This window comes from Pseudomonas sp. MM227, assembly GCF_947090715.1.
Taxonomy (GTDB): domain Bacteria; phylum Pseudomonadota; class Gammaproteobacteria; order Pseudomonadales; family Pseudomonadaceae; genus Aquipseudomonas; species Aquipseudomonas baltica.
Window position 1 is genome coordinate 107,501 of sequence record NZ_OX352319.1, and the last position, 115,343, is coordinate 222,843.

The 115,343-nt window shown below is 62.1% G+C and carries 89 protein-coding genes, 1 tRNA gene, 3 rRNA genes and 2 pseudogenes (2 of these 95 running past the window's edge); 52 read left to right on the forward strand and 43 right to left on the reverse strand.

Annotated features, from left to right (window positions below; all coding sequences use genetic code 11):
* From ONG87_RS00505 to rrf (ONG87_RS00515), 3 genes are all read left to right on the forward strand, one after another.
* Positions 1 to 2,305, forward strand: a 23S ribosomal RNA gene (locus ONG87_RS00505); it begins 589 nt to the left of the window's first position.
* Between the two features lie 147 nt (positions 2,306 to 2,452).
* Positions 2,453 to 2,568 (forward strand): 5S ribosomal RNA (rrf, locus tag ONG87_RS00510).
* Positions 2,569 to 2,675: 107 nt separating this feature from the next.
* Positions 2,676 to 2,791: ribosomal RNA gene (rrf, locus tag ONG87_RS00515) — 5S ribosomal RNA — on the forward strand.
* An 80-nt stretch (positions 2,792 to 2,871) separates the two neighbouring features.
* Here the strand turns inward: rrf (ONG87_RS00515) and ONG87_RS00520 are convergent.
* Positions 2,872 to 3,564 (reverse strand): GntR family transcriptional regulator, encoded by a 693-nt coding sequence (locus ONG87_RS00520; protein WP_192176485.1) that lies wholly within the window; start codon positions 3,562 to 3,564, stop codon positions 2,872 to 2,874.
* Positions 3,565 to 3,824: 260 nt separating this feature from the next.
* Here ONG87_RS00520 and lapG point away from each other — a divergent pair, with 260 nt between their 5' ends.
* Both lapG and lapD read left to right on the forward strand, forming a co-directional pair.
* On the forward strand, positions 3,825 to 4,487 hold the full coding sequence (gene lapG / locus ONG87_RS00525; RefSeq protein WP_264382018.1) for a cysteine protease LapG: 663 nt from the start codon (positions 3,825 to 3,827) through the stop codon (positions 4,485 to 4,487).
* Positions 4,488 to 4,498: 11 nt separating this feature from the next.
* Complete coding sequence (gene lapD / locus ONG87_RS00530) at positions 4,499 to 6,451, forward strand: cyclic di-GMP receptor LapD (protein ID WP_264382019.1); 1,953 nt, start codon at positions 4,499 to 4,501, stop codon at positions 6,449 to 6,451.
* 72 nt (positions 6,452 to 6,523) lie between these two features.
* Here the strand turns inward: lapD and ONG87_RS00535 are convergent, their stop codons facing one another.
* Together ONG87_RS00535 and ONG87_RS00540 are read right to left on the reverse strand one after the other, a co-directional pair.
* Positions 6,524 to 6,862 carry a tryptophan synthase subunit beta gene (locus tag ONG87_RS00535; RefSeq protein WP_122480651.1) on the reverse strand — a complete coding sequence of 113 codons (339 nt, stop codon included), beginning with the start codon at positions 6,860 to 6,862 and terminating at the stop codon, positions 6,524 to 6,526.
* Between the two features lie 121 nt (positions 6,863 to 6,983).
* A complete protein-coding gene (locus ONG87_RS00540) occupies positions 6,984 to 20,291 on the reverse strand; it encodes a retention module-containing protein (protein WP_264382020.1) in 13,308 nt (4,435 codons plus the stop codon).
* 847 nt (positions 20,292 to 21,138) lie between these two features.
* Between ONG87_RS00540 and ONG87_RS00545 the strand changes: the two genes are divergently transcribed.
* From ONG87_RS00545 to ONG87_RS00575, 7 genes are all read left to right on the forward strand, one after another.
* Positions 21,139 to 23,292, forward strand: a complete 2,154-nt coding sequence (locus ONG87_RS00545) for a type I secretion system permease/ATPase (protein ID WP_122480649.1) — start codon at positions 21,139 to 21,141, stop codon at positions 23,290 to 23,292.
* Positions 23,282 to 24,658, forward strand: a complete 1,377-nt coding sequence (locus tag ONG87_RS00550; protein WP_122480648.1) for an HlyD family type I secretion periplasmic adaptor subunit — start codon at positions 23,282 to 23,284, stop codon at positions 24,656 to 24,658. The genes ONG87_RS00545 and ONG87_RS00550 overlap by 11 nt, the downstream gene beginning before the upstream one ends.
* Positions 24,659 to 24,891: 233 nt before the next feature.
* Positions 24,892 to 25,344, forward strand: coding sequence for a MarR family winged helix-turn-helix transcriptional regulator (locus ONG87_RS00555; protein ID WP_122480647.1), 453 nt, complete (start codon positions 24,892 to 24,894; stop codon positions 25,342 to 25,344).
* A complete protein-coding gene (locus ONG87_RS00560; protein WP_264382021.1) occupies positions 25,341 to 27,431 on the forward strand; it encodes an FUSC family protein in 2,091 nt (696 codons plus the stop codon). Before ONG87_RS00555 ends, ONG87_RS00560 begins: the two co-directional genes overlap by 4 nt.
* Positions 27,428 to 27,637: a DUF1656 domain-containing protein gene (locus ONG87_RS00565; protein WP_043191852.1), complete on the forward strand. Its 210-nt coding sequence runs from the start codon at positions 27,428 to 27,430 to the stop codon at positions 27,635 to 27,637. Before ONG87_RS00560 ends, ONG87_RS00565 begins: the two co-directional genes overlap by 4 nt.
* Positions 27,634 to 28,524, forward strand: a complete 891-nt coding sequence (locus ONG87_RS00570; protein ID WP_122480645.1) for an HlyD family secretion protein — start codon at positions 27,634 to 27,636, stop codon at positions 28,522 to 28,524. Before ONG87_RS00565 ends, ONG87_RS00570 begins: the two co-directional genes overlap by 4 nt.
* Positions 28,521 to 29,960 (forward strand): efflux transporter outer membrane subunit, encoded by a 1,440-nt coding sequence (locus tag ONG87_RS00575; protein WP_122480644.1) that lies wholly within the window; start codon positions 28,521 to 28,523, stop codon positions 29,958 to 29,960. The genes ONG87_RS00570 and ONG87_RS00575 overlap by 4 nt, the downstream gene beginning before the upstream one ends.
* A 46-nt stretch (positions 29,961 to 30,006) precedes the next feature.
* Here the strand turns inward: ONG87_RS00575 and ONG87_RS00580 are convergent, their stop codons facing one another.
* The 5 genes from ONG87_RS00580 to ONG87_RS00600 all read right to left on the reverse strand — a co-directional run bounded on the left by ONG87_RS00580 (position 30,007) and on the right by ONG87_RS00600 (position 35,304).
* On the reverse strand, positions 30,007 to 31,002 hold the full coding sequence (locus tag ONG87_RS00580) for a zinc-binding alcohol dehydrogenase family protein (protein ID WP_264382022.1): 996 nt from the start codon (positions 31,000 to 31,002) through the stop codon (positions 30,007 to 30,009).
* Positions 31,003 to 31,080: 78 nt separating this feature from the next.
* Positions 31,081 to 31,968, reverse strand: coding sequence for a bestrophin family protein (locus tag ONG87_RS00585; RefSeq protein WP_264382023.1), 888 nt, complete (start codon positions 31,966 to 31,968; stop codon positions 31,081 to 31,083).
* 111 nt (positions 31,969 to 32,079) lie between these two features.
* Complete coding sequence (locus ONG87_RS00590; protein ID WP_122714237.1) at positions 32,080 to 32,709, reverse strand: LysE family translocator; 630 nt, start codon at positions 32,707 to 32,709, stop codon at positions 32,080 to 32,082.
* 221 nt (positions 32,710 to 32,930) lie between these two features.
* Entirely contained in the window at positions 32,931 to 34,835 is a 1,905-nt protein-coding gene (locus ONG87_RS00595) for a methyl-accepting chemotaxis protein (RefSeq protein ID WP_264382024.1), read from the reverse strand.
* Between the two features lie 392 nt (positions 34,836 to 35,227).
* Positions 35,228 to 35,304 (reverse strand) — tRNA-Arg (locus ONG87_RS00600).
* 308 nt (positions 35,305 to 35,612) lie between these two features.
* Here ONG87_RS00600 and gabD point away from each other — a divergent pair.
* The 3 genes from gabD (at position 35,613) to ONG87_RS00615 (ending at position 39,865) form a co-directional block, all read left to right on the forward strand.
* Entirely contained in the window at positions 35,613 to 37,055 is a 1,443-nt protein-coding gene (gabD, locus tag ONG87_RS00605) for an NADP-dependent succinate-semialdehyde dehydrogenase (protein WP_122480676.1), read from the forward strand.
* Between the two features lie 124 nt (positions 37,056 to 37,179).
* A complete protein-coding gene (gabT, locus tag ONG87_RS00610) occupies positions 37,180 to 38,460 on the forward strand; it encodes a 4-aminobutyrate--2-oxoglutarate transaminase (protein ID WP_122714248.1) in 1,281 nt (426 codons plus the stop codon).
* 187 nt (positions 38,461 to 38,647) lie between these two features.
* On the forward strand, positions 38,648 to 39,865 hold the full coding sequence (locus ONG87_RS00615; RefSeq protein WP_264382025.1) for a response regulator: 1,218 nt from the start codon (positions 38,648 to 38,650) through the stop codon (positions 39,863 to 39,865).
* Positions 39,866 to 39,943: 78 nt separating this feature from the next.
* Here ONG87_RS00615 and ONG87_RS00620 read toward each other — a convergent pair whose 3' ends face one another.
* Entirely contained in the window at positions 39,944 to 40,339 is a 396-nt protein-coding gene (locus ONG87_RS00620; protein ID WP_264382026.1) for a hypothetical protein, read from the reverse strand.
* 448 nt (positions 40,340 to 40,787) lie between these two features.
* Here ONG87_RS00620 and ONG87_RS00625 point away from each other — a divergent pair, with 448 nt between their 5' ends.
* Entirely contained in the window at positions 40,788 to 40,925 is a 138-nt protein-coding gene (locus tag ONG87_RS00625) for a hypothetical protein (RefSeq protein ID WP_264382027.1), read from the forward strand.
* 78 nt (positions 40,926 to 41,003) lie between these two features.
* Here ONG87_RS00625 and ONG87_RS00630 read toward each other — a convergent pair whose 3' ends face one another.
* The 3 genes from ONG87_RS00630 to desA all read right to left on the reverse strand — a co-directional run bounded on the left by ONG87_RS00630 (position 41,004) and on the right by desA (position 44,014).
* Positions 41,004 to 41,399: a hypothetical protein gene (locus tag ONG87_RS00630; protein WP_264382028.1), complete on the reverse strand. Its 396-nt coding sequence runs from the start codon at positions 41,397 to 41,399 to the stop codon at positions 41,004 to 41,006.
* Between the two features lie 279 nt (positions 41,400 to 41,678).
* Complete coding sequence (locus ONG87_RS00635; RefSeq protein WP_240998864.1) at positions 41,679 to 42,668, reverse strand: sensor domain-containing diguanylate cyclase; 990 nt, start codon at positions 42,666 to 42,668, stop codon at positions 41,679 to 41,681.
* A gap of 161 nt (positions 42,669 to 42,829) precedes the next feature.
* The gene (gene desA, locus ONG87_RS00640) at positions 42,830 to 44,014 is read right to left on the reverse strand and encodes a delta-9 fatty acid desaturase DesA (RefSeq protein WP_122480636.1); all 1,185 of its coding nucleotides are present in this window, start codon (positions 44,012 to 44,014) and stop codon (positions 42,830 to 42,832) included.
* A gap of 146 nt (positions 44,015 to 44,160) precedes the next feature.
* Between desA and dibA the strand changes: the two genes are divergently transcribed.
* The 12 genes from dibA (at position 44,161) to ONG87_RS00700 (ending at position 58,470) form a co-directional block, all read left to right on the forward strand.
* A complete protein-coding gene (dibA, locus tag ONG87_RS00645; protein WP_264382029.1) occupies positions 44,161 to 46,026 on the forward strand; it encodes a phosphodiesterase DibA in 1,866 nt (621 codons plus the stop codon).
* Positions 46,027 to 46,143: 117 nt separating this feature from the next.
* Entirely contained in the window at positions 46,144 to 46,326 is a 183-nt protein-coding gene (gene oscA, locus ONG87_RS00650; protein WP_043191814.1) for a sulfur starvation response protein OscA, read from the forward strand.
* A 58-nt stretch (positions 46,327 to 46,384) separates the two neighbouring features.
* Positions 46,385 to 47,395 carry a sulfate ABC transporter substrate-binding protein gene (locus ONG87_RS00655; RefSeq protein ID WP_192056525.1) on the forward strand — a complete coding sequence of 337 codons (1,011 nt, stop codon included), beginning with the start codon at positions 46,385 to 46,387 and terminating at the stop codon, positions 47,393 to 47,395.
* A gap of 149 nt (positions 47,396 to 47,544) precedes the next feature.
* Positions 47,545 to 48,363 carry a sulfate ABC transporter permease subunit CysT gene (gene cysT, locus ONG87_RS00660; protein WP_056844570.1) on the forward strand — a complete coding sequence of 273 codons (819 nt, stop codon included), beginning with the start codon at positions 47,545 to 47,547 and terminating at the stop codon, positions 48,361 to 48,363.
* Positions 48,364 to 48,377: 14 nt separating this feature from the next.
* Positions 48,378 to 49,244 (forward strand): sulfate ABC transporter permease subunit CysW, encoded by an 867-nt coding sequence (cysW, locus tag ONG87_RS00665; protein WP_122480633.1) that lies wholly within the window; start codon positions 48,378 to 48,380, stop codon positions 49,242 to 49,244.
* A gap of 3 nt (positions 49,245 to 49,247) precedes the next feature.
* Positions 49,248 to 50,237 (forward strand): sulfate/molybdate ABC transporter ATP-binding protein, encoded by a 990-nt coding sequence (locus ONG87_RS00670; RefSeq protein ID WP_122480632.1) that lies wholly within the window; start codon positions 49,248 to 49,250, stop codon positions 50,235 to 50,237.
* 408 nt (positions 50,238 to 50,645) lie between these two features.
* On the forward strand, positions 50,646 to 51,227 hold the full coding sequence (locus ONG87_RS00675; protein WP_192058811.1) for an alpha/beta hydrolase: 582 nt from the start codon (positions 50,646 to 50,648) through the stop codon (positions 51,225 to 51,227).
* 53 nt (positions 51,228 to 51,280) lie between these two features.
* Positions 51,281 to 52,228: a sigma 54-interacting transcriptional regulator gene (locus ONG87_RS00680; protein ID WP_122480630.1), complete on the forward strand. Its 948-nt coding sequence runs from the start codon at positions 51,281 to 51,283 to the stop codon at positions 52,226 to 52,228.
* Positions 52,229 to 52,328: 100 nt separating this feature from the next.
* Positions 52,329 to 53,111 (forward strand): MetQ/NlpA family ABC transporter substrate-binding protein, encoded by a 783-nt coding sequence (locus tag ONG87_RS00685; RefSeq protein WP_122480629.1) that lies wholly within the window; start codon positions 52,329 to 52,331, stop codon positions 53,109 to 53,111.
* A 156-nt stretch (positions 53,112 to 53,267) separates the two neighbouring features.
* The gene (locus tag ONG87_RS00690) at positions 53,268 to 54,347 is read left to right on the forward strand and encodes an efflux RND transporter periplasmic adaptor subunit (protein WP_264382030.1); all 1,080 of its coding nucleotides are present in this window, start codon (positions 53,268 to 53,270) and stop codon (positions 54,345 to 54,347) included.
* A complete protein-coding gene (locus ONG87_RS00695) occupies positions 54,344 to 55,414 on the forward strand; it encodes an efflux RND transporter periplasmic adaptor subunit (protein WP_264382031.1) in 1,071 nt (356 codons plus the stop codon). Before ONG87_RS00690 ends, ONG87_RS00695 begins: the two co-directional genes overlap by 4 nt.
* Positions 55,411 to 58,470, forward strand: a complete 3,060-nt coding sequence (locus ONG87_RS00700; RefSeq protein ID WP_264382032.1) for an efflux RND transporter permease subunit — start codon at positions 55,411 to 55,413, stop codon at positions 58,468 to 58,470. Before ONG87_RS00695 ends, ONG87_RS00700 begins: the two co-directional genes overlap by 4 nt.
* 104 nt (positions 58,471 to 58,574) lie before the next feature.
* On the opposite strand, the gene ONG87_RS00705 is transcribed toward ONG87_RS00700, so the two are convergent.
* The 7 genes from ONG87_RS00705 to rpiA form a co-directional block, all read right to left on the reverse strand.
* Positions 58,575 to 59,219 (reverse strand): methionine ABC transporter permease, encoded by a 645-nt coding sequence (locus tag ONG87_RS00705; protein WP_122480625.1) that lies wholly within the window; start codon positions 59,217 to 59,219, stop codon positions 58,575 to 58,577.
* Entirely contained in the window at positions 59,209 to 60,339 is a 1,131-nt protein-coding gene (locus ONG87_RS00710; protein WP_122480624.1) for a methionine ABC transporter ATP-binding protein, read from the reverse strand. The genes ONG87_RS00705 and ONG87_RS00710 overlap by 11 nt, the downstream gene beginning before the upstream one ends.
* 2 nt (positions 60,340 to 60,341) lie before the next feature.
* Positions 60,342 to 61,133, reverse strand: a complete 792-nt coding sequence (locus ONG87_RS00715; RefSeq protein ID WP_264382033.1) for a MetQ/NlpA family ABC transporter substrate-binding protein — start codon at positions 61,131 to 61,133, stop codon at positions 60,342 to 60,344.
* 118 nt (positions 61,134 to 61,251) lie between these two features.
* The gene (locus ONG87_RS00720) at positions 61,252 to 62,610 is read right to left on the reverse strand and encodes an LLM class flavin-dependent oxidoreductase (protein WP_264382034.1); all 1,359 of its coding nucleotides are present in this window, start codon (positions 62,608 to 62,610) and stop codon (positions 61,252 to 61,254) included.
* On the reverse strand, positions 62,610 to 63,815 hold the full coding sequence (locus tag ONG87_RS00725) for an SfnB family sulfur acquisition oxidoreductase (protein ID WP_264382035.1): 1,206 nt from the start codon (positions 63,813 to 63,815) through the stop codon (positions 62,610 to 62,612). Before ONG87_RS00725 ends, ONG87_RS00720 begins: the two co-directional genes overlap by 1 nt.
* A 20-nt stretch (positions 63,816 to 63,835) precedes the next feature.
* Positions 63,836 to 65,086: an SfnB family sulfur acquisition oxidoreductase gene (locus ONG87_RS00730; RefSeq protein WP_264382036.1), complete on the reverse strand. Its 1,251-nt coding sequence runs from the start codon at positions 65,084 to 65,086 to the stop codon at positions 63,836 to 63,838.
* Positions 65,087 to 65,391: 305 nt separating this feature from the next.
* Positions 65,392 to 66,069, reverse strand: coding sequence for a ribose-5-phosphate isomerase RpiA (gene rpiA / locus ONG87_RS00735; RefSeq protein ID WP_122714267.1), 678 nt, complete (start codon positions 66,067 to 66,069; stop codon positions 65,392 to 65,394).
* 137 nt (positions 66,070 to 66,206) lie between these two features.
* Between rpiA and ilvA the strand changes: the two genes are divergently transcribed.
* Both ilvA and ONG87_RS00745 read left to right on the forward strand, forming a co-directional pair.
* Complete coding sequence (gene ilvA, locus ONG87_RS00740; RefSeq protein WP_192047942.1) at positions 66,207 to 67,721, forward strand: threonine ammonia-lyase, biosynthetic; 1,515 nt, start codon at positions 66,207 to 66,209, stop codon at positions 67,719 to 67,721.
* A gap of 171 nt (positions 67,722 to 67,892) precedes the next feature.
* Positions 67,893 to 68,339: a DUF2269 family protein gene (locus ONG87_RS00745; RefSeq protein ID WP_122714411.1), complete on the forward strand. Its 447-nt coding sequence runs from the start codon at positions 67,893 to 67,895 to the stop codon at positions 68,337 to 68,339.
* Positions 68,340 to 68,498: 159 nt separating this feature from the next.
* On the opposite strand, the gene ONG87_RS00750 is transcribed toward ONG87_RS00745, so the two are convergent.
* Positions 68,499 to 69,152 (reverse strand): HAD family phosphatase, encoded by a 654-nt coding sequence (locus ONG87_RS00750; protein WP_122480616.1) that lies wholly within the window; start codon positions 69,150 to 69,152, stop codon positions 68,499 to 68,501.
* 140 nt (positions 69,153 to 69,292) lie between these two features.
* Between ONG87_RS00750 and ONG87_RS00755 the strand changes: the two genes are divergently transcribed.
* Both ONG87_RS00755 and ptsP read left to right on the forward strand, forming a co-directional pair.
* The gene (locus ONG87_RS00755; RefSeq protein WP_043191776.1) at positions 69,293 to 69,772 is read left to right on the forward strand and encodes an RNA pyrophosphohydrolase; all 480 of its coding nucleotides are present in this window, start codon (positions 69,293 to 69,295) and stop codon (positions 69,770 to 69,772) included.
* 22 nt (positions 69,773 to 69,794) lie between these two features.
* Complete coding sequence (ptsP, locus tag ONG87_RS00760) at positions 69,795 to 72,074, forward strand: phosphoenolpyruvate--protein phosphotransferase (RefSeq protein ID WP_043191774.1); 2,280 nt, start codon at positions 69,795 to 69,797, stop codon at positions 72,072 to 72,074.
* Between the two features lie 120 nt (positions 72,075 to 72,194).
* Here the strand turns inward: ptsP and ONG87_RS00765 are convergent, their stop codons facing one another.
* Both ONG87_RS00765 and ONG87_RS00770 read right to left on the reverse strand, forming a co-directional pair.
* Positions 72,195 to 73,121 carry a glyoxylate/hydroxypyruvate reductase A gene (locus ONG87_RS00765; RefSeq protein WP_264382809.1) on the reverse strand — a complete coding sequence of 309 codons (927 nt, stop codon included), beginning with the start codon at positions 73,119 to 73,121 and terminating at the stop codon, positions 72,195 to 72,197.
* 275 nt (positions 73,122 to 73,396) lie between these two features.
* Complete coding sequence (locus ONG87_RS00770; RefSeq protein ID WP_122480614.1) at positions 73,397 to 74,476, reverse strand: tartrate dehydrogenase; 1,080 nt, start codon at positions 74,474 to 74,476, stop codon at positions 73,397 to 73,399.
* 107 nt (positions 74,477 to 74,583) lie between these two features.
* Here ONG87_RS00770 and ONG87_RS00775 point away from each other — a divergent pair, with 107 nt between their 5' ends.
* The 3 genes from ONG87_RS00775 (at position 74,584) to ONG87_RS00785 (ending at position 78,506) form a co-directional block, all read left to right on the forward strand.
* On the forward strand, positions 74,584 to 75,498 hold the full coding sequence (locus ONG87_RS00775; protein WP_192137501.1) for a LysR substrate-binding domain-containing protein: 915 nt from the start codon (positions 74,584 to 74,586) through the stop codon (positions 75,496 to 75,498).
* 283 nt (positions 75,499 to 75,781) lie between these two features.
* On the forward strand, positions 75,782 to 76,819 hold the full coding sequence (locus ONG87_RS00780; protein ID WP_264382037.1) for an ABC transporter substrate-binding protein: 1,038 nt from the start codon (positions 75,782 to 75,784) through the stop codon (positions 76,817 to 76,819).
* A gap of 13 nt (positions 76,820 to 76,832) precedes the next feature.
* Positions 76,833 to 78,506: a GMC family oxidoreductase gene (locus tag ONG87_RS00785; protein ID WP_192137502.1), complete on the forward strand. Its 1,674-nt coding sequence runs from the start codon at positions 76,833 to 76,835 to the stop codon at positions 78,504 to 78,506.
* 218 nt (positions 78,507 to 78,724) lie between these two features.
* Here the strand turns inward: ONG87_RS00785 and ONG87_RS00790 are convergent, their stop codons facing one another.
* Positions 78,725 to 80,152 carry an aldehyde dehydrogenase family protein gene (locus tag ONG87_RS00790; protein ID WP_264382038.1) on the reverse strand — a complete coding sequence of 476 codons (1,428 nt, stop codon included), beginning with the start codon at positions 80,150 to 80,152 and terminating at the stop codon, positions 78,725 to 78,727.
* Between the two features lie 738 nt (positions 80,153 to 80,890).
* Between ONG87_RS00790 and ONG87_RS00795 the strand changes: the two genes are divergently transcribed.
* The 4 genes from ONG87_RS00795 (at position 80,891) to ONG87_RS00810 (ending at position 84,757) form a co-directional block, all read left to right on the forward strand.
* On the forward strand, positions 80,891 to 81,838 hold the full coding sequence (locus ONG87_RS00795) for a LysR family transcriptional regulator (RefSeq protein ID WP_185794845.1): 948 nt from the start codon (positions 80,891 to 80,893) through the stop codon (positions 81,836 to 81,838).
* Between the two features lie 139 nt (positions 81,839 to 81,977).
* On the forward strand, positions 81,978 to 82,682 hold the full coding sequence (locus ONG87_RS00800; protein WP_122480608.1) for an HAD-IA family hydrolase: 705 nt from the start codon (positions 81,978 to 81,980) through the stop codon (positions 82,680 to 82,682).
* Positions 82,683 to 82,729: 47 nt separating this feature from the next.
* Complete coding sequence (locus ONG87_RS00805) at positions 82,730 to 84,013, forward strand: FAD-binding oxidoreductase (protein ID WP_264382039.1); 1,284 nt, start codon at positions 82,730 to 82,732, stop codon at positions 84,011 to 84,013.
* A gap of 33 nt (positions 84,014 to 84,046) precedes the next feature.
* Entirely contained in the window at positions 84,047 to 84,757 is a 711-nt protein-coding gene (locus ONG87_RS00810) for a cupin domain-containing protein (protein WP_264382040.1), read from the forward strand.
* Between the two features lie 105 nt (positions 84,758 to 84,862).
* Here the strand turns inward: ONG87_RS00810 and ONG87_RS00815 are convergent, their stop codons facing one another.
* The 8 genes from ONG87_RS00815 to ONG87_RS00850 form a co-directional block, all read right to left on the reverse strand.
* Positions 84,863 to 85,354: an Lrp/AsnC family transcriptional regulator gene (locus ONG87_RS00815; protein ID WP_043191751.1), complete on the reverse strand. Its 492-nt coding sequence runs from the start codon at positions 85,352 to 85,354 to the stop codon at positions 84,863 to 84,865.
* Between the two features lie 38 nt (positions 85,355 to 85,392).
* Positions 85,393 to 86,079 carry a hypothetical protein gene (locus ONG87_RS00820; protein ID WP_264382041.1) on the reverse strand — a complete coding sequence of 229 codons (687 nt, stop codon included), beginning with the start codon at positions 86,077 to 86,079 and terminating at the stop codon, positions 85,393 to 85,395.
* 216 nt (positions 86,080 to 86,295) lie between these two features.
* Positions 86,296 to 87,588, reverse strand: a complete 1,293-nt coding sequence (gene gabT / locus ONG87_RS00825; protein ID WP_264382042.1) for a 4-aminobutyrate--2-oxoglutarate transaminase — start codon at positions 87,586 to 87,588, stop codon at positions 86,296 to 86,298.
* Between the two features lie 215 nt (positions 87,589 to 87,803).
* Complete coding sequence (locus tag ONG87_RS00830; protein WP_192056596.1) at positions 87,804 to 88,892, reverse strand: ABC transporter ATP-binding protein; 1,089 nt, start codon at positions 88,890 to 88,892, stop codon at positions 87,804 to 87,806.
* Positions 88,893 to 89,072: 180 nt separating this feature from the next.
* Positions 89,073 to 90,533 (reverse strand): NAD-dependent succinate-semialdehyde dehydrogenase, encoded by a 1,461-nt coding sequence (locus ONG87_RS00835; protein WP_264382043.1) that lies wholly within the window; start codon positions 90,531 to 90,533, stop codon positions 89,073 to 89,075.
* Between the two features lie 137 nt (positions 90,534 to 90,670).
* Positions 90,671 to 91,468 (reverse strand): ABC transporter permease, encoded by a 798-nt coding sequence (locus ONG87_RS00840; protein ID WP_122480602.1) that lies wholly within the window; start codon positions 91,466 to 91,468, stop codon positions 90,671 to 90,673.
* Entirely contained in the window at positions 91,468 to 92,388 is a 921-nt protein-coding gene (locus ONG87_RS00845) for an ABC transporter permease (RefSeq protein ID WP_122801315.1), read from the reverse strand. Before ONG87_RS00845 ends, ONG87_RS00840 begins: the two co-directional genes overlap by 1 nt.
* 304 nt (positions 92,389 to 92,692) lie before the next feature.
* Entirely contained in the window at positions 92,693 to 93,745 is a 1,053-nt protein-coding gene (locus ONG87_RS00850) for an ABC transporter substrate-binding protein (RefSeq protein WP_264382044.1), read from the reverse strand.
* 291 nt (positions 93,746 to 94,036) lie between these two features.
* Here ONG87_RS00850 and ONG87_RS00855 point away from each other — a divergent pair, with 291 nt between their 5' ends.
* Positions 94,037 to 94,663, forward strand: coding sequence for a glutathione S-transferase family protein (locus tag ONG87_RS00855; protein WP_192137507.1), 627 nt, complete (start codon positions 94,037 to 94,039; stop codon positions 94,661 to 94,663).
* A 14-nt stretch (positions 94,664 to 94,677) separates the two neighbouring features.
* Here the strand turns inward: ONG87_RS00855 and ONG87_RS00860 are convergent, their stop codons facing one another.
* The 3 genes from ONG87_RS00860 to ONG87_RS00870 are packed head-to-tail and all read right to left on the reverse strand — an operon-like array spanning position 94,678 to position 97,996.
* A complete protein-coding gene (locus ONG87_RS00860; RefSeq protein ID WP_264382045.1) occupies positions 94,678 to 96,270 on the reverse strand; it encodes a M48 family metallopeptidase in 1,593 nt (530 codons plus the stop codon).
* Positions 96,267 to 96,626, reverse strand: coding sequence for a hypothetical protein (locus tag ONG87_RS00865; protein ID WP_264382046.1), 360 nt, complete (start codon positions 96,624 to 96,626; stop codon positions 96,267 to 96,269). Before ONG87_RS00865 ends, ONG87_RS00860 begins: the two co-directional genes overlap by 4 nt.
* Positions 96,623 to 97,996, reverse strand: coding sequence for a CHASE2 domain-containing protein (locus ONG87_RS00870; RefSeq protein ID WP_264382047.1), 1,374 nt, complete (start codon positions 97,994 to 97,996; stop codon positions 96,623 to 96,625). Before ONG87_RS00870 ends, ONG87_RS00865 begins: the two co-directional genes overlap by 4 nt.
* A 96-nt stretch (positions 97,997 to 98,092) precedes the next feature.
* Between ONG87_RS00870 and ONG87_RS00875 the strand changes: the two are divergent.
* Positions 98,093 to 98,167: pseudogene (locus tag ONG87_RS00875) on the forward strand (hypothetical protein); the annotation flags it as partial.
* On the opposite strand, the pseudogene ONG87_RS00880 reads toward ONG87_RS00875, so the two are convergent.
* The 7 genes and pseudogenes from ONG87_RS00880 to ONG87_RS00910 all read right to left on the reverse strand — a co-directional run.
* Positions 98,161 to 98,439, reverse strand: a pseudogene (locus ONG87_RS00880) (HigA family addiction module antitoxin); the annotation flags it as partial. The pseudogenes ONG87_RS00875 and ONG87_RS00880 overlap by 7 nt on opposite strands.
* Before the next feature lie 13 nt (positions 98,440 to 98,452).
* Positions 98,453 to 98,731: a type II toxin-antitoxin system RelE/ParE family toxin gene (locus tag ONG87_RS00885; protein WP_122480594.1), complete on the reverse strand. Its 279-nt coding sequence runs from the start codon at positions 98,729 to 98,731 to the stop codon at positions 98,453 to 98,455.
* Positions 98,732 to 98,904: 173 nt separating this feature from the next.
* Entirely contained in the window at positions 98,905 to 99,180 is a 276-nt protein-coding gene (locus ONG87_RS00890) for a hypothetical protein (protein ID WP_122480593.1), read from the reverse strand.
* Positions 99,181 to 99,276: 96 nt separating this feature from the next.
* On the reverse strand, positions 99,277 to 100,545 hold the full coding sequence (locus ONG87_RS00895) for an FAD-binding oxidoreductase (protein WP_264382810.1): 1,269 nt from the start codon (positions 100,543 to 100,545) through the stop codon (positions 99,277 to 99,279).
* Between the two features lie 5 nt (positions 100,546 to 100,550).
* Positions 100,551 to 101,303, reverse strand: coding sequence for an amino acid ABC transporter ATP-binding protein (locus tag ONG87_RS00900; RefSeq protein ID WP_122480591.1), 753 nt, complete (start codon positions 101,301 to 101,303; stop codon positions 100,551 to 100,553).
* Positions 101,300 to 101,968, reverse strand: coding sequence for an ectoine/hydroxyectoine ABC transporter permease subunit EhuD (gene ehuD, locus ONG87_RS00905; protein WP_122480590.1), 669 nt, complete (start codon positions 101,966 to 101,968; stop codon positions 101,300 to 101,302). The genes ONG87_RS00900 and ehuD overlap by 4 nt, the downstream gene beginning before the upstream one ends.
* Positions 101,969 to 101,982: 14 nt before the next feature.
* The gene (locus ONG87_RS00910; protein ID WP_122480589.1) at positions 101,983 to 102,747 is read right to left on the reverse strand and encodes an ABC transporter substrate-binding protein; all 765 of its coding nucleotides are present in this window, start codon (positions 102,745 to 102,747) and stop codon (positions 101,983 to 101,985) included.
* 215 nt (positions 102,748 to 102,962) lie between these two features.
* Between ONG87_RS00910 and ONG87_RS00915 the strand changes: the two genes are divergently transcribed.
* Together ONG87_RS00915 and ONG87_RS00920 are read left to right on the forward strand one after the other, a co-directional pair.
* Positions 102,963 to 103,742 carry an IclR family transcriptional regulator gene (locus ONG87_RS00915; RefSeq protein WP_264382048.1) on the forward strand — a complete coding sequence of 260 codons (780 nt, stop codon included), beginning with the start codon at positions 102,963 to 102,965 and terminating at the stop codon, positions 103,740 to 103,742.
* Positions 103,743 to 103,859: 117 nt separating this feature from the next.
* Positions 103,860 to 104,315 carry a helix-turn-helix domain-containing protein gene (locus ONG87_RS00920; RefSeq protein WP_185794859.1) on the forward strand — a complete coding sequence of 152 codons (456 nt, stop codon included), beginning with the start codon at positions 103,860 to 103,862 and terminating at the stop codon, positions 104,313 to 104,315.
* 31 nt (positions 104,316 to 104,346) lie between these two features.
* Here ONG87_RS00920 and ONG87_RS00925 read toward each other — a convergent pair whose 3' ends face one another.
* On the reverse strand, positions 104,347 to 105,483 hold the full coding sequence (locus tag ONG87_RS00925; protein ID WP_264382049.1) for a Fic family protein: 1,137 nt from the start codon (positions 105,481 to 105,483) through the stop codon (positions 104,347 to 104,349).
* 622 nt (positions 105,484 to 106,105) lie between these two features.
* On the opposite strand from ONG87_RS00925, the gene ONG87_RS00930 reads away from it, so the two are divergent.
* Together ONG87_RS00930 and ONG87_RS21095 are read left to right on the forward strand one after the other, a co-directional pair.
* Entirely contained in the window at positions 106,106 to 108,061 is a 1,956-nt protein-coding gene (locus ONG87_RS00930) for an ATP-binding domain-containing protein (RefSeq protein WP_264382050.1), read from the forward strand.
* 195 nt (positions 108,062 to 108,256) lie between these two features.
* The gene (locus tag ONG87_RS21095) at positions 108,257 to 110,278 is read left to right on the forward strand and encodes an FIST N-terminal domain-containing protein (RefSeq protein ID WP_301335540.1); all 2,022 of its coding nucleotides are present in this window, start codon (positions 108,257 to 108,259) and stop codon (positions 110,276 to 110,278) included.
* A gap of 53 nt (positions 110,279 to 110,331) precedes the next feature.
* Here ONG87_RS21095 and ONG87_RS00945 read toward each other — a convergent pair whose 3' ends face one another.
* Positions 110,332 to 111,186: a LysR family transcriptional regulator gene (locus ONG87_RS00945; protein WP_264382051.1), complete on the reverse strand. Its 855-nt coding sequence runs from the start codon at positions 111,184 to 111,186 to the stop codon at positions 110,332 to 110,334.
* Positions 111,187 to 111,296: 110 nt separating this feature from the next.
* Between ONG87_RS00945 and ONG87_RS00950 the strand changes: the two genes are divergently transcribed.
* The 7 genes from ONG87_RS00950 to ONG87_RS00980 form a co-directional block, all read left to right on the forward strand.
* A complete protein-coding gene (locus ONG87_RS00950) occupies positions 111,297 to 111,515 on the forward strand; it encodes a DUF1127 domain-containing protein (protein ID WP_342214393.1) in 219 nt (72 codons plus the stop codon).
* 82 nt (positions 111,516 to 111,597) lie between these two features.
* Positions 111,598 to 111,837 (forward strand): type II toxin-antitoxin system RelB/DinJ family antitoxin, encoded by a 240-nt coding sequence (locus tag ONG87_RS00955; protein ID WP_122795873.1) that lies wholly within the window; start codon positions 111,598 to 111,600, stop codon positions 111,835 to 111,837.
* The gene (locus tag ONG87_RS00960) at positions 111,827 to 112,114 is read left to right on the forward strand and encodes a type II toxin-antitoxin system RelE/ParE family toxin (RefSeq protein WP_192102789.1); all 288 of its coding nucleotides are present in this window, start codon (positions 111,827 to 111,829) and stop codon (positions 112,112 to 112,114) included. The genes ONG87_RS00955 and ONG87_RS00960 overlap by 11 nt, the downstream gene beginning before the upstream one ends.
* Positions 112,115 to 112,287: 173 nt before the next feature.
* On the forward strand, positions 112,288 to 113,127 hold the full coding sequence (locus ONG87_RS00965) for an alpha/beta hydrolase (protein WP_264382052.1): 840 nt from the start codon (positions 112,288 to 112,290) through the stop codon (positions 113,125 to 113,127).
* Between the two features lie 99 nt (positions 113,128 to 113,226).
* A complete protein-coding gene (locus ONG87_RS00970; protein ID WP_122480580.1) occupies positions 113,227 to 113,724 on the forward strand; it encodes an RNA polymerase sigma factor in 498 nt (165 codons plus the stop codon).
* Positions 113,721 to 114,683, forward strand: coding sequence for a FecR domain-containing protein (locus ONG87_RS00975; RefSeq protein WP_264382053.1), 963 nt, complete (start codon positions 113,721 to 113,723; stop codon positions 114,681 to 114,683). Before ONG87_RS00970 ends, ONG87_RS00975 begins: the two co-directional genes overlap by 4 nt.
* Positions 114,684 to 114,792: 109 nt before the next feature.
* Positions 114,793 to 115,343: the 5' end (the start) of a TonB-dependent receptor gene (locus tag ONG87_RS00980; protein ID WP_264382054.1), read on the forward strand. It continues 1,870 nt past the right edge of the window; the window shows 551 of its 2,421 coding nt (coding positions 1-551); its start codon is at positions 114,793 to 114,795; its stop codon lies beyond the right edge, outside the window.

Below are 115,343 nucleotides of genomic sequence, written 5' to 3' on the forward strand. Positions count from 1 at the left end.
GGCGAGCTTAACCGAATAGGGGAGGCGTAGCGAAAGCGAGTGTTAATAGCGCGTTTAGTCGCTGGGTATAGACCCGAAACCGGGCGATCTATCCATGGGCAGGTTGAAGGTTGGGTAACACTAACTGGAGGACCGAACCGACTACCGTTGAAAAGTTAGCGGATGACCTGTGGATCGGAGTGAAAGGCTAATCAAGCTCGGAGATAGCTGGTTCTCCTCGAAAGCTATTTAGGTAGCGCCTCATGTATCACTGTAGGGGGTAGAGCACTGTTTCGGCTAGGGGGTCATCCCGACTTACCAAACCGATGCAAACTCCGAATACCTACAAGTGCCGAGCATGGGAGACACACGGCGGGTGCTAACGTCCGTCGTGAAAAGGGAAACAACCCAGACCGTCAGCTAAGGTCCCAAAATCCTGGTTAAGTGGGAAACGATGTGGGAAGGCTTAGACAGCTAGGAGGTTGGCTTAGAAGCAGCCACCCTTTAAAGAAAGCGTAATAGCTCACTAGTCGAGTCGGCCTGCGCGGAAGATGTAACGGGGCTCAAACCAGGTACCGAAGCTACGGGTATCATCTTAGGATGATGCGGTAGAGGAGCGTTCTGTAAGCCTGTGAAGGTGAGTTGAGAAGCTTGCTGGAGGTATCAGAAGTGCGAATGCTGACATGAGTAACGACAATGGGTGTGAAAAACACCCACGCCGAAAGACCAAGGTTTCCTGCGCAACGTTAATCGACGCAGGGTTAGTCGGTCCCTAAGGCGAGGCTGAAAAGCGTAGTCGATGGAAAACAGGTTAATATTCCTGTACTTCTGGTTATTGCGATGGAGGGACGGAGAAGGCTAGGCCAGCTTGGCGTTGGTTGTCCAAGTTTAAGGTGGTAGGCTGAGATCTTAGGTAAATCCGGGATCTCAAGGCCGAGAGCTGATGACGAGTTGTCTTTTAGACGACGAAGTGGTTGATGCCATGCTTCCAAGAAAAGCTTCTAAGCTTCAGGTAACCAGGAACCGTACCCCAAACCGACACAGGTGGTTGGGTAGAGAATACCAAGGCGCTTGAGAGAACTCGGGTGAAGGAACTAGGCAAAATGGCACCGTAACTTCGGGAGAAGGTGCGCCGGTGAGGGTGAAGGACTTGCTCCGTAAGCTCATGCCGGTCGAAGATACCAGGCCGCTGCGACTGTTTATTAAAAACACAGCACTCTGCAAACACGAAAGTGGACGTATAGGGTGTGACGCCTGCCCGGTGCCGGAAGGTTAATTGATGGGGTTAGCGCAAGCGAAGCTCTTGATCGAAGCCCCGGTAAACGGCGGCCGTAACTATAACGGTCCTAAGGTAGCGAAATTCCTTGTCGGGTAAGTTCCGACCTGCACGAATGGCGTAACGATGGCGGCGCTGTCTCCACCCGAGACTCAGTGAAATTGAAATCGCTGTGAAGATGCAGTGTATCCGCGGCTAGACGGAAAGACCCCGTGAACCTTTACTATAGCTTTGCACTGGACTTTGAATTTGCTTGTGTAGGATAGGTGGGAGGCTTTGAAGCGTGGACGCCAGTCTGCGTGGAGCCAACCTTGAAATACCACCCTGGCAACTTTGAGGTTCTAACTCAGGTCCGTTATCCGGATCGAGGACAGTGTATGGTGGGTAGTTTGACTGGGGCGGTCTCCTCCTAAAGAGTAACGGAGGAGTACGAAGGTGCGCTCAGACCGGTCGGAAATCGGTCGTAGAGTATAAAGGCAAAAGCGCGCTTGACTGCGAGACAGACACGTCGAGCAGGTACGAAAGTAGGTCTTAGTGATCCGGTGGTTCTGTATGGAAGGGCCATCGCTCAACGGATAAAAGGTACTCCGGGGATAACAGGCTGATACCGCCCAAGAGTTCATATCGACGGCGGTGTTTGGCACCTCGATGTCGGCTCATCACATCCTGGGGCTGAAGCCGGTCCCAAGGGTATGGCTGTTCGCCATTTAAAGTGGTACGCGAGCTGGGTTTAGAACGTCGTGAGACAGTTCGGTCCCTATCTGCCGTGGACGTTTGAGATTTGAGAGGGGCTGCTCCTAGTACGAGAGGACCGGAGTGGACGAACCTCTGGTGTTCCGGTTGTCACGCCAGTGGCATTGCCGGGTAGCTATGTTCGGGAAAGATAACCGCTGAAAGCATCTAAGCGGGAAACTTGCCTCAAGATGAGATCTCACTGGAACCTTGAGTTCCCTGAAGGGCCGTCGAAGACTACGACGTTGATAGGTGGGGTGTGTAAGCGCTGTGAGGCGTTGAGCTAACCCATACTAATTGCCCGTGAGGCTTGACCATATAACACCCAAGCAATTTGTGTCGAACGACCAGATTGCGGTGACTGTGGAGATGACACGAACCGAAAGTTCGCAGCAAGACAACCTACAAACATCACATACCCGATTCGCTGGAGTGCCTCCCAAGGGCATCCTGGCTACAGAATTTCTTGACGACCATAGAGCATTGGAACCACCTGATCCCATCCCGAACTCAGCAGTGAAACGATGCATCGCCGATGGTAGTGTGGGGTTTCCCCATGTGAGAGTAGGTCATCGTCAAGATTCAATTCCGAAACCCCTATCTGCGCAAGCAGGTAGGGGTTTTGTCTATAAGTAGAAGTCCCAATATTTCGCTGAGGTTGGCTAAGCCAACCCGGCACACGGAATTTCTTGACGACCATAGAGCATTGGAACCACCTGATCCCATCCCGAACTCAGCAGTGAAACGATGCATCGCCGATGGTAGTGTGGGGTTTCCCCATGTGAGAGTAGGTCATCGTCAAGATTGAATAAAAAACCCCTGTCTGCTCACGCAGACAGGGGTTTTTGCTTTCCGGGCTTCACAACCTTAGTGCAGCCTGTATCTCAAGTTGTCGCGCGTTGGGTCAGGTAGCGCTGGATGGCGTCCACGCCGCGTTGTAGATGCTCTCGCAGCAACTCGACAGCCCGTACTGCATCGCGCTGTCTTGCAGCCTGCAACAGGTTCCGGTGATCGTCCTGAGCCATGTTGCGCAATCCCATGGCTTCCAGATTGAAGCGCAGGAAGCGCTCCTCCTCGATCAGCCCTTCATCTATCAGGTTCAACAACCGGCGGTTACCGGCCTGTGCGTATAGCGTCCAGTGGAAGGCCCGGTTGAGACGACTGATCTCGACGTAGTCCGAGGTCCGTTCCAGGCGCTCGATGCAGTCCTGGGCGAAGGCGAAATCAGGCTCTTCCAGCAGGGGCACCGACAGGCGCAAGGCTTCGCACTCCAGAAGCATGCGCAGGGCGTAGGTTTCCACGGAATCGTGGTTGATCAGGGGGGCTACCACCGCGCCCTTGTGATGCACGACTTTCAGCAGGCCTTGTGCTTCGAGTTGACGCAGGGCTTCGCGCACGGGCATTCGACTGACGCCGAACAGTGTGGCGAGTTCTTGCTGCCGGATGGCCATGCCACAGGGCAGGCGCCCGTCGTAGATTGCTGCGCGAATCCTTTCTTCGATCACCGAGCGTGCCAAGTGCGCGGGCACCTGTTCACTGCCCAGGATGCTGGCCAGCACAGTGGATTTTTCAGTCACGCCAAACAGCCTCAGTCAATTTGCGCCATCCTGACGTAAGCAGTTACACATTGAAAGATGGCAGGTTTGAATAACGTCCCAGCCAAGCCGATAGCCAGACGAAGTGCAGTGCCGAAGCGACGAACAGGCTGCACAGGGTCATGAGAAAGTGATTTCATCGTGCCATTGTTTTTTGTCATGCGCCCCCGCACCATGGTGGGCTGAATTGCCTCCCTGGCGGATCGAACACGTTGGTTACACGGCTGAAGTACCTACAGACGGTGCGCTGTCTCGCGATCGCCTTTGCCTTGGCAGGCACGTTGCTGGGCGGGCTTCGCGCCGACTGGGACTTCAATCAGATCAGTCGCCGTGCCGAGGGTCTGTATGGGCCTCTGGGTGAAGGCGCGCAGCGCATTGATGCGTGGCAACGGTTGTTGGCAACCCAGAAGCCGCTGAGCGAGGGCGAGCAGCTGGAAGTGGTGAATCAGTTCTTCAATCATCAACTGCGGTATCGAGAAGATCTCGATCTGTGGCGCGAAGTCGACTATTGGGCCACGCCGGTGCAGTCGCTGCTCAAGGGTGCCGGCGACTGCGAGGACTACGCGATCGCCAAGTACTTCAGCCTGCGCCATTTGGGCGTTGCCGCCGACAAGCTGCGCATCACTTACGTCAAGGCGTTGCGACAGAACCGTGCGCACATGGTACTCACCTATTACGCCACACCGACGGCCATGCCCCTGGTGCTGGACAGTCTGATGGACCCAATTCTGCCTGCCAGCCAGCGCCAGGACCTGCTGCCCGTCTACGCCTTCAACGGTGAGGGGTTGTGGCTCACCGGCGCTGGTGGCAACAAGAAGGTAGGGGATACCAAGCGCCTGTCGCGTTGGCAGGACGTACTGAAGAAAATGACCGCAGAAGGCTTTCCGGCGAGTCTGGATAATTAAGTGGAGCAACGATGTCTCTGTTCAAACAACTGTTGATCGCGATATGCCTGTTTCTGGTAGTGGCTTTCACTGGCAGCTTCATGGTCAGCCTGGAAAGTTCGCGCACTCAGTACGTCAACCAGCTGCGCTCCCACGCCCAGGATGCGGCCACGGCGCTGGCGTTGTCGCTCACGCCCAATATCGACGACCCGGCAATGGTCGAACTGATGGTCAGCTCGATCTTCGACAGCGGCTATTACGCCAGTATTCGCGTGGTCAACCTGGCGGACGACAGTGTCATCGTCGAACGTGCGGCCGAGCCGGACGGCAGCGGCGTGCCGGCCTGGTTCGTCAAGATGATCAACCTGGCGCCGGCCGGCGGTGACGCGATCGTCAGCCGCGGTTGGGAGCAGGCAGCCCGGGTCGAGGTGGTCAGCCACCCGATGTTTGCCGTGGCCAAGCTGTGGCAGGGCGCGTTGGGCAGCCTGGGCTGGTTGTTGCTGTGCGGCGCGGTCAGTGCCGCGCTGGGTGCGCTGCTGTTGCGTCGCCAGCTGAAGCCGCTGGACTACATGGTCGAGCAGTCGCACGCCATTGCGCGCAGGGAATTCCTCAGCCTGCCGGATCTGCCGCGCACTCCCGAGCTGCGCCGGGTGGTGCAGGCGATGAACCAGATGGTGGAAAAACTCAAGGCACTGTTCCACGAGCAGACCGTGCGCAGCGAACGGCTGCGTATCGAGTCGTACCAGGACAGTCTGACGGGCCTGGCCAACCGACGCTATTTCGAGATGCAGCTGCACACCCGTGTCAGCAATCTCGAGGAAGCCAGTGCAGGCTATCTGGTGCTGTTGCGCATCAACGACCTTGCGGGCCTCAACCAGCGCCTGGGCGGACAGCGAACCGATCAGTTGCTGCAGGCGGTGGGGCAGCAGTTGCTGCGCACCTGTGCGCGCCACCCTGAGACGCACAACCTGATCACCCGCAGCCGTGGTGGCGAGTTTTCCATACTGGCACCGGGCATGGTGCGCGAAGAGGCGCAGCAGCTCGCTCAGGAGCTCGACGCGAACCTGCGCAGTCTGGCGCAGACCGGCGCTACCGATCTGCTGCCGGTGGCTCACCTGGGACTGGCGCCGTACACCCCCGGTGACGACCCGCAGGCATTGCTCAAGCTGGCGGACGAGGCCCTGGCGCAAGCCGAGGGTGCCGGCGAGTGCAATTGGGTGTGTCTGGAGCACATGGCGCTGGCGACCGTGGAGAACGATCACCACGCCTGGCACATGCTGCTCGACGAGGCCTTGGCCAAAGGCCGCTTCCAGCTGTACTTCCAGCCGGTAGTGAGCAGCGTGGATACCACGCGCGTGCTGCATCACAAGGTGCTGTCACGGCTGATCGACGAGCAGGGTCAGGCGGTTGCCGCTGGGCGGTTCCTGCCATGGCTGGAACGCTTCGGCTGGTCGGCGCGACTGGATCGGCTGATGCTGGAGCTGGTCCTTGAGCATCTGCGCAAGCACGATGCCACACTCGCCTTGAACCTGTCGGCGGCCACTTTGAACGATCCCCAGGCGCTGGAGGGTTTGTTCGACAGACTGGCGCAGTATCCTGCCCTGGGCCCGCGCCTTACCCTGGAGATAGGCGAGGAGCAGATTCCCGAGCAGAACGTGCTCGAGCAGCTCACGCGGCGTTTGCGCAGCCTGGGCTACAGCCTGAGCCTCCAGCGTTTTGGCGGGCGTTTCAGCATGATCGGCAACCTGGCCCACCTGGGCCTTGGCTACCTGAAGATCGACGGCAGCTACATTCGCGCGATCAACGAGGAAAGCCACAAGCGTCTGTTCATCGAAGCCATTCAGCGGGCAGCGCACAGTATCGACTTGCCGCTGATTGCCGAGCGGGTCGAGACGGAAGGGGAGTTGCAGGTGATTCGCGAGATGGGTATTGCCGGCGTCCAAGGACAGCTGGTGGGCGAGCCGCAGCCCTGGAAGCTTGGCTAGGGCTGTTGCGCGTGCCTTCGCCTGCCTTCGGACCGTGCCGTTTCGGGCGCGGTGGTGAAGGGGGCGCAGGCTTCAGATCAAGCCGGTTTCGTCGTCGTTGATCAACTGATTCAGGCCACCAAGCGCTACCCGTGCGCTGGAACGATCCTTGAGCTTGGCCTGGGCCGCTGCCGGTAGATCGGTCACACGGATGATGCCTTTGCTGGTCAGTACCTGGATCAGGTCATCGAGTACCCGAATCATGTCCAGATCGCTCTGCTTGAGCTGTTTCAGGCTGGTTTCGACCACATCGTTGGCGTACCACGCCTGTATCTCATGATGATCGGCAGGCAGGGTTTCTGTGGCCTCGGCAAAGGCTGCCGCTTCCACGCGGACCAATGCACCTTGTCGATCGCGTTGCACGTAGAACATCGAAGCGCTCCCATCGAAAAAAACCTGCCGAGACTGCAGGGCAGCCTCGGCAGAGATTACACGGATTCAGAACCAGTGGATGCCGCTGGCGGCCGACTTGCTGGGCCGGCCGCCGACTGCATCAGTCGTGGTGCTTGACCAGCAGGTCGCCACCGGAGATCAGCGACTTGATGGCATCGGTGCCGCTGCCCCAGTGCGCATTGTCGACCTTGATGGTGACGTCTGGCGTGACCGTGGCCGAAGCCGAGGTCATGCCGCCCTTGGTGCTGATCTGCAGGGTCGAGTTGCCGGCCGTGTCGGTGCTCAGCTTCAGGTAGTTCGCCAGGTTGGTCTCGGCGTCCGATGGCAACAGGTCGGACAGATCAAGCTTGTCGCCCTCGGCATGGCTGAAGTCCTTGATGGTGTCGGTACCTACGTCACCGGTCTTCCACACGAACGTATCCTTGCCGGCGCCGCCAAACAGTACATCGTTGCCGGCGCCGCCGCGAAGGGTGTCATCACCGCGCTGGCCGTAGATGATGTCGTTGCCATCACCGCCGTTGAGGAAGTCGTTGCCCCCCTTGGCGACGGTGAACAGACCGGCCTGGCCGTCTGAGCTGGCAGCGCCGACGTTGAACTCGCTGGCGTGCTTGGTGATGTAGTCATGCACCTGCTCGGAGGTAACGGAGCTGGTGTTGGTGACCGACTTCACGTACTCGCTCAGCGCCGTCGTGCCCTCGGTGGTGACGCCTGCCTTGGTGAAGGAGATGGTGTCGCCGAACAGGATGTCGTGACCCTCGCCGCCGTTGATGGTGTCGCCACCGGCAGTGATGAGGCTGTTTTTCAGTGCCGCGGCGATATTGGCGACGTCGATCTTGCTTTGTACTTCGCCATCGCTGTCGAATTTCTGCAAGGTTGCCACGGTGGCGCTGTTGGCGTTGTTGCCAACACCGATGGCTTCCACGGTCGACACCTTGGCCAAGGCTGCGAAGCCTTCGGCGGAGCCATCGATGACGGCACTGGTGGTGGTAGAGCCGTTGCCCTGGCGATTGCCGGCAGCGTCGAGGTAGTAGTTCGGTTCGCCGTCGGTGATCAGGTAGCTGAGCTTCACCGCGCCAGTGTTGCTGGTGGCCTCGGTACCGTTGAACCAGGTCGCCGCCTTGAAGAACGCCGACTCGTAGTTGGTGCCACCGGTTGCCGTGATCGCATTGAGGCCCAGGCCTGCCTTGATGGCATCCACCGACATGTTCGGCGTCAGCGTCAGCGTGGCGCCTTGCTTGGAGTCGGTGCCGAAGTCGACGATGGTCACCTTGACCGTGCCGCCGCCCAGGTTCTGCGAGAGCTGCTGGATCGCGGTGGCGACCGAGTCCTTTGCACTGGCCAGGGTGTCCTTCATGCTGCCCGAGCGATCCAGGATGTAGGCGATGTTGTAGCTGGCGCCGTTCTGGGTCTGGGTCGGGGTCACGTCGCCGACGATGATGTCGCGGCCGGTGGTACCGTCCAGCGTTTCGGTGCCGGCGTTGCCGGTGATCACACTGTAGCTCTGCTGGGTCGCCACGACGTGCACGGTCAGCGTTTGCTCGGCCGCCGATGCGGCCTCGGCACTGCCGTCCTTGGCAGTGGCATTGACCTTCAGGTTGATGTCGCCGACCGGGGCGTTGGCTGCGGTGGTGAGCGTCAGGGCAGACAGGTTCCAGGTGCTGACATCCGCCGTCTGGGCAGTGCTGCTGGCGGTGAAGCTGTGGGTACCGTCGCTGAGGGTGGCACCGGCCTGGATGTTGGAGATGGTCGTGGTCAGGGTTTCGGAGCCGTCACGGTCGACCAGTTCCGAAGAGATCGCTGACAGCGCGATTGCCTTGCCGGCCACGCCGGTGTTGCTGGTGGTGGCCAGCGTAATGTTGTCCAGCAGGCCGCCGAACGAGTTCTTGTCCACCGAAGCGAAAGTCAAGGTCTTGCTCGCCGTGCTGTCCACCGGCAATTGCAGGCTGTAATGCACCATGCCCGGTGTGGTGCCGTTGATCACGGCCACAACCTTGTCGCCCCACATGACCTTGATGTCGGAATCGCCTTCATGGCCTTTACGCGGCGAGTAGTCGAAGTCCAGCGTGTACAGGGAACCGGCCTTGGCGTTGGACACGACGGTGTAGAGGTCGCTGGCATCGCTTTCGCGGCCTTCCAGTTCGATGACCTTGGTGGTGCTGGCCGTGCCGTTGTAGACGCTGTAGGGATTGACCTCGATGTAGTTGCCGGCGTTGTTGGTTTTCCATGCCTCGCCCAGTTGGCTGACCTGAGCGCTGGTAACGGTGTTGGCATCGGCTGCCAGCGACCAGCTGGTCGGGCTGGCAACGCTGAGCAGCGGGGTGTCGCTGACGGGCGCCACGGTGACGTTCAAGGTGCTCACAGCACCGGTATCGGTGGTGTAGGTAACTGTCGGCAGGCTGCCGCTCCAGTTTTCGTAGGCCTTGATCGGGGTGTAGGTGTAGCTGCCGTCGCTGGCGATGGTCAGGTTGCCGACCGTTACCGACTGGTTGCCGACGGTTGCGGTGACCGGCGCCGAGGCATGGCCGCTGGCGTCCATCGCGTAGCTGGTGCCGCCGATGCTGAACTTGGCCACGGTCAGGCTGTTGTCGCCGTCGCGATCATTGGTCAGCACGTTGCCGTTCAGCGTGGCGCCTTCATCGACCGTGGCGGTATCGACCACCAGGTTGTTGTCGATGATGTTGATGGCGACACTGGCGTGGGCCGGATCTGTGGTCAGGCTCTGGAAGTTGCCACCGGTGACCGAGTCGATGGTCACCACCAGCTGTTCGGTGCCTTCGCGCAGTTGATCGCTCAGGGCGCTGATGGGGAAGGTCGCGGAGGACTTGTCGGCGTCGATGACCACGGTGGTCTGACCCTGGAAGTCGGCGCCGTTGGCGGCCTTGCCCGAGTAGTTCAGAGTGACGGTAACCTGGCTCTTGGTTTCGTTGCTCAGGGTCAGGGTGTAGATCGCCGACTGACCTTCGATGATCCGCTCGGCACCCGTGATACCAATGGTGGTCTGTGGACCGGTCACGGTGGTGCTGGCTGAGGCATCCTTGTACTGCAGGTTTTCGAAGTTGCCGTCGATCAGCTTGCCGTCGGCAGCGCTGGCGATGCCGGCAATGGCAACGGTCAGGATACCGGCGCGCGATGCATCGTTGCCCACCGTGTAGTTGACGAAGCCTTGCTTGGCATTGGCAGCGATATCGATGGTCTGGCCGTTCGACAGTACCAGTTTCAATGCCTTGTCGGCGGCATGGTCGAGCGTGGCGGTGTACGTGATCACGCCGCCGTCGTTGACCGCCGAGGTGGCGTTCAAGGTGACCTTGGTGGCGTCGATGGTGTCGTTTACCAGCACATTGACCGGCGTGGTGCCTGGGACCAGTGTGACGTCGCCGCCACCGGTCACATTTTGGATAGTGCGGCTGACCGAGTCGGCATCCTTATAGACGTCATCCAGCGGCGCAGCGACCGTGATGGCGCTTGCCGAGGCACCTTTGGCAATGCTGATGCTGTCGCCATTGCCGATGTCGACCCGGACGGTTTCCAAGGCGTTGACGGTATTGCCGTGCAGATCGGTCAGGGTCGCGGTGTATTTGATCACACCGCCTTCGACTGCCTGCGGTTCGGCGGACAGGGTCACGACCACCGCTGGCTTGACTGCCAGCATGCTGTTGGCGACCACCGAAGTCGCGCCGTTCACGCCATTGCTCTGCACGCCAGTATCGGTCACTTCGACCGACACCTGGCGCACGGTGCTTTCCGGATGCTCGCCGGTCGCCTGGAACTTGATCGAGTTGATCAGCTCCTGATACGCGGCACGGCTGGCCATGCCTTCCAGGGTGATGGTCATGGTGCCATCGCTGGCAACGCCACCGACCTTGTAGCCAATGCCTTGGGCAGTGGTGCCATTGCCGGTTTCGAACGCCGAGCTCAGGGTGTCACCGGCCATGGTGTTCTGGATGACGATCTTTGCGCCCTGCAGTTGATCGCCGGCGCTGTTGTCCTTGTCGCTGATGCTCAGGCCCGAGACCAGGTTGACCGATTCTGCCGAGCCTTCGTTGAAGACTACCTGCTCGTCCATGACCACCACTGGCGCGGTGTTCACGGCGTCGACGATGACGTTGAGCGGCTGGGTGACCGACGCAGGGTTGGCCAGGTCAGCGTTCTCGGTGGCGATGGCCTTGACTGTCAGGGCCAGAGTGCCGATGAAGTCGGTCGGCGGCGTGATGGTGAGGGTCTTCAGATCCCACTGGGTGATATCGGCCATGCCGTTGCCACCGGCTTCGGAAACATAGCTATGGTTGGCACCGTCGCGCAGCACCGCGCCCTCCGGGATACCGCTGATCTGAAGCACATGCTGCTCGGATTTATCGGCGGTGTCGCCGAAAGTCACGTTGATGGTGCTCAACTGGATCGCAGTGTTTTCGGCGCCGTGGTTCAGTTCGTAGCCGGCGTAGTAGCCATCACCATTGCCGTCGACGTGCGAGGTTACGTTGATGCCCTGGTTCACCAGGTCGGCGATGTCGGTGTACAGCGGCACGCCGCTCTGACCGATCGAGGTCGCAGGACCCTGGTCGACCGACAGGTTCAGGTCGTAGAAGCCTGGACCGTTCTGGTTGTGATGGTACAGGTCGAGGCTGTAGTAGCCGGTTTCAGCCGGCGTGATGCTGCCGCTGAAATCGCCCGAGGTTGGGTCGACACCGGCACCCCAATGGGCGGTGCCCAGGTCCTTGCCGCCAACGTTGATCAGCAGGCCGTCGTCGGCCTTGCCGCTGAAGGTGTAGACCTTGCCGGCTTCGAGGAAGATCAAGCCGGTGACCTTGGTCCCGGTGCCTTGCACGATGTTGGTGTCACCGACATCGGCGATGACCACGCCCGGACGACTGCCTGCTGCTTCGATGGTGGACTTGATCTGCGCGGGATCTGCGCCTTCGCCGGTCGTGCCCAGGCCCTGCAGGTCGGTGTAGGTGTACTTGATCAGACCGGTCGGAACGACGTAGCCCGGGGTCAGGCTGAGGATCGGCGCGTCGGCCACCGGCGCAATGTCGATGGTGACGGTGCCCGGCTTGCCCACCAGGGCATCGACCGTCGGGGTGAACGTGAAGCTGGCGTAGTCGCTGCGCTGATCACCGGTGCCGGCGTTGTTGTAGGCATCGCTGCCCGACTCGTCGGCCACCGGGACAAAGCGCAGTGCGCCGGTGTCGATCTGGGCCTTGCTGAAGGTGGTGCCCACGTCGGCCTGGGTCAGATCTCTCCACTCGCCATTGTCGTTTTGGAGTTGCAGCGAGCCGTTGACCGGCAGGCTGGTGAACTTGATGCCCAGGTCGAGGCCGGGGTTGGCGGTTGGCTGGATGTTGAACGAGGCCCAGTCCAGTGCCACGGCGGTGTCTTCGGTGCCGCTGAGCTTGTTGCCCGCCACGCCGTTGTTGTCGCCATTGTCGCCGACCACCGGAGCATCGTTGTCGATGATGGCGGTGTTGACGGTGGCGGCCTGCGGGTTGACCACCAGGCTTTCGAAGTTGTCGCCGGTTGGCGTGGCGATGGTGACCACGACGTTTTCGCGACCTTCGACCAGGCTGTCATCGACGATGGGCAGCTGGAACTGGACGCTGGTCTGGCCCTTCGGAATGGTCACGGTGATGCTGTCCTGGCCTTGGTAATCGGCACGTGTCGCGCTGCCGCCGTAGGTCAGGTTCAGGGTCACCTGGGTGTCGGTGTTGGTCGGGTTGCTCAGGGTCAGGGTGTAGACGGCCGACTGGCCTTCGGTAGCCGACGCATCGCCAGTCAGCCCGATGGTGGTCACGTCGATGCTGTCGCCGACCGGGGTCACGACCGGGGTGGTGTTCGGGGTCAGTTGCTCGTAGGTGCCGCCGGTGGCGCCAGTGATCGTGGTGGAGATCGAGTCGGCGCCTTTGTACACATCGTTGCCAACCACGTAGGACACCGAACCCGACGTCTGACCCACGGGAATGGTGATGGTCTGGTTGTTCGACAGCGTCACGACGACCGGTGTGCCGGTCACAGTGTCACCTACGGTCGCGGTGTAGACGATGGTGCCGTTTTCCAGCACGCCGCCTGCAGGCGTTTGTGCCGTGAGCACGACATTGGTGACGTCGGTAACCGGGTCGACAATGACGTTCAACGGCTGGCTGACCGACGCTGGATTGGCGACATCGGCGCTTTCGGTGGCAGTGGCCGTAACGGTCAAGGCCAGAGTGCCGTTGTAGTTGGCCGGTGGCGTGATGCTCAGGGTTTTCAGGTCCCAGCCAGTGATGTCGGCTGTACCGGTGCCGCCGTCGTTGGAAAGGTAGCTGTGGTTGGCGCCGTCGCGCAGCACTGCGCCCACCGGGATGCCGCTGATCTGCAGCACGTGCTGTTCGGAGCCGTCACGTGTATCGCCGAACGAGACGTTGATGGTACTCAGCTGGATGGCGGTGTCTTCGGCGCCGTGGTTCAGTTCGTAGCCGGCGTAGTAGCCATCGCCGTTGGCGTCGACGTGCGAGGTGACGTTGATACCCTGGTTCACCAGGTCGGCGATATCGGTGTACAGCGGCACACCGCTCTGACCGATCGTGGTCGCAGGACCCTGGTCGACCGACAGGTTCAGGTCGTAGAAGCCTGGACCGTTCTGGTTGTGATGGTACAGGTCGAGGCTGTAGTAGCCGGTTTCAGCGGGCGTGATGCTGCCGCTGAAATCGCCCGAGGTCGGGTCGACACCGGCACCCCAATGGGCGGTGCCCAGGTCCTTGCCGCCAACGTTGATCAGCAGGCCGTCGTCGGCCTTGCCGCTGAAGGTGTAGGTCTTGCCGGCTTCGAGGAAGATCAGGCCGGTGACCTTGGTCCCGGTGCCTTGCACGATGTTGCTGTCACCGACATCGGCGATGACCACGCCCGGACGACTGCCCGCTGCTTCGATAGTCGATTTGATCTGTGCAGGATCGGCGCCTTCGCCGGTCGTGCCCAGGCCCTGCAGGTCGGTGTAGGTGTACTTGATCAGACCGGTCGGAACGACGTAGCCCGGGGTCAGGCTGAGGATCGGCGCGTCGGCCACCGGCGCAATGTCGATGGTGACGGTGCCCGGCTTGCCCACCAGGGCATCGACCGTCGGGGTGAACGTGAAGCTGGCGTAGTCGCTGCGCTGATCACCGGTGCCGGCGTTGTTGTAGGCATCGCTGCCCGACTCGTCGGCCACCGGGACAAAGCGCAGTGCGCCGGTGTCGATCTGGGCCTTGCTGAAGGTGGTGCCCACGTCGGCCTGGGTCAGATCTCTCCACTCGCCATTGTCGTTTTGGAGTTGCAGCGAGCCGTTGACCGGCAGGCTGGTGAACTTGATGCCCAGGTCGAGGCCGGGGTTGGCAGTTGGCTGGATGTTGAACGAGGCCCAGTCCAGTGCCACGGCGGTGTCTTCGGTGCCGCTGAGCTTGTTGCCGGCAACGCCGTTGTTGTCGCCGTTGTCGCCGACCACCGGAGCATCGTTGTCGATGATGGCGGTGTTGACGGTGGCGGCCTGCGGGTTGACCACCAGGCTTTCGAAGTTGTCGCCGGTTGGCGTGGCGATGGTGACCACGACGTTTTCGCGACCTTCGACCAGGCTGTCATCGACGATGGGCAGCTGGAACTGGACGCTGGTCTGGCCCTTCGGAATGGTCACGGTGATGCTGTCCTGACCTTGGTAATCGGCACGTGTCGCGCTGCCGCCGTAGGTCAGGTTCAGGGTCACCTGGGTGTCGGTGTTGGTCGGGTTGCTCAGGGTCAGGGTGTAGACGGCCGACTGGCCTTCGGTAGCCGACGCATCGCCAGTCAGGCCGATGGTGGTCACGTCGATGCTGTCGCCGACCGGGGTCACGACCGGGGTGGTGTTCGGGGTCAGTTGCTCGTAGGTGCCGCCGCTCACACCGGTGATTGCAGTGCTGACGGTATCAGCGCCCTTGTACACATCGTTGCCGATGACATAGGACACCGAACCGCTGGTGGCGCCGACTGCGATGGTGATTACCTGACTGTTGGACAGGGTGACCACCACGGGTGCGCCGGTCACCGGCGAATCGACGGTGCCGGTGTAGACGATAGTGCCGTTCTCGACCGCGCCGCCTGCTGGAACCTCGGCAGTGAGGACCACGTTGGTCACGTCGGTGACCGGGTCCACAATGACGTTCAATTGCTGGCTGACCGACGCCGGGTTCGCCGGGTCGGCGTTTTCGGTGGCGATGGCGGTGACGGTCAGGGCCACGGTGCCGTTGAAATCGGTCGGTGGGGTGAACGTCAGGGTGGTCAGATCCCAGTCGGTGATGTTGGCCGTGCCGTTGCCGCCGGCTTGGGCCGTGTAGCTGTGGCCAGCGGCGTCACGCAGTTCTGCACCGACCGGAATGCCGCTGATCTGCAGAACGTGCTGCTCGGAGCCGTCGCGCACATCGCCGAAGGAAACAACGATGGAGCTCAGCTGGATCGCGGTGTCTTCGGCGCCGTGGTTCAGTTCGTAGCCGGCATAGTAGCCATCGCCATTGGCGTCGACGTGCGGAACCACATCGATACCCTGCTTGATGATGTCGCTGATATCGCTGTAGACCGGCACGCCGCTCTGGCCGATCGAGGTCGCAGGACCTTGGTCGACCGAGAGGTTCAGGCCGTAGAAGCCTGGGCCGTTCTGGTTGTAGTGGTACAGGTCGATGCTGTAGTAGCCGGTTTCGGTCGGTGTGATGCTGCCGCTGTAGTCGCCCGAGGTTGGGTCGATACCTGCGCCCCAGTGAGCGCCGTCCAGGTCTTTGCCGCCGACATTGATCAGCAGGCCGTCGTCGGCCTTGCCGCTGAAGGTGTAGACCTTGCCCGCCTCGAGGAAAATCAGGCCGGTGACCTTGGTCCCGGTGCCCTGCACGATGTTGGCGTCGCCCACATCGGAAATGATCACGCCCGGACGGCTGCCGGCCGCTTCGATGGTGGACTTGATCAGCGCAGGATCCGCGCCTTCGCCGTTGGTGCCCAGGCCCTGCAAGTCGGTGTAGGTGTACTTGATCAGGCCGGAGATACCCTGGGCCACGGACAGCACGGGGACGTCCGCCACCGGCCTGATGTCGATGACCATGGTGCCCGGCTTGCCCACCAGGGCATCGACCGTCGGGGTGAAGGTGAAGTTGGCGTAATCGCTGCGCTGGTCGCCCGTGCCACCGTTGTTGTAGGCGTCGCTGCCCGACTCGTCGGCTACCGGGACAAAACGCAGTGCGCCGGTGTCGATCTGGGCCTTGCTGAAGGTGGTGCCCAGATCGGCCTGGGTCAGGTCTCTCCAGCCCGTGCCGTCGTTGAACTGCAACGAGCCGTTCGCCGGCAGGCTGGTGAACTTGATGCCCAGGTCGAGGCCGGGGTTGGCGGTCGGCTGGATGTTGAACGAGGCCCAGTCCAGTGCCAGTACGGTGTCTTCGGTGCCCGTCAGTTTGTTGCCTGGGACGCCGTCGTTGTCACCCACCACAGGAGCATCGTTGTCGATGATCGTGGTGTCGACGCTGGATGCCTGGGGATCGACCACCAGGCTTTCGAAGTTGTCGCCGGTCGGCGTGGCAATGGTCACCACGACGTTCTCGCGGCCTTCCACCAGGCTGTCATCGAGGATCGGCAGTTGGAATTGCACGCTGGTCTGGCCGCGCGGGATGGTCACGGTGATCGTATCCGGACCTTGGAAGTCGCTGCGCGAAGCAGTGCCGCCGTAGCTCAGGTTCAGGGTGATCTGCGTGTCGACATTGGTCGGGTTGCTCAATGTCAGGGTATACGTGGCCGACTGGCCTTCGGTGACCGACGCATCGCCGGTGAGGCCGATGGTGGTGACATCGATGATATCGCCGACCGGGGTCACGACTGGCGTGGTGATCGGGGTCAGTTGCTCGTAGTTGCCGCCGGTTACACCGGTGATCGCGGTGCTGACCGTGTCGGCGCCTATGTAGACGTCATTGCCCAGCGCATAGGAAACCGTGCCGCTGGTTTCGCCGACGGCGATGGTAATGGTCTGGCTGTTCGACAGGGTCACGACAACTGGTGAGCCAGTCACTGGCGCGCCGACGGTGGCGGTGTAGACGATGGTACCGTTTTCCAGGGCGCCGCCTGCAGGGACGGTGGCGGTCAGTACGACGTTGGTCACGTCGATGCTGTCGCCGACTGGCGTCACGACCGGGGTGGTGATTGGAGTCAGTTGTTCGTAGTCGCCACCGGTGGCGCTGGTGATTGCGGTGCTGATGGTGTCGGCACCGTTGTAAACGTCATTGCCCAGCGGGAAGGACACCGAACCGCTGGTTTCACCGACGGCGATGGTGATGGTCTGGTTATTCGACAGGGTAACGACAACCGGCGCACCGGTGACGGGCGCACCGACGGTCGCGGTGTAGAGGATGGTGCCGTTTTCCAGGGCGCCGCCTGCAGGGACGGTGGCGGTCAGTACGACGTTGGTGACGTCGATGCTGTCGCCGACTGGCGTCACTACCGGAGTGGTGATCGGGGTCAGCTGTTCGAAGTTGCCACCGGTTACGCCGGTAATGGCTGTGGAAACAGTGTCCGCACCGTTGTAGACGTCGTTGCCCAGCGGGAAGGACACCGAACCGCTGGTTTCACCGACGGCGATGGTGATGACCTGGCTGTTCGACAGGGTCACGACAACCGGCGAACCGGTAACAGGCGCGCCGACGGTAGCGGTGTAGAGGATGGAGCCGTTTTCCAGAGCACCACCGGCAGGGACGGTAGCGGTCAGCACGACGTTGGTCACGTCGATGCTGTCGCCCACTGGCGTCACGACTGGAGTGGTGATCGGGGTGAGCTGTTCGAAGTTACCGCCAGTCACACCGGTGATGGCTGTAGAAACAGTGTCAGCGCCGTTATAGACGTCATTGCCCAGAGGGAAAGAAACCGTGCCGCTGGTTTCGCCTACGGCAATGGTGATGATCTGGCTGTTCGACAGAGTCACTACAACCGGGGAGCCAGTCACTGGCGCACCGACGGTGGCGGTGTAGACGATGGTGCCGTTTTCCAGAGCGCCGCCCGCAGGGACGGTGGCGGTCAGTACAACGTTGGTGACGTCGATGCTGTCGCCTACAGGCGTCACGACCGGAGTAGTGTTCGGGGTGAGCTGTTCGAAGTCACCACCGGTTACGCCGGTGATGGCAGTGCTAACGGTGTCAGCGCCGTTGTAGACATCGTTGCCCAGAGGGAAGGAAACGGTGCCGCTGGTTTCGCCCACACCGATGGTGATGGTCTGGCCGTTCGACAGAGTGACGACGACAGGGGAGTTAGTCACTGTCGCGCCAACGGTGGCGGTATAGAGGATGGTGCCGTTTTCCAGAGCGCCGCCCGCAGGAACGGTAGCGGTGAGCACGACGTTGGTGACGTCGATGCTGTCGCCCACTGGGGTCACGACCGGAGTGGTGATCGGGGTCAGCTGTTCGAAGTTACCGCCAGTCACACCGGTAATGGCTGTGGAAACAGTGTCCGCACCGTTGTAAACGTCATTGCCCAGAGGGAAAGAAACCGTGCCGCTGGTTTCGCCTACGGCAATGGTGATGATCTGGCTGTTCGACAGAGTCACTACAACCGGGGAGCCAGTCACTGGCGCACCGACGGTGGCGGTGTAGACGATGGTGCCGTTTTCCAGAGCGCCGCCCGCAGGGACGGTGGCGGTCAGTACAACGTTGGTGACGTCGATGCTGTCGCCTACAGGCGTCACGACCGGAGTGGTGTTCGGGGTGAGCTGTTCGAAGTCACCACCGGTTACGCCGGTGATGGCAGTGCTAACGGTGTCAGCGCCGTTGTAGACATCGTTGCCCAGAGGGAAGGAAACGGTGCCGCTGGTTTCGCCCACACCGATGGTGATGGTCTGGCCGTTCGACAGAGTGACGACGACAGGGGAGTTAGTCACTGTCGCGCCAACGGTGGCGGTATAGAGGATGGTGCCGTTTTCCAGAGCGCCGCCCGCAGGAACGGTAGCGGTGAGCACGACGTTGGTGACGTCGATGCTGTCGCCCACTGGCGTCACGACCGGGGTGGTGATCGGCGTCAGTTGTTCGAAGTTGCCGCCAGTCACGCCGGTGATGGCAGTAGAAACAGTGTCGGCACCGTTGTAGACATCGTTGCCCAGAGGGAAGGAAACCGAACCGCTGGTTTCGCCCACACCAATGGTGATGGTCTGGTTGTTCGACAGGGTCACGACAACAGGCGAGCCAGTCACTGGCGCACCGATGGTAGCGGTGTAGACGATAGTGCCGTTTTCCAGGGCGCCGCCCGCAGGGACCGCAGCGGTCAGAACGACGGTCGTCGTGTCGATCGAGTCGACGATATTGACCACCGCAGGCGTCGTGCTCGGCACCAGGCTTTCGAAGTTGCCGCCGGTAGCACCAGTGATCGTGGTGTTGATGGTCGTCGGGTTGTTGTAGACGTCATTGGCCGGCGCGGCGACATCGACCGACCCCGAGGACTGGCCTGCCGGGATGGTGATGGTGGAGCCGTTGGAAAGGGTCACGGTCACCGGCGTCTGCGCCGGGTTGGTGAGCACGGCGGTGTAGGTGATGGTGGTGCCTTCGGTGACCGGGTTGTTGCCCACGGTCAGGGTCACGGTGGTGACGTCGATGGTGTCGTCGACACGGGTAACGGCAGGGGTCGGGTCGGTAGTGACCACCAGATCGCCACCACCCGTGGTGCCGGTGACCACCACGGAAATCTGCGACGGGTCGATATATGGCGTGTTGGTGTCCGGTACGGTGACGTTGACCGCGCCCGTGGTCTGGCCTGCGGGAATGAGCACCGACTGGCCGTTGGACAGGGTGACGGTCAGGTCGCTGGACGGCGCCTGGGTCAGGGTGGCGGTGTAGGTGATCACGCCGCCGGCTTCGGTGATGGCGGTAGTCGCGGTCACGGTCAGCGTAGCGGTACGCAGGACTGGCCCGTCGGCATCGGTGTCAGCGTTGATCGGGTTGGTATCGCCCACGATCTCCCGCGCGTTGGGGCCCGCAGCACCGTTCGGGCCTTCGGTGGGATAGCCCACGGTTGGATCGACTTCACCCGCGGTTTCACTGAGCAATACGAAACTGTGACTGCCGCCGCCTTCACCGCCGGTGTCATTGGCGCCGGGGCCCGCAGCGGTGGCTTCGAGGTCTTGGGTAGGGTCAGCGCCGGCCGCGATGGCCTGCTGCAATTCCGCTACCGAAGGGGCCGCCTGGGCAGTGGCCGCGCTCAGATCAGTGCTGGAGTCCGGGGTGTTGGCGCTCCATTGCGTCTCGCGCCCCAGATCGATGGTGCGGCCGTCAGCCAGCTCCAGCGTAACGGCACCCGCCGCGCCGGTAACCACCTGCTCCCCGGCGAACAGACGATCCCCTTCGATGAGCACACGGCGAATCCCCTCTGGGGATACTGCGAACACTTGGCCAACAATGCTTTTGACGATGGCAACAACACTGCTCATGTAGGGGACTCTCCGGGGGTGACCATTCGTTGGTACGGTGCCTGAACATCACCAGAGACGGCGACGGGCATTCGGTACATTTTTATGCTGTAATATTGACGCCAACTAATTGTCTAAAAGTCGCAGAAATGAACTTTCTGACAATGTATTGACCTATTTGGCGCCATCCTAAACAATCCATTGTGTAATGTCACATTGATATTTCTTGGCTATGCAAAACGCCTCAACAGGGTGAGTTCATTGACGTCAAGACGGCTGCGACTGACGTTTTTTGCAGATGGATGTGACAAAAAAAGTCGCTTGTGACATATCGCAGGGACGACACGAGAGATGTCCGCGCTACTTGGCCTAACCACAGGCTGCACGTAGCACGAATCCTGCCAGGCACAGGTTGGGCGCCGCGCAGCCTGTGCATGAGCGCGAGGTCAGCCCTGCGCCAATGATGCAAGTCATGGATGTGAAACGCATGTTGGCAAGTCATCGATGAATGCCGCACTGATAGTGCCGACCGATGGACATATATCGCATTGGAAAGTTCGCAATACTTAGTGTGCAAGTAATAACGGTTAACTCTTTGTGTTTATTGAAGAAAATCGCTGAGTGACACTCGGGGCAGCGAATGGCGACCGACCGTTGCTTGGCGAATGAGGCTGCAGAAGCGGGTGACTTGGCTCAGCGGTGAAACACCCTGGACGGCCATTCATCAAACGAGCCCATGCGCAGCCAGCCACCCCCGTGTACGCTGGCATCCGTTGTGCAAATACAACCCAAACCGCTACAAGACCAGGCGGGATGAAGCGATCCCGATGGGACCAAGGTGTTCAATGAGCGATAAGAGAGTGTCAGCGTGGATTCGGAATTAAGTTCGGTACTACTCAGCCAGGATCCACGCAGCCAGCACGACGACCCGTTGCTCGATGGCCTGCTGACCCTGTGCTCGCTGCATCACAAGCCCGCCAGCCGGGCCATGCTCACCACAGGCCTGCCGCTGCCTTCGCAGCGCCTGACCGCCGACCTGTTGCCGCGCGCCGCCGCGCGTGCCGGTCTGCAGGGCCGCGTGTTGCAGCGCAAGCTGGAGCAGATACCGTCCATCGCACTGCCGGCCATGCTGATGCTCAAGGATGCACGGTGCGCCGTGCTGCTGGGCTGGGAAGGCGATACCGCGCGCTTGCTGCTCAGCGAAAGCGATGGCGGTGAAGTGCGCGTGGCGCGCGAGGTGCTGACTCAAGACTTCACCGGCCGAGTGTTTTTCGCCCAGCCGCAGCACAAGTTCGACGTGACCAACGGCTCGCTGATCCCCCGCGCTCATTCCTGGTTCCGTGACACCCTCAAGCGCTCGCGTTGGCTGTATGCCGACGCCATTGCCGCCAGCCTGGTGATCAACATCATCGCCCTGGCTGCACCCTTGTTCGTGATGAACGTGTACGACCGAGTCGTGCCCAACCAGGCCACCGCGACCCTGTGGGTGCTGGCGGTGGGCATCTGTGGTGCCTACCTGTTCGACCTCTTGCTCAAGGGCCTGCGCAGCCTGTGCCTGGATCTGGCCGGCAAGAAGACCGACCTGATCATCTCGGCCACGCTGTTCGAACGCATCGTCGGCATGTCGATGAAAAGCCGCCCGGCTCGGGTAGGCAGCTACGCGCAGAACATTCACGAATTCCAGGGCATGCGCGACTTCCTCACGTCGCTGACCCTGACCAGCCTGATCGACCTGCCGTTCACCATTCTGATCTTGCTGGTCATCGCCCTGCTGGGTGGGCACCTGGTATGGATCCCGATCATCGCCTTCCCGCTGGCGCTGGGCATCGGTCATTTCCTGCAGAAACCGCTGACCAAGACTCTGGAGCGGACCATGGCCCTGGCCGCCGAGCGTCAGTCGAGCCTGATCGAGACCCTGGGCGGCCTCGATGCGGTCAAGGTCAACAACGCCGAAAGCGAGCGCCAGTACCAGTGGGAACAGACCATCGGCACGCTCAGCCGCCTGGAGTTGCGGGTCAAGACCCTGTCCAGCCTGGCCATGAACATCACCTTGCTGATCCAACAACTTGCCGGTGTGGCGATCATCATTTTCGGTGTGTACCAGATCATCGAAGGCAACCTGAGCATGGGCGGCCTGGTGGCCTGCTACATGTTGAGCGGTCGCGCGCTGGCGCCATTGGCACAGTTGTCCGGTCTGCTGACTCGCTACCAGCAGGCCAAGGTCACCATGGTCTCGGTCGACCAGATGATGGAGCTGCCGCAGGAGCGCAACTTCGACGAGCGTCCGCTGAGCCGTCAGGTGCTGCAGGGTGCGATGGAGTTTCGCAACGTCGACTTCACCTACCCCAACCAGCAGAACCAGGCCTTGCACGGGATCAACCTGACCGTGCGCCCCGGCGAGAAGATCGGCATCATCGGCCGCAGTGGTTCAGGCAAGAGTTCGCTGGCCAAGTTGCTGGTGGGGCTGTACCAGCCCGATGCCGGCTCGTTGCTGGTTGATGGCGTGGACATTCGCCAGATCGACGTCAGCGAGCTGCGCCACAACATCGGCTACGTGCCGCAGGACATTCAGCTGCTGTCCGGCACTCTGCGTGACAATCTGGTGTCCGGGGCCCGCTACGTCGATGATGAAATGGTCCTGCAGGCCGCCGAACTGGCCGGTGTGCACGAATTTGCCCGCCTGCATCCGCAGGGTTATGAACTGCAGGTCGGCGAGCGCGGACAGAACCTGTCCGGCGGCCAGCGGCAGAACGTGGCGCTGGCGCGGGCATTGTTGCTCAACCCACCGATTCTCTTGCTGGACGAACCGACCAGCGCCATGGACAACACCGGCGAGGAGCGCCTCAAGGCGCGTCTGCAAGCCGTCATCGAGAACAAGACCGTGATTCTGGTTACCCACCGTGCTTCGCTGCTGAGCCTGGTCGACCGCCTGTTGGTGATCGACCGTGGGCAGATTCTGGCTGACGGGCCGAAGGCTGCTGTCATGGAAGCATTGAAGAAGGGGCAGATCAGTGTTGCTTAAATCCTCTTCCGGCGGTTTCAAGAATTCCCTCGTACGTTATTTCAAGGGCTCCGATTCCTTGGAAGGCCAGCCCTTGCCCGAGGTCGAGAAGGCGCTGATCGACGATGCGCCGCGCATCGTGCGCCTGACTATCTGGGGGGTGATTGCATTCTTCGTGTTCCTCCTCACCTGGGCGCACTTCGCGGTGATCGACGAGGTGACCAAGGGCGACGGCAAGGCAATCCCTTCGTCGCGGATCCAGAAGATCCAGAACCTGGAGGGCGGCATCGTCGCCCAGATCTACGTCAAGGAAGGGCAGATCGTGGAGGCGGGCGCACCGCTGATTCGTCTGGACGACACACGCTTCGCTTCCAACGTCGGTGAAACCGAAGCCGATCGCGTGGCCATGGAGCTGCGCGTGGAGCGCCTGAGTGCCGAGGTGGAAAACCGGCCGTTGAACATTACCGCCCAGGCACGCAAGTCGGTGCCCAACCAGGCGGCCAACGAAGAGTCGCTGTACATGAGCCGTCGGCAGCAGTTGGCCGATGAAATCGGTGGCTTGCAGCAACAGCTGGTGCAGCGTCAGCAGGAATTGCGTGAGTTCAGCTCCAAGGCCGAACAGTACCGCAGCAGCCTGAACCTGCTGCGCCAGGAAATCAGTATGTCGGAGCCGTTGGTGGCCAGGGGTGCGATTTCGCCGGTCGAAGTGCTGCGTCTGCGGCGCTCGGAAGTGGAAACCCGCGGCATGCTCGACGGTACCACGCTGGCAGTGCCGCGGGCCCAGGCGGCCATTGGCGAGGTGCAGCGCAAGATCGACGAAACGCGCGGCAAGTTCCGTAGCGAGGCGCTGACCCAGTTGAACGAGGCGCGTACCGATCTGGCCAAGACCCAGGCCACGGCCAAGGGCCTGGAAGATCGGGTGAGCCGTACCATGGTGACCTCGCCGGTGCGAGGCATCGTCAAGCAGGTGCTGGTCAACACCGTAGGTGGGGTCATCCAGCCCGGCAGCGACATGGCCGAGATCGTGCCGCTGGATGACAGCTTGCTGGTGGAGGCGCGCATTCGTCCGCAGGACATCGCGTTCCTGCACCCAGGGCAGAAAGCGATGATCAAGTTCACGGCCTATGACTACACCATCTATGGCGGGCTGGAAGGCACCCTCGAACAGATCGGTGCCGACACGGTGCAGGATGAAGAGAAGAAGAACACTTTCTATCTGATCAAGCTACGGACGAACAAGAGCCACCTGGGCTCCGATGAGAAGCCGTTGCTGATCATCCCGGGGATGGTAGCGTCGGTTGACATCATTACCGGCAAGAAGAGCGTGCTGAGCTATCTGCTCAAGCCCATCATCAAGTCCCGCGCCGAAGCGTTGCACGAGCGATAGGTTCGCAAGCCCTTCGCGGCCGATGACCGCTCCTACGGGTGAAATGCGATCGCCTGTGGGAGCGGTCTGCGGCCGCGAAGGGCTTGTAGGGTGTGTCTGGTACACCGCGGTGCGCTTTTCGCGGCCGATGACCGCTCCTGCGAGGGATTGCATTCGGTCGCCAATTCTTGACGAAATGTTTCCGTTCCGCGAATATAGATAGTTAGCAAACTATGAATATTCGCACCCTCCCGATGAATATCGACAAGCTCCAGCTGAACATCAGCAGCGGCATGGTGGTCGCTTCGCGGCACTGGCGCCGTATCTGTCAGGCCACCCTGGCCAATTACGGCGTGTCCGAAGCCTGCGCTGTGCCGCTGTTGCTCATCGTGCGCCTGGGCGACGGCGTCCGGCAGGTTACGGTTGCCCAGGCGGCCGGCCTGGAAAGCCCCTCGCTGGTGCGGCTGCTCGACCAGCTCTGCACGGCCGGCTTCGTGGTCCGCACCGAAGACCCGACCGACCGCCGCGCCAAGGCACTGAGCTTGACCACCAGCGGTCGCGATCTTGCCGAGTCCATCGAAGGTGAGTTGGTGCGCCTGCGCCGCGAAGTGCTCAAGGACATCGCCCCGGCGGATCTGGAAGCGGCATTGCGTGTGGTGCGTGCCTTCGAGGAAGCGGGCCAGGGCACGCCGGGTGGCTATCCGTGAAAGGTTTCTTCAGCGACGTACCACCGGCCCGGGACTGGTTCTACGGCGTGCGAACCTTCGCCGCGTCGATGATTGCGCTGTACATCGCCATGCTCCTGCAGATGCCACGGCCCTACTGGGCGATGGCCACCGTCTACATCGTCTCCAGCCCCTTCGTCGGGCCCACCAGTTCCAAGGCGGTGTACCGTGCGGTAGGCACTTTCACCGGCGCTGCCGCTGCGGTGCTGTTCGTGCCGCTGTTCGTGCAGACGCCCTTCCTGCTGGCCACGGTCATTGCTCTGTGGACCGGCACGCTGCTGTACCTGTCGTTGCACCTGCGCACGGCCAACAGCTACGCCTTCATGCTGTCGGGCTACACCCTGCCGCTGATCGCCCTGCCGGTGGTGGACAACCCCACCGCCGTGTTCGACATCGCCAGCTCGCGTTTCCAGGAGATCTGCCTGGGCATCGTCTGCGCCGCTGTGGTGGGCGCAATGTTCTGGCCGCGTCGGCTCACGCCGGTGTTCATCGGCGCCGCCGGCAAGTGGTTCGAAGATGCCGCCGGCTACAGCGACCACTTTCTGGCGCGCGACGTGAAAGCCGACGAGGTAGGCCCGCTGCGTTCGGCCATGGTCGGCACGTTCAACTCGCTGGAAATGATGATCGGCCAGCTTCCCCACGAAGGCGCGCGGCCGCAGTTGGTGCGCAACGCCGGGGAGCTGCGCGGGCGCATGATCCACCTGCTGCCGGTCATTGATGCCTTGGACGATGCGCTGTTTGCCATCGAACGCCGCACCCCCGACCTGGTGGCACGCCTGGCGCCGGTCATGGCCCTGGCGCGGCAGTGGCTCAAGGACAGCGTTGACGACCCCAGCCAGGCCCGCTGGCAAGCCCTGCGCGATGAGCTGCAGGCCATCCGCCCGAGCCCTGCGCAACTGGACGATCGTCGTGAGCTGCTGTTTTCCAACGCGGTGTACCGACTGGGCGAATGGGTCGATCTGTGGCAGGACCTGCGCAGCCTCGAACGGGCGATCAAGACCGATAGCCGCGTGCCTTGGCGGGCAGTCTACCGGCACTGGCGCCTGGGCCGACTCAAGCCCTTCCTGGATCGCGGCCTGATGTTGTATTCGGTGTTTTCCACGGTCACGGCGATCATCGTCGCTTCGGTACTGTGGATTCTGCTGGGCTGGACCGACGGTGCCAGCGCGGTGATTCTGGCGGCGGTGGCCTGCAGTTTCTTCGCGGCCATGGACGACCCGGCGCCACAGATCTACCGGTTCTTCTTCTGGACCGTGATGTCGGTGGTGTTTGCCAGCCTCTATCTGTTTCTGGTGCTGCCCAACCTGCATGACTTCCCGATGCTGGTGCTGGCCTTCTCGGTGCCTTTCATCGTCGTCGGCACGCTGACCGTGCAGCCACGTTTCTTCCTCGGCACCTTGCTGACCATCGTCAACACGTCGTCGTTCATCAGCATCCAGGGCGCCTACGACGCGGACTTCATGACTTTTGCCAACAGCAACCTGGCAGGTCCTGTCGGGCTGCTGTTCGCGTTCATCTGGACCCTGGTGGTGCGCCCCTTCGGCGTGGAGCTGGCGGCCAAGCGCCTGACCCGTTTCAGTTGGCGCGACGTGGTGCATATCACCCGTCCGGCGAGCCTGGCCGAACAGCGGGCGATGGGTGTGCAGATGCTCGACCGGTTGATGCAGCACCTGCCGCGCCTGACCATGACCGGCCAGGACACCAGTGCCGCGCTGCGCGATGTGCGCGTGGCGCTGAACCTGCTCGACATGCAGGCCTACAGCCCGCGGGTGCCCGCTGCCGTACGGCCGTTGCTGCATCAGGTGATAGAAGAGGTGGGCGGGTATTTCCAGGCCTGTCGCAAGGCCAGTGAACGCCTGCCTGCCCCCATGGGTCTGCTCATGACCATGGACCGCGCGCGCCGTGGCCTGACCGTGCAAGCCATGGGCGAGGCCGAAGAAGCCCGCGAGCATTTGCTGCACGCGCTGAGCGGTCTACGCCTGGCGCTGCTGCCAGGTGCCGAAGTGGTCACCGAGGCGGGCGATGCCGCCGAACACCTGCCGCATGGCATCGATGGAGCACCGCTGTGATTGGTGAACTGGATATCAGCGGGATCTTCCTGCCCACCGTGCTGGTGATGATGGTGTTCACCTACGGCCTGTTTCTGTTGCTGCATGGCGTGCTCAACCGCCTGCATTTCTACCGCCTGGTCTGGCACCGGGCTCTTTTCAACGTCGCTCTCTACGCTGTGCTGCTCGGCGCGGTAGACGCCATCTGTCGAAGCCTGATGCTATGAAAAAACCGATCCTCACCTTTGGCCGCCTGGTCCTGACCCTGCTGTTCGTGTGCCTGGCCGCGTTCATCGTCTGGCGCATGGTGATGTACTACATGTATGCGCCCTGGACCCGTGACGGGCACGTGCGCGCCGACATCATCCAGATCGCGCCGGACGTGTCCGGCCTGATCGAACACGTCAACGTGCACGACAACCAATCGATCAAGGCCGGTGACGTGCTGTTCACCATCGACCAGGACCGCTTTCGTCTGGCCCTGCGCCAGGCCCAGGCGAGCATGGCCGAGCGCAAGGAAACCCTGGCCCAGGCCGAGCGCGAACTACGGCGCAACCGCAGCCTCGGCAACCTGGTGGCCCGCGAGCAGCTGGAAGAGAGCCAGTCGCGCCAGCTGCGTGCCCAGGCCGCCTTGTCCGAGGCCCAGGTTGCGGTGGATGCCGCGCAACTGAACCTCGATCGTTCGGTGATCCGCAGCCCGGTGGACGGCTTCATCAATGATCGCGCACCCCGTCCACACGAATTTGTCACCGCAGGCCGCGCCGTGATGGCCGTGGTGGATGGCACCTCGTTTCATATCGATGGCTATTTCGAAGAGACCAAACTGGGCGTGATCCATGTTGGCCAGGCGGTAGACATTCGCATGATGGGTGACAACACCCGCTTGCAGGGCCGGGTGCAGAGCATCTCGGCCGGCATCGAAGACCGCGATCGCAGCAGTGGCAGCAACCTGCTGCCCAACGTCAACCCCGCCTTCAGCTGGGTGCGTCTGGCACAGCGGATTCCGGTGCGCATCGCTTTCGAGAACCTGCCCGACGGCTATCGCCTGATTGCCGGCCGCACCGCCACGGTGTCCATCATCGAAGACGGTGCGGTGGCGGGAGCGACGCCATGAGCAAGGCCCTGCGCCTATCCAGCCTCGCTGCCGCGCTGTTGCTGTCGGCCTGCCAGATGGTCGGGCCCGACTACCACACCCCGTCGGAGGCCGCGCTCAACCGCAGTGACCTGCAGGGTGCGCTGGCCGAAGGTGACAGCAACGTGGTCTCGGCACCGGTGCCGCAGGACTGGTGGAAGCTGTACCACGACCCGCGCCTGGATGCGCTGGTGCGCCAGGCCATGGCCTCCAACACCGACCTGCGCGTGGCGGCCGCCAACATTGCCCGTTCGCGCGCGCAGATCGAGCAGGCCCAGGCCGAAGGCGGTTTCGACTTCAACGCCAAGGCCGAGGCGCAGCGGTTGCAGGAGTCGGGCGAGGCGTTCCTGATGACGGAAAAGTTGCCTGTGGATAACCTGGGCAGCGCGTCCATCAACCTGTCCTATCAGTTCGACCTGTGGGGCACGCTCAAGCGCGGCATCGAAGCGGCGCGCGCCAATGCCGATGCCACACAGGCGGCTGCCGACACGGCGCGCATCACCGTGGTGGCGGATGTGGTGCGTGCCTATACCCAGGTGTGCGCGGCCAACGAGGAATACGAGATCGCCCGGCACTCGCTGCAGTTGCAGCAAGAAGGCGTGCAGCTGACCCAGCGCCTGCGCGATGCCGGCCGTGGCGACGAGACCCAGGTCACCCGTTCCGAAACCCAGTACAAGTCCCTGGGCGCAGAGCTGCCGCGCTATCAGGCATCACGCCAGGCGGGCCTGTACAAACTGTCGATGCTGCTGGCGACACCGGTGGCACAGCTTCCGGCCGATGTGGTCGGGTGTGCGGAACTGCCCCACATCAGCCAGCTGATGCCGGTCGGCGACGGCGCCGCGTTGCTCAAGCGCCGTCCCGACATCCGCCAGGCCGAACGCCGGCTGGCGGCAGCCACCGCTAACATCGGTGTGGCGACCGGGCAGTTGTATCCAGACATCAGCATTGGCGCCACGGTTGGCACGGTCGGTATTCTCGACGACCTTGGGCACCCGGCCACCAACCGCTGGGGCATCGGCCCGTTGATCAACTGGAATGTTCCCACCAACGGGGCGCGTGCGCGGATTCGTGAGACCGAAGCCTCGACCCAGGCCGCCTTGGCCAATTTCGACGGTGTGGTACTCAACGCCATTCGCGAAACCCAAACGGGCCTGGCGCAATACGCTGCCCTGCTGCAGCGCCGCGATGCCCTGGCCGACGCTGAGCAGTCAGCGAAGCAGGCAGCGGATCAGACGCATCGGTTCTTCACAGCCGGCCGTGCATCGTTCCTGGCGGATCTGCAGGCAACGCGCACCTATACCGATGTGCGTGGCCAACTGGCGGCGGCCAACACCCAGGTGGCCATGGAGCAGATCAACCTGTTCCTGGCCCTGGGCGGTGGTTGGGAAAGCGCCCGGCAGGCGCCGGGCGCGCGTTGAGTCGGGCCACGTTGGTCGGGCTGGTTGAATGGGCCGGTTGAGGGGCTTAGAAGCCTTCCAGAACGATCTTGCCCTTGGCCTTGCCGCTTTCGATCAGCTCGTGAGCGCGGATCAGGTTGGCGGCATTGATCGCGCCGTAGTGCTCACCCAGAGTGGTACGCAGCACGCCGCTGTCGATCAGTTCGGCCACTCGCTCGAGCAGCTCGTGCTGCTTGATCATGTCCGGGGTCTGGAACAGTGAGCGTGTGAACATCAGCTCCCAGTGCAGCGACAGCGCCTTGCGCTTCATCGGCATCACGTCGAGGCTCTTCGGATCATCGATCAGGGCTAGCTGACCCTGGGGGCGCAGGGCCTCGATCAATTGCGCGAAGTGCGTGTCGGTGTGGGTCAGGCTGGCGACATGGTCGACCTGGCCGACGCCGATGGCTTCCAGCTGCGCCACCAGCGGCTTGCTGTGATCGATGACATGGTGGGCGCCCAGGTCGGTCACCCACTGGCGTGTTTCGTCCCGCGAGGCGGTGCCGATCACGGTCAGCCTGGTCAGCTTGCGCGCCAGCTGGGTGAGGATCGAGCCGACGCCACCGGCCGCGCCGATGATCAGCAGGCTCTGGCCTTCGCCACCGCCCTCGGGCACGCCCAGGCGGTCGAACAGCAACTCCCACGCGGTGATCGAAGTCAGCGGCAGGGCGGCGGCATGGGCGTTGTCCAGGCTTTGCGGCTTGTGCCCGGCGATGCGCTCGTCCACCAGATGCAGCTCGCTGTTGCTGCCGGGACGGTCGATGGCGCCGGCGTAGAACACGCTGTCGCCGACCTTGAACAGGCTCACCTGATCGCCCACCTGCTGAACGACGCCGACCGCATCCCAGCCCAGCACGCGCGGCTCGGTGACGGCGGCGCCGCTGCGCACCTTGGTGTCGACCGGGTTGACCGAAATGGCCTGGACCTGCACCAGCAGATCACGCGGGCCCGGGGTGGGCGCGGGCAGTTGCAGGTCGGTGAGCACGGATGCCGTGCCGTTCTGGGTATACGCAATGGCTTTCATAAGGGGTTCCCAAGTGGGTGCTATGGGTCGGGGCGCCCTTCGCAGAGGGCGCTCGCGGGTCACGAAAAGGGCAGAGGACTAGGCGGAGCGCATTTCCTGAGTATCTCGCTGCATCGACTGCAGGTTGCGTTCGATGTTCTCACACAGCGAATCCATCTGGATCTGATGTTCGCTGACCTTGAACGGACTCTGCAAGTCGGTGCCGATCCGCTCGATGGCCAGCAGCATGAAACCGACCACGGTAGACGCCAGCGGTGTGAACCATTCCAGCGAATCCACCAGGCCGATCGGTACGATCAGGCAGAACACGGTGATGAACAGGCGCGGAAAATAGACATACGGGTAGGGCAACGGCGTGTTGGCGATACGCTCCATGCCGCCTTGGCAGTTGGAGATGTCCACCAGCGTCGACTCCAGGCGCGCCAGGCGGATGCTGTCCAGGCGCCCGGCCTTGTACTCGCGGGCCAGCAAGGCCGCCGAGCCGGTCAGCAGGTCGTTGGAAAAGTTATTGGTGCTGTCGCGTCGTTCGAATTCTTCGGCGCTGATGAAGGCTGCCACTTCCGGTGGGCAGGGTATGTGCCGTACGTGCGCTGCCAGGCAGTTTACATAGGCCACATGGCGCCGCAGCAAGGTGGCCTTGACCGGATTCACGTCATCGCCCGCGTCGTCGATCAAGGTCAGCACCTGGCGCGCATAACTGCGCGACGCATTGACCAGCAACCCCCACAGCGTTCGCGCTTCCCACCAACGGTTGTACGCACTGCTGTTGCGAAAGCTGATCAGCACGATCAGCGCCGAACCCAGCAGCGTCAGCGGCATGATCGGCAGGCTCAGCTTGGTGTTGAGAAACAGCATGAAGTCGACGGTCACCGCGATATCCCACAGCAGCAGCCAGAACAGCGACCAACCGACGTAGCCCATGGTCTTGATAATCAAACGGTATTTCTTGGCGATTGCTTCTTTCATAAGCGGACCCTAGGCGATGAGCGTGCCTAGGTCGGACGCCGGCTTTGCCACAAGGTTCGTTGCACGCTAACGAATGGCCGTTACCAGTTGCTACAGGCCAATACTGGCACTTCAGGCATGCCCGCGGCGGGCGAACAGCAGGCCAACGCCTGCCAGCCCCAGCAAGCCACCACAGGCGCGATTGAAGCGACGTTTGGCCTGCACCGTATTCAGCCAGCGCTTGAGGTTTACGCCCAGGTACGCATACAGCCCAACCGCGACCCATTCCAAAACCAGAAACAGCGCGCCGAGCACCGCAAACTGGGCCCCAACGGGTTGTTGCGGATCGACGAACTGCGGCAGGAACGCGGTAAATATCAGGATCGCCTTGGGGTTACCCGCGGCGATCAGGAACTCGCGGCGCAGCATCCGCCACAGGTTGGTACCACCGGCCGTGGAGTCCGCTGCCATGTCGACGGGCTCGCTGGTCCACAGGCTCCACGCCAGCCACAGCAGGTAGAGCGCGCCCACCGTCTTGATGGCCAGAAACAACCATTCGGATGCAAACAACACCGCCGCCAGCCCCATTGCCGCCAGCGCGATCATCGCGCTGAATGCTACCAGCCGCCCGAACCCGGCCAGGCACGCGGCCCTGTAGCCGTGGTGGGCGGCATTGTTGATGGACAACAGGTTGTTTGGCCCTGGGGCCATGTTCAGGGCAAAGCAGGCGGGGATGAAAAGCAGGAGGGTGGTGAGGTCCATGGGGCTTTCCATTGACAGTGATTGGAACGAATGAGCCGGCCAAGCCGCTCGCATTGGCTTATAGGTAGTCAAAGTAGTCGACGTTCTCTATAAAGTTGCCGAAAAAATAGAAAATGGTCCACCAGTTCTTGACCTGACTCGTTATTTGCCACCCATAAAAAAGCCCCGAGCTTTCACTTGAGGCTTTGATATTGAGTCCGCGGTCCTTGCTGCTGACTTAGTTAAAGCACGAACTTACTCATCAGCCCCTGCAAATGCACACCCAGTCGCGCAAGTTCAACACTGGACGATGCGGTTTCTTCACTCGCCGACGCTGTCTGCTCGGAGATATCCCGGACATTGATCACGCTGCGGTTGATTTCTTCAGCCACTGCGCTCTGCTCTTCGGCAGAGGCGGCTATCTGCTGGTTCATTGATTCGATGGTTGCAATGGAGCGGCTGATGTTGCCTATCGAAGTGCCTGCATCACGAGTCAGCGCCACGCTGTCATCGGTCAGCAGGCGGCTGTTTTCGAGGGTGGTGGCTACTTGTGCAGTTCGGCTGTGCAGGCCGTCGATCAGGGTGGCAATTTCTTCGGTGGAAGTCTGAGTACGTTGGGCGAGACTTCGGACTTCATCGGCGACCACGGCAAACCCACGTCCGGCCTCGCCCGCGCGGGCGGCTTCGATGGCGGCGTTGAGTGCCAGCAAGTTGGTCTGCTCGGCAACCGCCTTGATCACGTCGAGCACGCCACCGATCTTGTTGCTCTCTTGTTTCAACTCATCCATGGCCACTTTGGATCGACCGACTTCAGCCGCAAGCGTTTCGATTTGAAGCACGGCCTTGGACACCACGGCATCGCCTTCGCGCACTTCCTTGGAAGCGCTAACTGCCGCATCCGAAGCCTGCTCTGCATTTTTCGCCACTTCCTGAACGGTCGCTGCCATTTGATTCATGGCAGTCGCTACCTGATCGGTTTCACTGCGCTGGCTATTGACCCCGGCGCTGGTTTGCTCGGTGACGGCTGAGAGCTGTTCGGCCGCGCCTGCGATCTGAGTGACGCCATCACGCAAGCCGCCTATCAACTGGCGCAGGTTCAAGGTCATCTGGTACATGCTGGTCTGCAGCATGCCGATTTCGTCCTTGCGCGTGCTCGGCTCATTGTGGGTCAGATCACCGCGGGCCACACGGTCAGCCAACTGCAGTGTCTCGCGCAGTGGTACGACTATTAGGCGAGTGATGATCCACGCCGCCAGTGCACTCATGACGAGTGCTGCGGTGAGCCACAAAATCAACATCCGGTTGGCCTGATTGACGTCTGCAAGGCGCAGGTCGACCTGGTTCTGCGCCAGTTGGTTGGCCGAACCGAGCAGGACTTCGATGTTCTTCGAGATCCCAGCCTGGCCCTGGTTGATGGTGGCTTGCGAAGACGAGAATCCATTGATGGCGGATCCATAGGCGTTCATCGAGTCCACCAGGCTGGCGACAGCGGAGGTATCCAGGCCGGAACTTGTCAGGTTTTTCATGTAGTCGGAGGCTGCGGCAATCGAGGCGACGGCCAGCTGTTGAGCCTCGGGTTTAAGGGTGTAGGTGTACCCACGAACATCGAAGCGCATCTTTTGAAACAGCATGATTGCCCGGAGCACTGCATCGCGTTGCGCGGCGTCGCCATCCATAGAATTGGCCCGCCCATTCAGCTGTCGCAACTTGGCGTCTGCGGTGTCGGCCGCAGTGCCGAAGACATCTCTGCTGGCTTCACGCGTGTGGGTGGCAGCAATGATGCTGTTGTAATGATCCTTGTATTCCTTCATGGCCGCCATGGCCGCTTTCACGTGAGGAATATTAAGCTCGGAATTCAATACGCTGTTGAGGTAGGCGAGATGGTTATCGAGATTTTCGTAGGCTTTCAGCCAAGTCGTGGCATTGGCGTCGTCAGAGGTCTGGCCATAGACCAGCCGTGCTATGCGCATGTCTCGCGTCAGTGTGCTGAGCTTGGCAATGTCCGTGATGCGCTCGCTGCGCTCACTCATGGAGGCGATGCCTCTCCAGCCCGTCAAGGCGATCAATACGGTAAGTATGATAACTAGTGTGAAGCCAAGTATTAACTTCGATCTGACCGTTAAGTTGGTTAAAGCACTTTTCAACATGTGAGCCTCTCGAAATCGCTGTTTTAGTTTCTTCGGTCGGCTCCTCCATGCCAGTGCTGCGTTCATCCAATCGGCAGCGCAGAGGGAATCTTTAGCGAAGATTTTCACGAAAATGAGGTTTTCTTACATGCTGCTTGAAGCATAAAAAGTTCAATTTTTTTAATATTAAATGTATCGGGTCGAAGCGCCAGGAAGCTACTGCTCGTTCGCAGAATGGCAGCAACAGCGTCACGTTGGGGTGGGCCTGACGCCATAGACACGAACACTGACGTTTGTACCCGACGTGCGTGCGCCATTTTTGGATGCGAAAATGATTTGAAAGGGTGCGAGGGGTTGAAGCGATCAAGCTGAGATCGTGCAGCACAAGGACGTGCTGGACGAAAAGGAGAAGATGGTGCACCAGACGGGATTCGAACCCATGACCCCTGCCTTCGGAGGGCAGTACTCTATCCAGCTGAGCTACTGGTGCGACGCGGGCGCCATGATACCCATGTCGGGGGTGGTCGTCCATTGCGATAACCGGCACATCGTTTGTAATCTGCTACGGTGACACTCGCGCAAGCCGGGCATACCCAGGCTTGCAAGGCTTGTCGTTCTTTTTTTCGAACGGCTATTGTCCTTTACCGCCATAGATCCTAGGATTCGTTTGAGATTTCAAACGCTCTTGTCTGGTTGCTGATGCGCATGCGTTCATCCATGCGGTATTTCACCTCAGCCCGGGCGCCTTTTCATCCCTCCATTCGTGCCGTCACGTACGGCGCCATCAAGGAAGCCGACATGCAGCTCAAAGATACCTCGTTGTTCCGCCAGCAAGCCTATATAGATGGTGCGTGGCTGGGCGCCGACAGTGGGCAGGCCATCAAGGTCAGCAACCCTGCTACCAACGAAATTCTCGGCACCGTGCCGAAAATGGGCGCCGCCGAAACCCGCCGCGCCATCGAGGCTGCCGACAAGGCACTGCCCGCCTGGCGTGCGTTGACCGCGAAGGAGCGCTCGAACAAGCTGCGCCGCTGGTTCGAACTGATGATCGAAAACCAGGATGACCTCGCCCGTCTGATGACCCTGGAGCAGGGCAAGCCATTGGCCGAATCCAAAGGCGAGATCGTCTATGCCGCTTCGTTCATCGAGTGGTTTGCCGAAGAGGCCAAGCGCGTCTACGGCGACACCATTCCCGGCCACCAGCCGGACAAGCGTCTGATCGTGATCAAGCAGCCAATCGGCGTGACCGCCGCCATCACCCCGTGGAACTTCCCGGCCGCGATGATCACCCGCAAAGCGGGCCCGGCGCTGGCCGCAGGCTGCACCATGGTGCTCAAGCCTGCCTCGCAGACGCCGTTCTCGGCATTGGCGCTGGCTGAGCTGGCCGAACGCGCAGGCATTCCCAAGGGTGTGTTCAGCGTCGTGACCGGCAGCGCTGGCGACATCGGCAGTGAGCTGACCAGCAACCCGATCGTGCGCAAGCTGAGCTTCACTGGCTCGACCGAGATCGGTCGCCAGTTGATGGCCGAGTGCGCCAAGGACATCAAGAAAGTCTCGCTAGAGTTGGGTGGTAACGCTCCTTTCATCGTGTTCGACGATGCCGACCTGGACAAGGCGGTCGAAGGCGCGATCATTTCCAAGTACCGCAACAACGGCCAGACCTGCGTCTGCGCCAACCGTATCTATGTGCAGGACGGCGTTTACGACGCGTTCGCCGAGAAGCTGAAGGTTGCAGTGAGCAAGCTCAAGATCGGCAACGGTCTGGAAGAAGGCACCACTACCGGGCCACTGATCGACGACAAGGCCGTGGCCAAGGTCAAGGAACACATCGCCGACGCGGTCAGCAAGGGCGCAACCGTACTCACCGGTGGCAATGCGCTGCAGGGCAACTTCTTCGAGCCGACCGTGCTGGTCAACGTCTCCAAGGATGCCGCCGTGGCCAAGGAAGAAACCTTTGGCCCGCTGGCGCCACTGTTCCGCTTCCAGGACGAGGCCGAAGTGATTGCCATGTCCAACGACACCGAGTTCGGCCTGGCGTCGTACTTCTATGCCCGCGACATGAGCCGCGTGTTCCGTGTTGCCGAGGCGCTGGAATACGGCATGGTCGGTATCAACACCGGCCTGATCAGCAACGAAGTGGCGCCGTTCGGCGGCATCAAGGCCTCGGGCCTGGGCCGCGAAGGCTCCAAGTACGGCATCGAAGATTACCTGGAAATAAAATACCTCTGCATTTCGGTGTAACCCACCGCGCAGAACCCTTGGCGGCCGGCGGCCGCAGCAGTCGATCATCGTATGCTGCTGCGGTACTTACCGGCCGCTTTATCCTTGAATCACGCCGACCGATGAGCGGCGAATGAGGAATGTCATGAGCAAGACCAACGAATCCCTGATGCAACGCCGCCAGGCTGCCGTGCCACGCGGTGTGGGCCAGATTCATCCGATCTTTGCCGAGTCGGCGCAGAACGCCACGGTTACCGACGTCGAAGGTCGCGAATTCATCGACTTTGCCGGCGGCATCGCGGTGCTCAACACCGGTCACGTTCATCCGAAGGTGATCGCTGCTGTGCAAGCGCAATTGCACAAGCTGACCCACACCTGCTTCCAGGTGCTGGCTTACGAGCCCTACGTTGAAGTCTGCGAGAAGATCAACGCCAAGGTACCCGGCGATTTCGACAAGAAGACCTTGCTGGTCACCACTGGCTCCGAAGCGGTCGAAAACGCCATCAAGATCGCCCGCGCTGCCACTGGCCGTGCCGGGGTGATCGCCTTCACCGGCGCCTACCACGGCCGTACCATGATGACACTGGGCCTGACCGGCAAGGTCGTGCCGTACTCGGCTGGCATGGGCCTGATGCCCGGCGGTGTGTTCCGCGCGCTGTACCCTTGCGAACTGCACGGCGTCAGCGTCGACGATTCGATCGCCAGCATCGAGCGCATCTTCAAGAACGACGCTGAACCGCGTGACATCGCAGCGATCATTCTCGAGCCGGTGCAGGGTGAGGGCGGTTTCTATGTCGCGCCGAAAGCCTTCATGCAGCGTCTGCGCGCCCTGTGCGACCAGCACGGCATCCTGCTGATCGCCGATGAAGTGCAGACCGGCGCAGGCCGTACCGGTACGTTCTTCGCCATGGAGCAGATGGGTGTCGCACCCGACCTGACCACCTTCGCCAAGTCCATTGCTGGCGGTTTCCCTCTGGCCGGGGTATGCGGCAAAGCCGAGTACATGGACGCCATCGCTCCAGGCGGCCTGGGCGGCACCTACGCGGGCAGCCCTATCGCCTGCGCGGCAGCACTGGCCGTGATGGAAGTGTTCGAGGAAGAGAACCTGCTCGATCGCAGCAAGGCAGTCGGCGAGCACTTGGTGGCGGGCCTGCGCGCCATCCAGGCCAAGTACCCGGTGATTGGTGATGTGCGCGCACTGGGCGCGATGATTGCCATCGAGCTATTCGAAGGCGGCGACACCCACAAGCCGAACGCCGCAGCAGTGGCCCAGGTCGTTGCCAAGGCGCGCGACAAGGGTTTGATTCTGCTGTCGTGCGGTACTTACGGAAACGTCCTGCGCATCCTGGTTCCACTGACTGCGCCTGACGAGCTGTTGGACCAAGGCTTGGCCATCATCGAAGAGTGCTTCGCTGAGCTGGCGTGAGTGATGTGAATGCTTGGTAGGAAAAACCCGCTTCGGCGGGTTTTTTATGGGGTGGTTTTAGTTTGCACCTCGTTTGCAGCCAGGCGCGTCATGCGCTAAAACCCTCTGCTGAATCCGTTTTTTTGCAGTACCGTTCATACTCACCATCGAGAGTCATGCTGTCATCCCTGGCCCATGGAGTGCGCCTATGAATACCGCTACCAGCATGCCTCCTCGTGTGTTGATCGCCGAATCCGACCCTTGGATGCGTGATCTGTTGTCGCAGATGCTGCTCGATGTACGTTGCGATGCGCGCCTGCAGGCGTGCGCCACGGGACCTGAGGCGCTGGAGCATCTGCGCGAGCCACCGGACTTGGTGATTGCAGCGCGCGAGTTGCTGGGCATCAGCGGTCTGGACTTGCTGCGCGGAGTGCGCAAGAGCCCTCGTCTGTCGGCCTTGCCGTTCATCTTGTTGAGCGAGCGCAGCGACAGCGCGAGCGTGCGCGAAGTGCTGCCCCTAGCGCCGACGGCCTATCTGACCAAACCCTTGAATATGACCAGTTTGAAGGCGCGCCTGCAGACGCTGTTGTCTGGCTCCGCAGAGGTGGTGGTTTGCCGGATTCCGCAGATCGCTGCCGGTACCACTTTGGAACAGTATCTGACGCGTCGCCGCCTGGACTGCGACGGTGGGCCGCTGCTGTGCGACGTGCAGGCGGCGGTACAGCGGGCGCTAGGGCCACAAGGCTTGAACCTAAAGGTGCTGGAAGCCAACGTGCGCAGCGACCCGCAAGTCACCGGGGTGCTGGTGAGCGCCGCTAACAGTGCGGCGAAACAGGGCGCGGCGCCGGTGTTGACGCTGATGCAGGCCTTGCAAGCGCTGGGCCCTACGCAGAGCATGAATCTGCTGCTGGGCATGACCACCCGGCCCAGTGCCTACCTGAGTGACCCGCTGCTGCTCGAACAAGCCGAAATCTGCTGGAACCGCTCGACCCACACAGCCGAATTCGCTCGCAACATTGCCCATCAACAGAATGTGGACGAGTGGCGCTGCTATTGCGCAGGCGTGTTGCACTGCCTGGGCGATCTGGCGCTGCTGCGCGTTTTGCAGGAATGGCGTCTGGCAGGCGGTGAGCTCGACCACACGAAGCTGACTTACGCGCTACGAACGTTTGGTGCGCCTTATGGCTCGGAATTGCGCCGACGCTGGCGATTGCCGCTCGAGCTGCGCGAGATGATCGCCGCGGCCTACCAGTTGGGCGGCGGGGTGTACACAAGGGAAAAACTGATCGTGAATATTGCAGCGCAGATGGCATCGCTGGGCGCCGACGAAGACGTCACCCAGATAGCCCAAGGCAAACCAGCACGGTTGCTCAAGATAGGCGTGTCGCAGCTGAACTGGTGGCGGGGCGCGCCAATGATTCGCTGATGCCCTGGACTACGTCGGGACATGAATAACGGCCTCTATCTGACCACGGGCCTTCGCGGTGATTGAGAGAGGTGGGGATCAACCACCCCAGCAATGGTCGAATATTGTCTGGGCGATCCAGGGCAGGTCACGCTGATATTCTGGAAATACCTCGAAGCGGCCGAGCATGCGGTCTACACATATGAACGCTTTTTGGCCAGACCCGGCAATGGTGCAGATACCGCCAAGGCTAACATTGCCTTCGCGCGATACTGATACAGGTAAAGTATAAAGGCTGTCACATGATTGTATTTTGGTAGCGCTTTTGTTCCATAGTGCAATATCTCTGAATTCTTGCGTTACAGATTTCCAGTCTTCCGGATCTACTGTCATCAAAACCGAGTTCGCTGGCGGAAATTCGAGCTCTGACTCACTGCCTGCAATAGCTGCAGTGGAAAGCAGTATGAGCTGGATAAGTATAAATAATTGTTTCATGTGTAACTCCTTGAGTGGTTATTCTCCGTCGTTCCATGGAAAAGTAAACCATGATCTAAGGTATGACTCAAGGAAGTGAATATGTCTTTTGATAAAAAAATATAGTTGGCTAGCACAGCACTCCAACCAATTGGCTTAGATTTAGGTAGATAATCCTGCAAATTGATATAATATAATTAGATTTCTAGTGGACAAGAAGCGATCAATTGATATCGGATCCAGCCACCCGCCGTCACATGCACAGGAAGTATCTCCGATCCAGGATTCGGCGCCGATTGTCAATGGTTACAGGGTCAGGACTGGATCCGAAAGCGATCATATGGTTAAGTGAAAAATGAATCGGTGGTTCTAACTAGCCATCGCTTCCATCTGCTCAAAATCTAAGATAGGGCACGCAATTGCCACTGGTGTCCATAGGACTACAGCTCGATAGCGGGAGGCCACACTGATGAACATTCTGACGGATATTTCGGGACTTTCATCAGGCGTAAATATAAACAAAATTGCTCAAGACAAACCAGCACGGTTGCTCAAGATAGGCGTGTCACAGTTGAACTGGTGGCGGGGCGCGCCAATGATTCGCTGATGCGCTGGGCTATGCCGGGACATGAATAAAGGCCTCTATCTGATCACTGGCCTTGGCGGCGATCGAGAGAGGTGGGGATCACCCACCCCAGCAATTGTCGAAAATCTTCTGTGCGATCCACGGCAGGTCACGTTGAAATTCTGGAAATACCTCGAAGCGGCCTAGCATGCGGTAGGTGCATATGAATACCTTTTGGCCAGAGCCTGCGATGGTGCAGATTGCGCCAAAGCTGACATTGCCTTCGCGGGATGTGGTCACCGGCAAACTATAGAGGCTTTCGCATGACTGGATTTCAGTGGTGTTTTGATTCCAGAGGGCGTTGTCTCTGAATTCTTTCGTCACAGACTCCCAGTCCTCCCAATCAACTTTAGTTAACGTGGAGTAAGCAGGCGGAAAGCTTAGGTGATCTTTGCTGTCATAATTAGCAGTAACCGATAGCGGGACAAGCGTGGCAATCATAAATAATTGTTTCATGTGCAACTCCTTGAGTGGTAATTCTCCGTAGCTTCATGGAAAAGTAAACCATGACCTAACATATAGCTCAAGGAAACGAATATGTCTTTTCAATAGAGAACAATGAAGTTGGCTAGCACAACCTACACCCAATGGGCTTTGATCTAGGTAGATAATTCTGCAAATTGATACAACATGCTTGAATTCCCTAATGGGCCAGACGCGATCAATCCAGCACAGTTGCATAAAATAGGCGTGTCGCAATTGAACAGGTGGCCGGGGACACCAATGGTTCGCTGACTAGGCCGGCACGATCTGGTTCTTGCCTTGGCGCTTGGCCTGGTACATGGCGGCGTCGGAGCGCGAGAAGAGGGAGTCGAGCATTTCGTCTTGCGGCTGAATACTAGTCAGGCCCTGGCTTACCGTCACGCCGTAGTTCTTGCCGTTGTGGTGGAAGCTCAGGCGCTGGATTTCGCGCTGCAGGCGCTCGGCGATCTGCATGGCCATGTCCGGCGCGCAGCCCGGAAACACGGCGGCGAATTCTTCACCACCGATGCGCCCGAACAAATCGCCACGGCGCAGTACCGCACGGCCGGTTTCGGCGATGCGTTGCAGCACGTGGTCACCTTCCTGGTGGCCATAGGTATCGTTGATCATCTTGAAGTCGTCGATGTCCAGCAGCAGGAAGGCCATGGGCGTGTCGTTGAGGCGGGACTGCTCGAACTCGCGGTGGGCGCATTCGAAGAAGTGTCGACGGTTGCTGCTCTGGGTCAGGACATCGGTGGTGGCGAGGCGTTGGAGCTCGCCTTCAAGGTGCTTCTTTTCGGTAATGTCCTCGGCGATACCCACCACGATCACGCGCTGGCCTGCATCCACCTGGTGGCTGACGAAGCACTTGTCGCTGAGCCAGCGGATCTGGCCATCGGCGCTGATGATGCGGTATTCGCGGTCTTCGACGGCGCCCTTGTCGAGCACTTCGGCCAGGCTGCGATCGGCGTAGTCCAGGTCATCCGGGTAGATGCTGTCGCGCCATTCGTTGTAGTCGGCCAGCAGCAAACCCACCGAGCGGCCAAAAATCCTTTCGTAGGCGGGGCTGACGTAGATCATCTGCTGGGTTTCCCAATCGAACGCCCAGAGTACCGCGTTGACGCTGACCAACAGCGAGCTGAACAGCTGCTCGCGCTCCTTGAGCCGCGCGACCTCACCCTGGGCATGCATCAAGGCCAATAGGGTTTCAGCGGCTTCGGGTAGAGGTTTGACGGGTGTAGAAGGTAATTTTTTATTGACCATCATCACGGCATCTCAGAGGCGTTGGGATTACTGCGAACGGATGCGCGAAAAGGCGCGGCCAAGGCATGATCCCAGGCGGTAGCGCTATGAGTCTGAGAGCGAAAAATTGTAACGAAGTTCCGAACGGCGCGCCCTGGGGCCAAGGCGCACCGATAAACGGCTCAGGCTGCAGCAGGCCTCAGCGAGTACGTCTTGAGCTGGGTCGCGAAGTCGCGCAGCGAGTGAATGCCACTGGCTTCGGCCTCTTGGATCCAATCCTTGATGGCGGCGAGCATATCATGACCGTTGGAGCTGGTGCGCGCCCAGATCTGTTGCAGGGCCAGGCGCTTTTCATAGATGACGCGCAATGCATGGCTGTGTTCGAGCATCGTCTGGATGTGCAGGTGATGCCCTTCGTCCAGCAGGCTGGTTTCACGCGACAGCAGGCGCTTGGCCCGGCGGAACTGGTGACGTACCGATTCGTCGACCCTGCTCAGCTCCTGTTGCACCAGCGGCGCGATCACCAGCTTGCGGTACTGCGCCATGATCTGGAAGCGATTGTTGAGGATCGCCATGGCGGTGTCCATGTCGAGCTGGCCCTTGCCTTCCACGCGGTGGGCAATCGGTGCCACGCGCTGGACCTTGGCCAGGCGCAGCCAGGTGAACAGCTTGATCCAGGCCCAACCCATGTCGAACTCCCATTTCTTGACCGACAGCTTGGCCGAATTGGGGTAGGTGTGGTGGTTGTTGTGCAGTTCTTCGCCGCCGACGATGATGCCCCACGGCACCAGGTTGGTGGCCGCGTCGCGGCATTCGAAGTTGCGGTAGCCCACGGCATGGCCGAGGCCATTGATGACACCGGCTGCCCAGAAGGGAATCCACATCATCTGCACGGCCCACACGGTCAGGCCGAGGGCGCCGAACAGCAACAGGTCGATGACCAGCATCAGGACCACGCCAGTGTGGCGGAAGCGCGAGTACAGGTTGCGCTCGATCCAGTCTTCGGGGCAGTTCTTGCCATAGATGCGCAAGGTGTCGGGGTTTTCCGCCTCTTTGCGATAGAGCTCGGCGCCGGTACGCATCACGGTGCCCAGGCCCTTGATCACGGGGCTGTGCGGATCGTCGACGGTTTCGCATTTGGCGTGGTGCTTGCGGTGGATGGCGGTCCACTCGCGGGTGTTCTGGGCAGTGGTGAGCCAGAGCCAGAAACGGAAGAAGTGCTTGAGCCCGGCGTTGAGTTCCAGCGAGCGGTGGGCGGAATAGCGGTGCAGGTAGACAGTGACGCTGATGATGGTCACATGGGTCAGCAACAACGTGACTGCCACCACTTGCCAGGCGGACAGATCGAGAAAACCGTTGTACCACATAGGCGGGAAGGCCCTCGGTTGGGTGGGTAATGCGTGCAGCGCATTATCGACTAGCTATCAGATAAAGCCAGTCGCTCTTTTAGATAAGAGTCGCTGAATGTTTCTATTCTATAATTGGTACACATTTTGTGTGGCCGATTGACCCTATGTCTGTTTTATCTCGGGTTACAGCGCGCGGCGTTGTGATTTACCTGATTGTCTGTGTGGTGTGGTTTCTGTTGTGCAGTCGTGTGGCAAACGGCCTTTTCGGAGCGTCGTCGGCCGGATGGGGGGTTCATCTGGCCGGTTGCGGTGTGTGGTTGCTGGGCAGTGCGTTCGCCTTTGGCTGGCTGCGCGCGCGGCAGGCCAACCGCGAAAGCCGACGTTTGTCGGCAGCGGTTTTCGACTGCACCGCCGACGGCGTGCTGGTGACCGACACTGCAGGGCGCATCCTGCAGGTCAACCGGGCCTTCATGGCGATCACCGGGTATGCCGAGGACGAAGTGCTCGGGCAGAACCCGAACACGTTCAAATCCGGGCAGCATCCGCCGGCCTTCTATCAACAGATGTTTCGCACGCTGGCCGAGCACGACCAGTGGAGCGGCGAGATCTGGAACCGTCGCAAGGGCGGCGACAGCTACCCGCAGTGGCAGACCATCCGCGCGATCCGCGATGATCGGGGCAAGCTGAGCCACTATGTGGCGGTGTTCTCCGACATCAGCGCGATCAGGCATTCGCAGCGCGAGCTGGCCCATCTGGCACACCATGATCCGCTGACCGGGTTGCCCAATCGCCTGCTGTTCAGCCACCGCACCGAGCACGCCTTGAGTACGGCCCGGCTTGCGCAACGCTGCTGCGCGTTGTTGCTCATCGACCTCGACCACTTCCAGAACGTCAACGACAGCTTCGGTCATGGCGTGGGCGATCGGTTGCTGATGGCTGTGGTCGAGCGTTTGCAGTGCGGGTTGGGCGAGGAGGTGACCCTGGCTCGGCTGGGCGGCGACGAATTTGCCGTGCTGATGGAAGGCGAGTTGCGCACAGGGCAGGCGACGGCGCTGGGGCAGGGGTTGCTCGAAGGCCTGCGCGCGCCCTTCGCCATCGACGGGCACACCCTGTTCATCAGCGCCAGCATGGGCATCAGTCTGTTTCCCGACGACGCGCAGGGTGCCGAGCAGCTGTTGCGCAACGCCGACTCGGCGCTGTTCCAGGCCAAGGCACGGGGCCGTTCGAGCTATGCCCTGTATACCCAAGAGCTGACCACCCGCGCCCAGCAGCAGATCGAAGTGACCGCAGAACTGCGCCAGGCCCTTGCCGACGGGCAGTTGCGGGTGCACTACCAACCGGTGCATGCCCTGCGCGACAAGGCCATGGTCGGGGTGGAGGCGCTGGTGCGCTGGCAGCACCCGGAGCGCGGCCTGGTGCCGCCAGGGCAGTTCATACCGATTGCCGAGCGCAGTGGTTTGATCGCCGAAATCGACACTTGGGTGCTGGCCACCGCGTGCCGCCAGATGCGGCAGTGGCAGGTCGAGGGCAAGGCACTGGATTTCGTCGCGGTGAACATCTCTAGCCGTCTATTCGGCCACCATGATCTCTACCGGCAGGTCGAAAGGGTCCTGGCCGAGACGGAACTGGCGCCTGCGCATCTGGAACTGGAAGTGACCGAAAGTGCGGTGATGGATGATCCGGACCGCGCACTGGAGCAACTGCATCACCTGCGCGATCTGGGTTTGCAACTGGCGATCGACGACTTCGGCACCGGTTATTCATCCTTGCTCAGGCTCAAGCGCCTGCCGGTCCACAAACTCAAGATCGACCAGGGTTTCGTCGCCGGCCTGCCCGGCGACGAGGACGATGTGGCGATCACCACGGCGATCATCGCGCTGGCGCACAGCATGGGCATGCAGGTGCACGCCGAGGGCATCGAGCAAGCGAATCAGGCGCAGTTCCTGCTGGAGCACGGTTGCGGACTGGGCCAGGGCTATTGGTTCGGCCGTCCGGTGCAAGCCGCTGCGCTGCAATGGCAGGTCCAATAGGCACAGATAAAAACTTTTGGTTATATGAAAATTCTTAAACAGTATTTTTAAGAATAATAGGACCGCTCTACTATCGCGCTCACGCCACCTTGGCACCCCTTACCCAGGAGCATGATCATGAGCGCATCGCTACGCAGCGTCGAAGGACAGGACGAAGCCACCATTCTGCGGGAAATTCAGAGTGCGCTGCGCGACCTGCGTTTCGGTGCGGTGGAGATCACCGTACACAACGCTCAAGTCGTGCAGATCGAACGCAAGGAAAAATTCCGTTTGCAGAACCCGGGCAACAAGCCCAGCTGAGTACGCGTCCTGCGTAGCAGCCATAAGAAAAATACCCGCCATTCCAGGAGCTTCGTCCATGTCTATCCGCCGTTATGCCTTGGCAGCCCTCGCCAGCGCCGTGTTTGCCGGCTCCGCCGTCGCCAAGGACTACGAGCTGCTCAACGTGTCCTACGATCCGACCCGCGAGCTGTACCAGGAATACAACGCCGAGTTCGTTAACTTCTGGAAAAAGGAACACGCGGGCGACACCGTGTCGATCAAGCAATCCCACGGTGGTTCGGGCAAACAGGGCCGCGCGGTGATCGACGGCCTGCCCGCCGATGTGGTGACCCTGGCGCTGGCCGGTGACATCGACGAGATCAGCCGCTTGGGCAAGTCCATCCCGGAGAACTGGCAGACCCGTCTGCCGGACGCCAGCACGCCCTACACCTCGACCATCGTGTTTCTGGTGCGCAAGGGCAACCCCAAGGGCATCAAGGACTGGGGCGACCTGATCAAGAATGATGTCTCGGTGATCACGCCGAACCCGAAGACGTCCGGCGGCGCCCGTTGGAATTTCCTGGCAGCCTGGGCCTACGGCCTGAAAGCCGGCGGTGGCGACGAAGGCAAGGCCAAAGAGTACGTACAGACGCTGTTCAAGCACGTGCCGATCCTGGACACCGGTGCACGTGGCTCGACCATCACCTTCGTCAACAATGGTCAGGGTGACGTTTTGCTGGCCTGGGAGAACGAGGCGTTCCTGGCATTGAAGGAAGACGGTGGCGCGGACAAGTTCGACATTGTCGTGCCTTCGCTGTCGATTTTGGCTGAGCCGCCAGTGGCCGTGGTCGACAAGAACGTGAAGAAGAAGGGCAACGAGGAAATCGCCGAAGCCTACCTCAAGCACCTGTACAGCCCGGCTGGCCAGGAAATCGCTGCGAAGAACTTCTATCGTCCGCGCGACAAGGACGTGGCAGCCAAGTATGCGAAGCAATTTCCAGCGCTGAATCTGGTTACTATCGACAAGGATTTCGGCGGGTGGAAAACCGCACAGCCCAAATTCTTCAATGATGGTGGGGTGTTCGATCAGATTTACCAGGCTCAATAAGCTATAGACATGCGTTGAGGCGGCTGGCCTCTTCGCGGGCAGAGGGCTCGCCGCCTGCCCCGTTCCCACAGGTCACCGTAAAGCCTGTGGGAATGGGCTCTGCCCGCGAAGAGGCCCGATTGCGTAAACCGTATTCATCAAGGACTTCTATGTCGCGTCGTATCTCCCCCGTCATACCCGGCTTCGGGCTGACGCTGGGCTACACCGTCGTGTACCTCAGCCTGATCGTGCTGATCCCCCTGGCCGCCATGTTCGTGCATGCCGCGCAGCTGACCTGGGAACAGTTCTGGACCATCGTTACCGCACCTCGCGTACTCGCCGCACTGAAACTCAGTTTCGGCACGGCGTTGTGTGCGGCGATCATCAATGGAGTGATCGGCACCCTGCTGGCCTGGGTGCTGGTGCGCTACACCTTTCCCGGACGCAAGATCATCGATGCGATGATCGACCTGCCGTTCGCCCTGCCCACGGCCGTGGCAGGCATTGCCCTGACGGCGCTGTATGCACCCAACGGCCTGGTTGGGCAGTTCGCCGCCGACCTGGGTTTCAAGATCGCCTACACCCCGCTGGGCATCACCCTGGCCCTGACCTTCGTCACCTTGCCGTTCGTGGTGCGCACAGTGCAGCCGGTGCTGGCCGACATTCCGCGCGAGGTCGAGGAAGCCGCGGCCTGCCTGGGTGCCAAGCCGCTGCAGGTGTTCCGCTTCATCCTCGCGCCGGCGCTGTTGCCTGCCTGGCTCACCGGTTTTGCCCTGGCGTTCGCCCGCGGCGTGGGTGAGTACGGATCGGTTATTTTCATTGCCGGCAACATGCCGATGAAGACCGAAATCCTGCCGCTGCTGATCATGGTCAAGCTGGACCAATACGACTACACCGGCGCCACGGCCATCGGCGTGATGATGCTGGTGGTTTCCTTCATTCTGCTGCTGCTGATCAACTTGTTGCAGCGGCGCATCGAAACCCCTTGAAGGAGGCTCCGCACATGTCTGCATCTTCCATTGCTGCCTCCACCAATGCGGCCCGGCGTGGCAGCGCAACCTCGCGGCGGGTGTTGATCGCCCTTGGCTGGCTGGTCTTCGCCGTGTTTCTGTTGCTGCCGTTGCTGATCGTCGTGTCCCAGGGCTTGAAGCAGGGCCTGGGGACCTTTTTCGCGGCGATCTTCGAGCCCGATGCGCTGTCGGCGCTCAAGCTGACGGTGTTCGCCGTGCTCATTTCGGTGCCGCTGAACCTGGTGTTCGGCGTCAGCGCCGCGTGGTGCGTGAGCAAGTATTCGTTTCGCGGCAAGAGCATTCTGGTCACGTTGATCGACCTGCCGTTCTCGGTGTCGCCGGTCATTGCCGGCCTGGTCTATGTGCTGATGTTCGGCGCTCAGGGCCTGTTCGGGCCGTGGCTGCAGGACCACGACATCCAGATCGTGTTCGCCTTGCCAGGTATCGTGCTTGCCACCATCTTCGTGACCGTGCCGTTCGTGGCCCGCGAGCTGATCCCGCTGATGCAGGAACAAGGCACGCAGGAAGAGGAAGCGGCGCGCCTGCTGGGCGCGAATGGCTGGCAGATGTTCTGGTACGTCACCGTGCCGAACATCAAGTGGGGGCTGATCTACGGCGTGGTGCTGTGTACCGCGCGGGCCATGGGCGAGTTCGGTGCCGTGTCGGTGGTGTCCGGGCACATTCGCGGCGTGACCAATACCCTGCCGCTGCACGTGGAAATTCTCTACAACGAATACAACCATGTCGCCGCCTTTGCCGTTGCGAGCCTGTTGCTGATCCTGGCGCTCTTCATCCTGCTGCTCAAGCAGTGGAGCGAGTCCCGTATTGACCGCCTGCGCAACAGCGCCGCGGAGGAATGATTAATGTCGATCGAAGTTCGTAACGTCAGCAAGCGCTTCAATGCCTTCCAGGCCCTGGACTCCATCAATCTGGACATCCAGAGTGGCGAGCTGGTGGCTCTGCTGGGCCCTTCCGGGTGCGGCAAGACCACTTTGCTGCGCATCATCGCCGGCCTGGAAACGCCCGACCAGGGCAGCATCGTGTTCCACGGCGAGGACGTTTCAGGCCACGATGTGCGGGATCGCAACGTCGGTTTCGTGTTCCAGCACTACGCGCTGTTCCGACACATGACAGTGTTCGACAACGTCGCCTTTGGCTTGCGCATGAAACCCAAGCGCGAACGGCCCACCGAAACGGTGATTGCGCAGAAAGTGCATGAGCTGTTGAACATGGTGCAGTTGGACTGGTTGCACGATCGCTACCCCGAGCAGTTGTCCGGGGGACAGCGCCAGCGTATTGCCCTGGCCCGTGCCCTGGCGGTCGAGCCCAAGGTGTTGCTGCTCGACGAACCCTTCGGCGCGCTCGACGCCAAGGTGCGCAAGGAGCTGCGTCGCTGGCTGGCGCGCTTGCACGAGGACATCAACCTGACCTCGGTCTTCGTGACCCACGACCAGGAAGAAGCCATGGAAGTGGCGGATCGCATCGTAGTGATGAACAAGGGTGTCATCGAGCAGATCGGTTCGCCAGGCGAGGTGTACGAGAACCCGGCCAGCGACTTCGTCTATCACTTTCTGGGCGACTCCAACCGCTTGCAGTTGGGTGGTGAGGAGCATGTGTTGTTTCGTCCGCACGAAGTGTCGCTGTCGCGCCACGAGCTGGACGACCATCATGCGGCCGAAGTGCGTGACATTCGTCCGTTGGGCGCAACCACGCGGGTGACGCTCAAGGTCGAGGGGCAGAGCGAGCTGATCGAGGCCGAAGTGGTCAAGGACCATGACAGCCTGAGTGGCCTGGCGCGGGGCGAGACGTTGTTCTTCAAGCCCAAGGTCTGGCAGAAGGCGTCAGGTCTGTAGCAGCGGCGCAAGCCGCGTCCGAATTCAACGCGGTGCGTCAGAGACACCGTGTTTACCGCCGACGCGGCTCGCGCCGCTGCTACAGAAGATCACGCGCACCTTGTAGCAGCGGCGCAAGCCGCGTCCGGGGTCGATGCGGTGCAGCAGGCAGACTGTACGTGCCGCCGACGCGGCTTGCGCCGCTGCTACAGAAGATCACGCGCACCTTGTAGCAGCGGCGCAAGCCGCGTCCGGGGTTATGCGGTGGCAGCAGGCAGACCGCGCGTGCCGCCGACGCGGCTTGCGGCGCTGCTACGGGGCCGATTGACCTTTATTTTGGTTATTAATAAATAGCTTCTTATTCCTTAACGGATATAACTCCTTTCCCTATACTGGCCTCCAACGCAACGTTTGCAGGAGGCGCATCCCATGCGCAATGAGTCGATCCGCTATCTGATCGTGCCAGGCTGGCAGGGCTCGTCCGACGACCATTGGCAAAGCCATTGGCAACGAACCCTGCCCAACAGCGCGCGGGTCGAGCAGGACGACTGGCTCACGCCACGGCGTGAAGACTGGGTCGCGGCGCTGGACCGCGCGGTGAATGCCAGCGCCGATCCGGTGATTCTCATTGCTCACAGCCTGGGATGCGTGACCGTCGCCCACTGGTCGGTCGCCGCCTCGCTGGTCTCGTTGCGCAAGGTTCGCGGAGCCCTGCTGGTGGCGCCTGCAGACGTAGAGCGCCCGGCCTGCTCGCCGGCCCTGCGCAACTTCGCACCCATCCCCAAACACCTGCTGCCATTCCCCAGCCAAGTGGTGGGCTCGGACAACGACCCTGCGGCCAGTGCTCCGCGAGCCTTGCAACTGGCCCGCGACTGGGGCGCCGAAGCCGGCATTCTGGCCGGTGCCGGGCATATCAACGTCAAGTCCGGGCATCGACGCTGGGAACAGGGGTTTGCCTACCTCTATCGCCTGCAGAGTCGCATGGACCAGCACATCCAGCTGCGCGCCTGAATGCCCGACAACCGAGTACGCCGCCTGCAGCCAGGCCGGTGGGAGCCTTGCCCATGACCGCATACAACGACACCTTCGGCCAGCCGCTGCTGACCTTTCCCGACGCCGACAAGAGCCCGCTGAGCATCCGCGCCAAGGCGCTGGTGTTCGTCGATCCGCGCTCGCGACGCTTGCGCGAGGAGCTCGAGCGGCTCGCGCCCAAGGCACTGCCGGTGCTGATTCAGGGTGAAAGCGGCACCGGCAAGGAACTGCTCGCCCGCCACATTCATCGCGGCAGTGACCGTGGCGGCCTTTTTGTCTCGGTCAATTGCGGCGCGATAAGCCCAACCTACGCCGATGCCGAGCTGTTCGGCTACAGCGCAGGCGCCCACAGCGGCACGGCCAGCAGCCGGGCCGGCTGGTTCGGCTCGGCCAACGGCGGCACGCTGTACCTGGACGAGATCGCCGACCTGCCGCTGGCGATCCAGACCAAACTGCTCGCGGCGTTGGAAACCCGTGAAGTGACCCGCGTCGGCGCGGCCCAGCCCAATCCCGTGGACGTGCGCCTGGTGGCGGCGTCGAGCATCGATCTGGGCCAGGCCGTGGCCGCGGGGAAATTCAACGAACGGTTGCACGCCTATCTGGGCGAAGGCCGCCTGACCTTGCCGCCGTTGCGCGAGCGGACCGGCGATATCCTCGCCCTGGCCGAGTATTTCCTGGGCATCTACAGCCACCGTCTGAACCTGGCGGTGCCGCTGATCAGCGCCGATGCGCAGCGAGCGCTGGAGCGCCACGATTGGCCCGGCAATACCCGCGAGCTGGAAAACGTCATCCATTTTGCCTTGCTGGTCAGTCGCGGCGACGAGATCCTGCCCGAGCATCTCAATCTGCCAGCGGCCGCGAACACGGACCTGCTCGTGCATATCGAGCAGCTGTTGACGCAGGCCGCCGAGCACGCCGAGCCGGTTGCTTTGGCAGCACTGCTGAACCGCAGCGTCGAGCGCTTGCGTAAAAAGGCATAAGCAGCAAACTAAAAGGTATTTGTAGGAATATTAATTCCCGGTATTGTCCGCGCAAGGCTGGCCGATTGCTGCCGCCGCCACCCAATTTCAAGGACTTAGCATGAAAAAGGCTTTGCTGTTCACCGCTCTGGCGGCCTCCCTGTCTTTCGGCCTGGCCAACGCGGCAGAAAAACTCGTGATCGCCGCCACGCCGGTTCCCCACGCCGAGATCCTCGAGCTGATCAAGCCGACCCTGGCCAAGGAAGGCGTCGAGCTGGACATCAAGGTGTTCACCGACTACGTGCAACCCAACGTACAGGTGAACGAAAAGCGTCTGGACGCCAACTACTTCCAGACCCTGCCGTACCTGGAAAGCTTCAACAAGGGCAAGGGCACCAACCTGGTCACTGTGATCGGCGTACACGTCGAGCCCTTCGGCGGTTATTCGAAGAAGGTCAAGTCGCTGAGCGAACTCAAGGACGGCGCGACCGTCGCCATCCCCAACGAGGGTAGCAACAGCGGCCGTGCGTTGATCCTGCTGCAGAAAGCCGGCCTGATCACCCTGAAGGACCCGAGCAACGCCCTGGCCACCCCCAAGGACATCGCCAGCAACCCCAAGAACCTCAAGTTCAAGGAGCTGGAATCGGCCATGCTGCCGCGCGTGCTGGACCAGGTCGACCTGGACATGATCAACACCAACTACGCACTTGAAGCCGGCCTGAACCCGGCCAAGGATGCCTTGGTGATCGAAGGATCGGATTCGCCTTACGTGAATTTCCTGGTGGCCCGTCCGGACAACAAGGACAGCCCGGCCATGCAGAAACTGGCCAAGGCGCTGACCAGCCCCGAAGTCAAAGCCTTCATCGAGAAGAAGTACAGCGGCGCGGTATTGCCGGCGTTCTGATTCCCGAGTGTGACAACGGTTCACCTGAGCGCCGACAGCTTGTACAGTGTCGGCGTTTTGCTTTGTCCGGGCAGGGCCATTCCCGGCAAATGAACCTCGCATCACGGCCACAGTCGCATACACACCTGGCATTACAGCGCACGCAAAGGAGCCTGCATGGCTGGTCCTCGTTGGAAGGTTGTAGGGGTTTCCCTTTTGTTGGTTGCGCTGGCGGGGTGTGGTGAAGACAAGCCCATCGAGCCGACGCATCCGCGCGTGCGCGTGGAGAATGTGCAAAGCGGCGAGTTCGCCGCTGCGGTCAATCTCACCGGCGATGTGCAGGCGCGCATCCAGACCCAGTTGTCGTTCCGCGTCGGTGGCAAGATCATCCAGCGGTTGGTGGACGTGGGCGATCATGTCAGCGCACGGCAGGTGCTGGCGCGCCTGGACCCCAAGGACCTGCAGACCAACGTCGATTCGGCCAAGGCTGGAGTGGCCGCCGAACAGGCACGTGTGAAACAGACATCGGCGGCCTTCGTGCGCCAGCAGAAGCTGCTGCCCAAGGGCTACACCAGCCAGAGTGAATACGACTCGGCCCAGGCGGCGCTGCGCGGTGCGCAGAGTTCGTTGGCGGCGGCGAGCGCCCAGTTGGCCAATGCCCGTGAACAATTGAGCTACACCGACCTGGTGGCCGACGCCCCAGGCGTGATCACTGCCCGCCAGGCAGAGGTTGGCCAGGTGGTACAGGCCACTGCGCCGATCTTCGGCCTGGCCCGCGATGGCGACCGCGATGCGGTATTCGACGTGTACGAGTCGCTGTTTGCCCAACCGGCCGGCCAGCAGCCGATCACCGTCAGCCTGCTCGACGAGCCGGCGATCAAGACCACCGGCACGGTGCGCGAAGTCACCCCAGCGGTGTCCGCGCAGACCGGTACTGTGCGCGTGAAGATCGCCCTGCAAGGCCTGCCCAAGGGCATGGACCTCGGCTCGGTGGTCAACGCATCGCTCAACGGTCCGGGCAAGACCAGCGTCGAGCTGCCCTGGTCGGCGTTGACCAAGGACATCGCCGAGCCTGCCGTGTGGGTGGTGGGGGAAGGCGACAAGGTCAATCTGCGCAAGGTTGACGTGGGCCGTTACCTGACCGGCAAGGTGGTGATCGCCGATGGCTTGAAGAACGGCGACCGCGTGGTCGTCGCCGGCGGGCAGTTGCTGCACCCGGACATGCAGGTGGAAATTGCCGAGGAGCGCCAGCCATGAAGGCGGTGATCGCGTTGTCTGCGGCCGTGCTGTTGCTGGCAGGCTGTTCGAAGGAAGAGCAAGCTCCCGAGCCGATCCGCCCGGTGCTGTCGGTCGAGGTCAAGGGCCTGGACCAGCAGAGCCTGGGTCGCTTCGCGGGCAATATCCAGGCGCGCTACGAAAGCACGTTGGGCTTTCGCGTATCGGGGCGTATCGCCCGGCGTGCGGTGGATGTCGGCAGCCAGGTGGAGAAGAGCCAGCTGCTGGCCACCCTTGATCCGACCGACCAGCAGAACCAGTTGCGCTCGAGCCAGGGTGATCTGGCCCGCGTGCAGGCGCAGTTCATCAATGCCCAGGCCAATGCTCGCCGCCAGCAGGAGTTGTTCGACCGTGGCGTCGGTGCGCAGGCTGGCCTGGACATCGCCCAGACCGACCTGAAGACCGCCCAGGCCTCGCTCGACCAGGCCAAGGCCGCCGTCAGCCAAGCCAGGGATCAACTGGGCTACAGCGAATTGCGCGCCGATCACGCCGCCGTGGTCAACCAATGGAAGGTGGAAGTCGGGCAAGTGGTAAGCGCCGGTGAAGAGGTGGTGGTCCTGGCCCGCCCCGACGTCAAGGAGGCGGTCATCGACCTGCCCGCCGGGCTTGCCGAAACCCTGCCCGAGGGCGTGGAGTTTCGAGTGCAGTCCCAGCTTGATCCGAGCGTTGCGACCACCGGCACCCTGCGTGAGCTTGAGCCGCGGCCCGACAGTGCCACGCGCACCCGTCGCGCACGCCTGACCCTGCGCGAGAACCCTGCCGGCCTGCGCTTGGGTACTGCAATCAGCGTGACCTTGAGTTCAAGCATCGCGCAGCGCCTGGAATTGCCGGAGACCGCAGTGCAGGAAGTCGATGGCAAGACCCAGGTGTGGCTGGTGGACGTCCAGAACAAGACCGTCAACCCGCGCCCGGTCACCGTGCTCAGCCGCGACCGTGGCGTCGTAGTGCTGGGCAGCGGTGTGCAGGCGGGTGAGCGCGTGGTCAGCGCTGGCGTCAACAGCCTGAAACCCGGGCAGAAAATCAAACTGGACGAGGCGAGCCGGCAATGAAGGGAAGTTTCAACCTGTCCGACTGGGCGCTCAAGCACCAGTCCTTCGTCTGGTACCTGATGTTCGTCGGTCTGCTGATGGGCGTGTTCTCCTATTTCAACCTGGGCCGTGAAGAAGACCCGGCGTTCGCCATCAAGACCATGGTCATCCAGAGCCGCTGGCCGGGCGCGACCCAGGATGAAACGCTCAAGCAGGTCACCGACCGCATCGAAAAGAAGCTCGAAGAGCTGGACTCCCTGGACTACGTGAAAAGCTACACGCGGCCTGGCGAGTCGACGGTGTTCGTGTACCTGCGCGACACCACCAATGCCAAGGCGATTCCAGAGATCTGGTATCAGGTGCGCAAGAAGGTCGACGATATTCGCGGCACCTTCCCCCAGGGCCTGCAGGGGCCTTCGTTCAACGATGAATTCGGTGACGTGTTCGGTTCGATCTACGCCTTCACTGCCGACGGCCTGAGCATGCGGCAGCTGCGCGACTACGTGGAGCAGGTGCGCGCCGAGATCCGTCAGGTCGAGAACCTGGGCAAGGTTCAGTTGGTAGGCCAGCAGGACGAAGTGATCTACCTGAATTTCTCCACGCGCAAACTGGCCGCGCTGGGCCTGGACCAGCAACAGGTGGTCGGCGCGCTGCAGGCACAGAATGCGGTGACGCCGGCGGGCGTGATCGAAGCAGGGCCGGAACGCATTTCGGTGCGCACCTCGGGCCAGTTCAAGTCGGAAAAAGACCTGGAGACGGTCAACCTCAGGCTCAACGACCGCTTCTACCGGCTGACCGATATCGCCGACATCGAACGTGGCTACAAAGACCCGGCCGCGCCGATGTTCCGCTACAACGGCCAGCCCGCCATCGGCCTGGCCATTGCCATGAAAGACGGCGGCAACATTCAGGAATTCGGTACCGCGCTGCATGCGCGCATGAACGCGTTGACCGCGCAGTTGCCGGTGGGCGTGGGCGTGCACAAGGTTTCGGACCAGGCCGAGGTGGTCGAGAAGGCCGTCGGTGGGTTCACCAGCGCTTTGTTCGAGGCCGTGGTCATCGTGCTGATCGTCAGCTTCATCAGCCTGGGCGTGCGCGCCGGCCTGGTGGTGGCCTGCTCGATTCCGCTGGTGCTGGCCATGGTCTTCGTGTTCATGGAGTACAGCGGCATTACCATGCAGCGCATTTCCCTGGGGGCGTTGATCATCGCCCTGGGCCTGCTGGTGGACGATGCGATGATCACCGTGGAAATGATGGTCACTCGCCTGGAAGCGGGTGACAGCAAGGAGGAGGCGGCTACCTTCGCTTACACCTCGACCGCATTCCCGATGCTCACCGGCACTTTGGTCACCGTGGCCGGCTTCGTGCCGATTGGCCTGAACGCCAGCTCGGCCGGTGAGTACACCTTCACCCTGTTTGCCGTGATCGCGGTGGCCATGCTGGTGTCCTGGGTGGTGGCGGTGCTGTTCGCACCGGTCATCGGCGTGCACATCCTGAGCAAGAACGTCAAACCCAAGCCGGAGCAGCCGGGGCGTGTCGCGCGCTGGTTCCACAGTGGTCTGCTGGGCTGCATGCGCCACCGCTGGCTGACCATCATCGGCACGTTGCTGCTGTTCGCCGCGGCGCTGTTCTGCATGCGTTTCGTGCAGAACCAGTTCTTTCCTTCGTCCGACCGCCCGGAAATCCTGGTGGACCTGAACCTGCCGCAGAACGCTTCGATCAACGAGACGCGCAAGGCGGTCGACCGCCTCGAAGCCACGCTCAAGGATGATCCGGACATCGCGCGCTGGAGCACTTACATCGGTCAGGGCGCGATCCGTTTCTATCTGCCGCTTGACCAGCAGTTGGAGAACCCTTACTACGCCCAGTTGGTGATCGTCAGCAAAGGCCTGGAGCAGCGTGGCGCGCTGACCGAGCGCTTGAAGAAGCGCCTGCGCGAAGACTTCGTCGGCATCGGCACCTACGTCCAGGCGTTGGAAATGGGGCCGCCGGTAGGCCGGCCGATCCAGTATCGGGTCAGCGGCAAGGACATCGACCAGGTGCGCAAGCACGCCATCGAATTGGCAACCTTGCTGGACCACAACGCGCACATCGGCGAGATGATCTACGACTGGAACGAGCCGGGCAAAGTGCTGCGCATCGACATCGCCCAGGACAAGGCGCGGCAGTTGGGCCTGTCGTCCGAAGACGTGGCCAAGCTGATGAACACCATCGTCAGCGGCTCGGCGGTGACCCAGGTCAATGACGATATCTATCTGGTCAACGTGGTCGGCCGTGCTAACGACGCCGAGCGCGGTTCGCCGGAAACCTTGCAGAACCTGCAGATCGTCACGCCCAGCGGCACCTCGATTCCGCTGCTGGCCTTCGCCACCGTGCGCTACGAGCTGGAGCAGCCGCTGGTGTGGCGGCGTGATCGCTTGCCGACCATCACCTTGAAGGCGGCGGTCAGCGACGATATCCAGCCGACCGATCTGGTGGCCCAGCTCAAGCCCGAGATCGAGAAATTCGCCGAAGGCCTGCCGGTGGGTTACAAGGTGGCCACCGGTGGTACGGTCGAGGAAAGCGGCAAGGCGCAGGGACCCATCGCCAAGGTGGTGCCGTTGATGCTGTTCCTCATGGCGACCTTCCTGATGATCCAGCTGCACAGTGTGCAGAAGATGTTCCTGGTGGCCAGTGTAGCGCCGCTGGGCATCATCGGTGTGGTGTTGGCGCTGGTGCCGACCGGAACGCCCATGGGCTTCGTGGCGATTCTCGGAATACTGGCGCTGATCGGCATCATCATCCGCAACTCGGTGATTCTGGTGACCCAGATCGACGCCTATGAACGCGATGGCTACAAGCCGTGGGATGCCGTGCTGGAGGCAACCGAGCATCGACGCCGGCCGATCCTGCTCACGGCGGCAGCCGCCAGTCTGGGCATGATCCCGATCGCCCGCGAGGTGTTCTGGGGCCCGATGGCCTACGCGATGATCGGCGGAATCGTGGTGGCGACCTTGCTCACCCTGTTGTTCCTGCCGGCGCTGTATGTGGCCTGGTACCGGATCAAGGAAGACGAGGGCGAGGGGAAGGAAGCTTGATGAGCTGAGGGCCTCTTCGCGGGCAGAGCCCGCTCCCACAGGAGTTAAAGCGTTCCGTGTGGGAGCGGGCTCTGCCCGCGAAGGGGGGCGCTGCGGTCTTGCGACTAGCGCTTGTTGAGCACCCGCGCCAATCGGTCGCCGCCGAACTGGATCAGGGTCACCAGGGCCACCAGCAGCACGATGACCGTGAGCATGATCTGGCTGTCGAATCGCTGGTAGCCATAGCGGTAGGCGATGTCGCCCAGCCCGCCGGCACCGATCGCACCAGCCATCGCCGATGAATTGATCATGGTCACCACGGTGATGGTAAAGCCGGCCACGATGCCCGGTCGCGCTTCGGGCAGCAGCACGTGCCAGACGATGTGCCAGCGTCGGCAGCCCATGGCTTGCGCGGCTTCGACCAGGCCATGGTCGACCTCGCGCAGGCTCACCTCGGCAATGCGTGCAAAGAACGGCGTCGCTGCGATGGTCAACGGCACCACGGCCGCCCACACGCCATAGGTGGTACCGACGATCAACCGGGTGAACGGGATCAGCGCCACCATCAGAATGAGAAACGGCACCGACCTGAACAGGTTGACGAACGCGCCCAGCACGCGGTTCAGCGCGGGCGCCTGGTAGATCCCGCCACGGTCGCTGGTGACCAGCACCACGGCCATCACCACGCCCACGGGCAGCGCGATCAACGAGGAAACGCCCACCATCAGCAAGGTGTCCAGGGCGCCCTGCAACAGACGATCAAACCACATAGCCCAGCTCCTCTACCCGTTGTGCCCATTGCCCGGCGCGTTGCAGCAGATGCTCGCGGTCGTGGGGCGAATTGCTTACCGCCACGACCAGATTGCCCAGTGCGCGACCTTGAATCCGTTCGATACCGCCCTGCAGCAGGCTGACCTGGCCACCCAGCAGGTTGAACAACGACGACAGGTCCGCCTCGCCGGCCTGTGCCCCGGTCACGCGCAGTCGCAATACCAGCGCTGCGCCAGGCGTTGCAGGCGTGCTGCGCAGACGGGCGCGCAGTTCCTCGGGCAGGCCGTGTTGCAGCGGGGCCAGCAAGGTCCGACTGACCTCATGCTGGGGGTTGCCGAACACCTGCCACACCGGGCCCTGCTCAACCACCTGGCCGCCTTCGAGCACCACCACGCGGTCGCAGATGGCGCGGATAACGGCCATTTCGTGGGTGATCAGGATGACCGTCAGCCCTAGCCGCTGGTTGATATCGCGCAACAGGGCGAGAATCGACTCGGTAGTCTCCGGGTCCAGCGCCGAGGTGGCTTCGTCGCAGAGCAGAATCTGCGGGTCGTGCACCAGCGCCCGGGCGATGCCGACACGCTGCTTCTGCCCGCCGGACAACTGCGCCGGATAGGCGTCGCGCTTGCCTTGCAGGCCAACCAGTTCGAGCAGTTCACCGACCTTGCGCCAGCGCTCGGCCTGGGGCACACCGGCGACCTTGAGTGGCAACTCGACGTTCTGCCACACGGTTTTCGCCGACATCAGGTTGAAGTGCTGAAAGATCATGCCGATGCGCCGTCGCAGGGCCACCAGGCGGTCCTCGTCGAACTCGCCGATGTCCACCTGATCGACCAGCACGCGCCCGCTGCTGGGCTGCTCAAGCCGGTTGATGGTGCGGATCAGCGACGACTTGCCAGCGCCGCTGCGGCCGATGATGCCGAACACTTCGCCACGCTCGATGGTCAGGTCGATGCCCTGCAGCGCCTGCACGGGGCCCTGGGCGCCCTCATAGGTCTTGCCGACGCCGATGAAACGCACCAGCGCATTGGCCAGTTGTGGATGCAGTTCCAGGGGCTCGGCAGGCCGGGCAATGCCGGCGGTAGCGGCCAGCCTGCGTTGCACATTTGTGGTGGGCATGCTCACTCCTTCCAGCCGACTTGGTAGAGTTTGCCGTTGACCTTGTCGAGCGAGGCGCGTACCACCGGCGAATGCTGGTAGATGTCGATGAACTTGGCCAGGCGCGGATCGTCCTTGCGCTCGGGCTTGATCACGAACTGGATCACGTACTCGGGATGGTCGAGGCCGTCGAACAGCAGCGCCGAGCCTGCGTCGAAGGTCTTGGACAGGCGAATGTAGGCCGGGTAGCCCTGCACCAGGTCGGCGTCATCGTAGGCGCGCACCAACTGCACCGCCTCGACCTGGAGAATCTTCAGGTTTTTGGGGTTGGTGAGAATGTCCTCTTCGGTGGCCTTGTAGCCAACCCCCGGCTTGAGGGTGATCAAGCCAGCCTTGGCCAGCAGCTGCAGGCCTCGACCGCTGTTGATCGGGTCATTGGCAATGGCGACGGTCGCGCCCTTGGGCAGTTCGTCGAAGCTTTTGTAGCGTTTGGCATACAGGCCGACGTTGTTGATGATGCCCGGCGCATACGGCACCAGATCGGTGCCAGCCTGGGTATTGGCGTTTTCCAGGAACGGCATGTGCTGGAAGTAGTTCACGTCGATGTCGCCGGCGGCCAGGCTGACGTTGGGTGCGATCCAGTCGGTGAATTCCACCAGCTTGACGGGCAGGCCCTGTTTCTTGGCTTCCTCCACGGCGCTTTCCAGGGGGATGGCGAACGCGGCGGTGGTACCGACGATCAGCGGCTTGTCATCGGCGGCATGGGCCAGGCCGGTGAGGAGGGTGAGGGCGAGTAGCAAGGTGGGTTTGAGCATGTTGGGTTTCCAGTGATTTTTTGTGTTGTTTGAGGTGGCCTCTTCGCGGGTAGAACCCGCTCCCACACGAGAGTGCGATCGTTGATTGTGGAAGCGGGCTTCCCGCGAAGAGGCCCGATCAGGCACCGCGCTTGTAATTGAATCCGGCATGCCCTTCAGGCAGCCCAGGGCCTTTACCGAAGACCTTTTCGCGCAGCGTGCCCTGGGCATAGGCGGTCTTGTAGGAACCGCGCGCCTGCAGCACGGGAATCACCAGGTCGATGAAGTCGGCGTAGCTTTCCGGGGTCACCGTGCGGGTCAGGTTGAAACCGTCCAGGCCGGTCTCGGCGATCCAGGCTTCAAGGTCGTCGGCGACCTGTTCCGGGTCACCGACCAAGGTGATGTAGCGCCCGCCCAAGGCGTGTTGATCGAGCAGCTTGCGCCGGGTCCAGTCGTTGTTCTGCAGGGTCTTGGTGGCCGACTCGATGGCATTGCCCTTGACGTACTGAATGGGCTCGTCGAGTTCATAGCGGGCGAAGTCGATTGCCGTAGAGGCGGCGAAGTGGGCGACACCGGCCTCGGCGCTGGCGTAGCTGCGGTACTCGTCATGCTTGGCCCGGGCCTGCGCCTGGGTGGCAGCGACGATAACCGTGATGCCCATGAAGACCTTCACGGCCTGGGGATCGCGGCCGGCCGCGCGGGCTGCGTCGCGCACCTTGTCCACCTGGGCGCGGGTAGCCTGCTTGTTCTGTCCGCTGATGAACACGCATTCGGCATGCTGGCCGGCGAACTGCAGGCCGCGTGCCGAACTGCCGGCCTGGAACAATAGCGGCGTGCGCTGCGGTGAGGGTTCGCACAGGTGGTAACCCTGGACGCGGTAGAACTCGCCTTCATGCTCTACCTTGTGGACTTTTTCCGGCTGGGCGTAGATGCGCCGTTCGCGGTCCTCGATCACGGCATCGTCTTCCCAACTGCCTTCCCAGAGTTTGTACAGCACCTGCAGGTATTCGTCGGCCTGATCGTAGCGACGGTCGTGCTCCACCTGGTGGGTCAGGCCCATGGCCTTGGCGGCGCTGTCCAGGTACCCGGTGACGATGTTCCAGCCCACCCGGCCACGGGTCAGGTGATCGAGCGTGGACAGGCGCCGGGCGAACAGGTACGGCGCCTCGTAGGTGAGGTTGGCGGTCAGGCCGAAACCCAGGTGGCGGGTAACCGCGGCCATGGCCGAGACCAGCAGCAACGGGTCGTTGACCGGCAGCTGGATCGACTCCTTGAGCGTCACGTCGACCGAGTCCTGATAGATGTCGTAGACCCCGACGATGTCGGCGATGAACAGGCCGTCGAACAGGCCGCGCTCCAGTAGCTGGGCCAGATCGGTCCAGTACTCCAGGGTCTTGTACTGGCTGGAGGTATCGCGCGGATGGGTCCACAGGCCGTGGTTGATGTGGCCCACGCAGTTCATGTTGAAGGCGTTGAGCAGGATCTGTTTCTTGCTCATCAGATCGTCCCCCGGCGTGGTGGCAGCTGGTCGTTGAGGTAGTAGTTGCCGATGGCGTGGTACTTCCAGCGCACCGGGTCGTGAAGGGTGTGTACGCGGGCATTGCGCCAATGCCGGTCGAGGCCGTGCTCGGCCAGGGTGGCCTGGCTGCCCGCCAGCTCGAACAGGGTGCTGCCGGCGGCCAGGGAGATTTCGGTGCTCAGCGCCCGAGCCTCGGCCACGGCGATCGAGGCGGCGCCGACGTTTTCCGCGCTGGGCTCGGCCTGCGCCTTGTCGAGCACCTCGCCGGCACGCTCGAGCAGGGCTTCGGCGGCATGCAGACGGATCGCCAGATGACCGAAGCTCTTGAGTGACAGCGGGTCTTCCACGGCTTTGTCGCTGGTGCCGTCGATCCATGGCCGAGTGCGGGTGCGGACGAACTGCAAGGCGTCCTCGAACGCCCCGCGGGCAATGCCGGTGTCGATCGCGGCATGCAGGATCTGCGCGAACGGGCCGACCGTGGTGGGCCGTTCGAACGCGCTTTGAAACGGCACGATGGCGTCGGCGCTGACCCAGACATTGTCGAACACCACCGAGCCGCTGCCCGTGGTGCGCTGGCCGAAGCCGCTCCAATCGTCGATGACCTGCACACCGGCACTGTCGGCGGGCACGAAGGCCAGTTGTTGCACGCCCTGTTCATCGACCACCGAGGTAGGAATACACTGGGCATACAACGCGCCGGTGGCGTAGAACTTGCGACCATTGATGCGCAAACCGTCGCCGTCGCGGGTCAGGCGCGTGGTGCGGTCATGGGCGGTTCGCGTGCCCAGTTCCGCCAGGGCGTTACCCAGCCGCTGGCCTGCCAGCACGTCGGCGTACAGGCGCTTTTGCTGCGCCGCGCTGCCGTTGATGCGCAGCACTTCCAGGGCATAGAAATGATTCTGTGGGATCTGGCCCAGCGAGCCGTCGGCGGCGGCCAGCAAGGCAATGACCTGGGCCAGGGTGACGTTGGACACAGCCGCTCCGCCGAATGCCTTGGGCACGCTGATGCCGCCCAGGCCAGAGCGCGAGAACAGCGTCAGTTCGCCATGGGGCAGCAGCCGTTCGCGGTCGCGCAGGGCGCTGTCGCGTTGCAACAGGGGAGCCAGTTGGCGGGCAACGTCCAGGGCCTGTTGGTCGTTGGCGATCAATGCGACGCCGTCGAGGGGGTGGGGCAATGAGCTCATGCTGATCTCCAGCGGTCTGGTCAAATCCAGGAATGGCGCGCAGGCAGGCTGCCGTTCAGGTGGTAGGCGCCGATAGCGTGGTATTTCCAGCGCACGGGATCGTGCAGGGTGTGCACGCGGGCATTGCGCCAGTGACGGTCGAGGTTGAACTCGGCGAGGCTGGCGCGGCTGCCGGCCAGCTCGAAGAGCTTTTCGCTGGCGTGCAGGGCGATTTCGGTGGTGATCACCTTGGCCTCGGCCACGGCGATCGACGCCTGGCCTGCCAAGGTGGCGTCCACGGGCGCGTGGCGAGTCTGGTCGAGCACGCGCGCGGCCTTGCGCAGCAGTGCCTGGGCCGCGTGCAGTTCCAGCTTCAGGCGACCGATATCGGCGATCACGAAAGGGTCGTCGCTGGCGCGCTCGACCCCGGCGTCGATCCACGGGCGGGATTTCTCGCGGACGAAGGCGATGGTGTCGTCGATGGCCGCAGCGGCAATGCCGGCGTCGATGGCCGCTTGCATCAGTTGCGATACGGCGCCCTGAATGTTCGGTTGCTGCGCCTGGCGCCAGATCTCTACGACATGGGTGTCGGGCACCTGCACGTGTTCCAGCACCACGGTGCCGCTGGCGGTGGTGCGCTGGCCGAAGCCGGACCAGTCGTCGATGATTTGCAGGCCGGGTGTGCCGCGCCGCACGAAGGCCATGACCAGGCGTTGGTGCTCATCCACGGCCTTGACCGCTACCCAGTGGGCGAACAGCGCGCCGGTGGAGTAGAACTTTTGTCCGCTGATCTGCCAGTCGTCTCCGTCGCGGACGATGCGAGTCTTGATCTCCAGGGTGTTGCGGGTGCCGCGTTCGGGGCCGCCATTACCGATGCGCGCGCCTTGCAGCACGGCGCTGAACAGCGTCTGCTGCTGGTGCGCGGTGGCGGTGCCGCGAAGCATCTGCAGGATGCCGAAATGGTTTTGCGGAATCTGCCCCAGGGCCGGATCGGCGGCGCTGATCAGGCGAAATACCTCGGCCAGGGTTTCGAAACTGACGTCCGCGCCGCCGAAGGCACGTGGCACGGTGATACTGCCCAGGCCGCTCGCGGTGAATTGCTCTATCAGTTGCCAGGGCAGCTCGCGGTGCTGGTCGCGCCGGGCGGCATGGGTACGGGCGCTGGCGGCGAGGGTTTGCGCGGCGTCGAGCGCGTCGAGGTCATTGCGCAGTATCTGCACGGGCACGAGCGCCGGGCCGTCGTCGGCCGGCAAGGTTTGGGAGTGTTCGCGGGAAATCGAGTGGGTGACCATACCGTCCTCACGTCATGCACGGCGTATGTCGCCTTGCTTGGGTGTACGCAGGTCCGGTGGTCCGGTGTATATACCCTAATCGTTTGTTAAATTTAAATGAACTAACGATTGGGAATATGGATAGATGGGTTTTTTATCCCAGTCATGTCATGTAGGAGCGGCCTGTGGCCGCGAAGGGCGCGCAGCGGTATGTCAGGTACAGCGCAGTGTGTTCTTCGCGGGCAGAGCCCGCTCCCACAAACTACCGTGTGTCAGGGACGCCGCAGTGTGTCCTTCGCCGCCCGTCCCGCTCCCACAATAGAGGGTCAGGCGGGGCGGGTGAGGGTCTTTACGCCTTCGGCAGTGCCCAGCAGCAGCACATCGGCCGGGCGAGCGGCGAACAGGCCGTTGGTGACCACGCCGACGATGGCATTGATCTGCGTTTCCAGCGCCACCGGGTCAGTGATCTGCATGTTGTACACATCAATGATGATGTTGCCGTTGTCGGTCACCACGCCTTCGCGATAGACCGGGTCGCCGCCCAGCTTCACCAGCTGGCGCGCGACGTGGCTGCGGGCCATGGGAATGACTTCCACCGGCAGTGGAAACTCGCCCAGCACCGGCACCAGCTTGCTGCCATCGGCGATGCAGATGAAGGTGGTGGCCACGGCAGCGACGATCTTCTCGCGGGTCAGCGCAGCGCCGCCGCCCTTGATCAGGTTCAGGTGCTCGTCGCTTTCATCGGCGCCGTCGACATAGAACTCCAGGTCACCGACGCCGTTGAGTTCATACACCGGGATGCCATGGCCCTTGAGCCGCGCAGCGGTTGCCTCGGAGCTGGCCACGGCGCCGTCGAAGGCGCTCTTGTGCTGGGCCAGCGCATCGATGAAGCAATTGGCGGTGGAACCGGTGCCGACACCGACAACGCTCTTTTCGCCCAGCTTGGGCAGAATGAAATCCACGGCAGCCTGGGCGACGGCCTGTTTGAGTTGGTCCTGGGTCATGCAAGCTCCGCAGCGGCAGTTGGGGCTCTAGTGGTTGCGGCCCCGAAGCCACGCATTATAAGGGCAAAACCTTGGTTTTGCGGTGGTCGTTGGCTTAGACTCATCGGCCCCGCCCGTTATCGTCAGTGATGTCTGCCATGCTCGAACAGTACGTAAAGATGATCCTCACCTCGCGCGTCTACGACGTCGCGGTGGAAACCCCTTTGCAGCCCGCCGGGCAGCTGTCCGAGCGTCTGAACAACAAGATTCTGCTCAAGCGCGAAGACCTGCAGCCGGTGTTCTCGTTCAAGATTCGCGGCGCTTACAACAAGCTGTCGCAGCTCACCGCGCAGGAAGCAGCGTGCGGCGTGGTCACCGCGTCGGCCGGCAACCATGCCCAGGGCCTGGCGCTGGCGGCGCGCGAGCTGGGCATCAAGGCCACCATCGTGATGCCCAACACCACCCCCGAAATCAAGATCGCGGGTGTGCGCTCGCGCGGCGGCATCGTGGTGCTGCATGGCGATTCGTTTGCCGAAGCCCTGGCCCACTCGCTCAAGCTGGTGGACGAGCAGGGCATGGTCTACATCCATCCCTACGACGACCCCTACACCATTGCCGGGCAGGGCACCGTGGCCATGGAAATCCTGCGCCAGCATCCAGGCGATCTCGATGCGATCTTCGTACCGGTGGGCGGTGGCGGGTTGATCGCCGGCATTGCCGCGTACGTCAAATACCTGCGGCCGGGCATCAAGATCATCGGCGTCGAGCCGGACGATTCCAACTGCCTGCAGCAGGCCATGCACGCTGGGGAGCGCGTGGTGCTGCCGCAGGTCGGGCTGTTCGCCGATGGCGTGGCGGTGGCGCAGATCGGTCACTACACCTTCGAGATCTGCAAGGACCACGTGGACGAGGTGATCACCGTCAGCACCGACGAGATCTGCGCGGCGATCAAGGACATCTACGACGACACCCGTTCCATCACCGAGCCTGCGGGCGCGCTCGGGGTCGCCGGGATCAAGAAGTACGTCGAGGCCCGAGGCGTGTCGGGGCAGACCCTGGTGGCGATCGATTCGGGTGCCAACGTCAACTTCGATCGGTTGCGCCACGTGGCCGAGCGAGCCGAGCTGGGCGAGGGCCGTGAGGCCATCATCGCGGTGACCATCCCCGAGCGTCCGGGCAGCTTCAAGGCGTTCTGCGAGGCCATCGGCAAACGCCAGATCACCGAGTTCAACTACCGCTACCACACCGGCCATGAAGCGCACATTTTCGTCGGGGTGCAGACCCATCCCGAGCGGGACCCGCGCGCGGTGCTGCTGCAGACCCTCGAGGCGCATGGCTTCCCGGTGCTGGACCTGACCGACAACGAACTGGCCAAGCTGCACATTCGCCATATGGTCGGTGGCCATGCGGTCAGGGTCAGTGACGAGATGGTGCTGCGCTTCGAGTTCCCCGAGCGTCCGGGGGCACTGTTCAACTTTCTCGACAAGCTGGGCGGGCGCTGGAACATCTCGATGTTCCACTACCGCAACCATGGCGCCGCCGATGGGCGTGTGGTGGCTGGGTTGCAGGTGCCCGAGGATGAACGCCATCTGGTAGCCGGCGCGCTGGCCGAGATCGGCTACCCGTTCTGGGATGAAACGGATAATCCGGCGTACCAGTTGTTCCTGGGTTAGTGATGCGGTGCACTGGCTTGAGTCCGCGGTGTGCCATTCGCGGGCAGAGCCCGCTCCCACAGGGGCGATGGGGTGTGCCAGTTGTTACAGGGGCAGGTCTCGCTGCGCTGAACTCGATGGCTGCTACGCTTGTCGATGATGCATCGTAATGGCCCACGGGGATCACGCGTCATGGAAAGCCTGGCGGTTCTGAAAATATTCCACGTCGCTGCCACTGTTGTGCTGCTGGGCAGTGTGGCGGCCGTCATCTACCGAGCCTGGCGCAGCTGGAAGGGCGGCGACCGGCTACCGTTCGCCAGCACCCTGCAACGGCCCTGGGTGTATGCCTGGCTGGTCATGGCCCTGAGCCTGGTGAGCTTTCCCGTCACGGGATGGTGGCTGGTGCACAGGGTCGGTTGGCCTTTGGGGCAAACCTGGATTCTCACCGCTGCGGTGCTGTATGTGATCGGCGGTGGGGTCTGGTTGCTGCTGATCAACCGGGTGAACCGCCTGCGCTTCGCGACTGGGTTGAACGAAGGCGTAATCGCGGCCAAGCGCCGCAATGTGTTGATCATCGCAGCGGTGGCCGTAGTGGTGTTGCTGTCGATCATCGGCTTGATGGTGACCAAGCCTGCCTGAGGCAAACCGAGGCGCATTCTTCGCGGCCGATGACCGCTCCTACGGTTGGTCCCGATCCCTGTGGGAGCGGGCTCTGCCCGCGAAAAGAGCGCCGCGGTGTATCAGACAAACCGCAGCGCATTCTTCGCGGGCAGAGCCCCCTCCCACGGTTAGCAGCTATCAGCGCAGGGAGATTTCTTTCCAGCCGCGGCGTTTGGCTTCTTCATGCAGGCGTGGGTCCGGGTCCACCACCACCGGGTGGGTGACCTGCTCCAGAAGAGGCAGGTCATTCATCGAGTCACTGTAGAAATAACTGTCCTGCAAGTCGTAGCCGTTTTCCTCCATCCAGCGATTCAAACGCGTCACCTTGCCTTCCTTGAAGCAAGGCACGTCGAAGCTGTGCCCGGTGTAGCGGCCGTCAACCATTTCGACTTCGGTTGCCAGCAAGGTTTCGACACCCAGCCGCGCGGCGATCGGGCCAGTGACGAAGCGGTTGGTAGCAGTGATGATCACCAGCTTGTCACCTGCATCGCGATGCCGTTGCAGCAGGGCCGCGGCCTTGGGCAGCATGATGGGCTCGATGCAATCGCGCATGAACTCCCGATGCCATTCATCCAGCTGCGCCACATCGGTTGCCGCGAGGATTTCCAGGGTGAAATCCAGGTACGCGTTCAGGTCCAGGCGGCCGGCCAGGTAATCCTCGTAGAACTCATCGTTGCGTGCCTTGTACGTGTCGGCGTCGAGAATGCCGCGCGTGCACAGATAGTCCCCCCAGGCATGGTCGCTGTCGCCGCCGAGCAGCGTGTTGTCGAGGTCGAAGAGGGCCAGGCGCATGAAATGACTCGCATGAAGTAAGGAAAAGGCCCACAGAATACGGACTTTTCACATGCGTGCACATAAGCTACGCGGCGTCGTTGCTGCCTTCACAGGCTTTGTGGAACAATGCCAGAACATGCGTTTACGAGGTTGTTGCCGTGATCGACCCCGATGGTTTTCGCCCTAACGTTGGCATCATTCTTACCAATGACGCCGGTCAGGTGCTATGGGCTCGGCGTATCAATCAGGACGCCTGGCAATTCCCGCAAGGGGGTATCAACCCTCAGGAAACGCCGGAAGAGGCCTTGTACCGCGAGCTGAATGAAGAAGTCGGGCTGGAACGCCAGGATGTTGAAATACTTGCCTGCACCCGCGGCTGGTTGCGTTATCGTCTACCCCAACGCCTGGTGCGTACGCACAGCCAACCGTTGTGCATCGGCCAGAAACAGAAGTGGTTTCTGCTGCGCCTGGTGTCCAACGAACAGCGCGTGCGCATGGACCTGACCGGCAAGCCCGAGTTCGATGGCTGGCGCTGGGTCAGCTATTGGTATCCGCTGGGCCAGGTGGTGACATTCAAGCGCGAGGTCTACAGACGCGCGCTCAAAGAGCTAGCCCCGCGCCTTCTTTCGCGCGACTGACGACGGAGTTCGACCCCGAGCCATGCTCAATACGCTGCGCAAGATCGTCCAGGAAGTCAACTCCGCCAAGGATCTCAAGTCGGCGCTGGGGATCATCGTGCAACGCGTCAAGGAAGCCATGGGCAGCCAGGTCTGCTCGGTGTACCTGCTGGATCTGGAAACCAACCGTTTCGTCCTCATGGCCACCGAAGGCCTCAACAAGCGTTCCATCGGCAAGGTCAGCATGGCCCCCAACGAAGGCCTGGTGGGCCTGGTGGGCACGCGCGAAGAACCGCTCAACCTGGAAAATGCCGCCGGCCACCCGCGTTATCGTTATTTCGCCGAAACCGGTGAAGAGCGCTACGCCTCGTTCCTCGGCACGCCGATCATCCACCACCGGCGTGTGGTGGGGGTGCTGGTGATCCAGCAAAAGGAGCGGCGTCAGTTCGACGAGGGCGAAGAAGCCTTCCTGGTCACCATGAGCGCGCAACTGGCGGGCGTTATCGCCCATGCCGAAGCCACGGGTTCGATCCGTGGCCTGGGGCGTCAGGGCAAGGGCATCCAGGAAGCGCGTTTCGTCGGCGTGCCCGGCTCGCCCGGCGCGGCGGTCGGGACCGCGGTGGTTATGCTGCCGCCGGCCGATCTGGATGTGGTGCCCGACAAGAGCGTCAGCGACATTGATGCCGAGCTGGCGTTGTTCCAGAACGCCCTGGAAGGCGTGCGCAACGACATGCGCACCCTGTCGGCGAAACTGGCCACGCAGCTGCGCCCCGAAGAGCGGGCCCTGTTCGACGTCTACCTGATGATGCTCGACGACGCTTCGCTGGGCAGCGAAGTGACCAACGTGATCAAGACCGGGCAGTGGGCCCAGGGTGCGCTGCGCCACGTCGTCACCGAGCACGTCAACCGCTTCGAATTGATGGACGACGCGTATCTGCGCGAGCGCGCCTCCGACGTCAAGGACCTGGGGCGGCGCCTGCTGGCCTACCTGCAGGAGGCGCGTCAGCAAACCCTGGTCTACCCCGATAACACCATCCTGATCAGCGAAGAACTGTCGCCGGCAATGCTCGGCGAGGTGCCGGAAGGCAAGCTGGTGGGCCTGGTATCGGTATTGGGCTCGGGCAACTCCCACGTCGCCATTTTGGCGCGTGCCATGGGCATTCCGACGGTCATGGGCTTGGTCGACCTGCCGTATTCCAAGGTCGACGGCATCAAGATGATCGTCGATGGCTACCATGGCGAGGTCTACACCAACCCCAGCGACATTCTCAGCAAGCAATTTGCCGATGTGGTCGAGGAAGAGCGGCAACTGGCGCTGGGCCTCGATGCCTTGCGCGAGCTGCCCTGCGTGACCCTGGACGGCCACCGCATGCCGCTTTGGGTCAACACCGGCCTGCTGGCCGATGTGGCCCGTGCCCAGCAACGCGGCGCCGAGGGTGTGGGGCTGTACCGCACCGAAGTGCCATTCATGATCAACCAGCGCTTTCCCAGCGAGAAGGAACAACTGGCGATCTACCGTGAGCAGCTGGCGGCCTTTCACCCCCTGCCGGTGACCATGCGCAGCCTGGACATCGGTGGTGACAAGTCGCTGTCGTATTTCCCCATCAAGGAGGAAAACCCGTTTCTGGGCTGGCGCGGTATCCGCGTGACCCTCGACCACCCGGAAATCTTCCTGGTGCAGACCCGCGCCATGCTCAAGGCCAGCGAGGGCCTGAACAACCTGCGTATCCTGCTGCCGATGATATCCGGCACCCATGAGCTGGAAGAAGCCCTGCACTTGATCCACCGGGCTTGGGGCGAGGTGCGCGACGAAGGCACCGACGTGCCGATGCCGCCGGTGGGGGTGATGATCGAGATTCCCGCAGCGGTGTACCTGACCAAGGAACTGGCGCGGCAGGTCGATTTCCTCTCGGTCGGCTCCAACGACCTGACCCAGTACCTGCTCGCCGTGGACCGCAACAACCCGCGCGTGGCCGATTTGTACGACTACCTGCACCCGGCTGTGCTGCAGGCGTTGCAGCACGTGGTCACCGAGGCGCATGCCGAAGGCAAGCCGGTGAGTATCTGCGGCGAGATGGCTGGCGATCCGGCGGCGGCGATCTTGTTGATGGCCATGGGGTTCGACAGCCTGTCGATGAACGCCACCAACCTGCCCAAGGTGAAGTGGATGCTGCGCCAGGTGAACCTGAGCAAGGCCAAGGAGCTGCTGGCGCAGTTGAGCAAGATCGACAACCCGCAAGTTATCCACAGCTCGCTGCAACTGGCCCTGAAGAACCTGGGCCTGTCGCGGATGATCAATCCGAGCACGCCGAAGAAGCACTGAGGCGTGCTGCAAGCGGTCAAGGCCGCAACGGCATCCCTGCAGATCAAATGAAACACTGCAGTGCTCGTTTCGCGGCCGAAGACCGCTTCTACAGTAGATTCTGTATCCCTACGCTTGCCACTAGTAGCCTGTCCCAGGCTCTACCAGACCTGCCATAGGTTCACCCCGTTGATGCCGGCGGATGTTGTCCAGCAGCACCTGGAATGCCGAATGCGGATCGGTCATGGCGCCGATATGTGGCGTGAGCCAGATGTTCGGGTGGCTGAGGAAGGGGTGATCGCTGCGCGGCGGCTCTTCTTCCAGCACATCGACGATCGCATGGGCCAAATGGCCTGAATCCAGCGCGGCCAGCAGGTCGCTTTCCACCAGATGGCCGCCGCGGCCCAGATTGATCAGGCTGGCGCCGGCCGGCAGCGCGGCGAAAGTCTGCGCATCGAGAATGCCAGCGGTGTCGGCGGTCAAGGGCAACAGGCACAGCAGGATGTCACAGCTGCCGAGAAAGTCCGGCAATTGCTCGCGGCCGCCATAGCAGTGCACGCCGGGCAGTGTCTTGAGCGTGCGCGACCAGCCACTCAAGGCAAAGCCGAACGGCCGCAGCGCATTCAATGCCGCCTGGCCCAGATTGCCCAGGCCCATCACACCGACGCGGCGCTTGCCGGCTTCCAGCAGCGGATGGATCGCCCATTTGCCCTCGCGCTGTTGCTGCAGATAGGTCGGCATCTGGCGATGCAGGGCGAGCACGGCGAAGCCGGCGTACTCGATGATGCCCTGGGCAATGCCGGGGTCGAGCATGCGTACCACGCTGACCGCTTCGGGAACGTGCGCAAGGTCGAACTGATCCACCCCCGCCGACGTGGCGAAAACCACCTGCAGTTGGGGGAATCGGTCATACAGGTCCGCTGGCGGCTGCCAGGCGGCGAAATAGCGTACCTGCGCCGGGTCGCCGATGTCCGGCCAGAAGCGCACGGGAATATCCGGTGCATGCTGGGCGAACAGTGCCTTCCAGGCCGATGCACGCTCGTCGGGGACTTTGAACAGCAGCGTCATAAGGTGGGTTCTCATGGACCATCGGGGTTTACACCAACGATGCCAGATCGCTACGCAACATTCTTCCGAATCGAGCGGGTGAAACAGAACAAGTTGACCGTAGCAGCGGTGCTGTGTGGAAGCAGGGCTCTGCCCGCGAACGGGCCGGTGCGGTGTGTCAGGGGTACCGCGGCGTCTGGTTCGCGGCCGATGACCGCTCCTACGAGCTGCGCAATCCCTGTAGGAGCGGCCTGTGGCCGCGAAAGGGGCGGTGCGGTGTCAGGGGTACCGCGGCCTCAACAGGCGGCAGCGATGGCTTCGCCCAGGGCACGGGTGGTGCCGGTGCCGCCGATGTCGGCGGTCAGTGGTGCGTGTTCCGGGCCCATGGCCAGGACCTTTTCAATGGCCGCCAGAACCGCCGCGCCAGCCTCCGGATGGCCCAGGTGTTCGAGCATCATGGCGCCGCACCAGATCTGCCCGATGGGGTTGGCCACGCCCTTGCCGGCGATGTCCGGCGCCGAGCCGTGTACCGGTTCGAACAGGCTGGGGAAGTTGCGTTCCGGGTTGATGTTGGCCGACGGCGCGATGCCGATGGTGCCAGTACAGGCCGGGCCAAGGTCGGAGAGGATGTCGCCGAACAGGTTGCTCGCCACCACCACGTCGAACCAGTCCGGATGCAGCACGAAGTTGGCCGTGAGAATGTCGATGTGGTACTTGTCGACGTTCACTTCCGGGTACTTCTTGCCCATCTCGACCACGCGCTCGTCCCAGTACGGCATGGTGATGGCAATGCCATTGGACTTGGTCGCCGAGGTCAGGTGCTTCTTCGGTCGGCTCTGCGCCAGCTCGTAGGCAAACTTGAGAATGCGGTCGACGCCGACCCGGGTCATCACCGTTTCCTGCAGGACAATCTCGCGGTCGGTGCCGGGAAACATCTTGCCGCCCACGCTGGAATATTCGCCTTCGGTGTTCTCGCGCACGACCCAGAAATCGATGTCACCAGGCTTGCGATTGGCCAGCGGTGCCTTCACCCCAGGCATCAGCCGGCAAGGGCGCAGGTTGACGTACTGGTCGAACTCGCGGCGGAACTGCAACAGCGAATCCCACAGCGACACATGGTCGGGCACCACGTCGGGCCAGCCCACGGCGCCGAAGTAGATGGCGTCGTAGCCCTTGAGCGTTTCGAACCAGTCGTCCGGCATCATTTTGCCGTGAGCCAGGTAGTAATCGGCGCTGGCGAAGTCGAACCAGTCCCACTGCAAGTTCAGGTCGTAGCGGGCCGCCACGGTATCCAGCACACGGACCCCTTCGGGCATGACTTCCTTGCCGATGCCGTCACCGGGAATCACTGCAATCTTGTAATTGGACTTGCTCATGGTGCCACTCCACGGGTTGATGAACTTGCCGACTCAGTGTAATCAGGGTGTGCGGATTAATAATTGGCCTGGCGGTTAAGCCATTCTTAGATTCAGGTAAAGAATCCATGAGCATGATCGATGACCTGAGCTTCTTTCAGCAGGTGGCCACCCGCGCCAGCCTGACTGAGGTGGCCCGCCATCTTGGCCTGTCGCTGCCAGCGGTGAGCAAACGGCTGAGCCAACTGGAACAGCGCCTGGGCGTGCAGTTGCTGCAACGCACCACGCGACGCTTGTCGCTGACGCCCGAAGGTGTGCTGTATCTGGAAGGCGGGCGGCCGATCCTGCGTCAGCTCGATGAACTGGAAAGCGCGCTGGGCACGCGTCAACCGACCCTGCACGGGCGACTGCGGATCAACGCCACCCTGGGCTTCGGCCGACGGCATCTGGCTCAGGTGATCTCGGCGTTCGCGCGCCTGCATCCCGAACTGGAAGTATCCCTGGAACTGAGCAGCCAGCCCATGAGCCTGCTCGATGATCAGTTCGACCTCGGCGTGTTCATGGGCGAGCCGCCCGATTCGCGGCTCATCGCCGTGCGCCTGCTGGAAAATCCGCGCGTGCTGTGCGCATCACCGAGATACCTTGAAGACATGCCTGCGCCCACCCGGGTGGCCGATCTGGCCGCCCACAACTGCATCGTGCTGCGTCAGTTCGGCAGTGATTACGCCATCTGGCGCTTTCGCAAGGATGGCCAGGACTACGCGCACAAGGTGACCGGGACGCTGTCGAGCAATGATGGCGAGGTGGCGCTGGGGTGGGCGCTGGACGGCCACGGTTTGATTTTGAGGTCGCGCTGGGACGTGCAGGCCCATTTGGCAAGTGGCCGGCTGCAGGCACTGCTGACCGATCATCAGGCACCGCAGGCCGACGTGTTTGCGATGTACCAGCAACGGCGCCATACGCCCCAGCGCATCACCGCATTCGTGCATTACCTGCGCGAGGCGCTGGGCCAACGATTGCCGTTTGCGGTCGGTGACCTGTAGCAGCGGCGCGAGCCGCGTCCGGCCTCGACGCGGTGGGTCAGATGTACCGCGGCGTTGGTGACGCGGCTCGCGCCGCTGCTACAGGGTAGGCGTGCCGGGGTGGGTATAGATAACCTGAAATCATGGTGGTACTGACTAATGGTGCATTGTCGCGCAGGCTTCGCCTCTTGTACCTTCCAGCGGTCCCGCTCGGTCAAACAAAAATACAGAACCGGTGCAAACATGGGCTACCCGTCGAGGTTTTTGTCGCTGCCGAATTAATCTACCCCCAGGATGATTTGCCATGAAAACCTTGTCTTTCGGTTCTGTCCTATCCCTGTTGTACGTGGCCATGGCGTGTTCCACCAGCGCCCAGGCCGAGCAGATTACCTTCGTGTCCCAAGGTGGCGTGTATCAGGAGGCGCAGACCAAGGCCATCCTCGACCCCGCCGCCAGGTTGCTTGGCATCACCATCAAGCAGGACAGCGTTCCGGACGCCTGGCCCATGGTCAAGGCCCAGGGCGAAACCGGCAAGCCGGTGTGGGACGTGATCGACACCCCGCCTTCGAACTGTATCCGTGGCGGCCGCGAAGGCCTGATCGAACCGTTGGACCTGGCGAAAATGCCTAACGTCAAGGGCATGCCCGAGGCCTATCGCACGCCTTACTCGGTGGCCTACGAGTTCTATTCCTCGGTACTGGGCTACAACACCAAGAGCCTGAAGAAAGTACCGCAAAGCTGGGCCGACTTCTGGAACGTCAAGGACTTCCCCGGCACCCGCGCATTGCGCAACGACCCCATGGGCACCCTGGAAGCGGCGCTGATTTCCGACGGCGTGCCGCGCGACAAGCTCTACCCGCTGGACGTCGATCGTGCCTACAAGCGCCTGGCCCAGATCAAGCCGGACATTGCCGTGTGGTGGAGTTCGGGCGGGCAGTCGGCGCAACTGCTCAACGACGGCGAAGTGGACATGCTGATGATCTGGAATGGCCGCGTGGGCGCGGTGAAGAAAGACAACGCCGATGTCGACTTCACCTACAACGACGGCATCTTGCAGAACACCCAGCTGTGCATTCTCAAGAACGCGCCGAACCTGGCCCAGGCGGTCAAGTTCGTCGACACCGCAGTGTCGCCCGATCTGCAGGCCGACCTGCCCAAGTACATCGATTACGGCCCTGGCAACCCCGCCGCGTTCGCTACTGGCAAGCTCAGCGCCGAACGGGGCAAGGAACTCCCAAGCTCGCCGGAGAACGCCGCCAAGCAGGCGCTGATGTCCGAAGAGTGGTGGTCGTCGGCTGACGGTATTGCCGCCAAGGACCGCTGGTTGAAATTCGTCCAGTAAGGCGGCCGCAAGCGTGATCGACTATCTGATTCTCGGCGGCGGCAGCGCGGGGTGCGTGCTCGCCGCGCGGCTGTCCGAAGACCCCAGCAAGCGCGTGTGCCTGGTGGAAGCCGGGCGTGACATTGCGCCGGGCAAGATGCCCGCGGCCATCGCCAGTCGCTACCCCGGACGTGCCTATCTGGATGGGCGCAACATCTGGCAGCGCCTGACCGCACGCATGTCCACCCAGGGCAGCCGTCGCTATGAGCAGGCGCGCCTGCTCGGCGGCGGATCGGCGATCAATGCGCTGATGACCAACCGCGGGGCGCCGGATGACTACGACGAGTGGGGGCGGCTCGGTGCCGAAGGCTGGAGCTGGGAAAACTGCCTGCCGTACTTTCGCAAACTCGAAACCGACTGCGATTTCAGCGGGCCGCTGCACGGCAGCGACGGACCGATACGGATCCGGCGTACGGCGCCGGCCTTTCTGTCGCCCTTCGTGAAAGCGGTCATGGGCGTATTGGCGACTCGTGGCCTGCCCACCCGCCCGGACCAGAATGGGCAGTGGCAGGATGGCGTCTACGTGGGTGCCATCGGTGTCAGCGAGCAGGGTGAACGGATTCCGGTGTCGGTGTGCTATCTCACCGACGAGGTGCGTGCCCGCCCCAACCTGACCCTGCGCACGGAGTGTGTAGTGGACCGCGTGCTGTTCCGCGGCACCCAGGCGGTGGGCGCGCGTCTGCTGGGCCAGGCCGGCGTGGCCGAGGAAGTGTTTGCCGGGGAGGTGATCGTCTGCGCCGGGGCGATTCACAGCCCTGCGTTGTTGATCCGCAGTGGCGTTGGCCCGCTGGACCAATTGCTCGATCTGGGCGTGCCGCTGGTGGCCGACCGGCCGGGCGTGGGTGGCAATCTCATGGAGCATCCGTCGATTGCCGTGTCGGCGCTGCTGACGGCGCAGGGACGAACACCTCACGTCGACGAGCATCACGAGCAGGCCATCGTGCGCTTTTCATCCGGGTTGCCGGGCACGGTGCCGGGTGACATGCACGGTGCGATCCTGTCGCGTTCCGGCTGGCACTCGGTGGGCTACCGGCTGGGCACGATGTTTTTCTGGGTCAACAAGTCCTACTCGCGAGGGCGGGTGCAGGTGACGTCGCTGGATCCGTTGCAGGAGCCCGAGGTCAGTTTCTCGATGCTGTCCGAAGCCCGTGACCTGCAGCGGTTGAAGCAGGCCCTGCGCATGGGTGCCGAGACGCTGTCGGCACCGGGGCTGGGCGGTCTGCGCAGTGTGGTGTTTCCATCCAGCTACTCGCCGCGGGTGGCCAAGGTAGCGATGCCTGGCCGTTTCAATGCCCTGCAGCGTGGGCTGTTGAGCGTGCTGCTGGACATCGCCGGCCCCTTGCGCGGGCTGTTGGTGCGAGGCCTGGTGACCCAAGGTGTGACCCTGGAAAAGTTGCTGGCCGACGACAAGGCACTGACGGCGTTCGTGCGCGCCAATGTGGGCGGCACCTGGCATCCGTCAGGCACATGCCGCATGGGCCGCGCGGAGGATCCCCAGGCAGTGACCTCGAGTGACGGGCGGGTGATCGGGGTAACGGGATTGCGGGTGTGCGATGCGTCGTTGATGCCGTCGATTCCATGCGCCAACACCAATGTGCCGACCATCATGATGGCCGAGCGTATCGCCGATCTGATCAAGGCGGGGTGAGGCCGCGTTCCTCCAGGCAGACCGCGGCGTCTGGTTCGCGGCCAATGACCGCTCCTACGGGTGGCCGGTCAACGGTAGGAGCGGTCATCGGCCGCAAAGGGCGCGCTGCGGTGTTTCAGGAAGGCCGCGGCGTCTGGTTCGCGGCCGATGGATGCCCCTACGGGTTGCCGGTCAACGGTAGGAGCGGTCCTTGGCCGCGAAGGGCGCGCTGCGGTGTGTCAGGTACCCCAACCCACGATACCCTTCACCTCTAGAAACGCCTCCAACCCCCATTCGGCGTATTCGCGGCCATTGCCCGATTGCTTGTAGCCACCGAACGGCGCCGCTGCGTCCCAGCTGGGATAGTTGATGTAGACGCTGCCGGCGCGCATCTGCAGAGCCACCTGGCGTGCCCGCGCAAGGCTGGCTGACTGCACGTACGCGGCCAGGCCGAACACACTGTCGTTGGCCATGCGTACCGCGTGCTGTTCATCGGTATAGGGCTGGATCACCAACACCGGGCCGAAGATTTCCTCACGGGCAATCGTCATCTGTGCATCCACCCCGGCAAAGATCGTTGGCTGCACGTAATACCCGAGGTCCAGCCCGGCCGGCCGGCCCAGACCGCCACACACCAACTGCGCCCCTTCCTCGATGCCGATGGCGATCATCCGCTGGATTGCCTGGTATTGCCGGTCACTGATCACCGGGCCCAGGGTCGTGGACGGGTCGTCGGGCGCGCCGACTCGATGGGCCGATGCCGCCGCGCGAGCGATCGCCACTGCCTGGTCGTGCAGCGCGGCGGGTACCAGCATCCGTGTGGGCGCGTTGCAGGACTGGCCACTGTTGCCGAAACACCCGTTGACCCCTGCCGTCACCGCTGCGTGCAGGTCCACATCGTCGAGCAGGATATTGGCCGACTTGCCGCCCAGTTCCTGGTGCACCCGCTTGACCGTCGGTGCGGCCAGCCGCGCCACCTCCACGCCGGCCCGGGTGGAGCCGGTGAACGACACCATGTCCACGTCGGGGTGACTGGCCAGCGCTGCGCCCACGCCAGGCCCGTCACCATTGATCAGGTTGAACACGCCCGCCGGCACTCCGGCGCTGTGCAGCACTTCGGCAAAAATGATGGCGTTGATCGGCGCGATCTCGCTGGGCTTGAGCACCAGGGTGCAGCCGGCGGCCAGTGCCGGTGCCACCTTGCAGGCGATCTGATTGATCGGCCAGTTCCAGGGCGTGATCAAGGCCACCACGCCGACTGGCTCCTGGTTGATCAGCGTGGTGCCGCGCCGGGTGCGGAACTCGAAGCTGTCCAGGGTGCGCAGCATCTGCTCCAGGTGACGCTTGCCGATACCGGCCTGCCAGTCGTGGGCCAGAGCTTTGGGCGCGCCGACTTCCTGCATGATGGCAGCGGCGATGTCGTCGTAGCGGGCCATGAACGACTCGAGAATCCGTTCGAGCAGCGCCTTGCGTTCGGCCGGGGTCGTAAAGGCAAATTCGGTAAAGGCGCGTCGCGCCGCCGCGACCGCCGCATCGACATCGGCCTGTTCACCCAAGGCGATTTCGGTAAACGCCTGCTCGCTGGCCGGATTGATCACCGCCAGGCGCCGCGCGCCTGAAGGCTCGACCCATCGGCCGTCTATATAGAACTTCAACGCGTTGTCCAAAATTCGCTCTCCACAGTGATAAAAAAGGCCGATGCGCCTGCGTTCCTGTAGCAGCGGCGCAAGCCGCGTCCAGGTTCGTAGCGGTCGGTCAGACACAGCGCATACGCCGCCGACGCGGCTCGCGCCGCTGCTACAGGCACTCCGCGATCCACTGTAGCAGCGGCGCAAGCCGCGTCCGGGTTCGCTGCGGTCGTTCAGGCGTACCGCATATACCGCCGACGCGGCTCGCGCCGCTGCTACAGGCACCCCGCGATCCCCTGTAGCAGCGGCGCAAGCCGCGTCCAGGTCCGCCGCGGTCGGTCAGGCGTACCGCATATGCCGCCGACGCGGCTCGCGCCGCTGCTACAGGCACCCCGCGATCCCCTGTAGCAGCGGCGCGAGCCGCGTCCGGGTTCACCGCGGTCGCTCAGGCGTACCGCATATGCCGCCGACGCGGCTCGCGCCGCTGCTACAAGCACCCCGCGATCCCCTGTAGCAGCGGCGCAAGCCGCGTCCAGGTCCGCCGCGGTCGGTCAGGCGTACCGCATATGCCGCCGACGCGGCTCGCGCCGCTGCTACAAGCACCCCGCGATCCCCTGTAGCAGCGGCGCGAGCCGCGTCCGGGTTCACCGCGGTCGGTCAGGCACACCGGATTTGCCGCCAGCGCCGCAGGGAAAAGGGGTTACGTGCCGTCAGAATAGGAACGGTTTTCCTGTCAGGGCAATTTACTAATAGTTTTCCCAGGCATAAACTCAGGTCATGTCCAACCTTCGCAGAAAACTGCCCAGCTCCGGCTCCTTGTTCGTTTTCGAGGCAGCCGCCCGTTGCGGCAGTTTCACCCGTGCGGCCGACGAACTGTGCGTCAGCCAGCCCGCCGTGAGCCGCATGCTCTCGCGCCTGGAAGAGCACCTTGGGGTGCAGTTGTTCGAACGCGTTCGTGGCGGTGCGCGGCTCACCGAAAGCGGGACCCTTCTTTACCGCCGGGTCCAGGAAGGTTTCGACACCATCGAGTCGGCCATCGGCGAAATCTCGGCCCGCGCTACCGGCATGGAAACCATCACCCTGTCGGTGTCCACCGCGTTCACCACACACTGGCTGATGCCGCGCATGAGCCGTTTCAGCGAGCGCTTTCCCGCGGTGGACATGCGTTACCAGCTCATGTCCGGGCGCATCGGCGGGCCGTTGATGGATGTCGACCTGGGCATGCGCTACCTCGACGCCGGCAGCGTCAAAGCCGCAGACAGCCTGGTTCTACCGGAGATCACCCTGCCCGTCTGCAGCCCGCAGTACCGTGCCGGCGTACCGAGCGGCAAGGGCAAGAATGCAATGCCTGCGCTGATCCACATGGACAACCAGGACCGTACCTGGGCGACGCCTTTCGACCAGGGTGGACGCGCAGACAATGCCCTGGTGTTCTCCGATTATGCGGTGGTGGTGCAGGCCGCCCTGCTTGGCCAGGGCATGGCCCTGGGTTGGCTCAACGTGGTCTCGCACTGCCTGGCCAACGGGCAGTTGCTGCCGGTGGGTGACGAGGTCACGGTCAGTGCCCGGCACTGCTGCCTGGTGACACCGGCCAACCGTCCGAGCCGCCCTATCGTGGAAAGCGTGCGCCAGTGGATCATCGAAGAAATGCAGGCCGACATCGTGCGCGTCGACGCGCTTTACCCACAGTTATGCCTGGCACGGAAGATCGCGGAGGCGTCATGAACACAGGTATGCCGCCATCGCGGGAAAAACAGTAGGTTATGCCCTGAGGTAAGGACAAAACAGAACATATGGCGATTCACCCGGCTGATAATTGAACCACACCTTGCACCTTCCCCTGGTTCATCATGCGGAGCGCCCTATGTCATTCAAGCAGTTCAAAGCCCTGACGTTCGATGTCGTCGGCACCCTGATCGATTTCGAAGCCGGCATTCTCAACCATGTGCGCGAAGTGGCTGGCGAAGCGGGCAAGGCGTGCAGCGACGACGACATTCTGAAGGCCTACCGCGATGCCCGCGCGATGCCCGATTCGGGCTGGTGGCCGGATGACCTGGAGCGCTGCTATCACTTGATCGCGCGCCAGCTCGGCTTGCCGGACAGCGACGAATACGCCCGCGGCCTGGCGTTGGCGGTGGAAAACTTCCCGGCCTTCCCCGACTCGATCGAGGCGCTCAAGCGTCTGCACAAGCACTTCAAACTGGTGGCCACCACCAACTCGCAGATCTGGGCCTTGAACCACATGGCCAAGACCCTCGACGAGCCGTTCGATGTGCGCGTGACCGTCGATGACGTGCGTTTCGAGAAGCCCGATCCGCAGTTTTTCGCCTACACCCGTGGGGTGCTGGCCACGCAGGGCATCGTCTTCGAAGAGATTCTCCACGTTGCGCAGAGCCAGTACCACGACATTGGCGTGGCCATGCGCCTGGGCTACCAGACCTGCTGGATCGAACGTCGCCACGCGCAGAAGGGCAGCGGCGGCACCCTGGAATCCGAGCACACCAAGCCGCACTACCATTTCACCTCGTTGGCGCAACTGGCCGACGCGGTCGAACAGGAACTGGGCTGACAACAGCGGCGCTTGCTCCGAGCGCCGCCTTCTGGTGGAAACCGGCTATGACTGCGAAGAGTTTATGGGCGGCCACCGCCCGACCGGCCCCGGCCCTGCAAGCATTGCAGGGCGAGCGGCAGTGCGACGTGGTGATCGTCGGTGCCGGCTACACCGGGCTGTCTGCGGCTCACCACATTGCCCTGAGCGGCCGCGAGCCATTGATTCTGGAAGCCAATACCCTGGCCTGGGGCGCCAGTGGCCGTAACGGCGGCGTGGTGTCGCCCAAGTTTCGCGTCGGCTTTCCTGCCCTGATGCAGCGCTTCGATCGCGACACCGCTCTGCACATGTACCGCACCGGTTATGCCGCCGTGGACAGCCTGGTGGAAATGATCGACAGCCTGGGCATCGAGGGCGCGCAGTTGCACATGGGTGGGCACATTGCCGCGGCCCACAACGAACTTGCCTTGAACGGACTGCGCAACACCGCTGACTGGATCAAGCGCGAAACCGGCGGCGAGTCGTCGCGCATGATCGACGCGGCGCAGGTGCGGGAAATGACCGGCTCGACCCTTTTTCACGGCGGGCTGCTGACGCCGAAGGCGGGCGGCATTCACCCGCTCAACTATGCCCGGGGCATGGCTCACAGCCTGAACGAGCGCGGCGTGAAAATGTTCATCAACAGCCCGGCGTTGCAGGTTCGCCAGGAAGGCGACCGGGTCATCGTGCAGACGCCCCAGGGGCGGGTCAGTGCCAGACAGGTGGTGTATGCCACCAACGGCTATTCCGACCAGAGCGCCGCGACCGATACTCTGCACCGACGACTTATCCCCTTTCGTAGCGCAATCATTGCCACTGCACCACTGTCGGCCGACGTATTGGCCACGCTGATGCCCGGCGGCCAGGTCTGTGGCGACACCAAACGCATGCTGCGCTGGTTCCGGGTGGTCGGCGACCGGTTGATCTTCGGCGGCCGCGGGGCGTTCGGCAAAGACGATTCGGACAGCGCCTTCGCCACCCTGCAACGCAGCATGGGCGTGGTGTTTCCGGTCCTGCGCGACCAGCCCGTGGCGTTTCGCTGGTCTGGGCTGGTGGCCATGACCCTCGATTACCTGCCCCATGCAGGTCAACTGGACGCGCGCAGCTTCTATGCCATCGGCTACAACGGCGGTGGCGTGGCGATGTCCACTTACATGGGCAAGCAACTGGCAGCCATGACCGCGGGCGAACCGGTGCAACTGGGCCTGCTGGCGGGCGACACGTTCAAACCCATTCCCCTGCATGCCTTTCGCGCGCCGGGTGTACGCTTGGCGGCAGGTTGGCAACAACTGCTGGATGCCATCGGCCGCTGAGCCGCGAACTTCTTCATTGCCAAGACGAGACCTATGCCCCCGATCCTGCATTATTCACAGCCCGCCATCGAACGCCGTCTACCCGTCGCCGCCTTTGCGTTGCAGGACGACCCCCTGGCGGCCGGCCGTACCGTGCATTTCCATGACCCCCACACGGGCTACGCGGTGGGCGCCTCGATTAGCGTCGGCGCCAATTTGTCGATCGATGATTTTCCCTGGGTCGAACTGGGGATTGTGGAGGCCGGCGAGCTGACCCTGCAGGGCGAGGGCTTCGACCTGCGCCTGAAGGCTGGGGATTGTTTCGTGGTGCCTCGTGGCGTGGCGGTGCGCTGGCAGCATCGCGGGCAGTTGCGCCGTCTGTTCATGGCTTTTCCCGGCTTGCCGCCGAGCCATGACATGCCTCGCACGCCGCTGAAGATCGACTTCGCTCAACCGCTGCCGCCCAGCGAGCCGCCGTCGGCAACGGTGCTGCTGACCCCGGCTCCGAAAGCCTGGAGCGCAACGCTGTTCAGCGCGGCCAACTTGCGCATCGGTCTGTGGCAGTGCGAGGCCTACGCGCGCAAGCAGGTGCAGCCAGGCTACAGCGAGCTGATGTTCATTCTGGAAGGCGCAGTGACCTTGACGCCCGAGCAGGGCGACGCCTGTACGGTCAGCGCCGGCGAGGTCGTGGTGGTGCCGGCGGGGGCGACCAATGCCTGGTCCAGCGAGCAGACGGTGCGCAAGGTGTTTTGCATATTGAGTTGAGACGGCGTAACGGCCGGACGCGGCATGGGATGTAGGGTGGGCGGACGTGAACATCGGCCTGTAGCAGCGGCGCAAGCCGCGTCCGGGGTCACCGCGGTGCGTGAATCAAACCGCGCGCACCAAACTGCGCAACGGCACAGCGCTCTTGAGCACCGGGCTCTTGATGACGATGTAGCTGAAATACTTGTCGATACCGATGTTCTTGTCGAGGATCGACTCCATCAGCTCCTGGTAGTGCTGGATGCTGCTGCACAGGAACCGCACCAGGTAGTCATACCCACCGCTGATCAAATGGCATTCGAGCACCTCGTCGATGTTGCGGATGCTCGATTCGAACTTCACGAAATCGGCGCGTTTGTGGTCCGACAGGGTCACCTCGGTGAACACCGTGACGGAGCTGGCGAACTTGGCCAGATTGACGTGCGCTTCATAGCCACTGATGTAGCCCGCCGACTCAAGGCGTTTGACCCGTTGCAGGCAGGGGCTGGGGGACAGGCCAACGGCTTCGGCGAGGCTGACGTTGGTCATGCGCCCGTCCTTCTGCAGCTGCACCAAAATATTGATGTCGATGCGATCCAGTTTCGTTGCAGCATCCATGGGGTGGACCTCGTCAAGTCAAAGCATGAACGTGGGCCTCAGGCGTGCAATGCCGTTTGATGGGCATGGGCGAGGTCCGCAAGGCTGGCGTATTCACAGCGCTTGCCGTCCAGAGCCTGGGGCGAAAGATTCCATGGCTGGCGGTGGTCACGGTGCAGGGTACACACCGGAAAATCCACGCGCAGGTTCCAGGGGTCATCCGTTTCGGTACTGCGCACCGGCAGCAACTGCGAGCGCTCCAGGCCCAGGCGCTGCAGCTCGATGGCGAGGCTGCTGTGCCAGTCATCGTTGCAAGGTTCGATGACCGCATCGAATGCCACCGGCAAGCGTTGGGTCAGGGCGCCGACATCGATGCCGTGGGGTGGGGCGATCAGTATCAACCGGTAGAACTTGCTCAGGTACTGCAGGGCGCCGGGGGCGTCTTCGAAGATCGGCCAATGGGCCGACGAGCTACCGAAAGCCACACTTTCATCCCAGCCGGGAATCACATGCAATCGGTGCGCCATGCGCTGGTACAGCTGGCCGTGGAACGCACTGGCACTGGGGTTGCCGCCCGCCTGGCCGAGCTCCTGGGCGATGGCGCGGTAGGCCGTCAGCAGTTGCGCGTCACTGCCGGGAGTCTCGCTCTGCACCGACAAGGGTCGCAGGCCTTCGAGAATGCCCCGTTCACGGTCGACCAGGGTGGCATAGGAGAACCCCAGGGCCTTGTACTGTGTGACTTTCATGGATTGCTCCTGAGCGACGGTATGAAGGGCTTCCCTGCAGACTCCTACAGCTTTTCCACCGTAGGAGCGGTCCGTGGCCGCGAACAGCGCGCCGCAGTGTGCCAGGTGTACCGCGGCGCATTCTTCGCGGCCGCTGACCGCTCCTACGTTTGGACCTGATCCCTGTAGGAGCGGTCCGTGGCCGCGAAGAGCGCGCCGCCCGCCCCGCTCCCACAGTCAGGCCCCGGCTTTTGCCAATGCCTTGTCGAGCATCTGCAAGGCTTCTGCCACCTGCTCGGCGCTGGTCACCAGCGGCGCGAGGAAGCGAACCACGTTGCGATACAGCCCACACTTGATCACCAGCAACCCCGCCTGCCGCGCTTGGTCGATGACCCGCTGGGCCAGATCGGCGTCGGCGCTGTGCCCGGCATCGTCCTTGACCATCTCGATGGCCAGCATGAAGCCCAGGCCTCGCACATCACCGATGCGCGGATAGCGTTGCTGCAGCTCCAGCAAGCCCTCGCGCAACTGCACCGCGCGCTGCTCGCCCTGCGCCAGCAGGTCTTCGTGCTCGAACAGGTCCAGCACCGCCAGCGCCGCCGCACAGGCCACGGCGTTGCCACCGTAGGTGCCGCCCAACCCACCGGGCGTCGGCGCATCCATGATCTCGGCTCGGCCCACCACCCCCGACAGTGGCATGCCACCGGCCAGAGACTTGGCCACCGTGACCAGATCCGGCTGGATACCCGCATGCTGGAAACCGAACATTTTCCCGGTGCGGCCGAATCCAGCCTGGATTTCATCGGCGATCAACACAATGCCATGCTGCGTGCACAGCGCGCGCAGCGCCTGGAGAAACTCGACCGGCGCGGCCAGGAAACCACCGTCGCCCTGCACCGGTTCGATCAGGATCGCCGCGACCCGATCCGGCGCCACGTCGCTGGCAAACAGCTCGTGCAACTGCGCCAGGGCGTCGTCGCTGCTGATGCCGCGATAGGCATTGGGGTAGCTGGCGTGATAGATCTCCGCCGGGAACGGGCCGAAATTCTGTTTGTAGGGCTGGCTCATGCCGGTCAAGGTCACCCCCAACAGGGTGCGTCCGTGGAACCCTCCGCGAAACGAAATCACCGCAGGCCGCTGGGTGTAGCCGCGGGCGATCTTGATGGCGTTTTCCACCGCTTCGGCGCCGGAAGTGAACAGCACCGTTTTGTAATGCTCTTCCCCGCCGATCAGGGCATTGAGCCGCGCCGCCACGTCGATGTAGGTCTCGTAGGCCGCCACCTGGAAGCTGACATGGGACACCTTGCCCACCTGCTGACGCACCGCCTCGACCACGGCCGGGTGATTGTGGCCAACGTTGAGCACGCCGATGCCGCCGACAAAATCCAGATAGCGCTTGTTGTCCACATCCCACAGCTCGGCACCCTGGGCGCGCGCGGCCACTATCGGGTGCGCGGTGGCGATGCCACGGGGCACGTGTTGTTCGCGCAGGGCCAGCAGGCGTTGATTTTCGGTCAGTGCAGAATTCATCTCGATCTCCGTGAGCGCCGAGCGTGGCGGGTGATGTGATCAGGATAAGGAGTGGCGCAAATCACAAGCACCGAAGTTGCGGGTTGCGCTGGGGTGTTTGCGTTTTTTTTTGCGGGTGGGGCGGTAGATTCGGTTGTTTGGGTGGTGGGGTGTCAGTGCTGGCCTCTTCGCGGGCGGCGGGCCCTCTGCCTGCGAAGGGGCCTGCACTGACCTCTTCAAACCCCGGCGCGCGGCACCACGATGGTGTCTTCCGGATGCAGGCGCATCAGCATCGGCGAGCCGATCGGCGGCAGGCTCAGGTTGCCTTCGTGGTGGCTTGGCTGGCGCAGGCTGACGGTGGGCCCACCGTCCAGATCGACGAAGACCTTCAAGCTTTCGCCCTGAAAGACGATGTCTGCGACGCGCCCGCTCAGACGGTTCCATTCAGGCCCGGCGCTGGCGCTGTCCAGCAGCAGCTTTTCCGCTTGCAGCGCCAGGAATACATCGCCCGTAGCGGGCACCGGGCGCGTGGTGCGCAGGGCCGTGGAGCCCAGGGTCAAACCGTTGTTCGCGCTGCGTTGCAGCGGCACCAAGGTGCTTTCGCCGATGAAGCTGGCGACGAAGTCGTCCGAAGGGTGGTCGTGCAGGCGGCGTGGCGTGTCGACCTGAACCAATTGCCCGCCGCGCATGATGGCGATGCGGTCGCTCATGGTCAGCGCTTCACGCTGGTCGTGGGTGACGTAGATCATGGTCGCGCCCAGGCGCTTGTGCAGGGCGCGCAGTTCGATCTGCATGGTCTCGCGCAGCTGCTTGTCCAGCGCCGACAGCGGCTCGTCCATCAAGATCAGCTTGGGTTCGAAAACGATGGCTCGGGCCAGCGCCACACGCTGACGCTGGCCGCCGGAAAGCGCGGCAATCGAGCGCTCTTCGTAGCCACTCAGTTCCACCGTGGCCAGGGCCTGTTTGACCCGCTCCCGGCTCTTGCCCGCGCTTTCGCCGCGGGCACGCAACGGGAAGGCCACGTTCTCGCCCACGGTCATGTGCGGGAACAGCGCGTAATTCTGGAAGACCACGCCGATTTCGCGCTTGTGCGGCGGCATCAGGGTGACGTTGCGCTCGCCGAACAGGATATTGCCGGAGCTCACCCGTATGAAGCCACCCAGAATGCTCAGCAAGGTGGTCTTGCCCGAACCCGAGGGCCCCAGCAGCGACATGAACTCGCCGGCTTCCACTTTGAGATTGACGTTGTCCAGCGCCTTGAGGCTGCCGTAGTGCTTGCTGACCTGGTTGACGCTGACCGATTCGAAACCTTCAGTGAAATTCATCTGTGGTGCTCCAGAAAATGCTGAATAGGTGGTCATGGGTTACCTGACAATCCGCGCTGCCCGCCGACGCGGCTCGCGCCGCTGCTACAGGAGAATGCGATCGACAAGGGAATGCGATCTTCTGTAGCAGCGGCGCGAGCCGCGTCAGGGCCGTCATGCGATGCCGATGCCCGACACAGATCAACCCAACCCACCGATGTGCCAGGCCTTCACTTCAAGGAATTCGTCCAGGCCATACTTGGATCCCTCGCGGCCGGTGCCCGATTGCTTCACGCCGCCGAAGGGCGCCACTTCCATGGAGATGATCCCGGTGTTCAAGCCGACCATGCCGAACTCAAGACGCTCGCCCACGCGCCAGGCGCGGCGCATGTCCTGAGTAAAGTAATAGGCCCCCAGGCCATAGGGCGTGGCATTGGCCAGCGTCAGCGCTTCGTCCTCAGTGTGGAAGCGGAACAGCGGCGCCACGGGGCCGAAGGTTTCCTCGCCGGCCAGCAGCATGTCGGCGTGGGCGTCCAGCAACACCGTGGGCTGCACGTACAGGCCATCGTTTTGCGGCAACCCACCAATGGCAACGGTAGCGCCTTTCTCCACGGCATCGCTGATGTGGCGGGCCACCTTGTCGACTGCCGCGGCGTTGATCAACGGGCCGATGGTCACACCCTCGGCCAGACCGTCGCCAACCTTCAGCTCGGCCACCGCCGCCTTCAGGCGTTCGGCGAAACGTTGGTAGATGCCGTCCTGCACCAGAATGCGGTTGGCACACACGCAGGTCTGCCCGGCGTTGCGGAATTTGCTCTGCATGACGCCGGCAATGGCCAGGTCCAGGTCGGCGTCATCGAACACGATGAACGGCGCGTTGCCGCCCAGCTCCAGGCTCAGGCGCTTGATGGTCGTGGCGCACTGGCTCATCAACAGCTGGCCGACGCGGGTGGAACCGGTGAACGACAGCTTGCGCACGGCCGGGTTGCTGGTCATCTCGCCGCCCACGCCTGCCGGCAGGCCGGTGAGCACGTTGAACACCCCGGCCGGAATGCCTGCGCGTTCGGCCAACACCGCCAGGGCCAGGGCCGACAGCGGGGTCATCTCCGACGGCTTGACCAGCACCGGGCAACCGGCGGCCAGGGCCGGTGCGCACTTGCGGGTGATCATGGCGTTGGGGAAATTCCATGGGGTGATCGCCGCGACCACGCCGATCGGCTGCTTGAGTACCAGGATGCGGCGGTCGGCGGCGGGTGAAGGAATGGTGTCGCCATAGATGCGCCGCGCTTCCTCGGCGAACCATTTGACGAAGCTCGCACCGTAGGCAATTTCACCGCGCGACTCGCCCAGGGGTTTGCCCTGTTCGGCGGTCATGATCAAGGCCAGGTCTTCCTGGTTGTCCAGGATCAGTTGGTACCACTTCTCCAGCAATTTGGCGCGCTCGGCCGCAGGCACTTCGCGCCAGGTGACGAAACAGGCCTCGGCGGCGGCAATGGCGCGCCGGGTTTCGGCCGCCTGCAAGGCCGGTACGTTGGCGATCACGCTGCCATCGGCAGGATTGGTCACGGCAAGGGTGGCGCCGTCATCGGCGGTGATCCACTGGCCATTGGCGTAGGCGCGCTCGACGAGCAGGGAAGGGTCACGCAGTGAATGCTTCAACATGATCAAGGTGCCTTTGCAGTCCGAACGATGGACCTAGTGTAGAAATGTCCACGCAGCGGGCGATGCCGAGATGGGGCACGCGACGCGGCGCGGATGCTGAATTGCGGTGGAGTGGCGGCAGGCTGTGCTGGGGGGTGTTACCCCTGCTTGTTGCGCCCGGCCACCACCACCAGAATCAGCGACGCCAGAATCAGGATCGAACTGATCGCCGCAATCGTCGGGTCGATTTCGTCGCGCAGTGCAGTGAACATGCGCTTGGTCAGGGTCTGGTTGTCACCCCCGGAAATGAACAGCGCTACCACCGTCTCATCCAGCGAAGTAATGAACGCGAACAAGGTTGCCGAGACCACGCTGGGCTTGATCTGCGGCAAGGTCACCGCCATGAACGCGCGAAAGCGGTTCATGCCCAGGCTGCGCGCGACCATCTCCTGCGACATGTCGAAATTACGCAGCCCGGCGAGCAGGGCAATGATCACGTAGGGCAGGGCCAGCATGATGTGCGCCAGTACCAGGCCGGTCAGCGAGCTGATCAGCCCCACCCGCGCGTAGACGAAGAACACCCCCGCCGCGATCAGGATGATCGGCACCATCATGGGCAGCAGCAACACTATCTGCAGGGTGCGGATGACCTTCAGGCTCGAGTTGTTGATGGCGTAGGCCGCGGCCATGCCGATGGGCAGGCTCACTGCAGTGGTCACTACGGCGGTGATCAGGCTGACCCGCGCCGCCGACATCCATTCGGCGCTGTGGAAGAAGGCTTCATACCAGCGCAGCGACCACTCCTTGGGTGGGAACTGCAGGAAGCGCGCCTCGGAGAACGACATCGGCACCACGATCAGCACCGGGATGATCAGGTACAGCAGAATCGCCGCGACCAGCACGGTGAACAGCACATGCGACAGGCGTAGCTGGCGCAGGTAGGCAAGCGTATTCATCAGCGTGCTCCCAGGATGCGTTCGATGGGGATGAAGCGGTTGATGCCCCAGAAGATCAGGAACACCACGAACAGCAGCACCAGGCCCACCGCACTGGCGGCGCCCCAGGCGTGATAAAGCTCGACGTTGCGCTGCACCAGCATCGACACCAGGATGGTGCGACCGCCGCCCAGCAGTTCAGGGGTGATGAAGAAGCCCAGGCAGATCACGAAAACCAGGATGGAACCGGCCATCACACCCGGCGCCGCCATCGGCAGGAACACCCGGCGAAAGGTGTAGAAGGGTTTGGCGCCCAGGCTTTCGGAAGCCTGCATCAGGTCCTGGGGAATCTTCTTCATCACCGAATACAGCGGCAGCACCATGAACGGCAACATCACGTGCAGAGTGCCGATCACCGTGCCGGTGGTGTTGTGCATCATGTTCAGCGGTTGGTCGATGATGCCCATGTCCAGCAGCGTCTGGTTGACCACCCCGCGCCGCTGCAGCAACACCAGCCAGGCGTAGGAGCGCACCAGCACGCTGGTCCAGAACGGCAGGATCACGCAGATCAGAATCAGGTTGGCCCAGAAGCCCTGCAGGCGCGAGGCGGCGTAGGCTATCGGGAAGCCCATGACGATGGACAGCAGGGTCACGATCAGGCTGATCTTGAACGTCAGGTAGAACGTATCCCAGTAGATGCGTTCTTCGAAGATGCGCGCGTAGTTGGCCAGCGAAAAGCCGTCTTCGGTCTGTACCGACTGGAACGCCAGCCAGCACATCGGCAGGATCAACAGCACCACCACCATGAACAGCGCCGGGGCGAGCAGCAGCAACATCGAGGTGTTCTCCCGACGTTCCTCGCGCGCCAGGGCATCGGCATTGCTTGCAGGCGGCTCGCTGTGGGCGTCAGGCATGGATTTGGCGAGATAGGCGTTGGACATGGAACGATTCCTCACGGCCGAGCGCCGGTGAACCAGCGCAAGCAGCTTGTTGTTGGTCGGTCATGGCGACCCTCAAGGTTCAATGTACCGACTCAGCCAAGAACGAAACGGGCTTAAAAGGCCTGCGCCGGAGTGGTTTGTTTCGTATTGAGGGTGGGCGACAGCAGCAACTGCGTTGGCCCCTTCGCGGGCAGAGACCCGCTCCCACAAAGGCAGCGCTCAGGTGCCCCATTTCAGAGGCAGGCTTCAGGCATACTTCTGTGGGAGCGGGGCTCTGCCCGCGAAGAGGCCCGCCCTGGCACGCCTACTTTTTCTGCACAAAGGCCAGCCAGCGCTCTTCGGCCTTCACCCCTTCCTGCGACGCCCACCACTTGGCCGACAGCAGCGCCTGACGCGAGATGTTTTCGGGCGAAGACGGCAGCTTGGTCGCGCGTTCGGCAGGAATGGTGCCGGTCTTGAACGCCTCGGGGTTCAGCGGGCCGTAGTCGATGATCATCGGCAGCGCCGCCTGCAGCTTGGCGTCGATGGCCTCGTTGACGAACTTCATCGCTGCCGTCCGGTGCGACGTGCCCTTGAGCACGCACAGCGAGTTGGTCTCCAGCACGCCCTGGTTGTAGTCGAAGGCTACCGGCGCACCGTCGGCCTGCACTGCCGTGATGCGACCGTTCCAGGCCTGGATCATGTCCACCTCGCCGTCACTGATCAACTGCGCCGACTGCCCGCCGGACGTCCACCAGGTGGCAATGTGCGGCTTGATTTCCTCGAGCTTCTTGAAGGCCCGCTCCACGTCCAGCGGGTACAGCTTGTCAGGCGCCACGCCGTCTGCCATCAAGGCAATCTCGAGGGTAGGGCGCGGCAGGTTGCGCAGCGAGCGCTGCCCCGGAAATTTCTTCGTGTCCCAGAAATCCGCCCAGGTCTTGGGTACGTTGTCGCCCTTGAAGGCATCGGTGCGATAGGCCAGCACGGTGGAGTAGCTGATGTAGCCGACGGTGTAGTCGTCCTTGAGCGCCGCCGGAAGCTGCGCAGCGTTCGGCACCAGGGCTGGGTCGAGCTTTTCGAACAGGCCCTCGGCCTCGCCGCGAAGGCAATCGCCGGTGGGCAGGTCGACCACGTCCCAACTGACCTTGCCGCTTTCGACCTGGGTCTTGATGATCGGGTAGGCCTTGGGCGAGCTGTCCTGCTTGAGGGTCAGGCCGAGCTTCTTGGCCGCCGGTTCGAGGATGGCCTTGCTCTGTGCCTCCTGGTAGGCACCGCCCTGCGATACGAAGGTGATGTCTTCTGCCCAAGCCTGCCCGAAGGCGCCGACCAGCAGTGCAAGGCTTGCGAACTTGAATGCGCGCAGTGGCGTCGGTGTCATGTACGGGACTCCTGAAGGTTGGCAGGTGGGAGGCGAGCTGGTTGTTGTCGCTCGGTCGTTCTGCTGGACCGCTGCTGTCCAATCTACCGCCAGGGGCTGCGCGCAAGCGGCCACAAATCGGCGCCGTCGAAGCGTTTTATTGCGAAAACACCGAGTGGCGCAGCAGGAACTGTTTTGCCCACAGGAAGCTATCGAGATGAGTGAAGAGCGCGCTCCCCGCGCAGGGATTTTTTGCACTCTGCAGATCAGGCCGGGTCTGCTCTTAACCTGCCCCTACAGAAGGTCTTCGTCATGATCACCGTTCACCACCTGAACAATTCACGCTCGCAACGCATCATCTGGCTGCTGGAAGAGCTCGGCGTGCCTTACGAGATCAAGCGTTATGAACGCGACACCAAGACCAACCTCGCGCCAGCCGAACTCAAGGCCGTCCATCCGTTGGGCAAATCGCCGATGATTCAGGACGGCCCGCACACCATCATCGAGTCCGGCGCCATCGTCGATTACCTGATCCGTCGTCACGGCCAAGGCGCCCTGCAGCCTGACCCGGCCAGTGCCACCTACGACGAGTACGTGCAGTGGCTGCACTTCGCCGAAGGCTCGGCCATGCTGCCGTTGATGCTCAATCTGTACGTCGGCCGTCTGGGCGAAGCCGGCGCGCCGCTGCATCCGCGCATCGAATCCGAACTGGACAACTACCTGGGCTACCTGAATACCGCCCTCAGCTTGACGCCTTACCTGGTGGGTGAAGAACTGACCGGCGCCGACGTGCAGATGAGCTTCGTCGGCGAGTTGGCCAAAGCCCAGGGCAAGCTGGACGCCTACCCGCACCTGGCTGCCTGGGTCGAGCGCCTGCAGGCACGGCCCGCGTATCAAAAAGCGCTGGAACAGGGCGGCGAGTACAAGTTCGCCAAGTGAACACGCGACGCGCCTCAGGCCGGTAGCAGTTTCTTGCAACCGTCCTTGCGCGTCGGGTACTGCGCGCACTTGCGCGCCAGTAGCTTGACCTGTGCGTCGTCCTTGAGCCGTTGGTTGGCGGCCAGCTTCTCGGTGATGAAAAGCTCTTCGGAGCCCAGTGTCCTTTCCGCTTGGGCAATCAGCGCCAGGGCTGCGCGTGGATCGTCGTTGCGCAGATGGTGAGCGATCATCAAGTCATACAGCTCAGGGCTGGCCAGTGACCAGTCTTTGATCGACTGCAACTCGATCAGCGCTTCGCGGCGTTTGCCCTGCGCCATGTCGACACTGAAGGCGGCTCGACGGATGCCGGGCTGGTCGCGTACCGCAGACGTCAGCGCCCGGTCGCTGAACAGCTGCGCTTCGCGCAGTTTCTTTTGTTCAAGTGCCACGGTCGCCGCATAGGCGTCCTTGTAGGCTTGCAGCGACGGTGCGACCGCGCCAGAGGCCCGCAATCGCTGCCAGTCATCGGCATTGACCGGCGCACGTCGTTGCCCATCGTACTGGCGTTGCAGGTACTGGCGCAGTTCGGTATCGCGGTCCAGCGGCGACATGTGCGAGCGCTGGAAATACTGGCCTGCGGCAGTGATGCCGGTGGCCAGCCCTTGATTCAAGGTGACTTCCACCTCCTTGACCAAGCGATCGACCTGCAGGTTCTGCAACGACGCCTGCATGGCTTCCTTTCGCTGCGTGGCAAAGCTGCCGAGCAAGGACTTCTGCTTGCCCTGGAAATCGCTCAGGCGCTGCAGGCTGTGGCTGGCGGCGCGCGGAGCATAGCCGGCCTTGATCATCAAGTCGGCACCCAGCAGATCGGCCTGGTCCTCTTGGCTGCGGCCCCAGGCCGTGCTCCAGATGTTTTCCGAGAAGCTGTTCACCAAGGCCGTATACAGCACCGTATTGCCCACGGTTTTCTGCATGCCCTGCGGGTCCTTGCTGATGAACTTCAAGCTGCCCGAGCTACGGTTCACTCCGGTGTCAGCGATCATGGTCGCGAGCACCACCGAGGTTGCCACGTTGCTCAGCACAGCATTCTGCTGCTGGAACGCTGCCCGTCGATCATGATGGTGCAGCAGTACGTGGCTCATTTCGTGCCCCAGCATCGCCGCGATCTCGTCCTCGCTCTGGACGTTGTCGAGCATGCCCAAGGGGACGAACAGATTGCCGTACGGGTCGGCCGATGGCCCGAAACCGTAGCTGTCGATGACCTTCACCTGCAGAGCGGGCAACTCGCCTGGCCAACCTTTGCCGAGCCTGCCGACGATGCCTTGCAGGTACGTCTGCAAAGGTGGAATGAGCACCACATTGTGCTGGCGAATTTCCCCGGCCGGGACCGCCATGCCGTCATAGCTCAGGCGCTGTGCGCTGACCCGTTGCGGGTCGAGCCTGTAGTACTGGCGTACATCCGCCGTGTCCAGATAGCGTCCTTTGACCTGGGATTGGGTAGAAGGCCCTACCAGGTTCATGAATGCAGCATCTGCACCCTTGAGCGTGCCGCAACCACCGAGCAGCAGGCAGGCCAAGGCGCAAAGGCTGGTGTGCAAGGCCCGGTCCCTCACGATCCCGGCGCTCATGGTTTGCTGCAGCCAGAACCGAAGCCGATGGTCGAAGCGTTCCGGGTGTCGGCCTTCTGGCTGATGGGCAGGCTTTCGCAAGGCGTGGTAACGATCTTGCCTTCGCTCAAACGCAGGTCCATGGTGTCCAGCCAGACTTTGCGTCCGCCAAGCTCGACCTGTACCTGATCCAGATTCGGGTGGGTGGTCAACACCTGCAACGGCGGCTTGGGTGCATCCTTCACAGGCAACCTGCCCTGAGATTTGCCATGCTCGTCGAGCAATGTCAGCGGATCGGCTTCATAGGCGTCGACGGTGGTGGCCAACACACTCGGGCTGCACAGCGCTGCCAACAGCAAAAACGTGATTCGGGTCATCCTTGAGTTCCTTCTACAAGTGAAATACGAGCGCGCCTGCGCTGGGCGAAATAACGCACGAGCGATCGCCATCGCCGCTTGGCAAACAGGCTGATCGGCACTGAAATGATTGAAATCGACAACACGGCAATGGCCAGGACATTGGCCGGGCTGATGTTGTTTTGCCACAGTCCCCAGCACAGCACGGCCAGTGCTGCCTGGACGATGGCCCAACTGAACAGGGGGGCGCGCCACGCTTTGGCGCGACGATGGCGGCGCCGTCGATACCAGGCACGCAGACCGACGATGACGATGACGAAACCCAGTTGCACCAGGTCCAGCCAACTGATCGACAGCCAGAAATAACTGTCCGGATCGCGTTGATACGCATCGTGGTAGGTCACCAGGTTGTCCAGCGCCATGGCGTGCAGGTACACCCCTGGCAGCAGGCCGTGCACCGGCGTTTGGGTAAGGTCGCCGGCCGAGGTGATCTGAGCCCCCACCAGCACCAGTTTGTCGCTGAGCAACTGCCGCAAGAGCGCACGGTCCTCGGGCGAATTGGCTTCCAGGGCGCTGGCCTTGAGGGTGAGGGTATAGGCACAAGTGGCCTGGCCGCTGTCGCCGAACTTCCAGAAGATCGCCTGCCATAACTGGGCATACCAGGTGTTGCCCGCTACCGAGCATTCCGCCACCGAGGTGGCCAGCGATTGCAGGGGTGACAGTGTCCTTCCCCAGCGCAGCGCGATGGGTGCGCGTTGCGCTGCCTGGGCTGCATCGACAGGCAGCCCGGTACATTCGCGGTCGCGACAAAACTCGCGGTACAGGCCCAGCGCTGGCGTTTCGATCAGCCCCTGCGACGTCTCGACGGCCAACGGGTATCGGTCGCCGACATCGCTCCACTTCACCAGTGCACGACGGCTCATCTGGTCCAGCGGCGCCAAAGCGTTGGCCTGACCGTCGACACCGCGCGTCTCGCCGGTGTTGGCCAACAGAAGCGAGATGCCCTGTTCTCGATAGCGCTCGAAAACATTGACCAGCAGTTGGCTGCCGTTGTCGGCATCATTGAGTGAGTGGTCGTGGCTGTACATCAAGTCCACGAAGACCGCCCGCGGTTTGTAGGCCAACAGACGCCTGAATAGCTGGCTTTGCTGCGCATAGGGCAGGGGCCAGAAGGTGGCGTTGCGCATGAGGTAGGCGTCGTCGATCAGCACGACGACCACCTGCTGCTGCCCAGTGTCCGGGTAGCTGCTGGCGGCGATGCGATTGATCCACTGCGAAGACGCAGCGTCACTGGAGCTGGAAAGCCCGAAGGGGTCCAGCAGTGCGATGCAGCCTATGAACAGGCCGAGCAGCACCTGCCCCAGCCAGAATCGAAAATAGTTAGCCTTCATCCGTGGCCTGATCAGCGAATCCCTGTGTGTCGGCTTTGTAAAGGAATTGGACAGATGATGTCAAGGCGATGGCAGGCTGAGCCGCGTAGCAATGAATACGCCGCCGAGAAATTCCGCGACGAAAACCCCAAGACCTACCGCGCGTTCGTCGAGGCCCTGTTCGAAGCGGCAAACGGCTCGATCAGCGGTTGCTCGCGGTGCTCTGCCTGCCATAGATCCCAATCAGCCTGAACGGCCAGCCAGGTGCGTGCTTTGCCGATTCCAGCACGCTCCAGGCGAACGGCCAGGTCCGGGCTGATGGGGGCATGACCGTGCAAGATCCGTGAAAGGGTTTCCCGGGCATAGCCCAAGCGCCGGGCGAACTCCGCGATCTTGATGTCCAGGGCCGGAAGTACATCTTCCAGCAACGCTTCGCCGGGATGAGGAGGGTTGTGCATAGGCATGGCGCATTAATCCTTAGTGATAGTCGAGGTAATCGAGCAGTTCGACGTTGCCGTCCTCGAAGCGAAAGATCAGCCGCCAGTTGCCGCTCACCGTTACCGACCAATACGTCACGAGATCACCCTTGAGTGGATGTAGCCTCCACCCAGGCATGTCGACATCGCCAGCATCAATGGCGCGCTCCAGAATCGGCAAGATGCGAGCAAGGCGTTTGGCATGATCAGCGCAGATACCCTTGGTTGATCCGGTTTCGAAGAAAGCCTTCAGGCCCTTGTGTCGAAAGCTTTTTATCATGCTTATTCCGTGATGTAAACGATCACGCTTCCTGCGTATCGGCATCTCAGAGTAACGACATTGTGAGAGGTCTTCGAACACCCGGCTGTTTCCAAATGTGGTCTGGAGCCAAGCGCCCGGTACAAAAAAGCCCCGTCCATCACTGGCGGGGCCTGGGCCGATCGCGTTGCGATTTACTTCTTCTCGGGCGCCTTGATCTCGTCCGGTACGTCCGAGGACAGCGCCTGGTGGCGGTCTTCGGTCACGCGCTTTTCGCGGGCCTTGTCGTGTTCTTCGGCGGCTTCGGCTTTTTCCTCGGCGGCTTGCGCAGGCTTGCCTTCGGCTTGCTTCTGGGCGGCGGCTTCGGTGTGCTCGTTGGCTTTCTGCACATGGTCTTCGGACGTCTTGTCACAGGCCGCCAGGCCCAGGGCGGAAATCATCAGCAGAGCGAGGGAAAGTTTCTTAGGCATGGAGGTGCAACCATTGTTCGGAGTGAACCCCTTTGAAACCGGCGCACGGCGATTGGTTCACCGCCAATCCCGTGCGCGACGCTCTGCCGCAGGCGCTCAGCTCACGTTCAAACGGTCGAGCAGGCTGTACCAGGCCACGCCTGCGCCGATGTAAAAGCGTTGCAGGCCATGCATGGGCAGCTTCTGCAGAGGGCTCACTGGGTAGGCAAATTCGGCACGGCTGTCGCACAGGCTGGCAGCCAGTTGTTGCCCCAGGCTGGTACACAGGGCGATGCCGCGGCCGTTGCAACCCAGTGCCAGGGTCAGGCCCGGCGCAGGTTGGTGCACGTGGGGCATGAAGTCCCGGGTGATGGCGATGCGTCCGGCCCAGCGGTACTCGAAATCCAGCTTGCCCAGCTGCGGGAAGAGCAACGCCAGCGAGCGTTCCAGATGGGCAAAATCCTGAGGTGCGCCGGGGTCGCTGAAGGTGCCGCGGCCGCCCATCAGCAGGCGCCCGTGGCTGTCCTTGCGAAAGTACAACAGCAACCGTTGCGCCGTGGACACGGTCTCCTGCCCGGCCAGAATGCTCTGTGCCGCCGCGCCCTGCAGCGGTCGGGTCGCAACGATGAAACTGTTCGCCGCCAGGACGCTCTGCGCCATGCCCGGCCACAGGCCATCGCTGTAACCGTTGGTGGCGAGCACCACCTGGGTTGCGTTGATCTGGGCGCCACTGGCCGTCTGCACCTGCCAGCCTGACCCAACTGGCTGCAACCCGGTCACCGGGCTCTGCCCATGGACACTGGCGCCAGCCGCTTGCGCCGCAGTGACCAGCCCGCGGGCATAGGCCAGGGGCTGGATGGCGCCGGCGCGGCCATCCAGCCAACCGCCGGCGAACGCCTGGCTGCCCATGCGCGCAGCGACCTCGCCAGCATCCAGGCGCTGCACCGGCACCCCGCGTTTATCCCACTGCGCGGCGCGAGCGTGCAGGCCAGCCACACCCTTGTGCGAATAGGACACCTGCATCCAGCCCTTGCGCACCGCTGCACACTCTATGCCGTGGCGCTTGATCAGGTCGAACACCAGGTCGGCCGAGCGCGACACGGTGTCGATCAACGGCTCGGCGATGGCTGCGCCGTACAGCCGCACCAGTTCGTCCGGGTCATGCTTCAAGGTCGGGTTGACCTGCCCGCCGTTGCGCCCCGAAGCGCCCCAGCCCGGCTCCCGCGCCTCCAGCACGCACACGCTGACGCCACGCTCGGCCAGGTGCAGTGCAGTGGAAAGGCCGGTGTACCCGGCGCCGACGATCACCACATCGTACGTACCCGACTCGCGCAATGGCGGGGTGACCCGCGCAGGCGGCGCGGTCGCCGCCCACAGTGAAGGCACATCGATCATGGCTGGCTCCGGGTGCTGGTGGTCGGGTGCAAGACCCGGCGCAGGAAATCCTGGGTGCGCGGGTGCTGCGGATTGCCCAGCACCTCGTCGGCCGGTCCGGTCTCCACCAGATAACCCCCGTGCAGGAAGCACACGCGGTCGGCGACCTCGCGAGCAAAGCCCATTTCGTGAGTGACGACGATCATGGTCATGCCTTCGTCTGCCAGGGTGCGCATCACCTGCAGCACATCGCCCACCAGCTCCGGGTCCAGCGCCGACGTCGGTTCATCGAACAGCATGGCCTCAGGCTTCATTGCCAGTGCGCGAGCGATGGCCACACGCTGCTGCTGGCCACCGGACAACTGCTCCGGGTAGGCATCGGCCTTTTCCGCCAGGCCGACCTTGTCGAGCAACGCCAGCGCCTCGCTGCGCACCTGCGCGGCCGGTTCGCCCTTGACGTACAGCGGCCCCTCCATCACGTTTTCCAGCACCGTGCGATGGGGGAACAGATTGAAGCGCTGGAACACCATGCCCATGCGGCTGCGCAGGGTGTGCACCGTCTTGCTGCCGCGCTGCACGGTTTCTCCGAAGGCCTGGATCGAGCCACCTTCATAGGTTTCCAGCGCATTGATGCAGCGCAGCAACGTCGATTTGCCCGAACCCGACGGGCCGATCAGGCACACCACTTCGCCTTTCTGCACTTCGAGATCGACCCCGTGCAACACGCGGTGGTCGCCATAGTTCTTCTGCAACTGGCTGATCTTGATCATGCCTTCTTCCTCCGGCTCAGACGCTGCTCCATGCGCCGCAACCCGTACACCAGCGGCAGGCTCATCAGCAGGTACAGCAAGGCCACCAAGGTGTAGACGGTCATGTTCTGGAAGGTCGACGAGGCAATCAGCTGGCCCTGGCGGGTCATCTCGGCCACGGTGATGGTCGACACCAGCGAGGAGTCCTTGAGCATCATCACCAACGTATTGCCGTAGGGCGGCAGCGCGATACGAAACGCCTGCGGCAGGATCACCCGGCGCATCATCATGAACGAACGCATGCCCAGCGCTTCCGACGCTTCGCGCTGGCCCTGGTCGACGGCAATGATGCCGGTCCGAAAGTTTTCCGCCTGGTACGCCGAGTAGGCGATGCCCATGCCGATCACGCCGGCCTGGAAGGCGGTCAGATGAATGCCCATCTCCGGCAGCACGAAATATATATAGAACAGCTGCACGATGATCGGCAGCCCGCGGATCACGTTGATCACCGTGCTTGCCGCCCACGACAGCGCGCGGATCGGCGACAGCTTGAGCAGCGCCAGCACCAGCCCGAGCACGCTGCTGAGCAGAAACGACAGCACCGTGATCTGGATGGTCACCCACGCACCCTGAAGCAGAATCGGCAGGAAGTCCTGCGCGTTCTGCAAGAATTCAGCAAGCTTCATGGTCGCTCCTCAGCCTACACGCCCCACTTCTGCACGATGCCCTGCAGCGTGCCGTTGGCCTTGATGGTGTCGATGGCCTTGTTCAGGCGCTCCAGGGTTTCGCTGTCGCCCTTGCGCACCACGAAGCACACATCGCCGACTTTGGCCGGCGTGTAGTCGGCGGCCAGCTTTACCCCTTTGAAGGTGTTCTGACGAATCTGGTAGGCCACGATCGGCTGGTCGGCCACGGCGGCCTTGATGCGACCCAGGGACAGGTCACGGACCATCTCGGCAATCGAATCGTAGGTGCGTACTTCCTTGAAGATGCCCATTTTGTTGACCAGGTCGTAGAAGGCGGTGCCCGCCTGGGCGCCGATCACTTCACCCTTCAACGCATTGAGGTCGGGGTAGGCGGTGTTGTCGTCGGCACTGACGATCAGGCCTTCGCCGTAGGAATAGACCGGCGTGCTGAAGTCCACCACCTTGGCGCGCTCTTCGGTTTTGAGCATGCCCGCCGAAATAAAGTCCAGCTTGCCCGACGTCAGCGACGGGATCAGCGCCGCGAAATTGGTCTGTTCCATCTGCGTGCCGAAGCCGCCCGCCTCGCCGACTGCTTTGGCGATGTCGACCATCATCCCCTGAATGCTGTTGCTCTTGATGTCCAGAAAGGTGAAAGGCGAACCCGTGGCGGTTGCACCAACCTTGTACATCGGTGCCTCGGCAGCGTGCACCAGGGAGGCACCGAGCGTCATGCAGATACCGAGCGCGAAACGGCGAAACAGAGGGGAAAGGCTGTTCATCGGGTCACTCCAGAAGGAATCGGAAGGTGGGTACCGCCATGCGGTCCTGAGGAAGGTCGCAAGCTCTGTGCCATTCCAGGTCTTTGCAATCAATTTACGCAGCTGAAAAATCGTTTAGCGGAGGTTTCGTATCGCTAGACGATTTTCGGGCCCGTTATTTGCTGTCTGATAGCTGTCGTCCGGGTTCAATCGCTGGTCATTTCCTAGAGGCCCTCATGTCCGAAGATCGCAACAGCCTGTTCAACCAGTCCCTGGAAAAAGGCCTGGCCGTACTGCGTACATTCAGCGCCAAGCGCCGCAGCATGAGCCTTGCAGAGATCGCCGAAGCCGCCCACATGACTAAAAGCTCGGCCCAGCGCATGGTGTTCACCCTGGAAAACCTGGGTTACCTTCGGAAACACTCGCGCACTCGGCATTACCAGTTGACCCCACATGTGCTGGAACTGGGCTTCAGCTATCTGGACGCTCACTCGCTGATCGAGGTGGGCAACCCGTTTCTCGCCGAACTCACTCGGCTGACCGGCGAGACCGCCTGCCTGACCGAGCCCACCGGTGTGGAAATGACCTACATCGCGCGCTTCGTCAGCGCCCGCTTCGTACCCGTGCACATGCCCATCGGCAGCCGCGTGCCGATGTACTGCACCGGCTCCGGTCGTGCCTACCTCAGCGCCCTGCCACCCACCGAGGCCCTGGCCCTGGTGCAAAGCAGCGCACGCGTCGCGCACACCCCGCACACCCACACCGACGTGGACGAGATCATGGCCTCGCTGCAAACCGTGCGCGAATGCGGCTACGCGGTGAACACCCAGGAACTGTTCCTCGGCGACATGACCATCGCCGCCCCCGTCATCGGCGGCAACGGCCGCCCCGTGGCCGCCGTCCACGTGGTCGCCCCCACCAGCCGCTGGACTCGCGCCGACGCCGAAAGCCAGCTGGTGCCGGCGTTGATGCAGTGTGTGCAGGTGTTGAGCAATTCGGCGCGGAGTTTGGGGTAGGAGAAAATTGAGGCTCCAGCCTAGTATTGTGATATCGCCAAATTGGCGATACTGAACCTTATACTCATTGGATCCGGATAGTCGCGGTTTAGCTGTCTCACTGAAGGAGTGGAAGCAATGGCATCGATGAAACGCCCCCGCCTGCGGGCTGTGCAGGCACATCCAGGCGCCATACTTGATCTGACGTTTACCAGCGGTCAGCAATTGCGCCTCAACATGCATGACGATTTGAAAAGGTACCCTGGCCTGCGCTCACTGACCAAAGGCAAAGCCTTTGAAGGCGCCGTGATGGGCGACGCAGGTTGGACGGTCGAATGGCCTGCGCTCGATATTCAGATTGGCGCCGACACGCTGTTTCTGGACGCGCTGGCGCAATCGGCGCTGGACGAAAATACGCGCCTCTTTATCCAGTGGCGATTGAAGCACCGTCTTACACTGGATCAGGCTGCCGAGGCTCTAGGCGTTAGCGCTCGCAGCATCAGCCGATACAGCAGTGGCCGAGAGGCAGTGCCGCGGACCTTGGCGCTAGCGTGCCTAGGGTGGGAAACGCTGGATCATCCGGATGCGGCTTGAAGGGTAGGTCTTCTTTCAGGACTTGGGATGTTCAGCTTGCTTGTTCTAACGCGATCTCATAGCGCGTACTCCTACCCCCACCTGGCAATCGTTGCAGCAGGCCCTTTTCCAATAGATCGGCGAGATGGCGTGTGGCGGTGGCCTTGCTGACCTTCGCTACCGCTTGATACTGCGCGGCGCTGATCCCTTCTTCGAATCCCTCGGCGCCACCATCGAGCAGGCGATTGATCACTTTCAGCTGCTCCTTCGATAACGGCAGCGCACGGTGCGCCTGCCAGAAGCGCGCCTTGTTCAGCACTCGATCGATGTTCTTGATCGCTGCGGTAATTGCTGCGAGCAACGTCTGAAGAAACCACACCAGCCACGGCGTGACGTCCATGTCGGCTTTCTGCGTTTGTTCCAGAACCGAGTAGTAACCCACCCGGTTGTCCAGAATGCTGGCTGACATCGCGTAGAAACGCACCGCTTGGTGGTCACCCTGGGCAAGCGCCAGGTCGGTGAGCGCGCGGGTCAAACGACCGTTGCCGTCGTCGAAGGGGTGCAGAGTCACGAACCACAGGTGAGCGAGACCCGCGCGCAACAGGGGATCCAGCGTGGTCGACGCCACGTTGAACCAGTCAACGAACGTTTCAAGCTGCTGTTCCAGCCCGTGCCTAGATGGGGCTTCGAAGTGCACCGTTGGCCGATCCAGCCGGCCCGACACCACCTGCATTGGCTCACTGCCACGTAACTCACCCACACGCACCGGCGTGTGCAGCTGACTCGAATCGTCCGCTGGAAACAGCAGCGAATGCCACTGCAGCAAGCGCTCTACGCTCAAAGGTTGAGCGTGATTGCACGTTGCATCGACCATCAATTGCGCCAGACCCTCGCTGCGCGAAGTTCTCTGCGCCTCTTTGGGCTCGTGTACACCCAAGCGACGAGCCAGGGAAGATCGAACCGAACCGGCATTGAGTGCCTCACCCTCGATTGCCGAGGACGTGATGATGTTCTGCAGCAGCGTATCGAGCATGCCCTGTCGGCTGCTCTCATCACCAACGGCGCCAAGCCTGCCCAATAGCCGCCCTTGCTCGCTTGTGCATTGACGCAGCAGGTCAGCCAGCTTGTCGGGTTGCCAGGAGAATTGCGGCCATTGAGGTTGCTGCCAGATCCACTGAGGCATGAGCATTCCTCGCCTTGATGAGCTGATTGGGGATCTTATTCGGCTCATATTGTGAGTCGAATGTTGAGTGTATTCGGCTCACGCTGGATATCAAGGACTGTTTCAAGGTGCGTAGTTTGTGATGTATTGCTGTAGTCCATAAACGATCAGTACCTTGGCAATACAGCCTTCCACAGGTTTATTGCTGAAGTGTTGGAGTTACACGACCGCGGCGAGCGCCTACTCACAGTAAAGATAGCGAATTCAAAGCGCCATTTAGAAGGGTAGTGCTATTGGTTTGAAAGCTGCGGCGGGCGCTCGATTGGCTCCAGAGCACAGCCAGTATTGGTCCAATGCAGGCTGTTGAAAAGGTCGTGCAGGTTTGAGACTGTCTAGTGTCTACCCGCGGGCGCGACTCTGCTTGAAACGTCCGTTAAAGATTATCCTCCCTGCCCAACCTGCAGATACGGACAGCGGTACAAATCAAGGTGGCATACTTCTGTACCTCCCTGAAGGAGCTGCATTGAAAGCCCCCCGGACCGGTTGGCATGTCAGTCACGGGACTACCCCTATAGTGACGTTTGCACGATGAGCGATGTGTGGCGTAGCCACGGCCCTCGTGAAACGTACCGCTTGGCAATGAGAGTCTATGCACGCCGAACATGTTGATTTATCCCATCCCGTTTTCCTGCCTGTCGCCGAGGAAACCTGTTTACGCCTGCTCGCCGAGGACGGTGCTTCCCAGCTTGAATCTCTGAGCGGTCCAGAGCTGGCTGCCGTGCTCGTCATTCAAAACCTGGCACAGGCCGCTGAAAAAGACTTGAACGCCGCTGGGGCCGAAAGAATATTGGCCAAGCTGATCGGATGGGCCGTGGCCTCTCGACGACCGAGTGGCCTGTTATCCGAAGCACAACGCTTGTTCGACCAAGGCAAGCTGTATTACGGCCTTGAAGCAATCAAACCCCTGAAACTGCGTTTGCTGGAAGACGAGGAGGTCGCCGCCCAGGATTACCTCTTGCCTGGGGGGGAGTGGGATAGCAGCTTCAGTATTCGACACTACCGAGCGAACAATCCCTACCGCGAGCATGTGATCACGCCACGGCATCGGGAGCGTTGGTTGAGTGATGCGCAGGACAACCTGCTGCGCACCTTCCGCGCCAATCTGAATGAAGACTTGCATGTGCAAGGTTATGCCGGCGTCGGGAAAAGCCATTTGCTGGGCGCACTGCTGGAGTTTCTGCGCCCCGAAACCACCCTTGTACTGGCGCGCACGAAGAGCAAGCTTGAGGTGTTGCGCAAGCACATGGGCGGCGATCGCGACAGAAAAGCCGGTTCCACCTTCCAGGGCTTTGCGCACGCTCTGCTGAAGCATTCCAGGTTCAACACGGCAACGGCCCCGGCCAGATTGCCGACGAAGCAGGCACTGGCTCTGGAACTCAACATCCTGGGCCTGCGCCAGTATGACGGGCCGACTACCTTGGGCCTGTGCCTCAAAGTACTGGAAAACTACAGCGCTTCCAGAGACTACAGCTTGAGCGCTGCACATCTTCCGCATTTCCAGCAGGCATTGACCAGTGAGGATGCCAAGGTGTTACTCGAGTGTGCCAGACGCCTATGGCGGTACTTGGACTCGACCCCGGCATGGGCAGGTCATGGGTATTTCGCAACGCTGTTGATGATCAAACGTGCCAGCTTGGCGGACTGCGTGGTACCGGCACGGTTTACCCATGTGCTCATCGATGAAAGTCAGGACATTCCCGCGTCGCTATTGCAGATCATCGAGCGTGGCAAACAAGTGTTGATCACCCTTGGCGATGAGTATCAGCAGATCAAGGGTGCAACTGTGCCGCGCCGTCATGGAGTGCGTCGCAGTGATATCAGCTATTCGTTACGTTCGGGGCGCAACGTGGAGAAGTTGGTCAACCCGCTTATCTCTCGGCACTCGGCCAAGAGCAAAGTGTATTTCGAGGGGGCTCGCAACGCGGACGTACGAGTGGAACATTATCACGAGGGTTTCGTGCCACCTGAAAGCTGTGCGGTGTTGACGGCTTCGCATTGGGACACCATGAAATGGGTCATGCAGCTTCACGACGCCAACTGTGGCTTCAGCTTCCTGAACAAAAAGGCTCAGGACGACCTTCAGCACTTCATGTCCACGGCCATCGCGCTCTACAAGCCTGAATATTACAGCCTTGACCATCATGGCAAAGGCGCACACCCGGATCTTAACGAATTGCTCGACTGGGCTCAGGTGCGCGAAGCCAATCGATACGACAATTCGTTCTCATGGGTAGAAGACGCGCTGGAGAAGGGTTTCAACGTTGCAGACATGACACGGCTGAACCGCTTGCAAGGCCAGCTCGGCACCAGTTGTGTGCTGATGATGGCCCAGGACGCTGGCGGAATGGAGTTCGATCAGGTGCTACTGACCCCCGAGCTGCTTACCACGGGGGCGTTCAAGGATGCCTACGAATTCGACGAGCGAATTTGTGCAGTGTATGTCGCAATTTCCCGCGCTCGGCACCAGCTGTACATTCCTTACGATGTGGAGGAGTGGGTTGAATACCATAAGGGCCAGGCATTTCGGCAGCTTCACGGTTATTGATGATGCTTTTGAATGCTTGCAAGAAAGCGTTCGGTCTGGCGGTTGGAACGCAGGCACACAACCCGGCAGGTCACAGTAGCCTCGATCCCCATAAACCCGACCACCTGCTTCAAGTCCCCCTTCCCAAGGCCGATAGCAGAACCAGTGCAAGCCCACGCCCCGCGTGGGCTGTGCCCTCTTCTAGCGAGCCCAGTGATGAACCTTTTCAAACGCTTCAACAACGCCCGCGCAAACAGCCAGGGCGCCGTGAGCCTGAGTTGCACGGCCGGTGAGCTGGACCGTGCCCTGGCCGGTTTGCGCGCGGATCCCGTGCTGGTGACAGGTTTCGTCTCGCCCCACCTGGACATCGACAAGGTTGCGGCCAGCGTCAGGCAGCGCTTTCCCAATGGCACCATCAGCCTGTGCACCACCTCGGGTGAGCTGTGCAACAGCGCCGATGGCCTGTACTGCGCCGCGGGCGAGCATTGGGACCGTATCGTCCTGCAGTGCTTCGAGCGCAGCGTGATTGCCTCGGCGGAAGTGGTCATGGTGCCGCTGGAGTGCGAAGACATTCGCAAGGGCGGCAAACGCATGGAGATGCGCGAGCGCATCGAAAAGCTGGTCAACAACATCAAGCGCGTGCAGGTCAGCACGCCGATCGACCACCGCGACACCCTGGCCTATGTGGTGTTCGACGGGCTGTCGGCGTCGGAATCGTTCTTCATGGAGGCGCTCTACGAGTCCGGTCGCTTCCCGTGCCTGTTCGTCGGCGGTTCCGCCGGCGGCAAATCGGACTTCCAGAAAACCCTGATCCACGACGGCAAGCGCAGCTACCAGAACCACGCCCAGATCGTCTTCCTGAAGACGGCTCCGGATATCCGGTTCGGTGTGTTCAAAAGCCAGAACTTCGAACCGGTCGGGCTGACGTTCAGCGTGCTCACCGCCTCCGTCGAAGACCGCACCATCGACCAGGTGATCGACAGCAACGGCAACATCATGAGCATGGTGCAAGCCCTGTGCAACGCCTTCAAATGCGACAGCCACTCCTTGGAAAAGAACCTGGCCGAGTACTCTTTCGCCATCCGTGTCGGCAGTGAATTGTTCGTGCGCTCCATTGCCCGCATCGACCACGCCCAGCAGATCATCCAACTGTTCTGCGACGTCGCACCAGGCGAAGAGCTGGTCATGGTCAAGCGCACGCCGTTGCGTCAGGCCACCGAGACCGATTACCGAAAGTTCCTGCAAGGCAAAGGCGGCCAACCGGTCGCCGCCATTCTCAACGACTGCATCTTGCGCAGGCTCAACAACGCCAGTGACCTGGGCAGCATGCGCGGGCTCTTTGGCGATGTGCCGGTGGTGGGCTTTTCGACCTTCGGCGAAATCCTCGGTCTGAACCTCAACCAGACCCTGACCGCGATCTTCTTCTTCCACGTCGCCAAAGGCGCCTCGTTCACCGACGAATACGTGGACCGCTTCATCGCCCACTACGGCGAGTTCAAAGCGTTCTTCCTGCGCCGTCAACTGAAGAAAATGGTTGGCTTGAATCACGTGGTGGTCAAACAGATCGAAGCCTTCAAGCGCAACGACTTCACCAGCGCCCTCGACACCCGCGGCCTGGACAACGGCATCCTTCCCGTCTTCAAAGGCCTCGCGGCCTTGGGCCAAGTGCTCGCCGACGCGGGCGAGCAACAGGAGCAGATGGCCACCCAGATCAAGCATTACTCCGGCGAACTGCACCTTTCCATGGACGACCTGGCGGCCACCATCGACCGGCAGAACACCGTTTCCAGCCAGGCCGGCAGCACCGTCGAAGACCTTGCCCGGCAGGCGGACGAAGCGGTGGTGGGCGCACGTGCGCTGGCCAGTTCGAGCCTGCAGATCCAGTCCATCGTGCAGGTGATCCAGCAGATTGCCGGGCAGACCAATTTGCTTGCGCTGAACGCTGCTATCGAAGCAGCCCGCGCTGGCGAACTGGGCAGAGGGTTTGCAGTGGTGGCCGACGAGGTGCGCAAGTTGGCGGAGATCACCCGCAAGAATGCGGCGGATATCGGCGTGGATGTGGACTTGCTGTCGAGCGAAATTCAGCGGGTGGCTCAGCAGATCGAAGACCAGTCCACAGGGGTAGGCGCGTTGAGGGAGATGCTGGATACCCTGGAGGCATCGAGCCAGGCCACGGAAGGCACGGCGAGGCGGACCAAGGGTATTGCGGATACGTTGACCGGGCTGACGCGGGGGTAGGGGAGCTTTGCGCAGGTTGGGGATTGGTCATGACGTCGAGTCTGCTCCGATACTCAAAGCCTGAACCCCTCGACGATATGCTCAGCCAATGCATCCAGCATTGGCGAGCGGGTATCTGGGTTGCGCAGCAGCATGATGCTCGCCAATGGCAACAAGGGCATGCCCTCGGCTTCGCCGATGATCCGCAGCCCCGGCGTGATCAGGCTCTGCAACTGTGCGGTGACCGCCAGGCCCACGCCGACCGCGGCCATTATCGCCGCGAGGCTGGGGCTGGAGTAGGCGATCCGGTACGGCTTCTGCGCGGCGTCCAAGGCATTGCACGCCCATATCCGGCAAAAACAGTCGGTATTGAACATCGCCAGTGGCACGGGCGTTTGTTCATGGAGAAAAAAGCCCTCGGCTTCGGCCCACACGAAGCGTTCCTGACGCAGCAGCTGGCCGACTTCGCGCCCGGGCTCACGGGTAACGATCGTCAGATCCAAATCCTTGCGTTGCATCAATTGCCGGGAGCTCTCGCAATGGACCTCCACCTGCACCAGCGGAAACGCCTGGGCGAAGCCGGACAAGATCCCCGGCAGAAAGCGCATGGCGTAGTCGTCCGGAGTGCCGATGCGCACGGTGCCGACCATGTGCGGCTCGCGCAGGGTGGTGAACACTTCGCTGTGCAATTTGAGAATGCGGCGCGCGTAACCCAGCAGAATCTGCCCTTCAGCCGTCAGCTTCACCTGCCGGCCATCACGTTCGAACAACTGCCGACACAGCACGTCCTCCTCGAGCCGCTTCATCTGCATGCTCACTGCCGATTGAGTGCGGTTAACCCGCTCGCCGGCCTTGGTGAAACCGCCTTCATCGGCGATGGCCACGAAAGTACGCAGGACTTCCGAGTCGATGCTCTGGTAATGGGACATTGATCAATCTCTGAGATGCACAGCATTCAAAACATTCGTTGGATTGATGTTAGGCCTGAACCGAGAATCAAGCCATCAACCCGGAGGATGAGCAGATGAAAGGTCAAACAATGAATGCCTGTGTTTCGAACGATGGCTGCACCCAGCATAAGTCGTTGGGGCCTCTAGCCAATCTCTGGAAGCGCATCACGCGTTGGTATGAACTAGCTCGGCAACGGCATCAATTGGAGCAGATGAGTGACGCCGGGCTCAAGGACCTGGGCCTGAGCCGGGCGGATATCTATAAAGAGATCGAGCGCCCGTTCTGGGACGATCCGTTCTGCAAGTGATGCAATACCCATCGGTCGTGGGTTGCTCAAACGCAGTTTTTGCTTCAATGTAATGACCAATGTCATTACAGGAGAACGTCCCATGGCATCCATCAACATACGTATCGACGACGACCTGAAAGCGCGCGCTTACCACGAGCTGGAAAAACTCGGCGTCACTCCATCTGAGCTAATGCGCCAAACCCTGCAGTACGTGGCGGAGCGAGGTCAGCTGCCCTTCAAATCCGTCTTGGTGACCGAGGATGATGAAGCTTTGCTCGAAAAGGTGCGGGAACGGCTGGCGAATCCTCAGCGAGTCAAGGTTTCGCTAAATGACCTATAGCCTCGAGTTCGACGCTCGGGCGCTAAAGGAATGGCACAAGTTGGGGGACACCGTACGCCAGCAACTCAAGAAGAAACTGGTCGCGATTCTGCTTAATCCGCGCAATGAAGCCAACCGTCTACATGGCTTGCCCGACTGCTACAAAATCAAACTGCGCAGCAGCGGGTACCGCCTGGTTTACCAAGTTATCGACCAGGAAGTAGTAGTGTTTGTCGTGGCCGTTGATAAGCGAGAGCGGGAGGCCGTATATCGCAAGGCGGCTGAGCGGCTGAGCTAGCCGAGCCGGAAACGGGGTAATCCGCCTTGCTACCGCCAGAGCAAGACAAACGACGCCGTCATCCGTCTTATGGGCATGCGAGAGCATTCTCCACCGCGCAGGTGTGCCGGTCGGCGTCTTTGACGTCGACGGCATCCGCTTGCGGGCCTGCCCAACGAGGACCGTCTGAAATCATGATTCGTAAAGTAATAGCAGTGTTCACCGCCTGGCTCCTTGGCGCGGCGATGGCCGCTCATGCGCAGTCGGTCACGCTGGACGGTACCGAGCAATGGACCATGCAAAGCGAAGGCGGGCTGGAATACCGCATCATGATCAGCCTTCCCGAGGGTGACGTGCCTTACACCGGCGGTTATCCAGTGATTTATCTGTTGGATGGCAATGCCTATTTTCCGGCGTTTCATGCCGCCAAGCGCGCACAGGCCAAATTGCGCGGATCCATCCTGGTAGCCATCGGTTATCCGAGTGACACGCCCCTGGACTTCGCCAGGCGCGCGTTCGACCTGACCCCACCTGCGCCCGCCGATCGCAACACACCTCCACAAGGCGGTCAGGATCTGTTTCTCGATTTCATCCAGACGCGCCTGATGCCCAAGGTGTCCGAGCAGTTCAAAGTCGACGAAGACCAGCGCAGCCTGGTCGGGCACTCGTTCGGCGGCATGCTGGGCGTGTACGCGATGTTCACTCGGCCCACTCTGTTTCAACACGTTGTTGCGGTCAGCCCCAGCCTGTGGTGGCGTGACCAATTCCTGCTCGCACCTGAACGCGCCTTCACCGAACGCGTCCGCGCCGGGCAACTCGATATGACGCAGACCAGCCTGAGTATCGTGATGGCCGAGCGCGATTCGGTTCAGGGCATCCAGGATGCCAGGGCGTTGTATTCACGCCTGCAGCAGTTGTCCGGTACCGGGCTGCGCACCGGCTTTGTGGTTGAACCTGGCGAGGACCACGCCTCCATACCCTTTCGCATCCCCAACCAGGTGCTGGGTGAGTTGAGTGGCGCAAGGCGCTATTGAGCAGGCAGGAAAGCGCAGGCAACAACGCCTTCGCAAGCGCAAATGATTCTCTTTGTGATATTTTCCTGCCCTTGCCACTCCGCCTTTCAAGGTTCCTTCATGTCCGGCCCAGATCTCAAGGCGCTGTACCTCGCCCACCGCAGCGAAATTCAGGATTACCTGGACCGTCGTCTGCGTTGCAAAGAGACCGCCGCCGATCTGACTCAGGACACGTTCATTCGCCTCTCCGAACAGATGGGCCGAACGCCGATTGCAAATTTCCGTGCGTATCTGTTCTCCAGCGCCCGCAATCTGTTCATCGACCACACCCGGCGTCAGGAGCACCGTAAAGGCGAGGCCCTCGACCCGCAGACAACCTCAAGCTTCGAGCCGTCCACGCCAACGCTTGAACAAGCGGCAATTGCCCATCAACAACTCAATACGTTGAACGTCGTGATCCAGAACATGCCCGCGCCCTGTCGCGAGGTGTTTCTGATGGTGCGCGTGGAAGGCCTGACCTATGTGGAAATAGGCCAGCGCCTGGGTATTCCTGCCAAAACCGCGTACAGCCGCATGGTGCGCGCCCTGGATCTGCTCAAGATCGGTATGTCCGAATGAGCGCCGAACCACCACCAGCGTCCCCTGTGGCGCACGTCGACGACATAAGCCATCGAGCCAGCGCCTGGTTTGCGTTGATGCAGGGTGGGTCGCCCACTGCGGCGGAACAGGCGGAGTTGGCCGCGTGGCTGGATGCCGACCCCCGAAATGCCGAGGCCTATGCCCAGCTCGAGCATCTGTGGGCCGCGTCCGCGCAGTTGCATTCGCTCAACGCGGCACCGGCCGCTGCGCACCTGTCTCGACGGCGTTTCGTCGGCATGGGCATCGCCGCCAGTGCCGTGGCCGTCAGCGCATGCGCCTCCATGCTATGGCTCAACGATATGGGCCTGCCGTTCGCCGATGTCCGCAGCGCCGTGGGCAAGCGGCGTACGGTCAGCTTGCCCGATGGGTCCACCGTCGACCTTGCCGGCCATACCGCACTGAATGTGGATTTTTCACCAACCCGGCGTGCCGTGGAACTGCTTCACGGCGAGGCTTACTTCACTGTGCTGCCGGCAGCCGCCGGTGAGTTCACGGTCAACAGCCGATCCGGGCAGGTAGTGGCCGCCGAGGGTGAATTCTGTCTGTCATGCGATGACGCATCGACACTGCTGACGGTAAGCCGCAAGTCGGTCCGTGTGGTAACGGCCAACCAGCAGATCGATCTGGCAGAGGGCCTGTCGCTGCGTTTCAGCCGTGACCGGACCGGCCCCATCCAGCATGCCGAACTGGCGCAGGTACTCGCCTGGCGCAGCGGACGATTGGTGTTCTTCGACAAGCCCTTGTTCACGGTCATCGATGAGTTGCAACGCTGGCGCGAAGGCCGAATCTTCATCATGGACAAGCAACTTGCCAGCCGCCGGGTCAGTTTGATCCTCAATCTGAACAAGCCCGAGCAGATGCTCGACGCCATCACCAAAGCCCTGGCGGTCCGTGTGGATCGTTACACCGATCTGATCACGCTGATCTATCCCGCCTGATCCCACAGAAAAATCTTTTACGCAGCCTCAGGGAATCTCGTGCGCTCATGCGTCTTAGCCTGACTGATTGGTATTCGCATTTTCGCGCACTTCCTGGGGTACGACCGCAATGGCAAGGCAACTCAACCATGAATCCAGCATCGACAGCCGCTGGCAGCGCAACGCGCTGGGCACCGCATTGGCGTGCACACTGCTCGTCGGCGCACTTCAGGCTCATGGCGCGCAGGTCCATTCGGCGGCGACGTCCGTAGAGCGGCTGTCACTCAATATTTCTGCGCAACCCCTGCGTCAGGCCTTGCTCCAGTTCAGCCAGCAGTCCGGCCAGAACGTGCTGCTGGACGGCAACCTGGACAGCGCCCTGCGCAGCACTGCCGTGGAGGGCCGCTACTCGTCGGAAGAGGCACTGGCGAAACTGCTGCAGGGCAGTGGCTACACCTTTGCCCGAACCGATGCCATGACCGTTTACCTGGTCCCGGTGCAGAACACGCAGGCCAGCAGCGAAATCCTGCTGGCGCCCACGCAGATCCAGTATCAAACCTCCGGCGACGTCACCCCAACCCGCGGTTACCGGGCAAACCCGGTGTCCAGCACCACTCGCCTGGGCCTGAGCGACAAGGAAACCCCGCAAGCGATCACCGTGATTACGCGCGAGCAGATGGA

What these genes read in the sequence shown, in the direction of transcription:
- lapD (WP_264382019.1), top strand. Translation starts at nt 4,499, where the DNA reads ATGTCTCTGTTCAAACAACTGTTGATCGCGATATGCCTGTTTCTGGTA.
- ONG87_RS00535 (WP_122480651.1), bottom strand. Translation starts at nt 6,862, where the DNA reads ATGTTCTACGTGCAACGCGATCGACAAGGTGCATTGGTCCGCGTGGAA.
- ONG87_RS00540 (WP_264382020.1), bottom strand. Translation starts at nt 20,291, where the DNA reads ATGAGCAGTGTTGTTGCCATCGTCAAAAGCATTGTTGGCCAAGTGTTC.
- ONG87_RS00555 (WP_122480647.1), top strand. Translation starts at nt 24,892, where the DNA reads ATGAATATCGACAAGCTCCAGCTGAACATCAGCAGCGGCATGGTGGTC.
- ONG87_RS00570 (WP_122480645.1), top strand. Translation starts at nt 27,634, where the DNA reads ATGAAAAAACCGATCCTCACCTTTGGCCGCCTGGTCCTGACCCTGCTG.
- ONG87_RS00575 (WP_122480644.1), top strand. Translation starts at nt 28,521, where the DNA reads ATGAGCAAGGCCCTGCGCCTATCCAGCCTCGCTGCCGCGCTGTTGCTG.
- ONG87_RS00580 (WP_264382022.1), bottom strand. Translation starts at nt 31,002, where the DNA reads ATGAAAGCCATTGCGTATACCCAGAACGGCACGGCATCCGTGCTCACC.
- ONG87_RS00585 (WP_264382023.1), bottom strand. Translation starts at nt 31,968, where the DNA reads ATGAAAGAAGCAATCGCCAAGAAATACCGTTTGATTATCAAGACCATG.
- ONG87_RS00590 (WP_122714237.1), bottom strand. Translation starts at nt 32,709, where the DNA reads ATGGACCTCACCACCCTCCTGCTTTTCATCCCCGCCTGCTTTGCCCTG.
- ONG87_RS00595 (WP_264382024.1), bottom strand. Translation starts at nt 34,835, where the DNA reads ATGTTGAAAAGTGCTTTAACCAACTTAACGGTCAGATCGAAGTTAATA.
- gabD (WP_122480676.1), top strand. Translation starts at nt 35,613, where the DNA reads ATGCAGCTCAAAGATACCTCGTTGTTCCGCCAGCAAGCCTATATAGAT.
- gabT (WP_122714248.1), top strand. Translation starts at nt 37,180, where the DNA reads ATGAGCAAGACCAACGAATCCCTGATGCAACGCCGCCAGGCTGCCGTG.
- ONG87_RS00615 (WP_264382025.1), top strand. Translation starts at nt 38,648, where the DNA reads ATGAATACCGCTACCAGCATGCCTCCTCGTGTGTTGATCGCCGAATCC.
- ONG87_RS00620 (WP_264382026.1), bottom strand. Translation starts at nt 40,339, where the DNA reads ATGAAACAATTATTTATACTTATCCAGCTCATACTGCTTTCCACTGCA.
- ONG87_RS00625 (WP_264382027.1), top strand. Translation starts at nt 40,788, where the DNA reads ATGAACATTCTGACGGATATTTCGGGACTTTCATCAGGCGTAAATATA.
- ONG87_RS00630 (WP_264382028.1), bottom strand. Translation starts at nt 41,399, where the DNA reads ATGAAACAATTATTTATGATTGCCACGCTTGTCCCGCTATCGGTTACT.
- ONG87_RS00635 (WP_240998864.1), bottom strand. Translation starts at nt 42,668, where the DNA reads ATGGTCAATAAAAAATTACCTTCTACACCCGTCAAACCTCTACCCGAA.
- desA (WP_122480636.1), bottom strand. Translation starts at nt 44,014, where the DNA reads ATGTGGTACAACGGTTTTCTCGATCTGTCCGCCTGGCAAGTGGTGGCA.
- dibA (WP_264382029.1), top strand. Translation starts at nt 44,161, where the DNA reads ATGTCTGTTTTATCTCGGGTTACAGCGCGCGGCGTTGTGATTTACCTG.
- oscA (WP_043191814.1), top strand. Translation starts at nt 46,144, where the DNA reads ATGAGCGCATCGCTACGCAGCGTCGAAGGACAGGACGAAGCCACCATT.
- ONG87_RS00655 (WP_192056525.1), top strand. Translation starts at nt 46,385, where the DNA reads ATGTCTATCCGCCGTTATGCCTTGGCAGCCCTCGCCAGCGCCGTGTTT.
- cysT (WP_056844570.1), top strand. Translation starts at nt 47,545, where the DNA reads ATGTCGCGTCGTATCTCCCCCGTCATACCCGGCTTCGGGCTGACGCTG.
- cysW (WP_122480633.1), top strand. Translation starts at nt 48,378, where the DNA reads ATGTCTGCATCTTCCATTGCTGCCTCCACCAATGCGGCCCGGCGTGGC.
- ONG87_RS00670 (WP_122480632.1), top strand. Translation starts at nt 49,248, where the DNA reads ATGTCGATCGAAGTTCGTAACGTCAGCAAGCGCTTCAATGCCTTCCAG.
- ONG87_RS00675 (WP_192058811.1), top strand. Translation starts at nt 50,646, where the DNA reads ATGCGCAATGAGTCGATCCGCTATCTGATCGTGCCAGGCTGGCAGGGC.
- ONG87_RS00680 (WP_122480630.1), top strand. Translation starts at nt 51,281, where the DNA reads ATGACCGCATACAACGACACCTTCGGCCAGCCGCTGCTGACCTTTCCC.
- ONG87_RS00685 (WP_122480629.1), top strand. Translation starts at nt 52,329, where the DNA reads ATGAAAAAGGCTTTGCTGTTCACCGCTCTGGCGGCCTCCCTGTCTTTC.
- ONG87_RS00690 (WP_264382030.1), top strand. Translation starts at nt 53,268, where the DNA reads ATGGCTGGTCCTCGTTGGAAGGTTGTAGGGGTTTCCCTTTTGTTGGTT.
- ONG87_RS00695 (WP_264382031.1), top strand. Translation starts at nt 54,344, where the DNA reads ATGAAGGCGGTGATCGCGTTGTCTGCGGCCGTGCTGTTGCTGGCAGGC.
- ONG87_RS00700 (WP_264382032.1), top strand. Translation starts at nt 55,411, where the DNA reads ATGAAGGGAAGTTTCAACCTGTCCGACTGGGCGCTCAAGCACCAGTCC.
- ONG87_RS00705 (WP_122480625.1), bottom strand. Translation starts at nt 59,219, where the DNA reads ATGTGGTTTGATCGTCTGTTGCAGGGCGCCCTGGACACCTTGCTGATG.
- ONG87_RS00710 (WP_122480624.1), bottom strand. Translation starts at nt 60,339, where the DNA reads ATGCCCACCACAAATGTGCAACGCAGGCTGGCCGCTACCGCCGGCATT.
- ONG87_RS00715 (WP_264382033.1), bottom strand. Translation starts at nt 61,133, where the DNA reads ATGCTCAAACCCACCTTGCTACTCGCCCTCACCCTCCTCACCGGCCTG.
- ONG87_RS00720 (WP_264382034.1), bottom strand. Translation starts at nt 62,610, where the DNA reads ATGAGCAAGAAACAGATCCTGCTCAACGCCTTCAACATGAACTGCGTG.
- ONG87_RS00725 (WP_264382035.1), bottom strand. Translation starts at nt 63,815, where the DNA reads ATGAGCTCATTGCCCCACCCCCTCGACGGCGTCGCATTGATCGCCAAC.
- ONG87_RS00730 (WP_264382036.1), bottom strand. Translation starts at nt 65,086, where the DNA reads ATGGTCACCCACTCGATTTCCCGCGAACACTCCCAAACCTTGCCGGCC.
- rpiA (WP_122714267.1), bottom strand. Translation starts at nt 66,069, where the DNA reads ATGACCCAGGACCAACTCAAACAGGCCGTCGCCCAGGCTGCCGTGGAT.
- ilvA (WP_192047942.1), top strand. Translation starts at nt 66,207, where the DNA reads ATGCTCGAACAGTACGTAAAGATGATCCTCACCTCGCGCGTCTACGAC.
- ONG87_RS00745 (WP_122714411.1), top strand. Translation starts at nt 67,893, where the DNA reads ATGGAAAGCCTGGCGGTTCTGAAAATATTCCACGTCGCTGCCACTGTT.
- ONG87_RS00750 (WP_122480616.1), bottom strand. Translation starts at nt 69,152, where the DNA reads ATGCGCCTGGCCCTCTTCGACCTCGACAACACGCTGCTCGGCGGCGAC.
- ptsP (WP_043191774.1), top strand. Translation starts at nt 69,795, where the DNA reads ATGCTCAATACGCTGCGCAAGATCGTCCAGGAAGTCAACTCCGCCAAG.
- ONG87_RS00765 (WP_264382809.1), bottom strand. Translation starts at nt 73,121, where the DNA reads ATGACGCTGCTGTTCAAAGTCCCCGACGAGCGTGCATCGGCCTGGAAG.
- ONG87_RS00770 (WP_122480614.1), bottom strand. Translation starts at nt 74,476, where the DNA reads ATGAGCAAGTCCAATTACAAGATTGCAGTGATTCCCGGTGACGGCATC.
- ONG87_RS00775 (WP_192137501.1), top strand. Translation starts at nt 74,584, where the DNA reads ATGAGCATGATCGATGACCTGAGCTTCTTTCAGCAGGTGGCCACCCGC.
- ONG87_RS00780 (WP_264382037.1), top strand. Translation starts at nt 75,782, where the DNA reads ATGAAAACCTTGTCTTTCGGTTCTGTCCTATCCCTGTTGTACGTGGCC.
- ONG87_RS00795 (WP_185794845.1), top strand. Translation starts at nt 80,891, where the DNA reads ATGTCCAACCTTCGCAGAAAACTGCCCAGCTCCGGCTCCTTGTTCGTT.
- ONG87_RS00800 (WP_122480608.1), top strand. Translation starts at nt 81,978, where the DNA reads ATGTCATTCAAGCAGTTCAAAGCCCTGACGTTCGATGTCGTCGGCACC.
- ONG87_RS00805 (WP_264382039.1), top strand. Translation starts at nt 82,730, where the DNA reads ATGACTGCGAAGAGTTTATGGGCGGCCACCGCCCGACCGGCCCCGGCC.
- ONG87_RS00810 (WP_264382040.1), top strand. Translation starts at nt 84,047, where the DNA reads ATGCCCCCGATCCTGCATTATTCACAGCCCGCCATCGAACGCCGTCTA.
- ONG87_RS00815 (WP_043191751.1), bottom strand. Translation starts at nt 85,354, where the DNA reads ATGGATGCTGCAACGAAACTGGATCGCATCGACATCAATATTTTGGTG.
- ONG87_RS00820 (WP_264382041.1), bottom strand. Translation starts at nt 86,079, where the DNA reads ATGAAAGTCACACAGTACAAGGCCCTGGGGTTCTCCTATGCCACCCTG.
- gabT (WP_264382042.1), bottom strand. Translation starts at nt 87,588, where the DNA reads ATGAATTCTGCACTGACCGAAAATCAACGCCTGCTGGCCCTGCGCGAA.
- ONG87_RS00830 (WP_192056596.1), bottom strand. Translation starts at nt 88,892, where the DNA reads ATGAATTTCACTGAAGGTTTCGAATCGGTCAGCGTCAACCAGGTCAGC.
- ONG87_RS00835 (WP_264382043.1), bottom strand. Translation starts at nt 90,533, where the DNA reads ATGTTGAAGCATTCACTGCGTGACCCTTCCCTGCTCGTCGAGCGCGCC.
- ONG87_RS00840 (WP_122480602.1), bottom strand. Translation starts at nt 91,468, where the DNA reads ATGAATACGCTTGCCTACCTGCGCCAGCTACGCCTGTCGCATGTGCTG.
- ONG87_RS00845 (WP_122801315.1), bottom strand. Translation starts at nt 92,388, where the DNA reads ATGTCCAACGCCTATCTCGCCAAATCCATGCCTGACGCCCACAGCGAG.
- ONG87_RS00850 (WP_264382044.1), bottom strand. Translation starts at nt 93,745, where the DNA reads ATGACACCGACGCCACTGCGCGCATTCAAGTTCGCAAGCCTTGCACTG.
- ONG87_RS00855 (WP_192137507.1), top strand. Translation starts at nt 94,037, where the DNA reads ATGATCACCGTTCACCACCTGAACAATTCACGCTCGCAACGCATCATC.
- ONG87_RS00860 (WP_264382045.1), bottom strand. Translation starts at nt 96,270, where the DNA reads ATGAGCGCCGGGATCGTGAGGGACCGGGCCTTGCACACCAGCCTTTGC.
- ONG87_RS00865 (WP_264382046.1), bottom strand. Translation starts at nt 96,626, where the DNA reads ATGACCCGAATCACGTTTTTGCTGTTGGCAGCGCTGTGCAGCCCGAGT.
- ONG87_RS00870 (WP_264382047.1), bottom strand. Translation starts at nt 97,996, where the DNA reads ATGAAGGCTAACTATTTTCGATTCTGGCTGGGGCAGGTGCTGCTCGGC.
- ONG87_RS00885 (WP_122480594.1), bottom strand. Translation starts at nt 98,731, where the DNA reads ATGATAAAAAGCTTTCGACACAAGGGCCTGAAGGCTTTCTTCGAAACC.
- ONG87_RS00890 (WP_122480593.1), bottom strand. Translation starts at nt 99,180, where the DNA reads ATGCCTAAGAAACTTTCCCTCGCTCTGCTGATGATTTCCGCCCTGGGC.
- ONG87_RS00900 (WP_122480591.1), bottom strand. Translation starts at nt 101,303, where the DNA reads ATGATCAAGATCAGCCAGTTGCAGAAGAACTATGGCGACCACCGCGTG.
- ehuD (WP_122480590.1), bottom strand. Translation starts at nt 101,968, where the DNA reads ATGAAGCTTGCTGAATTCTTGCAGAACGCGCAGGACTTCCTGCCGATT.
- ONG87_RS00910 (WP_122480589.1), bottom strand. Translation starts at nt 102,747, where the DNA reads ATGAACAGCCTTTCCCCTCTGTTTCGCCGTTTCGCGCTCGGTATCTGC.
- ONG87_RS00915 (WP_264382048.1), top strand. Translation starts at nt 102,963, where the DNA reads ATGTCCGAAGATCGCAACAGCCTGTTCAACCAGTCCCTGGAAAAAGGC.
- ONG87_RS00920 (WP_185794859.1), top strand. Translation starts at nt 103,860, where the DNA reads ATGGCATCGATGAAACGCCCCCGCCTGCGGGCTGTGCAGGCACATCCA.
- ONG87_RS00925 (WP_264382049.1), bottom strand. Translation starts at nt 105,483, where the DNA reads ATGCTCATGCCTCAGTGGATCTGGCAGCAACCTCAATGGCCGCAATTC.
- ONG87_RS00930 (WP_264382050.1), top strand. Translation starts at nt 106,106, where the DNA reads ATGCACGCCGAACATGTTGATTTATCCCATCCCGTTTTCCTGCCTGTC.
- ONG87_RS21095 (WP_301335540.1), top strand. Translation starts at nt 108,257, where the DNA reads ATGAACCTTTTCAAACGCTTCAACAACGCCCGCGCAAACAGCCAGGGC.
- ONG87_RS00945 (WP_264382051.1), bottom strand. Translation starts at nt 111,186, where the DNA reads ATGTCCCATTACCAGAGCATCGACTCGGAAGTCCTGCGTACTTTCGTG.
- ONG87_RS00950 (WP_342214393.1), top strand. Translation starts at nt 111,297, where the DNA reads ATGAATGCCTGTGTTTCGAACGATGGCTGCACCCAGCATAAGTCGTTG.
- ONG87_RS00955 (WP_122795873.1), top strand. Translation starts at nt 111,598, where the DNA reads ATGGCATCCATCAACATACGTATCGACGACGACCTGAAAGCGCGCGCT.
- ONG87_RS00960 (WP_192102789.1), top strand. Translation starts at nt 111,827, where the DNA reads ATGACCTATAGCCTCGAGTTCGACGCTCGGGCGCTAAAGGAATGGCAC.
- ONG87_RS00965 (WP_264382052.1), top strand. Translation starts at nt 112,288, where the DNA reads ATGATTCGTAAAGTAATAGCAGTGTTCACCGCCTGGCTCCTTGGCGCG.
- ONG87_RS00970 (WP_122480580.1), top strand. Translation starts at nt 113,227, where the DNA reads ATGTCCGGCCCAGATCTCAAGGCGCTGTACCTCGCCCACCGCAGCGAA.
- ONG87_RS00975 (WP_264382053.1), top strand. Translation starts at nt 113,721, where the DNA reads ATGAGCGCCGAACCACCACCAGCGTCCCCTGTGGCGCACGTCGACGAC.